Source organism: Amycolatopsis nalaikhensis (genome assembly GCF_030264295.1).
In the GTDB taxonomy this organism is placed as follows: domain Bacteria; phylum Actinomycetota; class Actinomycetes; order Mycobacteriales; family Pseudonocardiaceae; genus Amycolatopsis; species Amycolatopsis nalaikhensis.
The window spans coordinates 858,851-974,193 of the sequence record NZ_CP127173.1 but is presented as its reverse complement, the minus strand read 5'-3'; the positions used below and the strand labels follow the sequence as shown (position 1 = coordinate 974,193).

The following is a 115,343-nucleotide window of genomic DNA, read 5'->3' as shown; positions in this document are numbered from 1 at the left end:
CCGACTGCAAGCCGATGCCGCCGCCAGATCTGATTTGGCGACGCCGACTCCACCGCTTCTAACGTTGCCACTCCGACGACCGCCATGACCGGAGATGCGGCGTAGAGCACCAACCGCGTTCCGGCCGGCGCTTGAAGACGCGTGCGGCGTAGCTCGACAGTCTTCGAACCGTCGAGAATCGCTTCGGCGAACCGAGGGCGCAGGGACAGCACCAGCGGCCGCGCTTCAGGGGCTCCCGAAGCCGTATTCGGAGTCGTCCTGCGTTCGCTCACAGGCGGAGACTATCCGAGTCCACCGACAAAAAGACGTCAACGCCGTCCGTGTTGAACCATGACCCTGTGCTAGGCGAGCGGCCCTGCATCGGATCACTTCTCGTCCTCCAGCCGCTGTCCCGCCGCGTACAGCTCGGCGAACAGCTGATTGGAAATGCGGGTCGGCGACAGCGGCACCTGTGGACCACCGAGAGGCTTCCGCAGCCGGTCGTAGACTTGGCGAGGAACGTCCGAAGCGAACAGCTCGGTGTCGGAAAGGCGTAGGGCTTGAGCGTATCCGTCCGTCGCGGCGGCGCGGATGTCTGAGAGCCGGAAGACGCCGTAGTGGCTGTAGGTCGCGAACAGCGTTTCCGGGCGGCCCTTGTCGATGCCGTCGAGCAGAGATGTGCCGATGAACCGGCCAGGGCCGGTCGTCGTACTTCGGCTCATGTACCAGACCACGCGGCTTGGTTCTCGTAGCGCGCTGCCGCGTCCACTTCGGTAGTAGACCTGCTCGCGACCGAGCGCGATGTCCGCGCGACGCGACAGCAGCAGCTCAGGCCGCCCGAACAACTCGGCACTCCATGTCGGTTTGATCGCCACGGTCACATGCGGCAGCTCACTGTCGGTAAGTTTCGCCGGCCACCACGCTCGCTCGTAGTGTGCCGCTGTAGCAGCATCCGCTTTCGGCATGATCAACGGGGCCGGAGGCAGCCCGACGAGCCCGTAAGCTCGGCTGGCGGCGGCGGAAACCTGCACTCCGGTGCCGAGCACATCGACGACGAAGGAGTACCAGTTCTGGTCGACTCGCTGGTAGGACTCGTACCCGATAATCCGTTCGAACGACATGGACAGGTAGGGGTCTCCGATCCCCACTACCTGCGCCCCGGACGTACGAGCCTGCTTGCGCAGCAGCCACAGCAGCTGGCGGCCAACCGTACCGGCCGTCGCGTGATCTGCCAGGCGAAGCAGCGGAACTCGAAGAACACCACCGTCCAACTCGGTCGCATAGCACGCCACGGGCGTCCCGTCGGGCGCCCGCACGATCAGGTGATGTTTTTTTGTACGCGCGAACTCCCCGAGCCGGTCGCGCAAGTCGGTGCGGCGCTCACCTCGCTCACCGTTGAGAAACGCCATTAGGACCGTTTCCTCGCCTGCACCAGCTCGGCCTGAGCGGAACTCCGTGCCCTCGAGGCTGTCGGGCCGGTAAGCGGCCGCGTGCGCCAACTCGTCCAGCAGGATGTACAGCCGGTTCGGGTCGAGCACGCGCAGCTGCGCAACTTCAGGCACGTCCTCCAGTTGCAGCAGGATCGGTGCGATGACGTTGCGGAGCCTCTCGTCCCAAGTCACGAACACCTGGATATCTGCGGCGGCGGTTTCGGCCAGCTGCCAGAGATCCCCTGCGTCCTGTGGAGTAGCCGGGTATTTCGGCAGGACTTCGGTGATCGCGGCCAGCATGCGGTCATGGAGTTGCTCCGCCTTACCAGGTGGACTGCCTGGCCGGCGATAGTGCTGCTGAGCCTCGCTGAGCAGCCGAGCGCGGTGCTGCTCGGGCTGACGTTCGAGGTCACGTTCCAGCCCGAATGGCACCACAAGCTCTACGCGATCCTGCAAGTCCGGCGCATTGAGAACCAGTGAGCGCTTCGCGCTGCCATGCCCATTGCGGATGCGGAGGTCCATCAAGATGTTGGTATCGATCGCCGCGGTGACGATGGCAGGCTCGACGAGCGGCAGCGTGAACAACTTAGGGTGACCGTGATCGCGCCACCACACGGTCATCGCTGCAGCGTCCTTGCCACGCCCGACTGTCCGCGCCTGTTTCGTGAAACCCAGCGCACGCCAGGTCGCCGCGATGTCGTAGTCGTCGCGGCACTTCGCCCGGAGCCCTTGGCGTTGGTCGTGCCGTCGGCTCACCTCATCGACCATGAGCTTGGCGATGCCAGCCCGACGGAATGCCTCGTCAACGCACACGTGGGTCAACACCACTTCGTCCCGCGGCAACCGGAACAGCACATACCCGACGACGCGGCCGCTGGATCGGTGCCGAGCTGCAAGGAGGCAACCTTTGGCTGCCGCATCCGCGTACACCGCGCGCGGCAACAGCCCCAGGGTGTCACGGGAGAGATCGCCGAGGTCGACCGTCGCTTCGATCGTCTTCGGATCTGCGTGAGGCACCGTCTCGATGGTGATCTCGTCGTCGGTGTTCACGATGCGAGTGTCTCCGACCGCTGAGGCCGTGACCACGACTTTTGTCGATCTCACTCATCTGGACGCGCATATGTGTTCGGCTGCGAACACTGCTGCGACCAGCGGCAGCCCCTCCAGAGACACCCGGCGAACCATTTGGAAGGGAACATGAGACGAAGAGGTGACACGGTCCTCGGCGTCCGTCTCAACCATCCAACCAGACGTCCCGACAGGGCCACACAGTCGTTGCAGAAAAGCAAAACACCAGGTCCGCACAGTAGTCACAACCAAGAAGGTGTGATCATCTACGGACTAATGTCCTCTTTTTGTCACGTGGTTGACCGTTATCGCAACGAAACACTTTTCACTCGTTTAGCGCAGTGTCGGAACCGATGCGAAACGAGGGTAACATCAAGGCAGCTAGCGAGGATATCTTCACATACAGCAGGCCGTGCAGAGCAGCGGACGACGCCACCCAAGGAGGCAGCTTGGACGAGGAACTGGCAGCAGATGGTGCACGCTACTTCGCCGATGCCTGCAGCGCTAGCGGTCACACGCTCAGCCCGCCGAACGGTTCGCCGTGCAGGTGTGAGGTTGTGGCAGCACGATTCGAGGCCGACAGGAAGGCGCGCTTCGAGGCGCAGATTTACGACGTCTCCAAGACGCTACTAAAAGTTGATGGATCCGACACCTTTCCTAGCGCTGAGTGGCCGATGGCCGCATTGATGCGCACGGTTGTCGACGAGATCACCGAGCCACCTTGGACGTTTAAGAGCCCCCCTCGTCGGATGGTGCGCATCACCAAGGCGCTTGCGCACATCGGAGAGCTGGGCCTACCACCCGACGCACTGGTGCGAGTGGGTCTCGCACGCAAACTGCGGCTCATGATCACATCATTCGTGATCGCACACTTTCGCTTCAATGAATCAGCCTTGCCATCGAGCCCAGTCCCCGCGGTTCAAGACTGGCTCGACCTGGCCGTTTCATGCATAGATTCTCCCACGTCAGAGCACATTTCCCCCAACGACGAACTCCTGAGCGTGATCCCATCCCTGTGGCGCGGCCAGTTCTCTGCAAAGATCGACGAATGGCTTCAAACCGCATGCATCCGCGACATTGTCGCTTGGCAACTTCACGCAGACCCTCACGACCCTCTAACCGAGGAAGATCTAAACATTCGCGGCGGGCACGAGGCTATTCTTTGGACCGTAGACAGATTTTCTCAGACTCACTACAGCACATGGCATCGCACTTCGCTTTACTGGGAACTCAGGTTCTCCAGCAATCCCGAAGCCACAGCAGCCGAGGCTGGCCTAACCGCTTCAACTCTATTGCAGCGCCCTTCCCACACCGGCCTAGTCGTTGAAGCGATCGTATCCAGAGCCTCCTTCGCCCTGGATCACGAGACGTCCGTACGTGACATCACACACGACCAGCTCGAGCATCAAGTGATCTTCTTGCTACAGCGTGGATTTGCAGCCGAGGCCGTAGCGACTCTACGGGCAGTCCTTCGACTATACCCGGGACTCAACAATGTCCGCTCCATGCTCGGATTTTGCCTCATTACAACAGACCCTACAGAAGCTTTATCCGTCATCGACCGCGTTCATCCCGAGGAGAATCTGCCAGCAGAGCTAATATTAATAAATAGAATTTCGGCGTTGCTGCGCATCCGCGACTTTGATTCTGCTCGACAACAACTTGAAGGGGCGATCTCTACGTTCACAGATGAAGTTGAATATCTACTCTGGCAGCCGGCTGACCTTGCCGCTAAGTCGACCAACCCGTCGAACCTTGCTGCACTTACCGCCAAATCCTGGGGACTTCAGGCGCGAGCCGTCTTGAATGAGGCTAGGCCGACTTGAGTGGCCCGACAGCTGCGTCACCCTCGTCGTCATCGTCTATATTGTCCTCGTCGTCCTGCGCAGCCTCAGGCGGAGAACCATCCGGCACAACTATGCCAGCTTCATCCAGCGCCGCTTCGATCACATGCATGGAAATCATCAAGTGCAAAGGATCAGTGGGGGACTGCACAAGGTCGGCGTGCTTGAGGTAGAAATCCCTAGCTTGTTCATCTCGCGCATGAATGAGCATTGCGCGCACACCAACAACCCGAGATAACTGAAAAGTTTTCTTCATCGCATCGGCAAAAAGAGCCTGACCGATACCTCTGCCTTGATACTCCCAGTCAACAGCGAGACGCGCCAGCAGAATGCACGAGACGTCTGTCGGAGGGTTTTTCCCGGAAACTTGCCCCGGAACATTCTGCTTACTAACTCCAGCAACGACAATCGCGTAATATCCAACCACACGACCCTTGTTCGTCACCGAGACATAGGTCACTGCATTGTTGGCCTTTTGGTTAGCCCACGCGAACTTCGCCAACCAATCGTCGAGCTCGTCGGCGCCGCTCTGGAAGTTCTGAGCGTTGGCATTATCCCGGCGCTCCAACTTCCGTGGCGGGAGGACGACCTCGACGTGGTCGTCCTCCCCTTCATCACGACTGGCCATCGGAACCCGAGAAGGGAGATGGCTGACGGAACAGCTTGGACAGCTTCGGCGTCTCGTGCACCGGCACATCCAGCAGACGCTCAAACTCTTGCCAGCGCTCGTCGTCCAGAACGAACCAGCGACGATCCGCCAGAACCCGCTCTGCCTGCGTCACGGCGGAGTCGAGAACGAAGTCCGTGACCGAACGGTCGGTCGCTGCGGCAGCCTGACGCAACAGTGTCTCCTGCCGGCTACTGGCACGCAGGTTCAGCCTGCCCTCACGTGGTGCTCGCTGGGCGGATTCCTCGGTTGACATCAAGCCCCTCCCTTCAACACTCGACTGCGGTGTACGTACACGGTACATACATCGGCGGGCGGGCTGCATAGTTACATCACCCGACCGGGCCAACGTGCTCGCGAGTCTGTTTCGTTATAAATAATCACGAAAAGTGATTATTTAGCTACACTTAGTTGTTTTGAGGCTTGCCCCCACACCGTTTGGCACAGTCGACACGTGCCCATCGCTGATCGGCGATCAGCTCGTCTACCTGCGTAAACCGCTGGACGACGCGACGCTGGCCAGAACTTGGCCACTCTCGAACGATTGTACGATTCTTCTAAGCTGCGCGTTCAGCGCCGGACGTGCGTACGGGAAGTTTGTCCAGTTTCTGTCCAGCCTCGTCACGTGGGCTCGACCTGCCTGACCGGCAAGTCATCACCTCGATAGACGCCGGCAGCGTTGCTCGATCCCTTTTTGATCATCTGATCGGCTGAGGTTTGAGCGACACCACTGAACCTCCAGCCAGGGGCAGACGAGGACCGACTCGAACGCCGCTCCGACAGTGCCCCTCCCTACTCTGACCGCGGCCACTGGTCGCCTCGACGGTTGCCGCGCAACCCCATCGGGGTTGGACGCTGGGCCTGTCCAGTCGGTGCTGGGCCTCGTTCTCGTCGGATTCGATCCGTTCATCGCGAGCATTCAGGCTTCTGATCACCGAACGGACCCAGCGAGCGACTCCCTCGACCCCTGCTCACCGCCGCCGCTTATCGGGCCTGGTGACCCGACGAAATCGCCAAGCAGTACAACGGGACCGTGAAAATGGCTCGATATCGTGACAACTCGACAGGCGTCGCACCTCGGGTCAAGGCCGAGTCCGTGTAATCGGCTTCCGCCGTACTCGCCGCCGCGAGTCAATGGTCCGGACAGCACCTCGCCGCGAAACTAAACGGGGCACCCAACTCAGCCTGCGGTTCGAGGAATCGGCTGTGGTCTCTGACCGTGGCAGGCTGGCGCAGGCGGGAATCTCGACGCCCCAGTAGCCCCCCGAACAGATGGTCGTCGCACTTCAGGTGCGAGCACGACCGGACCGCAGGATCGCCTGTGGACTGTTCGCAGCCGCCGCGGTGACCTCCGGGCGTCGGTGCCAAGTATCGCGCTGTAACACAGCCAACCTCATTCGCGATCACATCCCGGCGAGCGAACCGCCGGAGGCTCCATGGGCAAGTCCACTCGAAACCGACGGCTCAGGCAGGCCGCCACGACCAGACAGGGCTCACCTCGGGCCCTCAAGCAAGGAAATCGCGCCGAACATTACGGCCGCTCAGTGGGCGACGAGTTGCCGGACTACGAACAGGCCGCCCGGCGCGGTCGTGACTCGCTCGCCGCCGCCTTGATCTCCCGGCACAACCAGAGGATGGACCGGGTGGGGCTGATCGCCCCGGAAGTCACCGCCCGCTCGAGGATCATCCTCAACCAGCTTTTCGTCCTGGAGTCCGGACTGCGAAGGCTGCGTTCCCGGGACGTCTGGATGGCCCGCGCGGAGGCAGCGCCGTGGCTGGACCATCTGCACTGGGGAATCGACAGCCTGGTCTCCGCCATCAGATTGCTGGCATCGGGCCAGCTGATCGGCGCCGCGCAAATCGCGAGGTCCCAACTCGAGCGCTGGGCACTCAACCTCGCCCACAACTCCGGCGACCGGCGGCGCTCCGGGGAGTCGAACGTCGAGTACTACACCAGACTCTGGTCCGGCCGCACGTTCTTCCACGTGGAGTCCGCCAAGCCCCATGACCTTCGGAGTGCGTCAGCCGCCGGGCGGTCACTTCGTCCCGGTGTGCTCTACGGCGCCGTCTCCGAGTTCCTCCATGGTCGTGGACCGGACGCCAAGGCCGTCCTGTGCGAGTCATGCCTGCTCCTCGATAAGGCGTACCTCGGCAGCATGGTCGAAGCCGCGAGCAAAATACTGGATCTGGTCGACTTGTGCGTCGATCGCCTTCGCGCCTGCGTTGCCACTGCCATGGAAGAGGCGGGCTACCCGGATCGTGCAGTCGAGGACTTCCATCGCGGCTCGTTCATCGCAGACCCAGCCGGAGCGAGCCCGTTCGCCCGTTGGGGACTTTGGCTCTAAAACTGACAGAGGTTGTTGACAGTCTGGGCTCCTGATCAAGGGAGGCCCATGGCTGAGCGAGTATGGAGTGAGAAGGACCTGGTCAGGCGTGCAAACCGGCGCCTGGCCGTCCTTCGTCACGCCGAAGAAGTCAGCGGCAACGTCGCGGCGACCTGCCGCTACTACGGCATCAGCCGGACCGTGTTCTACCGGTGGAAACGCCGCTACGAGGACGAGGGCATCGACGGGCTGAAGGACCGCTCGAGCGCCCCGCTGCACTGCCCGACGATCACTCCTCCCGAGGTGGTCGAGAAGATCATCCACCTGCGCCAGCACTACCACTTCGGCCCGCTGAAGATCGAGATGTACCTGCGCCGCTATCACGACCAGGAGATCGGCCACTCCACGATCTACCGCATCCTCAAACGCCTGGGCATGAGCCGGCTGCCGGCGTCTCAGCGCTACAAACGCCACCAGCAGCGGTGGAAGCGGTATGAGAAGCAGCGCCCCGGCCACCAGTTGCAGATCGACGTCAAGTTCGTCGAACCGATCACCACCGACGCCGGCCGGAAGAAGCGGTACTACCAGTACACCGCCATCGACGACTGCACTCGCCTGCGGATCCTGCGGATCTATCCCCGCTCCGATCAGAAGACCGCGATCCAGTTCTTGGACTACGTGCTGTCCCGGCTGCCGTTCCAGGTCGAGAAGATCCAGACTGACAACGGTGCGGAATTCCAGTCCGCGTTCCACTGGCATCTGCTCGACCAAGGCATCGGGCACGTCTACATCAGGCCCGCCACGCCGCGGCTCAACGGGAAGGTCGAGCGTTCGCACCGCATCGACGCCGAGGAGTTCTATCGGCTGCTCGACGGTGTCGTCCTCGGCGACATCGGCGCCTTCAACGACAAGCTCAAGGAATGGGAGGACTACTACAACTACCACCGCCCGCACGGCGGCCTGGACGGCCAGACCCCGTATGAGAGGCTGCTACAGAAGACCCAACCCCCATCCCAGGGTGTCAACGACCAGAAGCAGCAGCACACCTAGGTCACCGGGGCGCGGGTGACCATATGCTGGGTCAATCCGCTCCCTGGCGTTAACGTCGCGCACGGGGCGAAGCCTCTGCCGGTGACCGATCATCCGTCCACGCACCTCAGCGCGTCAGACCTCGACCACCCGCCGGGAGTCGCCACCGTCGTCCCGCAGAGCGTCACGAACCACCGGGTCCTCCGTGTCGTTGAGATCGCGGATGGCCAATCGCCTTGCCGGTGCATTCTCAGGTCGCACCACCGCCACGAGATTCCTTGACGTCGTCGCCCCGACCCAAAGCTGCTTCCGCAACGTCTCAGCGGAGATGGGACGACGGTGGTGGCGCCAGTGTGCAGCGTCCGCCTGCCGCGCTCGCTCCACGAGCTCCTCGTCGAGCCCATCAGACCTTCGGATCACTGCTCCGGCCTGCCTATCGCTCTGCACGCCTGCCGGGTCGGCTGCGACCTGCTCCGGGCCGCCAACGATCGGGTCCGCGGACAAGAGCCGGGGCGGCTGTCCCGAACCTACCTCGGCACTCGCCACGCTCAGGCCGCGAACGAGGCCCGGGTGAGGTCGACTCGGGGCGCGGTGCTGGCCTCACGGCCAGTCCGTTTCCCCGAGCCGCCTCCCGCACCGGACATGCGCCTCTCAACGCATCCGGCGCTCCACAAACCGCGCGTGACGATGCGATCTCACGCCCCGGCGGGCCACGGCGACGGGATCTTCGTTCCCCGGTATCGGTAACGGGTAGTGCTCACCGACGCTGGGTTGAACAGGATCACGTCGCCGTCTGCGGGCCACCACCGGTCGTTGGACACGGTGCAGTAGCGGCGTCGCAGCTTCTCCCAGTTAATCCGGCGGTGTTTCTTGCGGATCCATCGCATTACCCGGCGCCAAACATAGGAACGCAGGTACTCGAAGGTCACATTGGACACTCCGGGCCGGAAGTAGGCCGTCCAGCCCCGCAGCATCGGATTCAGCCGGTGCAGCAGGTCTGCCAGCGATTCGTTCACGTTCTGCAAGCACGCCACCTTCACCTTCGTCATGATCGCGCGGAGCGCTTTCTTCGACGGATAGGTGTAGACGTAGCGCGCGACTGTCCCCCTCTTGCGGTGACGCCGGATGCGCCATCCGAGGAAGTCCAGCCCCTCGTCGATGTGGGTGATCATCGTCTTCTCGGCCGACAGCCGTAGACCCATCGGCGCGAGCACCTCCGCCACCTCAGGAAGGAGCGCTTCGGCCTGTGCCCGGTTGCCGGACACCATGATCACGAAGTCGTCCGCGTACCGGACAAGCCGGTAATTGGCGAGTCCGTGCCGACGCCGTTTCGCTCGCTCCACGGTGCTGATCGTGTACTGGTCGAAATGCTCGTCCAGCACCGACAGCGCCACATTGGCCAGCAGCGGCGAGAGGATGCCGCCCTGCGGAGTGCCGGTGTCGCCGCTCCAGATCTGGCCATCCTTGCCGAGGATCCCGGCTTTCAGGAACGCCTTGATCAGGGACAGGACGCGTTTGTCCGCGATCCGGTGACGCACCCGGTCCATCAGGGCCGTGTGGTCGATCCGATCGAAACATGCCTCGATGTCACCCTCGACAATCCACTCATACGAGTTGGACGCCAGATGCCACGTCTCGGTCACCGCGTCCTGAGCACGACGATTCGGGCGGAACCCGTAGGAACACGAGCGAAAGTCCGCCTCGAAGATCGGCTCCAGCACCAGCTTCAGGACCGCTTGCACGACCCTGTCCCGCACGGTCGGAATCCCCAGCCGACGAACTTTCCCTTTCGTCTTCGGGATATCCACCGCCCGCACGGGCATCGGACGGAACTCACGCGCCTTCAACTCGGCGCGTACCTGTTCCAGCAGAACGCAATCCTGCTGCCACAATCGCACAGCGTGGGCGGTCATCCCGTCCACACCAGCGGTCCTGGCGCCCTTGTTGCTCCGCACCCGAAACCACGCCACCAGAAGGAACGCGGGATCGGCCACGAGGTTGTACAGATCGTCGAACCGGCGATGAGGATCATCGACCGCCCAACGGTGCAGCTTGGCCTGGATCTCCAGTACCCGGCGTTCCGCGTCGAAGAACGCGGCCTCCAGCGCGTCGGTGTTCACCAACGACCTCCTGGCATTCCAGCATCCGTACTGCTGGCTTGCTGGCCCCCTTCGCCATGCAGACGGCTTTCCCGTCCTCGGACTACTACGGAGCCTCCGCCCCACCACGCGCCTTCGGCGGACGATGCGCCTATCCCGGTCCCGACCTGGCCGGCCGGGTCCGGGAGCGACACGCGGTGGTTCCCACGTTCACTGCCTGACCGATCGACGGAATAGGCACCCAGCTCCTGCCCCTGCGGCATCGCCGCGGGTACGCCGTAGACCTTCCCCGCAGCCTCCCTCCGATCATAGGTAGACCGGGTCGGGAGTTCCCCAGGCAGCACCCGGGGTGCGCACCGCAAGCCAGCCCATATCCGCCAGATTTGAGCTGGTGGGCCGCTTGAGAGGCGTTACTCGCTGGTTCCTGCACGTATACCTTTCCGTCTCGCTCGCCGGACCCGGACCGTCTGGCAGTACCGGCCCGTCCCGGCTTTGTCGGGGCTGCTTGCCGCCCTCACCCGCACCTCCAGGCTCAGACTGCCCCCAGCTTCACGCCACCTGCTACGACAGGCAGCGGATGGAGTCCTTCCACCTCCACTCGGTCAAACAACGCCTCGTGGCGCACCCCCACCTCGGCCCACCCGATCAGCAGGAGTGGGCCGACCGAGTCGAACGCAGCCTTACCCCACTGACCAGCGAATACCGAGTCGGCAACGTTCAACAACAGGGTTACCACGCTCGCCGCTATCAGCAGGCGGCGTGCTGGCCGCAACACGTCGCCGCTTGCTCGGGACAGGCCAGATGCCGCGTACCGACCAGCAGCCCAAGCACAGTCAGGTCAACGGCCGGCGCGACGGGGGCGCCACGAACACCGGTACCTGCAGCTTCAACGCCAGGTTAAACACGTTCCCGAACCCGAACAGGAAGGTGAGCCCGACGACCAGGCCCATCGTGACCGTGACGAACCGAGCAGCCGCCTGCGAGTTGGCGCTCATGATCGGCCTCCACCGAGGTCCGGAAGCTCGAAGCTTGCTTCGACCGCCAACGTGCCGAGGTAAAGCCCCTGGTCAGGCCCGTTCCCATCCTTTGGTTGTCCTACCGAAGGCCCCAACCTGCGCCACCCCTGGGCGCTCGAATCGTGCAAGATCATCGGGGATCACTACCCTGGCGACGGCGCCGAGCGATCCAGACGGTGGTGGAAGCCGCAGCTCAAGAGGGTTGTGGCCTCGTGAGGATGCTGCACATGCCCCCGAAGAGGCTCGAGCCCACACCTTCGCCTTCGCCGGCGCCGAGAGGCCGCGCAGAATCTGAATGCGGGCCGGCAGCCGGACAGTGCAGCCGACGCGCCGTCACCGCGCCGCTGGGGTCAGCGGACGGTGCCGGGGCAAGCAGTGGGCAGCCCGACTTGCCGCCGCGCGCAGCCGAAGCCCGCCATCTGTCGGAGACCGGCTGGCCGGGCAGCGACGCCGCGGCGGGCGGGCATGTTTGGGCGATCGTCAAGATAGACACTAAATCGCCCCTACTCAGGGGTAGCAAAAAGCCCAGGTCGTTGACCTGGGCTTTGCTCCCCCGCTTGGACTCGAACCAAGAACCCTCCGGTTAACGGGCCGGCTTGCGCCCGATGTCTCCGAACTCGGCGTAAGGGAAGAAGAGTTATCGAGGCCGAGTCCACGAGTGAAGCGGCTGTAGAGCCGTTCGGCGACGGCGGATGTTCGCTCGAGCATCTCCTCGGCGCTAGCTTCGATCACGCTGGTGCAGATGGGGCCTGGAACGCGGTGCCGGAGACCCGGAAGTCAGCCTGCATGGCCACGGTCGACGGGCAGCCCTCAAGCCCGGTGACGTGCACGCCTACGTCCCAGGCTCCGACGTAGCCAGCATGGGTTTTCAGCAGTGCCGCTGCCATGCTGACGAGCTGGTTGGCGAGTTCGAGGTGGTAGCGCGGAGAGAAGCACGCCTGCGCGGTCTCCGACGAGTCACGAGTGCCCTGACAACTGGTGACGCGGAGACCACCGTCATCCTCCAGCAGGAGATGCTTGGGCGGAGACCTCGGCGTCTTCGGACCTTTTCGGACATCAAGACGGACGTGACCATGAGCCCGTCGGCATGCGGCACCTGCCGGTCGTGCATCTCCTCCAACGTTCTCGAGTACGCTGCGCGGCCGGGCAGGTGTTCGCGTACCCATTGCGCGAGGTGGGCCGGCGCGAGCACCTCGGTCACACGAGTCACCCAGGGCATCGCCGGCCGGACATGGAAGTAGATGTGACCGAAGCGCCGCTCATCTGCGGGTATCGGGTCGAAGTTCTCGCCCATACACCACCCCGAAGAGCGGTACCGCCTGACCGATCGCCCGGAAGTGTCCTGGCGGTTGACGACGCTGAAGCGTGGGACGCCTTAGTAACAGGCGTGCTGCTGCCACTGGAACCAGGCGCCGTACCGGTACACCTGAGTACCGAAGCAGGTCTGCACGCCCGGGCGGTCGTCAACCATCGGGGACGGCGCCCAGGCACCGGCGCCGGGCCGCGCCGGCTGCGAGGCCTTCCCGGGGTTCCAGATCGTGCTCACGGTGCCGAGGTAGGCGTTGAACGGCACGGCGACCAGCAGCCAGGCAGAACCGCAGGCGTCGGAGTGGTACACCTCGACGTAGGCCGCGACATCGCCGTTCGTGCCCCACGCCCGCCAGGTACCCAGGTACCGAGCGCCCTGGCTGCACCCGGTCGCCGACGCGCTCTGCCCAGCGCACGACGGTCCGTAACAGGATGCCGCCTGGGCAGTCTGCGGGCCGACCACGGACAGCCCGGCGAGCATCAGTGCGCCGATCAGCATCCTCGTGACCAGGAGTTTCGAGCCCTTCATGTGTCCTCCTCCAGCTTGGTGTGCGGTGATCCGGAAGTTCATCTGCTGTGCCGTTGCCGACTCTCGAGCGCACACGCACGGCCCCGCCGGGCCGCGTCGAACGGGTCCGGCGACGTCCCGGCGCCTTGTCCGGGCGCCGTCCGCCACGCACGGACCATCCCGGCAGCCCGGCCCACGACCGGGTCGCGCGGCGGGCTGTCCAGCGCGAAGTGGCTCTCCTTTGGGGTCCGGGGATCGTCGCCGCCCCAGCGGACCGCACCGCCGCACTCGGCGAGGATGTCCCGGATGACCGCGACCTCGGCCGGGAGAAACCCGCCCGAAACTCCCAGCGGGTAGTGCTGAGGGTGCAGCGCTATCGCAGTACCCGACAGGTAGTCCGACTCCAGCGGCGTGACGCCACCCCGATCGGCGCGATAACCGGTGACGTCACCCGGGGTCAGAGGACGGACCTCGTAGTGGAATCGCCGCGCGACGTGGACGAGGAGATCCGTGGCGTCCCCGTCGAGCAGCTCGACGTCGGCCATCGAGCCCTCGATCCGGCGTCGGCGCACCGCACCCGGCGGGACAACCGGCCAGCCGTTGCGGGAAACCGGCGCGTTCCAGCTTCCGGCCTGCGTGGGCTGCGCGGCGGCGAACCCCGCCGGCCGGATGAGGGCGCTGCCGCCGGCGACGGCGAGCCCGGCCAGGAACCGTCTTCTGTTCACGGATCTGTTCATCGTGTTCACCCCGCCAGTCCGCTGATGAGTTTCGCGTAGCCGCTGATGAAGGAGTCCAGGTCGTCGCGGGGAATGTCCGACGGTTGCGGGCAGCTCAACCCGATCAGACCGGCGCGGAAACCGGCGACGACGAGATCGCTGTCGGCCAGCAGTAGCGATCGAGCCGCTGATTCGACGTCGGCGATCCGGCCGTTGTGGCGCCTGCTGAAGAAGCTGCCGAATCTTGTCAGGTGCCCGCCGCCGTAGTGGGCGCGCATGGCCTGGTTGATTGGTGTGCCGCCGCGGACGGCCATGCCAATCAGGTATCCGTCGACGTCATCGATCAAGTCGTCCAAGGCGAACGTCGACGGGACGGTGATCTTTGCGAGCCGGTCCCGGCAGAACGCCTCCCCGGACGAGTAGCGGGGATCGCTGGACTGCCACTCGCGGTAAAACGTGCAGAGGTCGCCGCCCCAGCCGCCGAAGTCCCCTCGCGTCACGGAATCGGCGCCGCCGGCATCCTTGAGGTAGATCGAGTTGGCCGCCGCGCCGAAGTGGTCGACGTCGACCGCGATCCCGTAGAACGGATCTCGGAAGGTCGTCATCCGCTGCGGCCCGTGCTGCTGGGCGTAGTCGATCCACGCGCGGTCAACGTCACCGATCAGCACCTTCCAGCCCTGGTTGTAGGTGTCGACGTACGTCGGGAACCGGAGAAACTCCATGACCCGCAAGCTCGGGTCGCTGCTGCCGTACGCCTGCGCGGTGGCGTACAACTGATCGATGTAGCGCAGGTACCACTCGACAGGGGACATCGCCCCGCCGACGTCGCTCCGGCCGGCGCCGCCGTCGGCGCCGGGGCGCTGCGCGTCGCGGTCCAGGTCGAAGACGTCGCCGCCCGCCGAGAACTGGAACTCCTTGATCTGGGTGAACGACCAGTTCGCCGGCATCGGGAAGCCGAGGTTGCCGGAGAATCCCCACGACATACCCGAAACGAACGAGTATGCGGCGTACGCTTCGTCGGTCACGCGAGAACATACGTTGCGTGATCCGTAGACCCCGGCGATATACCGCTTCCCCTTGCTCGCCAGTCCCGCCTGCACACCGTGAAAGTAGGGCACGATGTTGCTGGTGATCTCCTCGTCCATGGCGTCGTAGTCGACCGCGAAGTAGATGACGACGCCGGGGTTGAACCCATAGCCGGCGGCGCGGTCGTGCGCGCGTTGCGCGTGCTGAAAGCCCTGGCTGTAGGTGAAGTCGCCGAGGTCACGGGCGCCGTATTGCGAGATCGGGACGACGCGCAGACCGCCGTCGAAGATGACGTCGAGCTCGCCCGGCTGGATCTCCTTATCCAGGGTGCTGTCCGGATCTTCGTCGAGGTAGCGGCCGACGGTCGCGTACCCCGCCGCCCGCATGGCCTGTGCCCGGGACGGCGTGATGTGGAAACGGGTGTCGCACGCCGCGACCGGCCGATCGGGGTCGCCGCAGGAGATCAGCAGCTGTGCCCACGTCTGGTAGTCGCCGCGGCCGGTGACGGCCAGCGCGGAGAAGCTCTGGAACGCGCGGACGTAGTCGCCGAGCAGGGTGTCGAACGTGGCCTTGAACGCAGTGCGCACCGGCCCGTCGCCGCTGGGAACCGCCCCGTTGAACACGCAGGCCGCGCTGAAGAGTTGGACGAAAACGCCCGTCGAGCCGGAGGAGAGCTGGTGTGCCCGCAGCCCGTTCTGGGTCGTTGGGCCGAAGTTCCCGGTCGCCTGGTCTTCGGGCACGCCGAACTCGTACTGGAGTGCCCTCATCAGGGCTGTCTGAACGTCGCGGGAGTAGAACCCCTCGCTGGGGATGATGAAAGAGGACGCCTTGGTCCAGTAGCGGCGGTTTAGCCACTGCTGGATGTCCCGGACTTCTTGGCTGCCTCCAGGTAGCAGGACGTAGGCGTCCATCGTTAGGATGGCTTTGAAGACCTTCGGCTGGGTGAAACTGTTGGAGGGATCCAGGCCGGCGTCACCCTTGAGGTCGCTGACTGCATTGAGGGTGCTGCTGTCGTAGACGCCGAGTGTGTCGCCACCCCAGTAGCCTTTGCAGAACAGACCGTGCTGGAGAATCCGGATGATGTTGGAGTTTCCGTAGCCCGGCCGGACGTCGCCACGCTGCTGCAACAACGACAAGGTGGTGGGGCCGAAGTTGGTCGACAACGTGGTTATGCCCAGTTCGTGCTGCAGGGCGTGGGTGAGCGAGAACATCGTCGCCCACCCGGTGACCCCGTTTTCCGTGCACGGCTGGTATCCGGGCACCGCGTGGTAGGTGGCGTTGACCCACTGTTGAGCGTTGAGAACCTTTTGGTCCATGTTTCCCCCTCATGATTCGTGGTGCCGATCCGGCTCAGACGTAGGCTGTTTCCGTCACGCCCCAGGCGCCCCAGATGACCGCTTTGACGCGCAGGACCGGCGAATAGATCATCCGAGACCAGGAGACCGAGCCATTCGAGTCGCCGTACCCGGCGGTATATCCGGTTTCCTGAACGGCTTTGATGTTCCCGGTGGGAAAATTGGCTCGGGCCCAGTTGGTCTTGCATGTGGGCGACCAGCGGATTTCGACGTATTGCTGCCCGTAGGTGCCGTAAACACCGGCGGAGGCGACAGTGTAGGCGTCCGCCGCGCAGTTCATGGCCATCGGGTCCTGGCCGGAACAGTAGTCCCCGTAGCAGCCGACGGACTGCGTCGAAGCGGAAGCCTCGACCGATGGCGCGACGAAAAGAGCCGCACCAGCCAAAGTCGCGAGCACAATGCCGGAAATCTTCGATTTCATGACGTGGGAACCTTTCGACGAAATACGTGGATTCGCGGATCCGACGTGCCGGGAGCGCAGATTCGATATTTCCAGTCGCGGGGTAGCGGCACCAGGGGACATAGGTACCCGGGGCTGGTCAGCCCGCCGGGACGTCGGTGCAGACGGCGGGGTCCGGCGGCAGGTACCTGGTGTCGTCGCAGTCGAGCCTTCGGTAAAGGTCGCCCCGGGTGTCGGATGCGGTGCGCACGGCCCAGTTGTCCGCGGTTCCCCCGCATCCGGCTCTCACCTGGTAGTCACCGCCGAAACCGTGCGAGAACGTGTACCGCGCGGCTTTCGCCGTTCCCTGGACGCCGGCTGAGGCCCAACCGGAACCGCCGGCCGTAGCCTCGATCCAGACCCCGACCACGCTGTTGCCCGATCGACAGGTGATGTCGACTGTGAGCGTCCGGGGGACGGCCCGCGGCAGAGTGAACGCCAACGCCACCCAGGCGACGACCAGAGCCACCAAGAGTCCATAGGAAAGCCAGAAGTCGGCAGGCGCTGGTCTTCGGGGCGAATGGCCGTCCGCGGGGTTCACGGGAACCTTGCCCGCACGGTTTCGTCGAGGAAGAATTCCCAGTTCTGGCTGGCGTACCGGATGAGTTCTGCGCTGGGTGAACCGTCTGCGACGCAGCCGGGGTCGAACTCGAGCAGTACCTTGCGCATCTCGTCCATGCGTTTCTTGATGGTGTTCGGCTGTACGCCGGCCGTCTTCGCGATCATCTTGTGCTGGTGCTGGCCGAGGGCCATCGCCCGCCAGACGAGCAGCCGCGACGACGAGGCGAGAAGCGTTTCGCGCAGGGGTTTTGCGAAACCTGGTGTCAGGTACATCTCCAGCACGGGGTGGATGTAGTCCTGTCCCGAGATCGCCGAGGCGACCGCGTGCGGCAGGTCCGCGATCGCTTCTTTCGAGCACAGCACCCGGCAGCCGAGGACTTCGTGCGCGAAGATCATGTGCAGTCGCCGGTTGGCCTCTCCGCTGCTCCACAGGACCGGTCGGGTTCGGACACCACGCTGGGATACGGCGTCAAGGACGGCCAAGCCACTCAGGTGCAGCCGATCGTCGTCGAGGGTGACCAGGCCACGCCGACGACGCGTTTCGAACTCGTCGGAGTCCGGGCGGAACAGCATGTCGGCGACGACCACGTCGAATCGGCCGGCGGCAAGAATCTCGATCGCCTGGCCCGGGGCGTGTGCGGTTTCGACTGTGTACGGGCCGGCCTGTTTGAGCGTCTGGGCCGCCATGTCAGCCGCGACCCCGAGGTCTTCGACGATCAGGATCCGCACGTCGCTCACCGGTCTCCTCGCAAGGGCAGGGTCAGCTGCACCGTCGTCCCGGCGTCACCGGAGTTCGCGAGAACGAGCGAACCGCCCAGCGGCCGGACCTCGCCGGAGATGCGGTGCATCGTGCTACCCGGCGCGGCGAAGTCGTCCGCCGTCAGACCGGGTCCGGTGTCACTGACCGTCAAAACCATGAGTTCGTCCTTGAGGTCGAAGCCGAGGCGGACTGCGCCACCGCCGTGGTCGACGGCGTTCTTCAACAAGTCGACCAAGCCGCGTTCGAGCACCATCGCCCGGTCGTTCGGCAAGGTGAGACCGCCGAGGCGCGGCGAGCTGAGCAAGGTGAGGCGTTCGCCGAACAGGCGGATTGCGTTTTTGAAGATGTCGACGGCACCGACCTGCGGATCTTCGAGCAGCAGCTGTCGCCTGCGGGTGTAGACGACGTCACGCAGCTTCTGTGCGGCGTCGTCGGCGTTCTCCCCGGCAGCGATGCTGCGAACAGCGATCTCCACGTGCGTGTGCAGGTCACCCAGAGCTGCCTCGTAGCTGTGCACCAGAGCTTCCGACTGAACGGCGACGGCGATGCGGCACAGCTTGGCAAGGCCTTTGCCTACCAGGTACCAGACCACGGCCCAGACCGCGTACTGCCCGACGCTCTTGACCTGGGCTCCAGTCAGCTGCCAGGCGTTCATGATCCCGACGATCAGCAGAGGGTGGATGATGATCGCCGCGATGAGGCCCGCTTCGATCACCCATCGCCGCCGTCGGTTACGGAAGCCTCCCCACGGGTAGAACGCGAGGACAGCTAGCGGGATCAAGGAGAAGTTCCCCACCTGGACGCCATAGCCGTATCCGGCGAAGTCGCCGGGGAGCAGCAGGGTCGCGACGACCAGCTGCATGACAAACATTTCGGCGATCCAAACCCCCGTCCACGCGTGCCCGCGGGTCAGCGGACCTCGGTGGCGGACGACGACCGCGGCCAGGACCAGGTGCCCGGCCGCCAGGGCGAGGAGGATGGGGACGCCGGCAGGACGGTACCGGTCGTTGATAGCCGACGTCGCCAAGTTGGTCGCCTGCAACAGCAGGGCCATCGCTTCGAACGGCCTGATCAACTTGTAAGTGGTCCGCGCGCGCAAGACTGTGTTGTGCCCCGCCTCGGACGATTCCCTCATCAAGCGCCCTCCACGCCGACCGGCCTTGCCCGATCGCAAAGTCTTGTTACTCAAGAGGTATCTCACCGACGCACGACGGGGCTAGGGGACAAAAGTCCAGCTCTGCCGAGTGCATGCTGGACGTCTTCTCCACAAAGTCGAACGCAGCCCCCTCCCGCAGCACGCCCCTACTCGCACGAACAGTCGCCAGCAAACCACGCCGTGTTACGCCCTAGGGCCCTGCGCGTTGACGGCAGTTGCTGGTCGCGCCATTGGCCTGCCGAAGACGCCGCCCTGCTCGGCGATCCACCCCATCTACTCCGCCTAAAAAACTCGCTGGGCCTGCCAAGCGACTGACGCCCCTGCTCATTGCGAGGCTCCGGCTGCGCAGTGCCGCTCGACTTGGTGCGACTCGGCTGGCTTCAGCCCCCCGGGCCGCGTGCAGCCGCACAGCCGTTCGAGACGAATGCGGCCAGTCCTCTCACTAATTTCACTGGGGCACAGCTGGGGCAAAGCCCCGTCCAGAACCGCACTCAACCGCGCTGAAGTCCGTTCAACTGCCCCAGACTGCCCCAGCCGACCTGCGGATTCACCAAAACCGCAGGTCAGAAGGCCTTGCGCATCTGGCAGTGAGGGGGTCAGGGGTTCGAGTCCCCTTAGCTCCACCAAATTAGTCATTGCACGAACTCCTTCCTTGGAGGCCCTGACCTGGGGTTTCGTCCCGGTTGGGGCCTCTGCGGTGTTGAGGGTGGCGTCCTCCGCTCGTGGTTGGGGGATGCGGAAGATCGGGATGATGCGGTCGGCCGCGGTGATCTTGATCTCGGCGATGAGGTTCTCGATGAGGGCCTTCCGCTGCTTGTCGGTGCCGCTGGCGATGATCTCGGCGATGTGGTCGGCGACCTCGGCGAGCGCTTCCTTCGGGAGTGGCTGCGGGACGTCGGTGAGCTGGTCGAAAAGCTCGTCGCGGCGGGTGCGGAGCTGCTTGGTCTTGGTCTTGAGCGTGGCGAGTCGAGTGGCGAGGTCTTCTTCCTCCAGGGTTCCGTTCTCGAAGGCGTTGAGGTAGCGGTCGATGGCTTGGTTGGTCTTGGTGAGTTCGGCTTCGACGGCGGCGAGTTCGGCGCGCTGGTTGTCTTCTCCGGCGAGGTGCTGAGCCTGGGCGCGGATGACCGCGTCGGCGATGAGGCGGTAGTGGTCGCGGTAGAAGCAGCTGAGCGCGTCGAGCACCGCGGGTTCGATGGCGTCAGCGTTGATGCGGGTGGCGTCGCACTTGTCGGTGTCGTAGCGAGACCTGTTGAAGCAGGTGTAGTAGCGGTAGATCTTGGTCTTGCCGTGGGCGCGGGTACCGATCATGGCCTTGTTGCACTTCGGGCAGCGCATCTTGCCGGTGAGTTGGTAGTCGGAGCCGTTGGCGGCGCGGTGGCTGTAGTCGTCACCGCGGGCGGCCAGGATCTGCTGGGCCTTCTCGAAGTCGTCCAGGTCGACGATTGCCTTGTGGCAGTCGGTGGTGACGATGTCGCGGAAGCTCAGTTCGCCGATGTAGACGCGGTTGGCTAGGACGCGCAGTACTTGGTAGGCCGACCATCGGCCGCCGGTGGTGGTGCGGTGTCCACGGTCGTTGAGGACGCGGGCGATGACCTTGCCGCCGAGGCGGTCGTGAATGTAGAGGTCGAAGATCAGCCGGACGATCGCGGACTCTTCCTTGTGCGGGACGAGTTGGTGGGTTTCCTTGTTGACGGTGTAGCCGAAGGGGCGGCGTCCGCCCTTCCACTTGCCCTTGGCGGCCTTGCGCTCCATCCCGGCGATGACCCGGTCGATGATGGTGTCGCGCTCGAACTGGGCGAACATGCCGAGCATCTGCACCAGCATCCGCCCCATCGGGGTGGAGGTGTCGAACGGCTCGGTGGCCGAGCGGAACACGACGCCGGCCTGGTCCAGCTCGTCGAGCAGGGTGACCATGTCGCGCAGGTTGCGGGAGAACCGGTCGACTCGGTAGACGAGCAGAACGTCGATCAGCCCGGCTCGGGCCGCGGCCATCGCCTTGGCCAGGCCGGGCCGCTTGTCGATGCTGGCGCCCGAGGCGTCGTCGGGGAACCGTTTGACCAGGCGCCAGCCGGGTTGGGAGTTGATGTAGGCGGCCAGGCGGGTGTCTTGGGCCTCTATCGAGTAGGGCTGGTGTTCGTCATCGGTTGAGCGACGGACGTAGATGCCGACCCGCACGTCCTCGCCCAGCGTGGTCATCGCGGCTTTCTTGGTGCGCTGCGCGGTTGCGGATCGCGCCATGGCTCAACTCCTTGCAGCATTTCCGTTTCTGACGTTCTGAAGCGGCGCGTAGCGATCGCTCACGCGCCTGGGATGGGTGGGTGCGCTCCCGTCACGCGGGTGCGTTCGCGATGGCCGGAGCCGAGTCGGTCTGAGTGGTGCCGACGGTCGCGGTGTCATCGAGGGGTTCGATCAGGTGCCAGCCCTGCCGGGTCGCGATGAAGGCGCGGATGGTGGCGGCTTGGGCATCGATCGAGTGAGGGTGAGGTTCATCGGTGGCGCACCGGATGTAGGTACAGACGCGGACGGCGCCGCCGGCCGTGCTCATCGCAGCCTTCTTGGTGCGTCGCGTGGTTGCGGATCGCCACATGGTCAGCTCCTTGCGGTATCTCAAGTTCGGGTGGACGGCCGCCGGTTTGGTGAAGGGCTCAGGCCGCCTGGTCGTCGGTCTGATCTCGGGTGTCGCGCAGCCACTGCGTGATCAAGGTGGCGAGCGTCGACACGGCGGTCTCGTATTGCTCGGGCGTCATGGGTGCGGTCTCGATCCGTTCGACCTCCCACCTGTCGTCCGCTGCCCGCCGTCGACGGGCAGCGCTCGACGGCTCGGTGGGTGGCCGAAGTGGGATCGGGTCGTCGGGCTCGCCTGGTTCTGGGGTGTGGTGTGGGTGGCGCATGGCGCACCTCCCGCCCGGCTCCGCGAGGTCCCTGTTCGCCAGGGGACGGTCGCGGGCGTGCTGGTCGGCGACAGGGAAACCGTCGACACAGCGGGCACTTCCCAGCCGTGGACACCTGCGCTCGCCGGTCCGCGCGAAGGTGGGTTTGCGGCGATGCGGGCACGCACCATGACGTGCGTTGAATGAGCTGGGAACGCCGAAGCTGTCACGACCAACGGGCCTCTGCTCCCCGAGTGCACCTGTGCGGGGCCGGCGCTCGTGGCCGTGCTGGACTCTTGCCGTTCGGCAGAACCGTGAGCCCTGCCGAACTCGTGCTGGATCACCTCGTCGACGCGAGTCCAGAAGATCGCTACCGGCGCGGACCGCGAACGGTTTCGCGTCGGCATGGCGTTGAAGGTGATGGGTGCCGAGGCACCTCCTCTCTGTTGAGCCGTACTTAGGTCTGCCATCCAACTAAAGTAACACTTTAGTAGGCCAAGTGTCAGGCAGAAGTATCAAGTGTTGCTTGTCTAGATGGTCGTCTGCTGAACACGCCGGGACATGCGGCGGGCCGCTTCTGCGGCCAGTCGGGGACACTGAGCGTCGGTTGGTGATGGCGCGGAGCGCCTCGGAGCGACGAGTACGGGGATGGCAGCAGGTGCAGATCGAGTGGCGGCTGCGGAAGGTCATGGCCTCCCGCGACGTCTGGGCCGCGACGGAACTGCGCGAGCTCCTCATCCGACGCGCCGGGTTCGAGTTGTCCCTCCAGGCGGTGTCCGACCTGATGAAGAAGCAGCCGGTCCAGGTGAAGGTGGCGACCTTGCAGGCGCTGTGCACGACGCTGCGGTGCACGCCGAACGAACTGTTCGGGATCGACACCCCGCAGGATGTCTCGCTTGCCGACGAGCAGGACGAAGTCGATCCGCCGGGCGATCACTGACGATGCCCGCGATGCTGACGGCTCTCCATGAACGGCGTCGCCAGAATCGGTTTCGGCATACTGCCGGTCGTGAACCGTCAGCCTGCTGAGCCCACACCCACGACGGATCTTGCGGAGACAGCGTGCCCTTGCGGCTGCGGGTTGGTCGTGCCGACCGGCGTCGCGCAGCGAGAACGTGGCGTACGGGCCGACGCCGAGGTAGCAGCCGGCAGCGCGGCCGGGCCACTGAGCGGGCGACTCAACACGATCGTGCTGCTGTCCGGCCCGGTCGGTGCGGGTAAGTCGACGGTGGCGCGGATCGTGGCACGCAGGTTCGCGCGAGGCGTGCACCTGGACATTGATGTGGTTCTGAACCACTTCGTGGTGAGTGGCCTGGATTTGGGTGACCCGAACCAGATCCAGCTTGGTCTGCGCAACGCGGCGGCTCTGGCCGCGAACTTCCACGACAACGACTTCACTGTGATCATGGACGGCGCGGTGCCGGATCGACACAGCATTGACACGCTTCGTGCCAGCCTGGCGCCGCGACCGTTGACACTTGTCGTCTTGGCTCCACCAATCTCGGTCAGCGTCGAGCGCGATCGGACGCGTGGTGGCAAGAGCGTGGCGCATGTGTTCGGCCATCTCGATGCACAGATGCGCACCGAACTCGCCGACGAGGGCGCGTGGCTGAACACCGCCGAGTTGACACCGGCGCAGACCGCTGAGCGCGTTCTGACCCTGCTCCGCCCGGCGTAGCCGGGACATTCGACACGAATCCCGTCCAGCGACACTGGCCTCCCGCCGGAGGTCCTCAACGACGGAGAACTCGACGAACCATGCCCCGGCGGGACAGAGCACGGTCGCGATCGAGACCGCGTGCCAACAGGTGCTGGTGACCTCCGTCGCCGCGGCGATGGAGTGCGCCTGCCAGCGGGCAGTCATGCCGCGCTCGGTGGTGAGTCGTCCAGTTCCGCCGCACCGCGCGGGTCGTCGTGGGCTCTGGGTTGGGCGCGGTAGAAGGTGCGTTCGTCGACTAGCGGTTCGTGCACGTGCGGTGCGGAGGTGACCCACTGCTCGACCGGAACGGGGCGACCGGCAGTGGTGCGAGCCCAGACCTGACGGCCGGTGTACTTGACGTTGGTGACGATGCGCCGAACGGCCTTGGCGGTCCACCGTCCGGCTTGGACCGGCGGCGGGTACTGGCGCAGGTTGCTATTGAGCCGCGACGCGATGGTGGCGAAGCCAAGGCCGTGGTCGACGCGCCAGGCGAAGATCTGCTTGACGACTGCGGCGGTCTGCCAGTCCGGAACCAGAACGGCCCGCAGCTTGCTGTGCCCGGTCGGGTTGGTGACGCGGACGCGCAGGGCTCGATAGCCGTAGGGCGTGGGCCCGATCTGGTAGCCGGCGCGGACGATCTCGACGATCGCCTGGCGGGCCCGGCGGGTGGTCTCGGCGTGGTGCGCGGCGAGCACCGCCCACTGAATGCGGTTGCCGTGGGCGTCGACGAACTCGGTGGCGCTGTCGGTCTCCGGCGCATCGGTCGTGACGTTCTCTTGGGCGGCTGGCGAGACGCCGCACAGGTATGTCCACAGGCGGGACCAGGACCATCGCCGCGGCGTGGTGTGGGCCACCGGTGTGGTGGCGCACTCGTGGCGGGCGGCAGCGCGCAGCGCGGTGCGCTTGCGCCGGAACACGGGGTGCCAGCCGCACTCGCGGCAGTACAGGCGGGTCGTCATGCGGCTCGCCTCCCGTCCGGGTCGTAGGCGATGCCGTTGTTGCTGCGGCGGGTGCGCTGCCGCGGCACGAGGACCGTGTGGCCGGGCCATGCCGTGCCGGCTGCGGCGGAGAGTTCGGCGTCGTGTTCGAGTTGGAAGACGAGCACCTCATGGTGCGCGGTGAGCGCGACCGGAGCGCCCTGTGCGCGAGCGACGGCCCTGCGTTCAGAGAACGACGCGCGGGTGACAAGGCGGCTGCCACGCAGCGCGGCTGTCAGGGCGATGCACCGTTCGACGGGCGCGAGACCGGCGGACGCGGCGGCGGTGATGAGCCGGGTGGGCAGGTCCACCAGCGCGCCGTCCGGGTGGCGCCGGGGCCGGGCGACAACGACGAGATGCCCGCCGGAGCGCAGCAGCGGTTCGCAGTAGGACATCGTCGCGGCGAGGTCCGCGAGCGCCGTGTCGAGTTCGGTGTCCGGGTCGCGGTCCGGACTGCTCGTCGAAGCGTCAGCCGGGGTGCGCAGCGCGGTCAGGACAAGTCCGACCCGGCCGACAAGGCCGGCGGCGCGGATGCCGACAAGCACCTTCGGATGGGCGTCGAGGACCGACCCATCACGCCATGCGCCTGCCGCCTTGGCGGCGGTGACGTTGGCACGAGCGAGCGCCCACCACCGCTGGTGCGGGGTGAGACCGAGAGCGTGCCGGCCCGCGCGGAGCGCCTCGACCAACACGGTGCCGGCCCCGCAGGCGGGGTCCAAGACGAGCTCGCCGGGGTGGGTGTAGGTGACGATCGCGTGGGCGGCGACCGCAGGCGGGATCAGGTGCGGATCGGTCTCGGTGCCGGACACGCAACCGGCCTCGCGCAGTTGCACGGACAGCTCGCGCTGGCCGGTCGGCCAGACCGAGGGCGGCGGCACCGGTGGCTCCTCCCCCGGCGGTAGGGGGAGCGGCCATGGCCCGCTGGGACGGTCAGACATCGGAGCTCTCCTCCCTCTGGGCGGCAGTGGTGGTGGCGGGCCGGCCGGTGAATACGAAGAGGTCGTCGTGCACCTGGGTGTGCCGGACGGCGGTTGCCGCCGGCCCCTGCGGTGGCCGAAACGGGCCGTACGAGGCGGTCGCGCCGAGGGCGAGTTCGCTGTTGCGGATCGGGACGCGCAGCAGCGCGATGCGGTCGTGGTAGCGCAGTCCGGCATGGTGCGCGGCGGTCACCAACGGACCGGCGGGGTCACCGAGCCGACCTCGGGAGCGGTCACTGTGCGTGATGACCGCGAGGGTGCCGGTCGGGGTGAGGAGCGCGGCCCAGGCGGTCGGCTGGAGCCAGTCGAGTGTGCGCGGTTCCGCCGCCGTGAGGACCAAGTCGAAGCGGTCCGGACCCGGCGCGGTCGGCGTGCGGTTCGGGTCGGGACGACTGGCGACAGACGGCCCAGAGTGGTCGTCGGAGTCCGGACCGACCGGGTGCGGTCGCGGTCCGGACTCGGACTCCGACCTCGGGTCGACGGCGGGCCGTTGGGTGCCCCCGTCGATGGTGTCGAGGGGCGGGCCGGCGGTCTGGGTCTGGATGCCGCGGCCGAGTCGGACCACGGTCCAAGCGGCTTCGAGCAGGCCGGCGTACGGGCCGGGCGCCGTCCGATTGTGCACCCCCGTTGACATGCGTGCGGTCGCTGCGGGAGCGAACGGTGCGGGGGCGAGCAGGAGGACGCGGTGGCCGGGCTGGGTGTAGGTGGTGACGATCTTGACGACCGCGGTCAGCAGCCAGCTGGCGATCTGGCCGGTGCCCTCTCGGGGTTCGTCTTGGGCGCACGGCCAGACGGTGCTCGGGCGGCTCGGGCGCGGGTGGCGCAACGCGAGCCGCAGGGTCCGCAGGCGCCCGGTCCGCGGGGTCGGCGGCAGCGGAATAGGGATGGTGGGGTCGGACTGGTTGTGCTCCGGCGGGTGGCCATCAGGCGAGTCGGAGTCGTGCGTCGGGGACATCGTGCGCCTCCTCCAGCGGGTTGGGTGCTGAGCGTTTGACACCCCTGAACTCCGTTTTTCGACCCGCTTTTGGACACGCTCTCGGCAGATTTGTTCACACGTTTCTGATCGGTTACCGAGCACTGCGTTGTGCGCTGCCTCTAATACACTGTCTCGGCCAGTTGTGAAAGCCGGTGTAACGCGGGCGCGCGAGGCTCGACGCGCTGTTCTGGACCACGCATCGGCAAATTTTTCAAGATCTTTTAGGTGAGTCTAAGGTGATCTTGGAGCGGCTCACCGCAGGGGTGGTTACACCGGGGCTCGTGGCTACTACGTCACTACTAGGTCACTACTAGAACCGCAGTTCAGAGGCTACTAGAGGCGATCATCCTCCACGGCTCACCGAGACCCTTTGTCGATCTTGAAGTGGGGTGGTCGACAGGGTGACGTAGTAGTGACGTAGTAGCCCGCTCCGCAATTTTCTAGTAGTGATCTAGTAACGACGTAGTATTTCCGTAGTAGCGCCCGTGGCTTCCTGGCGTCGTTGTTGTTCGCATCGACGCCATGGGAGTCACGTCATGGCCGCACAATCCGTTTTTCGTCCTGCCGGCGACGAGGCTGTTTCGAACTCGTTGGATATCGCGCGGGACGCCTTTACCTGGCTGGTTACCGGGCCGCATCCGGTGTCGCTGAACGGCCGGCTCTTTCCGGGACTGCCGAACCGGTATGTGCCGTTGGATGAGGTTCGGGACCGGCTGCTGGCCCGCCGCTGTCCGCAGGCCACGCGCGACGCGGTGTGGGCGCACCTGGTGCTGCGCTCGCGTACCGAGGGAGCGACGTGGACGGTCGCCGCGGTCGGGGTCGCGCTGCCCGCGTTGACCTCCGTCGCGGCCACGCTGTCGGACCGCTTCGCCGGTGATCCGGCCGACGTCCACGCCGAGGTGTTGCGCGGCTTCCTGGCCGCGTTGTCGACCGTCGACCTGCGCCGGCCGCGCATCATGCTGCGGCTGCGGTGGGCGGCTTACCGGTCCGGTTACGACGCGCTGGCCGAGGCGCTGTCGGGTCCGACTCCGGTCGCGCCGGGCTTCCGCTCCACTCCGCCGCACCCGCCGTGGGGCCATCCGGATCTGGTCCTCGCACGCGCGGTTGCGGACGGAGTCCTGACCCAGACCGAGGCCGAGCTGATCGGGGCGACCCGGTTGGAAGAGGTGCCCGTCGCTGACTGGGCGGCCCAGCACCAGACCGGCGAGTGGGCGGTCTACAAGGCGCGTAAGCGCGCCGAACTACGCCTGGCCGCATACCTGCGTGACGACCTTTGCGACAGCGCATCCGCGGGCGACGGAACCGACCCACTGACCGACCAGGTGGCCACCTCGCTGGCGTTGGCGCGGCCACTCGCCCCAGTCGGCAACACGTCGCGGGAATCACTGTCCGTGTCCACCGCTGTGGTCGATACGGCGCAAAAAGTTCGCGGGTCCGTGTCCAAAACGGACCCGAAATCCGGAGTTCAGGGCTGCGGGGGACACCCGCGTTCCGCCCGATCTCTGGAGGTGCCCCAATGCGCCTGATCGATCGTCTCCCGGCCGCCACGGTGCGGCCTCGATGCACCCGACCCGACAGCTATCCAACGTCCGCGGTCGACGCCGCGACGCCGAACGCCTCGTCGGAATCCACCCACCGTCGGCCGATAACTCATCCGATCACTCGGCCGAACGATCGCGCTCGGATGAGGCGTGCGCGCCGGTCCACGCGCGTGCTGTTGGTCGTCGAGCTCGCCGCGCTGGCGCTCGTGCTGACCGCCTCGTCCGCCCATGCCGACACCGTCGTGCTCGCGCTCGCGGACTCGGTGACCACCGTGCTGAACAACGTCCGCAACTGGATCATGGGGATCCTCGCGGGCCTCGCGACGGTGTTCCTGAGCATCGGTGGCGTCCGCTACGTGATGGGCGGCGGCGACCCCGGCGAGGTCGAGAAAGCCAAGACCGCGTTCAAGTCCGCGGGGTGGGGCTACGGCCTCGCCGCGTTGGCGCCGCTGGTCGTGGAGATCCTCAAAGGGATCGTGGGGGCCTGAGCGATGGCCGCCGCCAGCGCCCCGCCCACGGTGCGTCCGTACCGCCCGTCCGGCGGCCCGGTCGAGACCGCTGCGACCGCGGACCGGGTGATGCTCTCCCCGGTCACCGGCGCCAGCGCCGACCGGGCCGCGCGGCGGCGTCGGCGCGCGGGCTGGATGCTGGCGCTGAGCCTGATCGTGCTCCTGCTCGGTGCGTTCGCGGTCAGCGCCGCCGCGCAACCGACCACACCAAAACCCGACCCATGCGCCGGACCCGAGCCACGTCCGATCCCGTGCGCGCCGGCCCCGAACCCGCCAGCGCCGACGAGCTCGGTCCCCGAGGCGTGCAAGCGCAACCCGCTGCCGTACTGCTTCCCGTCGACGACGCCGGGACAGCCGACGCCGCCGGGGCCGTCGACCGCCACGAGCGCGCCGAGCACGTGCTCGAACATCCCGCCGGGTCAGCCGCGTCCCCCGGACTGCATCCCGCAGCCGACCACGCCCCCGCCCGGCACCGGGCCACAGCGGCCCGGCACCGGTGGCAACAACGGCGACCCGGACTGCGGCATTACCAACATCGGCGGCTGCATCGCCAAGGCCATCAACTCGGTGTTCCGGGATCTGGTCAACGCCGCGCTCTCGCCGATCCTCGACCTGCTCGGCCACACCGCGCTGTCCACGCCCACCATCGATTCCCTGCCGGGGATCGGTGAGTTGTGGAACAACTCCTGGGAGCTCGTGGTCGCCGCCTACGGCCTGTTCGTCCTCATCGGCGGCATCGTGGTGATGAGCCACGAGAGCATCCAGGCCCGGTACTCGATCAAGGAGATCGGACCGCGGATCCCGGTCGCGTTCCTGGCCTCGGCCCTGTCGCTGTTCTTCGCCGACAAGTTCATCCAACTGGCCAACGCACTGACGCTGGGGGTGCTCGGCGGCGGGGTGAACCCGCCCTCGCTGGGCAACACGCTCAAGGACGCCGTGCAGGGCATCCAGTCCGGCGGGCTGTTCATCATCCTGGTCGGCCTCGTGCTCGTCGTGGTCGGTCTGGGCCTGCTGATCGTCTACGTGGTCCGGATCGTCATCACCCTGATCCTGATCATCAGCGGGCCGCTGTTCCTGATGTGCCACGCCTTGCCGCACACCGACCCGCTGGCCCGCTGGTGGTGGAAGGCCATCGCGGCCGTGCTCGCCATCCAGGTCGCGCAGGCGCTGGTGCTGATCACCGCGGTGCGCACCTTCCTGTCGGGTGGCGTGCACCTGTTCGGCTCCACCCTGTCCGCGCTCGGCACGCTCGTCGCGGCGATCGCGCTGTTCTACATCTTGTTCAAGATCCCGTTCTGGCTCTTGGGCTCGATCAAGGTCAGTTCTCGCCGCTCGTTCCTGGGTGGCCTGGCTCGCGCCTACATCGCGGCGAAGACCTTCGGCATGGTCGCCGGCAAGGCCGGCGCGTTCGGTAAGGCCGGCGCAGCGAGTGCGGCCCGCGGCGGCGGGAAGGGCTCTGGTCGCGGCGGCAGTACCGGTGCGGCGGATCCGCCGTGGCCGGCTCAGCCGCGGCTGGCGCCCACGCCGGAGATGGTCAGCAAGCGCCTGAAGCAGGCCCACGACGCCGAGCGCGCCCGCGCGGCCCGCCGCTCCCGCGTGCCATCGCAGGCGCCGCAGTTCTTGCAGCCCACGCCGCAGCAGACCACCCACGACCCCGCCGTCACCCCATTCACTCCTGGACCAACGATGCCCGAATTCAGCTCTGCCCCTAGCCCCACGACCACACCACCGACGTCGTCGCGGGGCGCGTCCGGCCCGGTCGCGGCGCCCCAGTTCCGCGCCCCCGGTGCACCGCGCCGCGGTGCCAGCCAGCAGTCGGCTCGACCGATCCGAGTGGCCTCGGTTCCGCCGCACCTGCAGTTCAAAGCACCGGTCTCAGAACCGGCACACCTGTCCCAACCGGTGAAGCCGTCCGCACCGGTCCCGAGCGCGCCGGTGTTCCGGCAGGCGCATCCCGAACCGCGGCTCGGCGACGCCCGTCCCCGCACGCCGTCGGTCCCGCCGGTCGCCTTCCGCGCGCCCAAGCCCCCGCCTGCCCGAGGAGGTGACAAGTCGTCATGAGCCAGCCAGTCCGGATTCCCGCCGACGTCGACCGCGAGGACCGCGTCATCGGTCCGTTGACCGCGCGGCAACTGCTCATCCTCGGTGTGACCGGGATCGTGCTCTACGGCACCTACACCATCACGCGCGAGCTGGTGCCGCTGGCGGTGTTCCTCATCGTGGCGATCCCGATCGGAGTCACCGCCGCGTTCCTGGCGCTGGGCCAGCGCGACGGGATCACGCTCGATCGGCTGGTGCTCGCGGCGCTGCGGCAGCGAATGAGCCCGCAACACCGGGTGGCCGCGCCGGAAGGCATCCGTCCCGCGCCGGAGTGGCTGACCAACCAGGTCACCCCCGACGGCACCGTCGACAGCACCGGTGCCAAGACGTCCGCGAAGAAGAAAGGGACGGCAGCCGCTGCCTCTGGAGTGTCGCCGGCAGCGCTGCGGCTGCCAGCCGAGGGCGTCACCGACACCGGCGTCATCGACCTCGGCAAGGACGGCGTCGCCGCGGTCGCGGTGTGCTCGACCATCAACTTCGGGCTGCGCACCCCGGCCGAACAAGAAAGCCTCGTGGCGTCGTTCGGACGCTACCTGCATTCGTTGACCGCGCCGGTGCAGGTGCTCGTCCGCGCCGAGCGGCTGGACCTGTCCGGGCAGATCGCCGAGTTGCGCGAGCAGGCCGGCGGGCTGCCGCACCCCGCGCTGGAACAGGCCGCGCGGGAGCACGCGGACTACCTCGACCAGCTCCGCCGCGCCACCGATCTGCTGCGCCGGCAGGTGCTGCTGATCCTGCGCGAACCGCTGCACGCCACCGCACCGACCGACGGGCTCGGCGGCGCGTCGCCCTTGGCCGCGCTCACCGCCCGGCGCAAGGCCGCTAAGCAGGCCGGGGTGGTCGACGAGGCCACCCGACGGGCCGCCGAGGCGCGCCTGGTGCGGCGGCTCGGGGAGGCTGTGGAACTGCTGTCTCCCTCGGGGATCACGGTCACTCCGCTGGACGCCGGGCAGGCCACCGCGGTGCTGGCCGCTGCCTGCAACCCCGACAGCCTGATCCCGCCGTCCGCGGGGTTGGCCGCCTCGGACGAGGTCATCACCACTGCGCCTGACGAGGAGTGGGACACCGGCGCGTTCGGCCGATCCGTCGTCGCTGAGCAGGTTTCGGACGAGGCCGAGGACGCCTGGGACGACCGCCTCGATGACAGGTTCGACGACACCGACGACCCAGACGACTACGACCGCTTCGCCCGCGTCGGAGGGAGGTATCGCCGATGAAGAAGTCCAAGCGCCGCGAACGCAAGGCACCCGCCGCGCCGCCGCCGCTCGGGCGGGCCGGAGCATTCACCCCGGACGCCATCTCGATCCGTCCGCGGGCATTGGAGGTCGGCGGTGAGTGGGTCGCCTCCTTCGCGATTACCGGCTATCCCCGCGAGGTGCACCCCGGCTGGCTGCAGCCGCTGCTGACGTATCCGGGGCGGGTCGACGTGTCGCTGCACATCGAGCCCATCGACCCGGTGACTGCGGCGAACCGGTTGAAGAAGCAGCTGTCGAAGCTGGAGTCCGGGCGGCGGCACACCAGCGAGAAGGGCCGGCTGATCGACCCGCAAGTGGAGGCGGCCACCGAGGACGCCTACGACCTGTCGGCGCGAGTTGCCCGTGGCGAAGGCAAGCTCTACCGGCTCGGGCTGTACCTGACGGTGCACGCCCCGACCGAGGAAGCCCTCACCGACGAGGTGGCCGCCATCCGGTCACTGGCCGCCAGTCTGTTGCTCGACGCCAAGCCCACCACCTACCGCAGCCTGCAGGGCTGGATCACCAGCCTGCCGATGGGCTTGGACCTGGTCGGCATGCGCCGCACCTTCGACACCAGCGCACTGTCCGCGTCCTTCCCATTCACCAGCCCGGACCTACCGCCGCCGGACCCGGCATCGGTCTCCGCACCGCGCGGCGTGCTGTACGGGTTCAACGTCGGCTCCCAAGGGCTGGTGCACCACGACCGGTTCGCGCTGGACAACCACAACTCGGTGATCCTCGGCCGGTCCGGCGCGGGCAAGTCGTACTTGGTCAAGCTGGAGCTGCTGCGCAGCCTGTATCGCGGGATCGAGATCCACGTCATCGACCCCGAGGACGAGTACGCCCGGCTGGCCGCCGCGGTCGGCGGCACCTACGTGCACCTCGGCGCCGAACAGGTCCGCCTCAACCCGATGGACCTGCCCATCCACACCCGTCCGGACGGGCGCCGCACGGCCCCTCGTGACGCGCTGATCCGCCGGTCGCTGTTCCTGCACACGGTGATCTCGGTGCTGTTGGGCAGCGAGCTCGAAGCGACCGAGCGGGCGGCACTGGACCGGGCCATCACCGCGACCTACCAGCGCGTCGGCATTACTTCAGATCCGCGGACCTGGACCCGCCCGGCGCCGCTGCTGGCCGACCTCGCCGAGGTCCTCGGCGAAACCGGTGACCCAGCGGGAGTCGAGCTGGCCGCCCGGTTGCACCCCTACATCCACGGTGCGTTCTCCGGCCCGTTCTCCGGACCAACCTCAACTCGCCCCGAGGGGCACTTGGTCGTGTTCTCGCTGCGCGACCTCGCCGACGAGCTCAAACCGATCGGCACCCTATTGACTCTCGACGCGGTCTGGCGGCAGGTCTCCAACCCCGCCATCCGCAAACCGCGCCTGGTCGTGGTGGACGAAGCCTGGTTGTTGATGAAGGAACCCGCCGGTGCGGAGTTCCTGTTCCGGATGGCCAAGGCGAGCCGGAAGCAGTGGGCGGGCTTGACCGTGGCGACTCAGGACACGGCCGATGTGCTCGGCTCCGATCTGGGGAAGGCCGTGGTCGCGAACGCGGCGACGCAGATTCTGTTGCGGCAAGCCTCGCAGGCGATCGACGAGATCACCCGCACGTTCGATCTGTCGATGGGTGAACGGCAGTTCCTGCTGTCCGCGGATCGGGGCCAGGGATTGCTGTCGACCGGCACCCAGCGGGTGGCTTTCCAGTCCATCGCCTCACCCACCGAGCACTACCTGGTCACCTCAAATCCCGCAGAACTCGCCGAATATTCCGACACCTCGTCGGGAATCGAGACGTCCTTCGTCGAAGCTCGGCGCGGACGACAATTCCGGGATCACAAACGAGTTTGACGATGATGACGCTTCGCATATCGAACTCGACACCGCCGCCTGACGCTATCGCGCTCCGCATTTCGGCGCACTAAATCCGCCATCGCCCGCTCTCAGCCAAGGGGATACTCATGTCTGCAATCCAGCCTGTTTCCGGACCGGTTCGGCGTCCTGCTCGACTGCTGACCCAGAACAGCGAGTTGAAGCAGATCGGTGCCTGGAACTGGTCGCTGCCAGCCTGGGCTGGTCGCCTGCCCGACGGCCGCAGCTACAACACCTGCCCGTCGGCAGGGGTGTGCCGACTGGCGTGCTACGCCCGCCACGGCACCTACACGTGGCCCGTGGTGCGAGCCAAACATCAGGCGAACCTGATGTTCGTTCTCGACGACTTGGCCGGGTGGGAAGCCGCCATGATCGCCGAGTTGCGTGCGGCCAAGTTCCGCGGCGCGTGGATCCGCATCCACGACTCCGGCGACTTCTTTTCCGACGCCTATCTGCAGGCGTGGCTCCGGGTTTGCCGCGCCCGCCCGGACGTCAATTTCTACTGCTACACCAAAGAGGTCGCGCGCTTTCGCGTGTTCGTCGAACCAGATCCACCGCCGAATTTCCTGTGGGTGTACTCCTACGGCGGGACACAGGATGCTGCGCTGAATCCGCACGTGGATCGCGTGGCCGATGTGTTTCCCGACGAAGCCGCGATCTCCGAAGCGGGATGGGCATCGCAGGAAGCCAGCGATCTGCTCGCGGTCCTCGGCCCGCGCCTGGTCGGTGTCCCGGCCAACCGCATTCCCGCCTACCTCAAGCGACTGGCCGGGCGCCGGTTCTCCGAGTGGCAGGCCGAGGTCGACACCGAACGCGCCATCCGCCGGAGCCGCCGGCATCTGCGGCTGGTCGTCGACAACACCCGACCCGCCGGTCCGCAGCCCAGCAACGCCGATGCCGGCCCCGCGCATGGCGACCAGCCGCAGGCGGCCTGATCGCACACCGCCACTGCCCACACACCGTGCCGTCGACCACTCCGTGGGGAGGTCCCCGATGTCCTGGCCGATCACCGCCGTTTCCCTGTCCACCACCACATCCCAGCACGTCGAGCAGGCCGCGGATCTCCTCGCCTCACCGGTCGGCGACTACCTGCGTGACCCGCTCGGCGCGTTCCAGAACGTGCTGGCCCACCTGCGAGATCTCGCGCTGACCTGGGGTCCGACCGCCGGACCGGTGCTCGCGGTTGTCGTCACCGCCGTAGTGGTCGCGCGGCGACAGTGGCGCCGCCGCTACCACAACACGCTGGCCACCGACGCCCGACTGGTCACCGTGCTGGCGCCGCCGACGGTCGACCCCGCCGGAGCGATCACCGTCTGGAGCAACCTCGTCGGCCTGCTACGGCCCGGCTGGCTGCGCCGGTTCGGCGGGCAGCCCCACATCACGTTCGAGTTCGTGTTCACCGACGACGGCGTCCAGATCCGGCTGTGGGTGCCCGGCCCGGTGCCGCCCGGCATGGTCGAGCGCGCGATCGAGGCGGCCTGGCCCGGCGCGCACACCCGCACCACCCCGGCCAAGCCGCCGCTGCCCACCACCGCGCCGGACCGACGGCGGATCGAGGCCGTCGGCGGCGAGCTACGCCTGGCGCGCAGCGAGGCGTTGCCCATCCGCACCGACCATCCGGCCGACCCGATCCGGGCGCTGCTGGGCGCGCCGGTCGGGCTCGGCCCGCACGAACGAGCCTGCGTGCAGGTCCTTGCCCGACCGGTCGCCGGCTACCGGGTCACCAAGGCCCGCCGAGCGGCTCGCCGCGTGCACGCGGGCAGTTCTACTCGTTTCGTCGGTCGACTGCTCGACGCGATCACACCGGGCAAGACGCCGAAGCCGTCCAGTGCGGCGCGGACGCCGGGATCGCTAGACCGGCAGACCAGCCTGGCCTACTCGGCGCAGGACCGCGCGATCGTCGAGAAGCTGCGGGAGAACCAGTTCGAGACCCGCATCCGCTACGTCGTGGCCACCACCGTGCCCGCCGACACGAGCGCCACGGAGGCCAAGGCGGTGCGCGAGGTGCTGCGAGGCCGCGGGCACGCGATCGCCTCCGCGTTCGCGGCCTACTCCGAGCACAACTACTACCGGCGGGTCCGGCTTCGCCGGCCGATCACCGTCCTCGCGGAGCGTCGGCTTGGCAAAGGCGATCTGCTGTCGATTCCCGAGCTGGCCGCGATCGCGCACCTCCCGGTCGACGAGTCCACACCCGGTCTGCAGCGAGCCGGGGCGAGGGCCGTGCCGCCCCCGCCGGGCATCCCGACGGTCGGCGAGCTGATCAAGCCCATCGGCCTGTCCGACTCCGGCCATGCTCGCCCGGTCGGCCTGCACGTCGCCGACGCCCGTCACCACCTGCACATCCTCGGTGCCACCGGCTCCGGCAAGTCCGAGCTGATGGCGCGGATGATCCTCGCTGACGCCGAGGCTGGCCGCGGGGTGGTCGTGGTCGACCCCAAGGGCGATCTCGTGTCGGACATCCTGATGCGCCTACCCGAGGAGCTCGGCGAGAAGGTGGTGCTGTTCGACGCCGACTCACGGGCGCGCCCGCCGGTGCTCAATCCGTTGGAGGGTGCGGACAAGGCCCGCGCGGTCGACAACCTGGTGTCGATCTTTTCCCGGATCTATGCCGCCTCGTGGGGGCCGCGCACCGACGACATCCTGCGCGCTGGTTTGCTGACGCTCACGGCGTTGCCGGGTACGCCGACCTTGGTCGACTTGCCCAAGCTGTTGACCGTGCCGGCGTTCCGGCACCGCGCGTGCGACCAGATCGACGACGACGTGCTGCGCGGGTTCTGGTCCTGGTACGACGACCTGTCCGAAGCGTCCCGCGCGCAAGTGATCGCGCCGCTGATGAACAAGGTTCGTGGGTTCCTGTTGCGGCCGTTCGTTCGTGCCGCCATCGCTGGCGGGCAATCCACAGTGGACATGGATGAGGTGCTCAACACCGGTGGGATCTGCTTGGTGCGGATCGCGCGGGACGCCCTGGGCATGGAAACAGCGCGGCTGGTCGGGTCCATCGTCGTCGCGCGCACCTGGCAAGCCGCCACCCGCCGAGCCCGCATCCCGCAACGCAAACGGCGTGACTGCGGGTTGTACATCGACGAGTGCCACAACTTCCTGAATCTCGCCTACCCGTTGGAAGACATGTTGGCCGAAGCCCGCGGCTACCGCCTGTCGATGACGTTGGCACACCAGTACCTCGGGCAGCTACCCAAGGAGCTCGAAGAAGGCATCAGCACCAACGCCAGGTCGAAGATCTTCTTCAACGCCTCCCCCGAGGACGCCAAACGACTCGCGCGGCACACCCTGCCCCGCCTGAGCGATCACGACCTGTCCAACCTCGGCGTCTACCACGTCGCCGCCCGGCTCGTCCTGGGCGGGGAGGAAGCACCGCCGTTCACCGCGGTCACCGAGAAGCTCCCGCCCGCGATTCCCGGACGCGCCAAAGCAATCCGCAAGGCTGCCAGGATCAACGCCCGTCCACCGGTCGCCGAGGCCGACAGTCCAACCGGCCGCGCCGCACGGCCCACAGTGGACCCAAGGCGCGCGGCCTAGTCCTGTCTCATTCCGTTCTCCCGCAACGCATGCGGGCTCGCTCACACGATTCTCGCGGTGAGCCCGCGTGCGCTCGTCCTCTGGCTTAGCCGAATCCGCACACCCTGGGAGGTGCTCGCCCATGACCATTACCAATCCCACGCCGCAGCGGGCGCTTCGCGGACACATGCCACAGCGCCCGACGCCGCGAGCGGCCACCACCGGTGAGCACCACGCCCAACTCGCCGCTCACCTCACCCAGCGGGATCGGTGGCTGGCCCGAATGCTGCACGAGCACAGGGTCTTCACCACCCAGCAGATCGTCGAGCTCTGCTACCCGACCATGCGAGCGGCCAACCACCGCCTCCTGCAACTGTTCAAATGGCGCGTCGTCGACCGGTTCCAGCCGTTCGTCAGCTCCGGCACCGCGCCGATGCACTACGTGCTCGACATCGCCGGAGCGGTCGCCCTCGCCTACGAGGACGGTCTCGATCCCAAGCAACTCGGCTATCGCCACGAGGACGCGATTGGCATCGCGCACTCGCTGCGCCTGGCCCATACCGTCGGCGTCAACGGGTTCTTCACCACCCTCGTCGCGCTCAGCCGACGCCCCGGAGCTCGCGGTCGGCTGACCGCGTGGTGGTCCGAACTGCGCTGTCGTCGGCTCTTCGGCGACATGGTTCGCCCCGACGCCTATGGCCGCTGGCGCGAGGACGGCCATCAGATCGAGTTCTTCCTCGAATTCGACTTCGGCACCGAGGACTTGGGCAAACTCGCCCGCAAGCTGGCCGACTACGAAAAGCTCGCCACCGCAACGGGTATCACCACCCCCGTACTCGTGTGGCTGCCTACCAACCGCCGCGAAATCACTGCCCGCCGGGCCTTCGCTGACGCACTGTCCCAACTGGACCGTCCAGCGCTGGTTCCGTTGGCAACGAGCGCCGCCGACATGGCCGGAGTGGCCGGCGAGAACAACCCCGCCGTCGCGCGATGGCTTCCGATCGGCGGGCCCTCTCCCCGTCGTCCCGGTCGGCTCCGGCTCGCCGAGCTCGCCCAGCTCTGGCCCCATTTCGACACACCCACCCCGGCGCCCCCGGCCATCGCGGCGGACCAGTCGGGCCCGGCCGAGCTCCTCGCGCCGAACCCGCTCCCACCTAAGCCACACCCGAACCGCTTCCGGAGGTGACCCATGAAGATCGCCACGGCAGCCCTCGCGGCACTCATCGCCGTCCCCATCCTCATCGGCGGTGTCGGACAAGCAATCGTCAAGGCGCTCTTCGGCGGTGGCAATACCCAGCCCACCCAGGAAGCCCTCGCCGACATTCCGCCCGACTACCTTGCCCTCTACCAGGCCGCGGCACCCGTGTGTCCTGGCCTGGACTGGTCCATCCTCGCCGCCATTGGCAAGATCGAAAGCAACCACGGCCGCAGCACATTGGTTGGAGTCGCCGAGGGAACCCAGAACCATGCGGGTGCGCGCGGGCCCATGCAGTTCCTCCAGTCCACATTCGACGGAGTTGTCGCACGGCATCCCATCCCACCGGGCGGTAAGAGCCCACCGTCCCCTGGAACAAGCACGACGCGATCTACGCCGCCGCCTACTACCTGTGCGACAACGGCGCCCGCAACAACCGCGACATCCGCAAGGCGATATGGCACTACAACCACGCCGACTGGTATGTCAACGACGTCCTCGCCCAAGCCGCCAGGTACGGCCAGGCCAGCGTCGGCACCGGAAACTGCACGAACATCCAGGCTCCCAACCCGGCGGCAGCTCTGGCGATCAACTTCGCCTGTGGCCAACTCGGCCTGCCCTACGTCTGGGGCGGCAATGGACCAGCCGGCGGGGACGCCGGATTCGACTGCTCCGGCCTGACCAAGGCAGCCTACGGAGCCGCCGGCATCTCCTTGCCCCGTACCGCGCAGACCCAGTACAACGCCGGACCGCTCGTGCCCGCCGACCAGCCGCTGCTGCCCGGCGACCTAGTGTTCTATGGAACTCCGTCCAACGTCCACCACGTCGGTCTGTACATCGGTGCGGGAAAGATGATCCACGCCCCGACCTTCAACCAGCCCATCAAGATCGCCCCCTACCGCTGGTCGGGAGACGACTACCTGGGAGCCACACGGCCAGTTACGGATTCCCGTGTCTAGCAAGGAGTTCTGGGCCGTTTGACGACGGCGGTGGACCGGCAGAATCCATAATGTACGTCAATGCTGCCGGTCCCACCTCGTCGACATGGGCACCGCACCCGTTTCAGTTCGGCGGCAGGCCCTCCTTCAGGACCCGATGAAACAGCTCGGTGATTCTGCCCGCTTCGGGCTCGGACGGCACGAGCCTGGAGCCATACCAGCAGTAGCCAGGCGGCGGCTCCAGCTTCGCGTCGGAGTGGGCGCTGTCGGGCGAATCAGCCGACAGTTCCGCCCCACCCGTCACGTCCCGGCCAGTCGTCGTGATCCATGGCGTCCTCCGGTGACCGGGACGCTTTTCGGACGCGGTACCGACGTGCCTATGGTGGCTGCGCTCACGAATCGTCGCCGGTGTCCGAGTCGCTGGTGTCCGCGCCCTCCAACAGCTTGTACACGTTGCTGCGTTGCATGCCGACTTCCTTGGAGATCCGCAACCGCGGAACCCCGGCTGCGTCGGCAGCGAGTACCGCTTCGCGCCGCTTCTTCCTGGCTTCGCGTTGCTTCTTCAGAAGGCCGTTGATCTTCTCTTCGAGCTTTGCCTGTTGTTCGCGAGCGTCCTCCAACTGCTTCTTGATCCCTTCGACCTCGGCCCGGCAGGCGCGAAGTTGAAGGACTTCCTCGGGCTCGCTCATGGGGAAGCCTCTCTCGCTCGCCGTCATCGAGCCATGGCCGATGACGCTCCGTTGTCGCGGTATGTCTATCACGCATGTCTATCAGTCCTCTTGCTAGGACAGCCGGTGTGGTGTCTTGTATCCGCATCGTGGGTGACCGCTACGCATTCTTGTAGCGCGATACGGCTGGTCCGTGCGGCTCGAAGTCACCCAGCCAGGCATGGCGCCCGGCCTCGGCGAGCTCGTCCTTCCGTTGCCGCCAGTCCGGCATCCAGAGCGTCATCTGGCGCTGCCAGGCTCGCCCGTGGGGCTGCCCGCTGGGGCGGGTGGCGTGGGCTTGCTCGTGCACGAGGACGTACTCGATCAGCCGCAGCGGTAGCCCGAACACGGCCCAGTGCAGGGCCGTGGTGTGCTTGGGCGGGCCGTGGTAGACGCCCCAGCGGCGCCGGCCTAGGTCCCGCACCTGGTAGCGCAGGCCCTCGATCCGACCCCGTCGTTCGTACTCGCGGCCTTCCCGAACGGCCCAGGCCAGCCCTTCCTGCCGGTAGAGCCCGGTGATCGCGCGCCGGACCCGGTCCGGGCGCTCCCGCCGCGCGTACAGGATGTTGTCCGACGCGAGGACAGGTAGCTGTCGCCCGTTCGTCGTCAGGCCGGCGTCGACGAGTTGGAGCCGGTAGCGCTGGCCGAGCAGGTCGAAGATCTCGCCGTCGACGAACTGCTTGACCGGGTGGTTCGGCGCCAGCCGGACGGCTGTTTCGACCTTCTCGGTGATCCAGCGTCGGTGGCCGCGGACGAACCGGACGACCTGCTCGGGGCCGGCCTGCGGCGGGATCAGGACGGTGACGGTGCCGCCGGGCTGGACCTCGATGCCGAGGGAGCGGCGTCGAGGTCGCAGCGCCACGGTGACCTGCCACTCGGCGGGCAGGCAGAGCGCGGCGATGGCCGCTGTGTAGACGTCGGGGCCGTTCACCGCAATCCCTCCTGGTAGGTGATGTGAGCCGCGGAGCTGATCGCGGTGGCGTCCCCGGTGCGCAGGAGTTCGTTGACGCCGGCCGAGGCGGCGGACGTGATCGGCCCCGGTACGCCGTAGACCCGCCGTCCGAGGTGTCGGGAGGCGCGGGCCGTGGTTAGCGCGGCACTGCGCTGTCCGGCCTCGACGATCACGGTCGCGGCGGCGAGTGCGGCCAGTAGACGACGGCGAGCAATGAATCGTGCCCGCGTCGGAAGTGCGCCGAGGGGGTACTCGCTGACCAGCAGCCCGCCAGTTCGGACGATCTCGGCGAACAGGGGCGTGTGCGCCATCGGGTAGTCCAGGTCGACCCCGCAGGGCAGGACCACGACAGCCGGGCCTTCCGCAGCCAGTGCACCGCGCAGGGCGCTCTCGTCGATGCCGAAGGCACCGCCGCTGACGATGGTCACGCCGGCCTGCGCCAGTTCGTAGGCGAGATCCGCGGCGACAGTGGAGCCGTATCCGGTGGACACGGCCGTGCCGGTCACGGTTACGGCGGTGCGGGTGAGCTCGGCGAGGGATGCCGAGCCACGTGTCCACAGCGCCAGCGGTGCGCCCAGGCCGTGGCTGGCCATGCCGGCGAGCCGGCCGAGCGGCCACGCGTCGTCCTCGGGGGTCACCAGCGTGGCGGTCCCGGCGTCGACCGGGCGGAGGGCGTCGTCCAGTCGCGGATCTGGCCGGGTGATCTCGGCCAGGACCGCGGGCGGGGCAGTTCCGCCGCGGATGCGCTCGACGGCCTCGACGGGCCCGTGAGCGGCGACGAAGTCGTGCACTGCGGGTGCGGGCGGCTCCGCGGCGTACAGCAGGAACAAGCGTGCGTGCTGGGGGTCGGTGAGGGGCATGGTGCAACTCCTTCGGTGTGGGAAGGGATGGCAGCCGAGCCGGTATCGGCGGACGCGGCTGTCAGCGATCGGTGCGGTGGTCGTGCAACGGGATCGGCAGGCTGTGGCCGATCAGCTCGCGCCAGCGCCAGTCGCCGGTGTGGATGAAGGCACCCGACGCGGCGAACCGCATGGGCGGGGCATCGGCCGGGCGGGCCACGTGCCGGCCGTGCTCGAACAGCAGGTACACCCCTGGCGCCTGGTCGGACGGCTCGCGGACCCGCGCGAAGGCGGGCAGCTCCCGGTCTGGGCCGAGGCCGAGGATGGTCACGTGCCGGACATGGGAGGACAGCCCGCCGTTCGGGCAGTGGATCGGTCCGGTCAGGATCTCGGCGGGCAGTCCTTTGCGGACCACGGGGATCTCGATGGTGCTGTCCCCGATGTCGGGGATCTGCTCCAACGCCGTGACGGCCCAGGGAGTGTCGGTGTAGGCGGGCAGGAGCTGGTAGGCAGGGACGGACAGCGACCCGTAGCGCACTCTGGTCTTCGTCTCGGCGGGAAGCCTGCTGAGGACTTCGTCGCGGAGCCTGTTGACCCACGTACACGCGGGCCCGGTGGTCCAGTCAGCTGTCTCGTCCGACTGGTACTCGTAGCTGTCCAGCAGCCTCAGCACCGCGACCGGGTGGAACGCGTGGTGGGCCAGGGTCGCCGTGTAGTCCGGCGGGTCCTCGTGGTCGCGGAGCACGCCGATGCTGCGGTAGTGCTGCTGGAGCAACATCGTGCCGGCCAGTGTGGCGTCGTCGCGTGTTGCGATCATGTCGAACTGGAGGCCGGCGTTGACGAGTCCGTCGATGTGTGCGGTGTGCAATTCGAACGGAGCCATAGCGGTATCCCCTTTCGGAACAGGAAGATTGCGAAACTTCGGCGTGGCGCCGCGCCGGAAGTCGATGTGCAGCAGGCGAAAGGTTGTGGACGAGGCAGGAAGGTGAGCTCGTGCATCGAGCCCAGCGCTGCCGTTAGGACGCGCTGGTGAACCGGGAGCGAGTCAGGGCGTGCCGCACCACGTCAGCCGCGGCCTCGCAACGGCTTTCCAGGCGAGCGAGCAGCTTGTCGGTGTGCGCGGCCCAGGTGTCGTCGAAGCGATCCATGGACTTGTCCAGCGCTTGTGCCGGGGCCACGGTGTAGAACTCCTCCATGGCCGGGTACGCCCCGTCTTGACGTTGGCGCACCCACAGACGTCGGTGGACGTCCCGATCGCCACCGCGTACTGGTGCGCCCGCGATCTGCTCGTGGCGCACCAGAGGCACGCCGACGAGGTCACTCATCTCCTCCAGTGCGGCGTACACCACCAGGTGACCGCCGAGCAGGACGCGATCCACCGAGCGAATCGCGTTGGCAGGCGCGGAGTAGAAGCGACGCACGCGGTAGACCGCCCACGGCATGCGTTTCATCCGCGCGGCGGCCAGTTTGACCGGCTCGGTGACGCGGTCGCGTTGCAGCCGGTTGATCAACGACTTGCCAGGACCGAACAACCCGGATCGGGGGTTCAGTGCGGTGTTATGTGGCGTGTTTAGAAGTGTTCGGCGTTCGCCGCAGGGAACTCTACTTCAATGCTCTTGGATTAGTTGTCATCTGCCCTGGCGACGAGATCCCGCGTATTCACCCAGGTTGTATGACTGGAACACCGCATCGCACGTGGCTGGCGACGAGGGCGAGCCGGACCTGCGGGTGTTGCCGTCCGCTATGTGGCATTGGCAGGGTGGGCTGTTCTCAACCTCTCAGTGAGGCTGCTACAGCCCGGTGATCATGAGGTCGTCGAGGTCGTAGCGGAGGTTGTTGTGCACGGCGATGACGCCGGGCACGCGGCTGGTGATGATTTTGGCGCGCTCGACGGCGCTGTGGAGGGCGAGCGTGCCGTCGAGCGTCACGATGCCGTCGGTGACGCGCACGGTGAGTCGGCGTGTGCGGGTGGCCTTGCCGAGGATCGCACGTTCGATGTCAGCCAGGATGGCGCTGTCACTGCGGAGGAACAGTCTCAGTGCGTCGTGGCGGGTAAGGACGCCGACGAGGTGGCCGGTGTGCTCGACGACATACAGGCGGCGCACGCCGTGGTCGGCCATCGCGTGCACGGCCCGATCGAGCGTGCTGTCGTCGATGACGGTGAGAGCGGGCCGGGTCATCAGATCGGCGGCGGTCAGCCCGTGAGCCTTGTACCACCGGTTGCGGCGGCGAGTGCCGGCGAAGAGGGGTGCCTGGTCGGCGCCGCCGTGGAACTCCAGTTTGGTCAGGGTGTCGGCTTCGGCGACGACGCCGATCGGCCGGCCGGAGTGGTCGATGACCGGAAGAGCGTCGAGGCCGTGCACGATCATCGTGCCGACGAGTTCCCTGAACGTGGTGTCAGGAACGGCGGTGATGACCTGCCGGGTCATCACGTCGGCGACGGTCAGCTCACGCATCTTTCGCCTCCCACCTGGCGCGTGGGTGGCCGTGGCGCAGGCGTCGCGGCACGCCCTTTCGGACTTGCTAAGGTTAGCAACTGTTGAACCGTGCGACCAGGTGTCCTGTCCTCGCTGTGGGGCGCGGACCAGGAAGGATCGGCGGTATGACGACGACCGATGGTCAGGGCGCGGGTGGCGTGTCGCGAGCAGGTAGGGAGGGGTGCTGGTGAGCAGGCCCCTGTATCAGCTCAAGGCGGAGTTCTTCAAGACGTTGGGACATCCGGCGCGGATCCGGGTGCTGGAGTTGCTCAGTCAGCGGGAGCACGCGGTCGCGGAGATGCTGCCGGAGGTCGGGATCGAGCCGGCGAACCTGTCGCAGCAGTTGGCGGTGCTGCGCCGCGCGGGGCTGGTGACCACGCGCAAGGAAGGCTCGAACGTTTATTACTCGCTGACCAGCCCGCATGTGGCCGAGTTGCTGGCGGTTGCGCGATTGATCTTGACGGGGGTGCTGTCCGGGCAGGTGGAACTGCTGGAGGACCTCCGCACTCCGGCCTCCTCGGCGGCGAACCTGGGCGGTGGCCCGCCCGGTTCCGCGTCGCCGAGCGGCTAGAGCAGCGCCTCACCCCGTCGATCCCTGGCTCGTTGCCCGGCGGGGTGAGGCGCGCCTCGTCCTCTTTTCGGAACCGACGTGGGAGCAGATTGTGCTGGGCTTGTTGCGCAAGATCCGCAGGACTGGGCGGGTGGCCGAACCGGCGCCGCCCTCGCCGGTCGTCGACCGGTCGGCGGTCGCGGCCGAGTTGGGCGGTTCGGTGCAGATCCGGCATGTGGACGCGGGCTCGTGCAACGGCTGCGAGGTGGAGATCGGCTCGGCGTTCGGGCCGGTGTACGACGCCGAGCGGTACGGTGCCCGGCTGGTGGCCTCGCCTCGGCACGCGGATGCGCTGGTGGTGACCGGGCCGGTGACGCGCAATATGGCCGAGCCGTTACGGCGGACTTACGAGGCGGTGCCGGGGCCGAAGCTGGTGGTCGCGGTCGGGGACTGTGCGCGGAACTGCGGTGTGTTCGCCGGGGCGTACGGGGTGGCCGGGGCGGTGCGGGACGTCGTGCCGGTGGATGTGGAGATCGCCGGGTGCCCGCCGCGGCCGGAGGCGATCGTCGAGGGGCTGCGGAAGCTGACCGGTCGATGAGTCTCGTAGCAGTGGGCCTCGGCGGTGCGCTCGCCGCAGGGGTGTTGACCGCGCTGGCGGCCGTGGTGGTGCCGCGCCGGGTGCGATCGGCGGTGGCGGGCACGGGCACCGTGGTCACCGGCGGGGCTGGCGTGATGGCCGGTGTCGGGGCGATGACCGGCTCGTCGTTGTCGGTGGCGCTGCCTGGGCTGTTGCCGCTGTCCGGGGTGTCGCTCACGCTGGACGCGCTGGGCGGGTTGTTCGTCGCGGTGACCGGCGGCGTCGCGGTGGCGGCCGGCGTGTACGGCATCTCCTACACCCGCTCGCACGGCTTGGACGCTCGCGGTGTGCAGGTGGTGTTCCCGCTGTTCGTGGTGGCGATGCTGCTGGTGCCCGCGGCGGCGAGCGTGGGCACGTTCCTGGTGTGCTGGGAGCTGATGGCCCTGTTCTCGCTGCTGCTGGTGGTGGCCGAGCACCGGCACCGCCCCGAGGTGGCGCAGGCGGGACGCTGGTACGCGGTGATGACCCACCTCGGGTTCGTGGCTGTGCTGATCGGACTGTTGGTGTTCGTGGCGCACGCGGCCGATGACTCGTTCCCGGCGTTGCGGGAGGCCGGTCGGCACCTGTCGCCGGGGGCGGCCGGCCTGGTGTTCGTGGTGACGTTGGCGGGTTTCGCGTCGAAGGCGGGGATTCTGCCGCTGCACGCGTGGCTGCCGCGGGCGCATCCGGAGGCGCCGAGTCACGTGTCGGCGTTGATGTCGGCGGCCATGGTGAACCTGGGCGTGTATGGGCTGGTGCGGGTCGGGTTCGACCTGCTCGGCGGCGGCACGCTGTGGTGGTGGCTGCTGGTTCTCGCGCTGGGTGCGGTCTCGGCGGTGTACGGGATCCTGCAGGCGGCGATGAGCACCGACCTCAAGCGGCTGCTGGGCCAGTCGACGACGGAGAACATGGGTTTGGTGCTGGTCGGGGTCGGCGCGGCCGGGGTGTTCGCGACGTCCGGTAACCGGGTGCTGGCTGGTGTGGCGCTGGCGGCGGCGCTGCTGCATGTGATCAATCACGCGGCGTTCAAGACGTTGTTGTTCCTGGCGGCCGGGTCGGTGCTGCACGGCACCGGTGCACGGGACCTGGACGCGCTCGGTGGTCTGCGGGCGGGGATGCCGCAGACCACCGCAGCGTTCGGGCTGGGCGCGTTGGCCGCGTCGGCGTTGCCGCCGGGGACGGCGTTCGTGTCCGAGTGGCTGCTGTTGCAGGCGTTGATTCATGGCCTGCCCGCTCCCGGAGCCACGGGCGGGACAGCCGCGGCGATCGCGATGCCGTTGGCCGTCGCGGCGGTGGCGTTGACCGCTGGGTTGGCGGTGGCCACGTTCGTCAAGGCGTTCGGGGTCGGGTTCCTGGCCAAACCTCGCAGCGCCGCCGCCGGGAACGCCCATGAGAGTCCGCCGGCCATGCTCGTCGGCATGGGCCTGGCGGGCGTGGCCTGCGTGGTGCTGGCGTTGCTGCCGACTCTGGTCCTGCCGGCCGTGGGGACCGTCTCCGGCGTCGCGTTGGGAGTTGGGGATCCGGCGGTGTCCGGGGCGGTGACCGTGCGGCTGGCCGGGGTCGCTGGGGCGTTGTCGCCGCTGATGCTCACTCTCGCGTTGCTGGCTGCGGTCGTCCTGGTCGTGGGTGCGGTGCGGGTCGTGGCCGCGCGGCGGGCGCGGCGCGCAGCGCGGTTGTGGGATTGCGGTGGTGGTCCGATGTCCGCGCGGATGGAGTACACCGCGACCTCGTTCGCCGAGCCGCTGCAGCGGGTGTTCGACGATGTCGTGCGACCGGAGCAGGACGTGGACGTAACCCACCACGAGGAGTCGCGCTACCTGGTGCAGGCCGTGGAGTACCGGCGGAAGGTGCCCGATCGGGTCGAACGCCGACTCTACGAGCCGGTCCTGGCGGCTGTGGCGGCGTGGGGCCGGGCTGGGCGGCGGCTGGCCACCGGGAGCGTGCACCGCTACCTCGGTTACGGCTTTTACACCCTGTGCGCGGTGTTGATCCTGGTGGCGGTGACCCGGTGAGCGCGCTCGGGATCGTGGGCGGCGTGGTGCAGCCGGTGCTGATCGTGGCCGGGTCACCGTTGCTGGTGGGGGTGATGCGGCAGGTCCGCGCGAGGCTGGAAGGGCGCGCCGGGCCGGGCGTCGGGCAGCCGTGGCGAGACCTGCGCAAGTTGTTCGGCAAGGAACGCATCAGCCCGCGGGGCACCAGCGAGGTGTTCCGAGTCGCGCCGCTGGTGTTGGTCGCCACCACCCTGGTGGTCGCGGTAGTGACGCCGTTCGTGACCACCGATTCGGCGGTCGATCCGGTCGCGGACCTGTTCGCGGTGGTGGCGCTGCTGGCGTTAGGTGCGGTCACGCTCGCGCTGGCCGGGCTGGACACCGGGACCGCGTTCGGGGGCATGGGCTCCAGCCGGGAGATGACCATCCTCGCGCTGGTGGAGCCGACGCTGCTGGTGTCGATCTTCGCGTTGTCGGTGCGGGTCGGGTCGACCAACCTCGGCGCGATCGTGTCCGCGACCCTGCACGACCCGGCGCGGGTGATCTCCCGAGTCAGCCTGCTGGCCGCGGTCGCGCTCATCATCGTGATCGTCGCCGAGACCGGCAGGCTGCCGGTGGACAACCCGTCGACGCACCTGGAGCTGACCATGGTGCACGAGGCGATGGTGCTGGAGTACGCCGGCCCGGACCTCGCGCTGGTCGAGCTGGCCTCTGCGATGCGGATGTCGGTGTTCCTCGGACTGCTGGCCAACCTGTTCCTGCCCTGGGGCATCGCCAGCACCGCCACCCCCATTGCCCTACTGGTCGGCGTGCTGGCGTTGATCATCAAGGTTGGCCTGCTGGGTGTGCTGTTGGCGGCGGGTGAGGTGTTCCTGGCCAAGCTGCGCCTGTTCCGGGTTCCCGAACTGCTGGCCGGGTCGTTCCTGCTGTCCCTGCTCGCCGTCGCGGCCTCGTTCTTCCTGGCCTGAAAGGGAAAGTGTGGTGAACGAGACCCTCTTCGTGCAGCTGCTCGACCTGGCCTGCGGCGGCCTGCTGCTGACCGCGGTGCTCGTGCTCTGGCGCCGGGAACTCGTGGTGATCATTCACGTGTTCGCGGTGCAAGGCGCCGCGCTCGCCGCGCTCGTCGGGGTGCTGGCCGTGCACGAGGACTCGATCGAACTGGGCGCGGTCGCGGCCGGCGTGCTCGTGCTGCGCGCGGGTGTGCTGCCGTATCTGCTGCGGCGGGCTCTGGCGAGTGCGGGCGAAGCACGGCGGGAGACCCGGCCGTTGGTCAACGTCGCCGCCTCGTTGCTGACGGCCGCAGTGCTGACGCTGCTGGCCTACGCGGTATCCCGGCCGCTGGTGGAACTGGCGCCATCCGGGCTGATGTCACCGGCCACGCAAGCGATCCCGATCGGGCTGACCGTGGTGCTCATCGGGTTCTTCGTGCTGGTCACCCGACGCCGTGCGCTGTCCCAGCTGGTGGGTTTCCTGTTGATGGACAACGGGATCACCGCGGTCGGGTTCCTCACCACCTCCGGGGTCGGGCTGATCGTCGAGCTCGGCGTCTCGCTGGACGTGCTGCTGGCGGTGCTGGTGCTGCAGATCCTCACCGCCCGGATGCGGGAGACGTTCGGCGATACCGACCTGGATGAGCTCCGGGAGTTGCGCGACTGATGATCACCTTGCTGGCTCCCATCATCGTGCCGGTCCTCGGCGCGCTCGGCTACGTCGTGGCCGGCTGGCGGCGGTCGACGGCCTGGGTCAGCGCCGGCAGCGCCGTCCTCGTGCTGGCCACCGCGATCGCTACCGCCCTCGATGTCGCCCGGTCCGGCCCGCGCACCGCGATCGCGGGGTTGCTGCGGGTGGACGCGTTGTCGGCGTTCATGCTCATCGTGATCGGGGCGGTCGCCCTGCTGGCCACGATCGCGACCCCGGCGTTCCTGCGGGCCGAGATCACAGCCGGGCGGGCCACCGCACGGACCGCCACCCGGCACAGCGTGCTCGTCCAACTCTTCCTGGCCGCGATGGCCCTGGCCGTGCTGGCCGCGAACCTCGGCGTGGTGTGGGTGGCGATCGAGGCCACCACCATCGTGACCGCCTTCCTGGTCGGACAGCGCCGCACTCGCGCCGCGGTCGAGGCGGCCTGGAAATACGTGGTGATCTGCTCGGCCGGGATCGCCCTGGCCTTGTTGGGCACCATCGTGCTCAACTACGCCGCCTCCCGCGCCCCCGGCGGCGCAGTCGGCCTGGACCTCGCGGCGCTCGCCGCGAACGCCTCCATGTTGGACTCTGGCGTCACCCGGATCGCGGTCGTGCTGTTGATCCTGGGGTTCGGCACCAAGGCGGGGCTTGCGCCGCTGCACGCGTGGCTGCCGGACGCTCACTCGCAGGCCCCGGCGCCGGTGTCCGCGCTGATGTCCGGGGTGCTGCTGTCGGTCGCGTTCTACGCGATCCTGCGGGTCAAGGTGATTGCCGACGGCGCGCTCGGGACCGGGTTCGCCCGCACCGCCCTGGCCGTGATGGCGATCGCCTCCCTGCTGGTGGCCGCGTCGCTGCTGCTGGCGCAGCGGGACTACAAGCGGATGCTGGCGTATTCCAGCATCGAACATCTCGGCCTGGTCGCCCTCGGTGCCGCGATCGGCGGCCCGCTCGCGCTCGCGGCGGTGTTGCTGCACATCCTCGGGCACGGCCTGGCCAAGGGGGTGCTGTTCCTCGGTGCCGGGCGGATCCTGCAGGTCACCGGCACCAGCCGCATCGGAGATGACCAAGGCGGCGTCCGCGGCTTGGCGGCGCGGCACCCGGTCCTGGCGGGCTGTGTCGGGGTGGGCGTGCTGGCGCTGATCGGACTGCCCCCGTTCAGCCTGTTCGCCAGCGAGCTGGGCATCGCCCGCGCCGGGTTCGCCGCCGGAATGGGCTGGGTGACCGCCGCCGCACTGATCCTGGTGCTGGTGATCGCCGCTGTGCTGGTCGGTCACACCAGCCGCATGCTGCTCGGCACTCCACCCGATGGCCCCGGCGCGGCCACCACGACGCGGCACCTGCCGTGGCCCACCGCAATCGCGTTGGTGGGCGGGCTGCTGGCGTGCGCCACGCTGGGCGTCACCGCCGGGCCGTTGTCCTCCCTGCTGCACCTGGCCGCCGACACCTTGGTGGGGGCACGATGACAACACCACCGACCACGCCGCACACACCCGCGCTCGGCGATCCGGTCGGCGAGCACCGCACCGCGCTGACCGTCGCTTCCGGCGATCTGGTGGAGCACGCTCGTTCCCTGCTGGATCAGGGCTACCGGGTTGCGCTGGTCGCCGGCCACGACGACGGTGACCGGTTGCGTGCGGTGTACCTGTTCACCGCTGCCGACCCGGATCGACGTGTCGAACTCCATGTCCCGCTGGACAAGGCGGCGCCGCGGCTGCCGAGCCTGGCCGCCCTGTCCTTCCCCGCCGGCCGGTTCGAGCGGGAGATGCGCGACCTGTTCGGCATCGTGCCGGTCGATCACCCGCTGCCGAGGCGACTGGTCCGCCACTTCCACTGGCCCCAGGGCTGGTACCCGATGCTGGCCGACGCGGGTGATCCGCCGGAGTTCGGCGACGTCGACGGTCCGTATCCCTTTAGGACAGTGGAAGGTCCTGGAGTGTATGAGATCCCGGTCGGCCCGGTCCATGCCGGCATGATCGGACCCGGTCATTTCCGGTTCTCCGTGGTCGGCGAGACCATCCTCAACCTCAAGGCCCGGCTGTGGTTCGTCCACAGAGGAATCGAGAAGCTGTTTCAGGGCCGCCGTCCTGCCGATGCGGTTGAGTTGGCCGAGCGCGTCAGCGGCGACACCACCGTCGGGCACACGCTCGCGTTGTGTCTGGCGATCGAGGACGCCTGCCGGCACCCGGTGTCCGGGCACACCCAACGGATCCGCACGATTCTGCTGGAGCTGGAACGGCTCTACAACCACATCACCGACATCGGCGCACTGTGCAACGACGTCGGCTACGGCATCCTCAACGCACACGCCCAGCGCGTCAAAGAACAACTGCTGCGCATCAACGACGAGGTCACCGGGCACCGGCTGATGCGCGGCGCCATTCACCCCGGCGGCGTGACCATCGCCGCCCTGCCGGACCTGGGCCGTCTGACCGCGATCGGCGCGGACATCGCCGAGATCGTCGCCCTCGCGCTGGGCAACACCGTGGTCGCCGACCGGTTCACCGGTACCGCGGTGCTCACCCCGACCCAGGCCGCGGACCTGGGCACGCTCGGGTACGTCGCCCGTGCCAGCGGCCTGACCACTGATGCCCGCCACGACCACCCGTTCCTGGCCGAGGACTTCCGCCGCACCGAGCACACCCGCACCGACGGCGACGTGCTGGCCCGGTTCCTGGTCCGCGCCGAGGAGATCACCTACTCGCTCGGACTGATCACCAGCCTCGTCCAGACCGTGAGTGGACAACTGACAACCGCGGCGACGACGCCGACCGAACCCCGTCCCGGCCAGTCGTCCGGGGTGGGCATCGTCGAGGGCTGGCGCGGCACCATCGTGCATCGCGTCGAACTCGCCCCCGACGGCACGCTGACCCGCGTGAAGATCGTCGACCCGAGCTTCTTCAACTGGCCCGCGCTCCCGGTCGCGCTGGCCGACACGATCGTCCCGGACTTCCCGCTGACCAACAAGAGCTTCAACCTCTCCTACGCCGGCAACGACATGTAGCGACACACGGCCGCCACATGTGGCCCTTCTCGCACGATCCAGCAGTTGCGAAGTTCTTTAAGTGCGCAGATGATGTATTCGTCATCGAGTTGGAGTGGTGCCGTGTCGCGCCCGAGGAACGTGAGGACGATGAGCGAGTTCGAAGCGGTGCTGCGCGGCCAGGTCGCGGACGGTCTGAAGACGCTGGACCAGGCTCGGCGAGCCGGCCACGACTACGAGGTCCATCTGCACGGTGCGTGGATCCGGGACCTGCTCGACATGGCCGCCCGGCACGGCATCGACACCGGCGAGTGGGTGGATCCGGCCGTGCTGGAATCCGCGACCCTCGGGGACTGACCATGGGCGTGCCGCTGGAGCAGGCGAAGTCCGAACTGTTTCGCGCGCTGGGGCACCCGGTGCGCATCCGGGTGCTCGAACTGCTCGACGACGGCCCCAAGACGGTGCGGCAGTTGCTGGATGTGATCGCGATCGAGGCATCCCGGCTGTCCCAGCAGTTGGCGATCCTGCGCCGCACCGGACTGGTCGTCGCGCAACGCGACGGCAACACCGTGGCGTACTCGCTGAGTACCGCCGAGGTGACCGATCTGTTGCGGACAGCACGGCAGGTCTTGGCCCATCGGACGCTCGGGCAGGGTCGGCTGCTGGCGGAACTGCGCCTGGAGCATGCCTCGTGACCGCTCACGCACGATCGGATCGCATGGTGGCGGTGGTGAGCGATGGCGGCGCCGTTGCCGACGGCGCCGCGGCGCAGTCGATCGTGCGCCGGTACGCGACGCTGATCGACCACCTCGCCGGATTGCCGGTCCGCGTGCTGAGCCCGGATGCCGGTGGCGCGCAGCACGTCGAGGCCGAACTGCGTGACCTTCCGCCCGACGTCGGTGCGATCTTCCTGCCGCACGCGCGGCCCGAGTTCGCGTGTCAGGTGCGGGCGCTGACGGGTGGGCGGCCCGTCCTGACCGATCAGGACACCACCGCGATCGCCCTCACGGCGGCGCTGCTGACCACTCTGAGCCGCGCCAGCCGCGTGCCCCGGGCCAGCAAGGTCGTGATCGCCGGTGCGGACACCCTGCCGATCCTGGGCCCGCTGTTGATGGTCTGCGGGGTCGGCGACATCACCACCTGGAACCCTGCCGACGCGCTCGCCTTCCCGTTGCGGCGCGTCGCCGCGGGAGCGCATGTCGTCGTCGACCTCCTCGACGGTACGGCCGACCTGGAGTCGCTCGCCGCGCATGCCACACCGACGGTGCTCGCACCGGAGAGCGGACGCGATCCGCTCCTCGCGCTGCCTGGCTTGCTCCGCGCACTCACCCACATCCCTGGCGCGCGCCTGGACGTCGAGGTCCACCACGCCTGTGCGCTCGCGCTGGTGATGGCCACCCCACCCGACGAGCGCTTACCGGCTGGACCGGACCCGGCTCTCGCCGACCAAGTCGCCGACGCCGCGACTCGGGCACTCCGCCAGCCCACTCACCGCCCTTTCGACACCAGTTTCGGCTGACCGGCCCACCAGCGCCGGAGCATCCGCAGGGAGACGACCATGACCGCAGCCACCATTCCCGGCCTGGACCAGGCACCCACCACCCACCAGCGCCTGCTGACCTGGGTCCGCCAGGTCGCCGAGCTGACTACCCCGGAGAAGGTGGTGTGGTGTGACGGCTCGGCCGAGGAGTGGCGGACGTTGACCGACAAGCTGGTCGATGCCGGGACCTTCGTGCGGCTGGAGAAGAAGTTCAACTCGTTCTGGTGCGCTTCGGACCCCAACGACGTCGCCCGCGTCGAGGAGCGCACGTTCATATGCTCGCGCGATGAGGCCGACGCGGGGCCGACCAACAACTGGATGGACCCGGTCGACATGAAGGTCGTCATGACCGAGCACTACAGGGGCAGCATGGCCGGCCGCACCATGTACGTGATCCCGTTCTGCATGGGACCACTCACCGCCGAGAAACCCATGCTCGGGGTGGAGATCACCGACTCCGAGTACGTCGTGGTGTCCATGCACATCATGACCCGCATGGGCACCAAGGCCCTGGCGCTGTTCGGTGAGGACGCGGAGTTCGTGCGCTGCCTGCACTCGGTCGGCGCCCCGCTCAAGCCGGGCCAGAAAGACGTGCCGTGGCCGTGCGACACGACGAAGTACATCACCCAGTTCCCCGAGGAACGGATGATCTGGAGCTACGGCTCCGGCTACGGCGGCAACGCCCTGCTCGGCAAGAAGTGCTACTCACTGCGCATCGCTTCGGTCATCGCCCGCCAGGAAGGCTGGCTGGCCGAGCACATGCTGATCCTCAAACTCACCTCGCCCGAGCAGAGGGTGCACTACATCGCCGCCGCGTTCCCCAGTTCGTGCGGCAAGACCAACCTGGCCATGCTGGAGCCCAGCATCCCCGGCTGGAAGGTCGAGACCCTGGGCGACGACATCGCCTGGATGCGCTTCGGCGAGGACGGACGGCTCTACGCGGTCAACCCAGAGAACGGGTTCTTCGGTGTCGCTCCCGGCACCGGGTGGAAGACCAACCCCAACGCGATGCGCACCCTGTACCAAGGCAACTCGATCTTCACCAATGTGGCGCTCACCGACGACGGCGACGTCTGGTGGGAGGGCTACTCCGAGGCACCGCCCGACCACCTCACCACGTGGAAACGTGAACACTGGACGCTGGCCAGCGACGAGTTCACCTCCCACCCCAACTCCCGCTACTGCACCCCGATCGCGCAATGCCCCATCACGGCGCCCGAATGGGACGACCCGAACGGTGTACCGATCTCCGCGATCTTCTTCGGCGGCCGGCGGGCCACCACTATCCCGCTCGTGGTCGAGTCCCGAGACTGGCAACACGGCGTGTTCCTGGGCGCCACCCTCTCGTCGGAGACCACGGCCGCGGCGACCGGTCAGGTCGGTGTCGTACGGCGGGATCCAATGGCGATGCTGCCGTTCATCGGCTACCACGCCGGGGATTACTTCCAGCACTGGATCGACACCGGCAAACACGCCGACACCGCGAAGCTGCCGAAGATCTTCTACGTCAACTGGTTCCGCCGCGGCGAGGACGGCCGCTTCCTTTGGCCGGGGTTCAGCGAGAACGCCCGCGTGCTCAAGTGGGCCATCGAACGCATCGAAGGCCACGGCACCGCGTTCCACACTGCGATCGGGTACGTGCCTGGAGCGAGCGCCCTTGATCTGGACGGACTGGACACGCCGATCGAGGACATCCAGGCCGCCCTCAAGGTCGACCACGACGAGTGGCAGGCCGAGATCCCGCTGATCGAACAGTGGTTCGCCACGATCGGTGACAAGCTGCCCAGTTCGCTGCATGACGAACTCGAAGCGCTCAAACACCGTCTCGCCTGAACCGCACGCCGGTGGCGGGCCGCGACATAGGCCCCACCACCGGCAACGCGAGCACCATGGGAGTCAGCACGTCGGGATCGGCACGGGCGGCGGAGGTGAGGCACATGACGCTTCCGGTGATCTGCCTGCGGATCGTGGTCCTGCATACCGAGGCCGACGTCTGGTGTGAGGTTTGCGACGCGGCCTGCGCAGCCATCGTCACCTACGTGGTCGAGGAAGCCGACTCCCCGCCCAGCGCCATGCACCGGCTCACCTGGTGCGAGACCTGCGAGCGCCACCAGCTCCGCTGACCCGGCTCGGCGACTCCGCCGCGCCGTCCACCAGCTCGTACCCGGTTACCAGCTCGGGGTGGATGCGGATGACCTGGTCCATCTCGCCGCTCACCCACGGACGCAGCAGCCGCTCGTAGCGCGCCACGTCGCCCGCGTCCCTGATGAGTCGGGCGTAGCCGGTCACGATCACGCTCCACCCCAGATGCTCCCGCTCGTCGATCGCGTCGGCCTGGTAGGCCACAACCTGCCCGACCACCGACAGCACCGCCGCGCCCAGGTGCGTCCGGATGATGACCGCGCCGTTGTCGACGAGATGGTTCACCGGCCTCGCGGCCGGCAGCGCGTTCTGTGAGAACACCACCCTGCCGAAGGACACGCTGCCCAGCAGCCGAAGCGACTCCTCCTTCGTCAGCTCCTTCAGCTGACGCGGCTCATTACCCACCGTCCCGCTCCGGGGCGATCAAGCCGTAGTGGCCGTCGTAACGCCGATACAGCACAGCGCCCCGGCCGGTGGCGGTGTCACGGAAGAACCGGAATGGCAACTCCGTGGCATCCAGTCGCTGCACCGCCTGTTCCGGCGTCAACTCCGGCACCGGATGCACATTGATCGTCAGCGGCACCGACGTCGGCGCCGACGGCGGCGCCACCCTCGACACGCGAGCAAGCCGGTAGCCGGTCGGGCCGACCCGGTAGATCACGCTGTCCTGCCCGGTCTCGGCATCGACGAACAGGTGGAAGTCGTAGTCCATCACGTCCATCACCAGTGCCGCACGATCCGGCGTGCACTCCTCCAGCGGATGACACTTGCACCGCGCGATCTCGCGCTGCCCGACCGGGCGCGGCACCGGGACGATGCGCGACCCGCCCTCCGCAGGCCACGCCCTCGGCACATTTGGGCTGGCCAACCGTGCCACCTGCGCACCCAACCGCGCCCGCAGATACCGGCTCGCTTCCTGGACAAACCTTGCCGCCACCTGGGCCCGGATTGGTTGCCCATCCAGCACCAGGTTGGCCTGCACGAGCGCCGGCCACGGCACGCTCGGACGGGTCAACACCGTGAGCTTGAGCCTGGCGGACGTCAACGGCTCTCGCAGGCGCCGGGCAAAGGCCGCGATCTGCCTGCGCGCGTACTCACGCGCACCATCCAGCACCTCACCCACGGTCTGCACCACGATGGCATCGCGCGCTATCCCCTGGCCCAACCCAGACCTCCCGCTGTCCTGACAGCCACGCCACAAGCGGCCCATCACTTGCATGCCTTGCTAGTTGCGAAATTCTGCAATCGCGACAATTTTCGGCTGTGCTGCTCCGATCGGCTAGGGCACAAAGTCCCTTGTGATCAGGCCAGCAGCCCGTCGGACTCTGACGATGCCCACGTCCGAGCCGCCGCTCGATGTAGCTGGAGCCGGTCGCAACGATCCTGCTCTGCGCAGGGCGTCGGCATCCGTGCATATTTGCACGGTCATGAACAGACAACGGCCGCGCTAGGTGTTTCCACCTCTGGTAGTTGGCGGCCGTCGGCCAGCGAGGTCGGTCACCCCGGCTTGGCGCTGGAGTTGGTCCCGCAGGCGGGCGTTCTCGGTGGTGAGCATCCGCAGGTGCTCTTCGTAGATTTCCACGTGCTTGCGCAGGTTGTCGTTCTCGTTCCGCAGGCGCCGCAGTGCACGGTCTCGGTCGTCGTCGGATCGGACCGGCCGGCGTCGTTTCCGCTCGTCGGTGTGCTGTTGCTGGGCGGCGTCCAGCATGGCTTCCGCGGCTGCGGCGAAGTGCCGGTAGAAGGTGGTGCGGTTGAGGTCGAACCGTTTGGCCAGGGCGGTGACCGTCGGGTAGGCCCCGCCCTCGCGCTGGGCGGCGAGCAGTTCCTCGGCCGCTGCGCGGACCTGGTCTTCGCTGGGCAGTGACCTGGTGCTCACCGAACCTCCTCGGAGCCGCTGACGGCGTCGACAGCCTTGTGCTGCCCCGGAATGCACCGCTGATCGGGGTGCTGCTGGGGATCGTGGCCGGCGGCGGCCAGCAGCGCGGCCAGGTCGCAACGCTGCTGTTCGAGCCGGTGCGCGACGTAGGGCGCCAGAACCTCAGATGACTCCAGGATGGTGTCCAGAGTGGACAACTGGGTGGCGAGGGCGGCCAGGTTGTCTGGCGTCAACGCGACGTTGCGGCACCGCAACGGCTGACAATCACCGAGGTCCGGCAGCGCGGTTCTTCCGTCCAGGGCGAGCTTGCGTCGGCACAGCGCCTTGGCGGGGTTGTGCACGCACGTGACGAACTCTCCGAAATAGATCTTCGGGTCGTCCCGTTTCATGATCTTGGCGAGGCGTTTCGGGTCGGTGACCACGGAGCCGGCGTAGGCGACCTTGCGGCCGAACTCGGCCAGCCGGGCCTGCGCTTCTCCGGCGGCGGGGCCGCGCAGGTCGTGGTGTTCGTGGCCGTCGATCATGGCCAGCAGGCGCTCGCCGCGTTCGAGGGTCTGCTCGGCCTCGACCTCGGCGCGGAACCCGGAGTCGGAGGTTCCGGCGTAGCCCTCGAACATCTGGATGCTGTGGTGTCGGTACTGGATCGCCCCGGCGATGGACCCACCGGGACGGCGGGCGATGAACCACGCCAGGGTGCGGCGGAACTGGCTGGTGGACAGCATCCACCGTTGCTTGCGCACCAACGGGATAATGTCGGGCAGGTCGTGGGCGCCGCAGTAGGTGTTGATCCAGTCGACGAACGCGTTGAGCACCCGGTTGGTCGCGGTCGTGGTCTGCGGATCGCCGGCGTCGCCGTAGCGGTACCCGGCGGAGCCGGGCAGCGGCGCGAACAGAAAGTCCACCTCGGGTGGCTGGAGCTGTTCGAGCACGGCGACAGCGTGCTCGACCGTCTCGGAGACCACCCAGGTCGCCCGGACCCCGGTCGGCGTGCCCTCGCCCTTGAACGCCTGGCTGGTGACCACGCGGCGCACGACAGCGCCGTCGCGGTCGCGTTTGCGGGTCAGGCAGCCGCGGCGCATGTGCTTGACCTCGCTGTCCCGCATCCCGGACAGGTAGGCGATCACCACGTAGCAGGCGGCGGCCAGCATCCGGGTCAGCGTCGGGACGTCGGCGAACCGGATACGGGCCAGCCACGGCCGACCGTGCACCTGGGCGCGGACCGGGGTGATGAGGTAGGTGTCGTCGGCGATCCCGAGTTCGGCCACTGCCTCGCTGATCATCGCGCTGGTGGTGGGATAGCGAAACGCGGACCGGTACCGGCCGATCTGGCGGGCCAGGTGGTGCTCGTTGACCTGCCCGTCGGCGTTACCGGGCAACGGCCGACCGGCGGCGCGGTAGTCGGCCAGCAGCGTGCGCAGCCGTTCCCGAGTCTCGGCCCGCTTGGCCCGGTCGATGATCGGTGGCTGTCCGCGGCGTCCCAGTGCGCTGCGCCGCCGCCCCTCAATGTACAGCGGCCACCATTCGGCACGGGCGGCCACCACGTCCGGGGCGAAGTCGCTGACCCACCGCAGCGCCCACACCAGCAGCGGGCTGATCACCTGTTCGGGGATACGGTCGGTGCGGTTCTCGCTGCGACGGGCCGGTTTGGAGTTGTCGCTGGTCCACTCCTCGATCCGCGATGGATCCAGCGGCAGAGCGTCACTGTGCAGGACATGACGGTAGAGCCAGAACGCCCGCACCGCGCCTCGGTGCGCGCCGCGCTGGCTGGGACCGAGGTCTTGAGACTGGAGCCAGTGGTGGAAGGCGAGCAGGTCGTCGGCCGTGACGTCGGCTAAGGCCCGAATGCCGCGCCGGTCGGCCCACCAGAGGAACTTCTTCACCTGGGTGAACCGTCCGCGGATCGAGCCCAGCGAGCTGCGGGTCTCCCCCGGTGGGGGTTCGCCGGCCAGCAGGGCGTAGAACAGTTCCTTGGCGACCGGGCGGAACGCCGCCGGCAGAGTGGGGAAGTTCAGGATCCACCGTCGGGTGTGGACCTGATGGTTGGCCGCGTCGAGGTCCCACACGTCGTCAGCGAACCGGGACGTGCCATCCAGGTCGGTGCCGGGGCGCAGGGGGCGGGTGGCCAGGACCGGGGCGTCCGGGGGCACCGGCCCGCCGCGACGGGGCGCGGCTGCGGCGCTGGTCACGTGTTCTCCTTCGGTCCGTCGATGACGTCCAGCAGGGCGGCCAGGCCCACGGTGGGTGGGGCCTGGTCCCATTCGGCGGGGCTGAACTTGGGGCGGATGTGCTGGGTGATGGCCAGCCAGGTCAGGCCGTGCCGCTGCCACCAGGTCGCCAACTCCATCGCCTCGCGCCGCGTCAGCAGCCAGTCCAGCAGTGCCTTCAGCCGGGGGATGTGCGCGTGAGTGACCAGCGCGTTCTCACAGGCCAGGCAGGTCAAAAACGACACCGAGCACCGCTTGCCGCCGTCGAACGGGCCGTGCTCGATGTCCGCGCAGGCCGCGACCACGGTGTCCAGCCGCCCCGCCAGCAGGTGTTCGGCGGTCTCCTGCGAGACCCCCAATCGGTGGGCGGCCTCGGCCGGTTCGGGCAACTGGCCCTGCGCGGTGGCCAGCACACGGGCGTGCGCGGCCCTGGCGTCCCGCTCGGCGTCGGCCAGCGCCGCGGTGACCACCTCGCCGGCCCACTCCCGCACCGAGGCGTCACCCCGCAGGTAGTTGGAGAACAGCACCGGGAAGGTGTTGCTGCGTGTCGAGGAGGGCAGGTGGCCGCCGGCGGCGCGGGTGTTGCGCACGTCCACCGTCTTCTTCAGCAGCGGCAGGTTGATCCGCAAGCGGTCGCCGTTGTCGTCGATGAGGTTGTGCTGGTGCCGGGCCTGCCATTTCTTGAACGAGTTGCCGCGGTGCAGCCGCCGGTCGTACGCGCCGATGTGGCCGTTGCGCCACACCCAGATCGACCACAACGAGTCGGTGCCGGAAAACGACCGGCCCAGCCGGGTCATCTCCTCGATCAACAGATAGAGCCCGCCGGAGGTCTGCAACCGCGCGCTGGGCTTGCCGATCTCCCAGTGCCCGGTGTCGAACATGCGGCTGGGCCCGCGGCGCCGCTTGACCAGCCCGACCCGCACCGCCTTGCCCTCCAGGACCTCGTGGTCGGCCGACAGGTCCTTGATGGTCTCGGCGTTGCGACCCGACAACCCGACCGCCAGCGTCAGCAACGGCGGGATGTCGCGGTCGAGCAGGAACAGGTACCCGGCCAGCTCCAGCATCGCCGCACGGTCCCGCAACCCGGAATTCGGGTGCGGCATCCGGATGATCGGCACCTCGCCCGTAACCCTGATCTGCGCCAGGGTGGCGGCCAGCTTCTGTTGCTCGACGTCCAGCGAGTCCGGATCGTGCTCGTAGTCGGTGAGCAGCCGCCGACCGGTGGCCAGGCGCTCGCGGATGGCCGCGACGTCCGACCGGGCCGTTGCCATGATCAGGTCGAACTCGCGGTCGGAATACCCGCTGGGCGGTGGCGGTTTCGGGGTCGTCAAGGGCCGACGCCGGTTCAACCAGGCGTGGACCTCCTCGCTGATCAGCTCTGGCGGGCGCACCTCGCGCAGCACCTTGCGGATCTGCCAGATCTCCAAGGTCAGCGTCCGCTCGTTGACCGAACCGAGCCGGTCCATCCGGTAGCGGTCCAGGTGCCGCGCGGTCAGCTCGGCCAGGGCCGCGGGCGGCTGGGCCATGCGCTTCAGCGACCGCAGAAACTGCTTGAGCGCGCTCCACGCTCCCTCCGCGGTGGACCGCGTGCGACAGCTTCCCTGCGGGCCACAGACCACGGCGAACGCCTCCGCCAGCGGCGGATGCAGGTGTGGCATTGGCCAGTCGGCGAACCGGAACACGTCGTTGCGGCCGTCCTCGCCCTCGAACAGCACCTCCAGCCCCGAGCCGGGTGCGCTGCGCACCAACGGCTCCGGCTCGTAGGCGCCTTCCGGACGCGCGGCAAACCGGCTCCGGCCCGTGGTCGGTCGCCGGCGGCTCGTGCTCACCGGACCACCAGCCCGGCCTGGGCGTATGCCTCGTCAGCGGCCTCACGTTCCAGTTCGCCGGAATCCAGTCCGGCCGGCTCCCACTCGTCGGGCACCAGCGCCAGCCGTGTCTCCATCTCCAACTCCTGCAACGTGTGCAGGTAGGTGAAGGTGGACTCCAACGACCGGTGCCCGAGCCGGCGTCGTACCCAGTCCTGCGGGTCACCGAAGACCTGCTCGTAGGACGTTCGCTGGGCGGGACTCATCCTGGCCAACTCACGGATGTGCTCTCGCTGCAACTGCTCCAGCGTGACCACCGCGAACGAATGCCGCAGCAGGTGCGGATGACACCGCAGTGCCACCCCGTGCCGCACGCACCGGTCGTTGGCGTCCTGGAACATCGACTTCCACGTGCCCGGCATGACCGGCAGGCCGTCCTCGGTCAGCCACAACGCCGCCGGTTCCAGCAGCCCGTCCTCACCTCGGATGAACAACCGGCGCCGCTCGCGGTGTCCCAGCGACTCCACCGCGACCCGGCGGCCACCGGACCGGCGCGGCGGCAGCGACGCCCGCTGCGGGTCCTCGACGACCAGCGGATCGGCCACCCGGTCGTAGATCCCGCGTTCCCGCGCCCGCTCCACCACCTCAGCCCGGTCGAACCGAATGTAGTCCCACACATCCCGCAGCACCGAAGCCGCGATGTAGATCCGGCGGCCCGACCCGCCCTTGGCGATCGCCACCGGCAACCGGGTCGGCACGTACGCCCGCCCCAGATCCACCTCCGGCACCTCGAACAGCGACAGGCTCGACTGTTCCGACAACCGCAGCCCGGTGCGCACCATCAGGTCGCAGAACGTCGCATTACGGGAGGCAAGCCGACCCTTGAACGACCCGTCCCGCACTCCTGTCGGCAGATAGCCGCGCACCCCCACATCCCGCCAGCGTCGATACGACGCTGGCGGCAACCAGCCCGCCTCCGCCTTGCGGCCATCGCGCGGTGCCTCCGCTGGCGTCTCCTGCCCAGACCGTGCTCGGCCCGGCCGCGACCGCGCCGGACGCTGCACGACGGGGTTCTGCTCGACCAGCCCCCGGCGCACCGCCCACTTGTAGAACTGGTTCACCGTGGCCACGCACCGCCCCCACGTCGACCCCGCCACTCGTGGCCCGTTCGGATCGGTCCGGCGCCACCGCTTGTACGCCGCCCGATCCTCCGGCGTGGCATCCGTCCACGTCCGACTGCCGACAGGTTTCCGGTGGCACCACAGGAAAGTCAGAAAATCCGCCAGGTCGTAGGCGATCGCCGCCAAGGTGTGCTCCGAGGCGTCCACCATATCCGCCTGCAGGAAGTACCGGTTCAACGCGAGGTCGTAGCGACCGTCCGGCGCGATCAGGCACGGCACCCGGTCCGGAATGTCCTCATCATCCAGCCACCGGTCCAGCACCTCCACCGGCGGCAACCCCCGAAGCACCTCCCGCGGCTCCTGCGGCACGGGCAAGTTCCGACGCGTGAAGTGCACTCTCCAGCCCAAGATCGGCATCGACCCACCCTACTCTGAACAGTGTTCGGCCCTACATAAGCCAGCCACACGTACTCGTCGATGATGTGCTGGGCGGCCTCGGTCGGTAGTGTGGCGAACCGGGCGCGTTGCTCGGGCCACCCCGCTTGGCAGCCAGCGTACGGACAGATTCTGGCCGCAGTCGCCGTGTCTACATTGGTTCGTGTCCTGGTCCAGCGGCGCGGCAGCGGATGGTGCCGGATCCTTGCTGGGCCGTCATGTGTCTCGTTTTCGTGCGATTCTCATGACGAAGATCACGAGATGATCTTACGTCGTAGGAGGGCCTCGATACTCCGCGTCGCTGGAGCCCCTGCTCCTGCAGATTGACCGTCCGCCAGAGGGCAAGCGCAGGCGGCGCTCTGCCGTCGCCTGAACGGTCCCTGGTGGCGGATGCGCTCCTGGTGGACGTGGCGGTCCCGGTGTGGGTGCTGATCGGGCTGGTGGCGGTGCTCGCTGCCCGTGCGGCCAGGAGGCGGCAGGTGGTGAGGGCACAGGTAGCCGGAAATTCCGTTGCCCTGTCCGGATCGTCCGGTATCGGATAGGACCTGACTGCACCTGATGACGAGGAGATGCCCGTGGCAGTGCCGTTCCCAGTCGTCGACCGACCCGACGCCCCTACCGTTCTGGTCGCTTCCCTTGACGTGACCGACGAGCGGGTGCAACGCACGGTCGCCGAGCAACTGTGCATCGACTGGCAACGCGAGCCCTGGCCTGCGGACGTGGTGTCGCTGAACTGCTTTCTGAGTACCGACGGCGCGAACGTGCTGGCATATATCCAGTGCACGTCCGAGCGCCCCTCTGCCGACCTGCCCGGCTTGCGGACCCTGGGCGCGGAGCCGATCGCCTACCGGGTGTATCGCAGCCTGACTACGCCGGAGGAGACCCGCGTGCCGGGTTGCCTTGTGACCGCGTTGTTCACAGTGGACGGTCCGGAGCGGCAGCGCCGGTTCGTCGACTCGCTGATCGCCGCGCTGCCCGAGGACGATGGCCATCCGGGGGCGATCTCCGCGCACTTCCATCTCAGCCTCGACGGCGGCTGGATGCTCAACTACACCGAGTGGACTTCCCAGGAGGCGCACGGTGAAGCTGCGGCGAGTGGCGCGCACGACGACCTGCACGACCTTTTCGCCAACACTCCTGGAGTACAGCCGCTCGGCGGCAAGCGCTACCACCTCCACCGCAGCCTCACCGCACCTGTGGGTTAGCCGATCCCATGGTCTTCAGCGCGTCGGCTCGGGTGATCGGCGTTCGTCGCGCTGGGACGGCAGGATGCACGCCAGCGAGGCGACGACCACCATCAGTGCCGCGATCACCACGAACGCGCGGCTGTAGGCGGTGGCAAGCGCCTCTGGGGTGGCGGTGTGGCTGCTGGTGACGGTGACCAGGATGGCCAGGCCGAGCGCGCCGCCGACCTGCTTGGTGGTGTTCATCAGACCGGACGCGGCACCGGCGTCCGAGGTGTGGACACCGGAGGTGACGGTGGTGGTGATCGGTGTGTTGAGCAGACCGCCGCCGATGGAGAACACGATTGCCGGCCCCAGGATCCCGGACAGGTACCCGCTGTCCGGCGTCAGCTGGCTCTGCCAGACGAACCCGGCGGCGGTGAGCAGGGCGCCGATCGCGATCAGGGTCCGGCTGTCGACGCGCCGCATCAGCCATGGGGTGACGCGAGCGGCGATCACGATGGTGACCACGGTGTGCGGGAGGAACCCGAGACCGGTCTGCAGTGGGCTGTAGTGCAGGACGTTCTGCATGGACAGGGTTAGAAAGAACCACATCGGGTTGAGACAGGCCCCGGCCAGCAGCATCACCACGTTGCCAAGGCTGATCGCCCGCGCCCGGAACAGGCGCAGCGGAATGACCGGGACCGGGGCGAAGCGCGCCTCGACCACGACGAACCCCGTCAGGGCCACGACCCCGGCCAGCATGCTCACGACCGTCACCGGGGCGCCCCAACCCTCGGCGTGGGACTGTGCGATGCCGTAGGTCAGCGCGGTCAGGCCCAGCGTGGCCAGGATCGCACCGGCCACGTCGAGCCGTGGTCGCGCCGTCGGACGGTCGTGCCCGGTGATGTAACGCAGCGCCAGCACGATGGCTACCGCACCGATCGGGACGTTGATCAGCAGGATCGACCGCCAGGACAGGTACTCGGTGAGCACGCCACCGAGGAGGTTGCCTGCCGTGCCGCCCGCGACCCCTACCGCGGTCCACATCGCCAGCGCGCGGGTGCGCCGGGTGCCTTCGGGAAAGGTGCTGGTGAGGACGGTCAGCGTGGCCGGGGCGAGGATGGCCGCGCCCAGACCCTGGACCGCGCGGGCGGCAATGAGTAACCCGGCCGTGTCGGCCAGGCCACCTGCCAGGCTCGCGCCGGAGAACAGCGCGAGCCCAGTGAGGAAGACCCGTCGGCGGCCGTAGAGATCGGCCAGGCGCCCACCGAGCAGGAGCAGCCCGGCGAACGTCAGCGCGTAGGCGTTGACCACCCATTGCTGACTCGTCTCGTCGAAACCGAGCGACCGCTGGATGGACGGCAGGGCGACGTTCACCACGGAGATGTCGAGCACGACCATGAACTGCGCCACGCAGGCCAGCGCCAGAACCACCTGCGGCCCGTGCCGTCCGGCCGTCCGTAACGTCGGATCGACGGCTTGGGCGTCGCGATACCCCACAGCACCTCCAGACTCGATGTGTCTGCACCTGCGCTTAATGATACCGTTGTATCATATACGCTTGTATCACGATAGCGGCGAACGAGAGGGAGGGCGCCTGGTGCCGAGGACTGTCGATCACGCGGAACGTCGCGCCCACATCGCCGAGGCTCTGGTTCGGGTCGCCGCCCGGGAGGGGTTGCACGCGGTCACGATGCGCGCGGTGGCCGCCGAATCGGGGGTGTCGCTGCGGCTGGTCCAGTACTACTTCGAAACCAAGGAACAGCTGCTGCTGGGCGCGCTGCGACACCTGGAGCAGCAGAGTCGTCAGCGGTGGGCAGCGCGCTTGGCTGAGCTACCGAGCCCGGTGCCGCCGCGGGCCTTCGTCGAGGCATTCCTGGCCGAAGCACTGCCCACCGACGAGCAGAGCCGGACCTTCCATCTGGTCGGCACCTCGTACGCAGTACTGGCGATGACTGACCCCAGTCTGATGGCGGAGCCCTTTATCGCCAACGTGGATGATCTTCAACAGCAACTCGCCGACGCACTGCGGCAAGCGCAGGCCGACGGGCAGGTGGCCGCAGGCGTGGACGTCTCGGTGGAGGCGGCACGTCTGGTGACACTCAGCCATGGCCTGGGCAACAGTGTCCTTATAGGACAATATGATGTGGACGGTGCGATGACAGTGCTCCGCTACCACCTGGACACCCTGTTCCGGCGCTGAAGCGCTGACAGCGACGACGACAGTGCGGTCGTTCCGCCACGGAACACGCGTGAGCGGCGGCCCGTGACGGCCGCCGCTCACGCGAGGTGCATGTTGTCAGTGGTTGGCGGCGAGCTCGCCGGTGAGCCTGCCGTGCATGGTGGCGCTGTGTTCGTTGAGGCCGACGATCTCGACACTCTTGCCGCGTGCCTCGTACTTGGTGGTGATCGCATCGAGTGCGGCGACGGTGGAGGCGTCCCAGATGTGGGCGTCGGTCAGGTCGATGACGACCTTGTCCGGATCGCCGGTGTAGTTGAACTGGTAGACCAGATCATTGCTGGAAGCGAAGAACAGCTCGCCGGTGACGGCGTAGACGACCTGGGTTCCGTCAGGGTCGACCGCGGCGGTGACGTTGACCAGATGCGCGACCCGGCGGGCGAAGATGATCAGGCCGGTGATCGTGCCGACGATCACGCCGATGGCCAGGTTGTCGCTGGCCACCACGACGGCCACGGTGATGACCATGACGGTGATCTCGCCGGTCGGCATCCGCTTGAGCGTGGCGGGCGCGATGCTGTGCCAGTCGAAGGTGCCGAACGCGACCAGCACCATGACCGCCACCAGCGCGGCCATCGGGATGTCGGAGACCAGCGGCCCGAAGGCGATGCACAGCACCATCAGGAACACCCCGGCCAGGAACGTCGACAGTCGTGTCCGGGCGCCGGCGGTCTTGACGTTGATCATGGTCTGGCCGATCATCGCGCAGCCGCCCATGCCGCCGAATAAGCCGGTGACGATGTTGGCGATGCCCTGGCCGATGGACTCGCGGGTCTTGTTGGAGTGGGTGTCGGTGATGTCGTCGACCAGCTTCGCGGTCATCAGCGACTCCATCAACCCGACCAGGGCGAACGCGAGCGCGTAGGGCGCGAGCAGGGTGAGGGTGTCGAGGGTGAACGGCACCTGCGGCAGGCCGGGCACCGGCAATGAGGTGGGCAGGGCGCCCTTGTCGCCGACGGTGGGCACGGCGATCCCGGCGGCGATGGTCAGTGCGGTGAGCGCCACGATCGACACCAACGGCGCCGGGATCGCCTTGGTCAGCCGGGGGAACACCAGCATGAGCACCAGGCCGCCGGCGAACAGCGGGTAGACCGGCCACGGCACGTCGATCAGTTCGGGGACCTGCGCCATGAAGATCAGGATGGCCAGTGCGTTGACGAACCCGACCATCACGCTGCGTGGCACGAACCGCATCAGCCGGGCGATCCCGAGCGCGCCGAGCACGATCTGGAACAGCCCGCCCAGGATCACCGCCGCGATCAGGTAGCTCAGCCCGTGCTCCCGGGCCAGCGGGGCGACCACGAGCGCGATCGCGCCGGTGGCCGCCGAGATCATCGCTGGCCGGCCTCCGACGATCGAGATCACCACGGCCATGGTGAACGAGGCGAACAGCCCGATGCTGGGGTCCACCCCGGCGATGATCGAGAACGAGATCGCCTCTGGGATCAGCGCCAGTGCGACCACCAGGCCGGCCAGGATCTCCGTGCGGGCCACCTTCGGTGACAGCCACGACGGCCTGGTCCACCGCGCACGGGGCAACGACAACGACGAGGATGAGGGCACGCGACAACCTGACGTGTTCGGCGCCGAGCTGTTCCCGGCGCAGGGCGGGCCACGGCACGCCGACAAGCAAACAGCCTGCTGCCTGTCGATGCCGTGACGAGGACTGAGGGGTACCAGGAGCGGCACTGCCCCTGGGTGGCGGCGTATTCGAGTGCCGCCTCGAACGGCGCTCGCTACTTGGCCTGGGCGGGCCGCGAGCTACCGCAACTCGACTCTTACGTTAGGGCAGAGTTGTTCGGCGTGTGTCACCGCTACCGTGAAGTGAGGTCGAGATCACGATCATGGACCGGTCGCGGGTGCGGCCGAGCGGTTTAGGGAGACTGCGGCAGGGCCGAGCCGGTCTGCCGTCGATGGGTGATGAGCTGGGTGTGCAGTAGCGCGGCGAACTCCTCGGCGACCCGCAGCTTGGCCCGCAGTTCCTCGCATGCTTGTTCGGCCGTGGCGCTGTACTGCTTCAGCCGTGCGGCCGGGTCGTCCAGCGGTGCGTCGTCCGGCAGCGGGTCGAGGATGGCCAGCAGTTCACGCATCTCGTCCAATTGGAACCCGAGCGGTTTCATGCGCTTGATCAGCAGCAGCCGCTCAACATCGGGTTCGATGTAGAGGCGGAACCCGCCTTGGCTGCGTGCGCTGGGCACGACTAGGCCGACTTCTTCGTAGTAGCGGATGGTGCGCAGCGACAGCCCGGTGCGCTCGGCCACCTCACCGATCTGCATCTGCTCGCCCACGCCGCGCCCCTTTCGTCGATGACACCCCACCGTACTGATGCGGTCCGCTGGTCCAGGTGTCGAGGCCTGTGGCTAGGTGGTGTCCCGAGACACTCCCACCTCGGCGTCCTGCTGAGCTTCGCCGCGGTGGCCTGCGTCGTCCTCGGTGTCCGCGCCGATCCGCCGGGCGAGTACGACTGCCAGCAGGATCGCCGATACCGCGCCGGCCACCAGGAAGCCGGTGGTGGTCGAGGTCGCCTCGATCAGGGGGCCGAACAGCAGCGGTGAAAGGAATTGGCCGGCGAAGATCGCGGTGCCCGACAGCGAGGCGGCGCGGCTGCGGTAGTCGGCGCCGGCCGCCTGGTCGACCAAGACGGTCGCTACCGGGAACAGGATCCCGTTGCCGATGCCGAACAGTGCGGGCGCCAGCAGCAGGACGACCGGCTGGGTGACGGTGGCGTAGATCAGGAACCCGGCCAGCGCGGTGGTCAGGGCGGTACGCAGCAGCGCCGCGTAGCTCAGCCGCGCCCGCAGCCGGCCGTAGACCAGGCCGACCAGGCTGGTGGTGATCGCCGCGCCCACCACCGCGTAGAGCGACACCAGCACCGGCGCCCGGATCCCGATCTGCGCCAGCCGCTGCGGCAAGAAGATGGCCAGCACGTACATCTGCACCGCGATCACGATCCACAAGCCGTACCAGCCCAGCAGCGCCGGCCGTCGGCGCAACATCCCGATCATCCCGGCCGCCTGGGCATCCCGTGGCCGCTCGGTCGTGTCCGGCAGCGACCACACCGCCAGCAGCGCGAGCGGAAGGCCGATCAGGTAGACCGCGAATGTGGCGTGCCAGGTCAGCCCGCCGAGCACTCCGCCCAGCAAGGGCCAGACCAGGCCGCCCACGCTGGTCGCCGTCGAGCGCCAGCCCATCACCCGGTCGCGCTCCGCTCCACGGTAGAAGGCGAGCATGGCGACGGTGGTGCCCGTGAACACCGCCGCCGCACCGACCCCGAACACCAGCCGGCTGACAATCAGCGTCGGGTAGGAAGTGACAACTAATACTGCAACGACACTTCGTGATGGCCGCGTCGTCGGTAGTGGCTGGCACGCGCCCGGGCTTGGCTGGCTCGTCGCCATCGTGACCAGTGCATCGCATGCTGGCTTGTGCGGCGGATCGGTGCGGTGACGCGGTTGAGCAGTCTGCGAATTTCGTTGGAGGTGAGCGGTATCAGGCCGGGTGTGGATCCCCTTTTTTCGCGGCGTCTCGAGTGAGGACGAGAAACGCCGCTGCCGCCATGGAGAGAGTGATATGCCGATACCATGCTTCGTATCGGCGGACCTGGTAGTGGTCGAGTCCTGTTTCGTTTTTCGCGGTTTGGAAACTTTCTTCGATTGCCCAGCGGCTTCCGGCGACGCGCACCAGTTCGCGGATGTCGGTGCCGGCGGGGCCGAAGCAAATGTAATAGGCGATATCGGTGGGATCGCTGACAGAGCGGCGGGCCAGCAGCCAGTGGCCGACTTCTTGTCGGCGTAGAGGCCGGATGTCGACCACCGCCCAATCGTAGATCCGTTGCCCGTGCGCTCCATCGCCGCAGGACAGACGTTGCCAGGCGGCCGGTTCGACCTCCGCGATGACGGCGCGGGCGCGTCGTTGCCGCAGATCCATGGAAATCACCATTTGGGACTTGGGTACGGCGAGTACATGTGCGATATCGTGTTCTTCCAGCCAGAGCCGCAGCCGCCCGACCTGCCCGTAGGCTTCATCAGCGGTGAACCACGCAAACGGGATTCTCGCGGCGAGCGCGCGTTCCACCATCAGTTGTGCCAACTCGGGCTTGGTCGCGAATCCGACGTCGTCGGGAATGCCGGCCGCAGCGCACCGGCCCCGATCCGCGATCCACTCTTTCGGCAGGTACAACTCGCGATCGATCAAAGCTCGTCCCCGATCCGAGGCGTACGCCAAGAACACGCCGATCTGCGAATTCTCGACTCGCCCGGCCGTGCCCGAATACTGGCGCGCCACGCCGGCGGATTTCGTGCCCTTCTTCACGAATCCGGTCTCATCGGCGATCAACACGCCGCGTTCGGCGTCCCCGAGCACGTCGACCACCGCATCACGCACGTCATCACGCATGCCCTCGGCGTCCCAGGCGTAGAAGTTCAGCAGCCGCTGCATGCCCTGCGGACCCGCCTCGCCCGCCATCTCGGCCAGGGTCCAGCCGTTCTTGCGCTCGGCTTCCGCCAGCAGGCCCCGCAGGTAGGACACCATTTGCCGCCGGGGCTCCACCCGGGAAAACCGCGTCGCGAACCGCCCCGCGAACGCAGCGAAACGCGCCGACCAGTCCGTCACCATCTCCAGCACACAAGATCAACTACACGACCAACGAACCAGAGCCTAACCGACACGCGGATCAATCCATCACGAAGTGTCGTTGCAGTACTAACCCGGCACCACCGCCGAGCGCGTAGACGACTAACCCACCGATCATCGGGCGCCGGATACCCCACCGGTCGATGGCCCGTCCGAACACCGGGCTCGACACAGCGATGGCCAACCCGTGCGCGGTCAGGATGAACCCGGCCAGGGTGCCGCTTACCCCTAAATCTCCGCGGATGAGTTCGAGCACCGGCACGATCACTGCGCCACCCATCACCCCCAGCGTCGACGCGGCCAACAGGACCAGCAGCACGGCCCGGCTGCCCGTGTGCCCCCGCGCGTTCAACTGCATCTCCACCCCCATCTACGAAGTGCCACTCAGTGGCAGAGTAGTTCCAGTGGCACTAGCTGTCGAGGGGCAATGGCTGCGCAGGGGCGCTAGACTGGATGGATGACGACGTCGACGCCGGCCGAGCGCACCCTGCCGCTGCGGGAGCGCAAGAAGCTGCGCACACGCAGGGCATTGGCCGACACCGCCCTGCGACTGTTCCTCGAACGAGGCTTTCAGGAGACGACCCTCGACCAGCTGGTCGACGCCGTGGAGGTCTCCAAGCGCACCTTCTTCCGCATGTACGAGTCCAAAGAGGATGTCGCCATGGCCGCCGAGCTGGAGCTGTGGGACGCCTACGTCGCCGAGGTCGCAGGCCGCGAACTCCACGGCCCGGTACTCGACTTCCTGCGCGAAACCCTTGTAGCGGCGATCAGAGGCCTCGGCGACGACTGGGACCGGCGATTCCTCGCGACCCGCGGTCTCATAGCCCGCACCCCGGCGTTGTGGGACCGCAGCCTGCTGCGATCGATCACCGTCCAGACCAGGCTGGTCAACGAGCTGGAAACCAAACTCGGGCTCGACAGCCGTGACGACGTGCGACTGCGTCTGCTGGGCGAGCTGTCCCTGGCCGCCTGGCGCTGCGCCGCCAAGAACTGGGTCTCCGGCCGCGGCTACGACGGACCACAAGGCCCTCGCGAGAAGCTCGGACACTGGAAAGGCCCTGGCGGAAGCACTGAGCTGATCCGCCGTGTCGAAGACGCCTTCCACGCCATCCCCGACAGTCTCACCCTCACCGCACCCTGAACGCTCAGCCTGTACGCGGTGATCAACCGCGCGACGCTCGACCGGTCTGGTTGCGTTCAGTCGCTCGGCGTGACTGCCCTTGCGCCTGCGCCTTGCGTGCTGTCTGGTGGGCGGTGAGTCCGCTCAGGGAAGGGGTTCGGGTACGGACGGTCAGGCGGCATCGCGGTTCACGAGTCGTCCGGCGCCGGAGCCCAGACTCTGTGACCACGGGCGGCCGACAGGTCGCGGATGTTGCTCGCGTCGGCCACTGCGTTACGAAGCCGGGTGATCTCCTCATGCTGAGCGGCTAGCCGCGAGAGGGCTTGAGTGCGCAACGCCGTGAGGTCGGCGTTGTCCTGTTCCTTGGTCGCCAATCGTTCCTTGAGCTGGCGGACTTGTTCCTTCAACCGGTCGATCTGGGCGTCTCGCGGATCGGTGATGACACCGGCGTCGCGGAGTTGGGCGCGGCGGCGCTCGAACTCCTCTTTCAGGTGGAGATAGGTGGTGTAGAGCGCGGCGCGGGTGACTCCGCTGGTGTTCGCGAGGGTTTTGACGTCGCATTTGCCGCCGGGTGGGATCTCTCCGCGTAGCAGCCGGTCGATCGCGGCGCGGATCGTCGCTTCTTTCTGCGCGCGGGTGTGGTCGTTGAGTCGCCCCAAGGTCAGTTCGCCTCCTCGTCGGCGTCCGCCGGAGTGCTCGCGGCGTCGATGTCCGCGAGGACTTTCTGCGCGCGGTCTCGTTGCGCTTCCAGCCGAGCGCGCTCGGTCTTCTGGGAGCGACCGAGGTTGCCGAGGAATACCGTTGAGCTCTGGACTGCCTGTTCCCACACGGGCCGGTGGCAGGGGTGGTGCGTGGCTTGCGGGCATCGGGCCGAGTCACACATGCCGATCAGCGGCCGGTCCGCGGTCGGGGTGCCGGCCAGCCGCAGGCACAGCGCTTTGCCGGGGTCGGTGAACCAGCAGTAGTTCGCCACGCCTAGGTGCAGGGTCTTGGCGCGCTTGGCCAGCATTCGGCGGAGTTCCTGGTCGTTGAGGATGATCTTCGGTGCCGCGCGTTGCTCGTCGGTGAGTTTGCCGTCGACGGCGTCGAAGAACTCGATCAGATCATCGGCGTGCGGTCCCGAGGGCCGGACACCACGCTGGTAGTTGTCGATCTCGTCGAGAATCAGCCCGAGGTTGCGTTTCTGTTCCTCGGCACCAACCTCGGCGAGGAACTTTGCCTGGGCACCGCCGGGCCGCCCGGCGTAGCCCTCAGTGGTGACCACACTGATGTGCTTCAACGCCACCTTCGCCGCCAGCAGCCCACCCGGCCGATACGCGAGCTCGATCGCGAGGGTGCGGCGCAGCATCCGCAACTCCACCGGCGCCTCGGGGATCGGGGCGAGCCCGAGGCGCTGCCCCGACGGGCCGTTCACCCATTTCCGGAACGTCCCGTAGGTGTTCTTGAACACCGTCCGGCCGAACAGCAACGTGCCAGGCTCGGCGTCGGCGCCCAGCAGCTGCTCGGCAAGCGCGACAGCACGATGAACCTCCCCGACGACCACCCACTCGTCGGCCTCGCCGCCGTGACCACGGTGCTTGATCACCTTCCCGGCCAGCCGGTAGCGGACCCGGCCAGGAGCCTTGCGCTCGGGCGGGAGCCGGCATCCCAATGCGAGCTCGAACAGTTCGCTGGAACGCATGCCCGTCGCGGCGGCGACCACCAGCAGGCAGGCCGTGCGCACGACGTCGGGCAGGACGCGGGCGTGGCGCTCGGACAACGGCAGCGTCCAGGGCACCTCAGCTTCGCCGTCGGCTCTCGCGACGAGCGCGGCGTTCCGGCCGATAGGTTCGTCGATCCCCACCTGGGCCACGGCCCGCTCCAGCGCGGGCCGCAGGACCGCCAGCCACTCGCTGCGGAAGGTGCTGAACCCGGCCTCGGCCGCGACATCGCGCAACGAGATGCTCCACAGCGGGTCGGACTCGTCGACGGCGTACCTCGTGATCGGCTCGATGCGCGACGGAACACGGTTGAACGGCCTGCCCTCGGCCACACGCCGGTTGATGGCGTGCAGCAGCACGCCCCATCCCGGACTGCGTGGCTCGGGCAGTCGGTTGACCCGTTCGCGCTCCGCCTTGACGCGGCGCGTCAGCGACACCACGTGTAAGCCGAGCGTGTCGACGACGTAGAGCGCCGCGGCCAGAATCGGTTGGAGAACCTCGGTCGGCACCGGGGGCGTGCTGTTCTCGGTCGGTGTCTTCAGGCCAGCGACGGCAACAGCCGCCCGGCCACCGAACGGCCGGAAACCGGCTGCGTAGCGGTCGGTGGTGAACAGGTCGCGATACTGGGCGAGACCGGCCACGACCTGGGCCGCGCCGTTGACCGCTCCGCGTTTCTCAATGATCGCGCCGTCCTTGTCATGGCCAGTGCGGCGGTAGGCGATGTAGGAGTCGCAGAGGTGATCGTCGACCCGCGCGAGCTCCGTGACGCCGTCGTCGGTGAGCCAGTTCAGCCACCGGATCAGCTCGTAGTGCTTGTTCACGCAGGCCGCGACCGTGCGGGCGACACGGAAAGCGCTCGGCAGGTTCCGCACCACCTCGTGAGTGGGAACCATCAGCGCGACCAGGTACTCCTTGGCGACGACCCTCCACAGCGGATTGCGGATCGCGGCGAGGTTCCAGCGCTTGTGCGAGCGTGCCATGTAGGCGGCCAGGTCGGTGACCGGGTTGAAGTCCCAGACATCCTGGTCGAAGTTCGGTCCTGCCGCGCCGGGGGCGACGGTGATGCCGATCTCGCGACACAGATCCATGCCCGCGAACGGGGACCTGCTGATGATCTGGTTGGCGGCGGTGACGGGTGAGGTCATGATGTGGTGCGTTCCTCCGGGAGCAGGGGTAGTTCAGCGTCGATGTCCGCGACGTCGCGGGCCGCCCGGACAAGCAACGCCGGGTCACGGTCGCGGAAGGCGGCGAGGATGGCGTCGATGCGCTGGGCGTAGGGGCCGAAGAGCACCATGAACTGCGCGGAGGGCAGTTGCTGCCACTGGCGGGCGAAGAACGCCTGCATGCGCAACAGGTTCACCGCATGCCGGGGCGTGAAGATCGCCAGCGGGCAGAGCAGACATACCCACGGCCGGGCCGGGCACGGTTTGCCAACCGGACCGTGCAGGCCGGACAACTGGTCGGCGCACGCCGCGACAAACACGTCCCGGTTCGCGGTGTTGACCAGCTCGGTGACCGTCGTGTCGTGCAGCCCCATCGCACGGATCGTGTCCGGGAACCGCTCGACGAGTTCCACGGTGGACTCGGTGCTCAGCACGATCGGCGGCTGAGCCTTGCGCAGCAGGTCCGCCTGGCTGTTCTCGATGATCGTCTCGACCGCGTCGCGCTGCGCCGGGGTGGTCGCGGTGAGGTAGTTGTCGCCCTCGACCGCCGGCGTGTGGTTGGGGTCCACGGTGGAACGGGTGCTGCCGAACCAGGACTTGCGGTCCCGCAGCGAGGTGAAGGTCGCGCGGATACGGCGCCGGTCGATCCGCAGCGGGCTGCCGTCGTCCGCAGCCAGCGCGAGACCGGCCTCGGTCACCGCCGGATGGCCGCGTTCCGCCCACTCCGTGACCTGCCCGGACGTGAATGGCACGGTGGCGACGTCGTCGTAGCGGCCCGGAACGTATCGGGTCCACAGCTTCGCCCGTGTCTCCGGCGGGGCCAGGTTCCGGGTGGGCGCCGAGTGCTCCAGCCACTGCTCCACCAGCCGCACGGACCGACGGTTGAGGGTCACGCTCTCGGTGGTGGTGCGGCCCTTGAGGTAGCCCAGCAGGATCGTGGCATCACCGGCCCAGTCCAGGTCCTCGACGCCGAGAGCTTCGATGCCGTCCGGGACGACCCCGATGTAGGTGCCCAGCAGCAGCCGATACGCCAACGCGACGTTGGTGTCGACGAACAACGCTGTGCACGCCCTGGGCAGCAACTCGATACACGCCTTGCCCGCCGCGGAGCCGTGTTCCCGGTCGAACGCGGTCCACGTCACCGGTCCGTGCTGGCCGAGCAGCCAGCACAGGTTGTCGAACGACCAGCCGTGCTCACGCGGATCACGGCCACGCTCGGCCGCCGCCAGTGCCGCGTGGTGCTCGGCGAACGTGGCGCGGATGATCGCGCGGCACACCTGCTGCAACCGCTGCCACTCGCCTTCGGTGTAGGGCACCGAAGGGCGCTTGTCCCGACGGCGCTGCGGGTTGAAGTGGCGCCCGCCGACCAGGGCACGCACGTCCGGCCTCAGCACGAACGTTTCTCGGTCCAGCGCAGCCACCATGCGACGGGTCTTGTACTCGCGGGCGTTGCCGGCGCTCATCCAGTACTCGGCCAGCCTCGCCCGAGACAGGTCGGCCGCCCCGCCGGTGTGGCCGCGTTCGGCCAACTCGGCCACGAACCGGCGGATCGCGGTGACGTACTGCTGGAAGGTCTTCAGCTCGTCGATCGGTCCGTGAGGATGGACCAGGTTGCACAGACCGATCAGCATCTCGCGGGCTAGCTGCGGATTGCAGGTCTTCCCGATGTACACCGTCGCGGTGGTGCGCCGTGCGGTGGACACGAACTCGATGCCCAAGGGCTCGTCGATCAGTTCTGCGGGCATCAGATGGCTTCCTCGAACTCATCGGAGAACTCGTCGTCGGCCTCGCGTTCGGCTGCGGCGATGTCCGCGAGCCCGTGCGTCTGGCCGGCTCGCTCGTAGGCGTTGCGGTAGATCCGGGTCATGTCGAGTCGACGCAGATACGCTTCCGTGGTCAGCACCGAGGAGTGACCGAGCAAGTCCCGCAACACCATCAACGGGTCCGCTTTGGACAGATACAACGCCAGCGCGGCGTCGGCGTCGGTGTCCTTGACCAGCTTGGCGGCCTGGGCGTAGTAGCCCTCGACCAGCATCTCCAGCGTCCGGATCGCGAACGTGTGACGCAGCCGGTGCGGGTTGACGTTGGGAAACCGGGGGTCGAACCGGTCCCGGATGCGGTCGGAGGCCCGCTCGAACACTGTCGCCCACGCGGTGAACGGGCCACCGTCGCCGCGCACCGCGACCAGCATCGATCCGCCGTTCGGCGCGACCAGGCGCAGGCGTTCGGTTGGGCGCAGCGCCACCCACCGCACCCGCTTGCCGTTCACCCGGCCGCCGGTCGGGTCGACCTCGGTGACCAGCAACGGCTCACCGGCCTTCGCCGGTGGCCGCCACGGCGAACCCTCGACCGCGAGCGGGCGAGTCAGGTCGAGATAGTGGTGCACCTCGACCAGCGCCTGGTAGGTGATCCAGGTCGTGCGGTACTTGCGGCCCTTGGTCACCCCGGCCGGTACCCGGAACGGGATCGGCAAGGCTGACGGTTTCGGTGGCAGCGCGGGGATCTCTGGCACCAGCAGGTAGGTGAACTCCTGGCGGCGCAACCCCGTCGCCAGGCCCAGGCGGCCGATCGCCGCGTTACGTGCGAGCTCCCGGCCGCGATAGCCGGTGTCCTCCGCACCGTCTGGCGTCAACCCCGCTAGTGCCTTGAGGAACAGCGCCTCGAAGTCCCGCTCCAGGTACTTGATCGTCACGTGTGCTTTGGGGCGGCGACGGACCGCCAGGTTGATCTGGCGGTCCCGGACCTGATCGCCGTAGAGGGTCCTGGCCTGCGCGTAGGTGAACGGCTCAGCCTGGGCGTGCCCTTGGGCGACCGCCCACCGGTAGAACGAGGACAGGACACTGACGTGCCGATCCCAGGTCGTCACCTCGAACCGGGCCTCAATCGGGCCGCACGCCCGGTGCACCGCGTAGGCGCTCAACGCGTCCTTGAGCGGGCGCCGCTCGTCGAACAGAGTCACGCCGAAGTCGACGATGAACTCCATCCACGACCGCAGGACCCGCGCGTACGACTCCCACGAGGACGGCGCCGAGCAACCGCTCGACGGCAACTCACGCAGCCACCGGTTCACCACCGTCGCCGGCCGCAGGCCGGACACATCCTCAAACGCCAGATCATCGTCGACGAGGACCGGCATGCCGTCCGGGATGAACGGACGCCGCTGGACATCCCACGACTCCCACCCACCGGACGAGAAAAAGATCAACTCCACGGCTCGTACATACATTCGAGACAGGCGGGAGTGCAACACAGTTGTAGCTGGTCACCGTCGGCGCGACGTCCTATCGAGACACGACTTCAAAGCGGAGAGAAGACAGTGGCGGCAGCAACTTTTTGGCCACACCACGCCGAGTTCGCGGTACAGGTAGTCGATGCAGTCCTGCCTGCTCCATCCCCACTCGTGGATCGGGTAGGTGGGAATGCGTTGGCCGCCCATGGAGTACGCCGAGTCGCGTGTGATTCTGGTGTACTCGTTGACGTTGAACCCGATCGCGTGGATGTACTGTTGGTCGCCGAATTCCTTGGCACGCCAGGCATCCTGGGGCCAGCCCTTGGCTTTTTGGCTGCATTTCCGGACGCCACCGAGCTGGGGCATCGTTCCGGTTGCCCGGTTTTCGTGGGAGAGCTTGTAGGCGCCCTCCAGGTGCAGCCGGTACGGTTGGCGCGTGTCCTGCAGGACCGCGACACCGTCCTTTTTGGTCGGTCCCTTGCGGGCTACCTCGACCAGGCGCACGTTGTGCTTGCGGAGCAACGGGAGGATGTGCCGCTCGACGAGCTTGCCTGTGGTGCTCCATTCGTCTCCGGTCTGTGCGATGACGACGACCAGGTTGGAGTAGTCGGGTGCGATTGTGTCGGGCCGGGCGTTGGGGTCGGTGAGCATCCGGTAGATCCCGGCGACCGTTATGTAAACAGTCAAGCTGTCGCAGAAGGAACGGTGTCGCAGGGCGGCGGCGCCTCGGTGGAACCTACCTCGGGATTCTCCAAGGGCGGGCCTGGTGTGAATGGCGATTTTCCAGCCGGCCCCTGGTGATCGCTGCGGAGTCGGGAGCTCTGTTCGTCGGACTGATGCCAGTGGCCGAGCGTCGTCGCCGGCGCCGAAGTCCTCGCGTCAGCGCCTCTTCTCTTGGTGGTGGCGATGGTCGGTCAGACCGGCTCGGCCGATCAGAGCGGCAGCGACGAGCAGTGCAGCCCCTGCGGCGTAGACGGCGGTGATCCCTGCCGCATCAGCCAGCCACCCACCCAGCCCGAGGGAGGCCAGGCGGCCGAGTTGCCAGATCAGATCGAAGGCGGCGAAGACCCGGCCGCGTGCGGCGGGTGGGGTTTCGGCCTGCAGCAGCGAGTTGAAGGTGACTGCGCCGGCAGAGGTGCCCCCGCCGTAGCCGGCCAGGCTGCCCAACGCCACCACCGGGACGCGGACACTCGCAAGGACGGCATCTACGGCGGCGCGCAACAGATAGGGTCCGAAAATGAACGCGGGTTTGCGAGGATCGGTGATCAGCCGGGTCAGCAGTAACGGGCCTGCTGCGGCGCCCACGCCGATGCAGGCCAGCGCGATTCCGTATCCGGCGGGGCCCCTGCCCAGGCGCTCGCGGATCAACACAACCAGCAGGGCACTGGTCGCTCCGGCCGACAACGCCGCCAGGGCCTGACCAGCGGCCAAGGCTCGCAGCACCCGGTGCCCGGCCAGCACCCTGATGCCGTCTCGGGCCTGATGCCACCAGGCGGCACGGGCCGCATCGGCTGCCGGGCGCAGCAGGTGCAGGCGGGACAGCAGCAGCGCCGAGACGGCGAAGCTCGCTGCGTTCACCCAGAACGCCAGGCCATAGCCGACGGTCGCGACCACGGCACCCGCAGCCGGGGCGAGCACGATCTGGGAGAGCACCGCGGCGGTCCAGATCCCCGAGTTCCCGGCGATCAACTCCTCCTCGTTCACCAGCGCGGGCAGCGCGGCACTGGCGGCCGGATTGAACAACGCCGACGCTGCGGACATGGCGAACGCCACCGCGTAGATGCCCGGCACCGAGCCGGCGACCAGCGGTAGCCCCGCAGCCACCAGCACGCGCGCCAAGTCGGCAACCACCATGACCCGCACCGGCGAGAACCAGTCGACTGCCACCCCAGCGAACGGTGCCAGCAGCAGCACCGGGACGATCTCCGCGACGATCACCCCGGCCACACCGAGCCCGGAGCCGGTGCGGTCCCACACCAGCAGGCCCAACGCCACGGTGGCGAACGCGTCACCCCAGGCAGAAGCGGTGCGCGCCGCCCACAACCGGCGGTAACCAGGATGGGAGAACACCTGGCGCAGCCCGGTGCCCGCACGTCCTGGCTGGCCGCGGCTCAGCGGACTTTCTCCATGGTGTGCCCGCAGCAACAGGTGGGGTTGCGGTCGCGACCGTGGCCTGGGACGGCGCCCTTGGTGACGGTCATCTCACATCCGCGCTCCGGGTCCGGGCGCCGGTACACCTCGCACTCGACTATTGCCATGACCTGCGCCTCCCTTCGGTTTCCGGTCCTACACTGGAGACGCTAAAACCTTCACCCCAGGTGAAGGTCAAGGCGAGCGGCCGGGACGCGAAGGAGGCAGACGATGGCCCAGGCGATGACCGTCGGGCGGGCCGCCCAGGCGGCCGGGCTCACCCGTAAGGCCGTGCGCTTGTATGAGGAGCGCGGCCTGCTGCCGCCCGCCCAGCGCACTGCGGCCGGGTACCGCCTTTACAACCAGGACGACGTCGACACCCTCACCTTCATCCGCCGCGCCCGCGCCCTGGACCTCCCCCTGGACGACATCGGCACCATCCTCACCCTCCGCCGCGCCGGTCCCACCCCGTGCGGAGCCGTACGGGATCTACTCGACGCCCGGATCGCGGAGATCGACAACACCATTACCGAATTGCTGGCGCTGCGTGCGAGCCTCACCGCCAGTCGGGACACCGCCGTGGCAGCCGATACCGAGTCGGAACCGAACAGATCGATCTGCCCGATCATCGAACGGTGAAGTAGCCGCTCAAGGACCCTCATGTCTCACTGAACTCTTGATGGCCGCGTTGCGAACTGGCGGTAGCCGAGCCTTTGCGGAATGGCCACTCGTTGCGGCAAATGTCCAGTCAGACTGGGCCGACCGATCATCGGACGGCTGAGCGGCGTTCGATAAAAGACTGTGTTGTGCCAGACGCCGCCCCGCTGGGCGATGCGTTCGCGGATGCCGACGGTTCAGCAACCGGCGGCGTGGTGCGGGGCGATGCTTGCGCGATTCTCCGTGAAGATGGAGGCATGCAGAGTCCGCAGCCCTGCGTCGTCGACTGTGGTGGTTTGCTTCTACAGCAAGGCTTTGCCGCCTGCCGGACTCCCATGGGGACAATCCGGCCGCCTCGGGCTCGCATCGTAGAGGCCCGCGTGCCAGTTGGATCCCGGCAGGCAGGTCACCTGCTGCCGGGTCCTCCTACCTGGTCCGCATTTTCTTCGGGCTGTGGCCTGGGTGCGCAGCAGTCGTCGGCGGTGTCGGTGGTGGTGTGGCGGCGTTCGCGGCGGGTGAGGGTGGCGATCGCGGTGACGAGGATGAGGCCGAGTGCGGTGATGGCGATCGCAAGTTGGTGTCCGGTGATCCAGGCTGACACGGTGCCGACGACGCCGGTGAGTGCGCCGATGCCGGGGTGCCCGCCGAGTAGTTGTGGCAGCCAGTAAAGGAGTAGGTAGCCGCCGGAAAGGGCAAGCACGGCGCCGGTGATGCGGTTCATGTGGGGCAGCAGCCGTCGGAGGAACCGGTTGATCAGGCCGCTGGCGAATGCGGCGAATAGCGCGAGGGACAGCAGCAGGGTGGCGGAGCCGGCGGCGTAGGCGGCGAATACGACCAGGACGCCGGAGATGTTGGTGCTGGCCAGGGCTTGGGTGACGACCGCGAGCAGCACCGCGAGCGTGCAGGAGGCGGAGGCCAGTGCGTACCCGGCGCCGAAGGCCACCATGCCTCTGGGCCCCTGCCGCGGGGTGCCGGAACGGCGGGTGGGTAGCCGCAGCGGCAGGTGTCCGCCGGCGACCATGGCCAGGCCGCCCACGGCCAGGATCGCGCCGAGCGCGGCGGCCAGCCACGGGATGACACCGGTCAGGGAACGCAAGCCGAGGGCGAGTAGTAGTCCGATGGCGGTGAAGGTGCCGGCGAACCCGGCGGTCAGCGCGAGCCCGGCGCGCAGGCCACCGGCCAGCCGGGACAAAGCGCCGGGCCGCGCGTCCGCCTGGCCGTCGCCGGTGTCGACGGCGTAGGCGAGGAAGGCGGGCAGTACGGCGAAGCCGCAGGGGTTGACCGGGGCGAGCATCCCGGCGCCGAAGGCGAGCGCCAACAGCGGGCCGATCACGCGCTCACCTTGGCCAGTTCGGCACGGATCTGATCGGCGGTGGGCTCGACAGCGCGGAACACCGGTTTGCCGGAGGCGTCCAGCACGACGGCGGTGGACAGCTGAGTGACCTGGTAGGCGCTGATCAGGGTGGCGTTGCTGTCGCTGGCGTAGGCAAGGCTGGTGGCCTGGTTGGCGGTGAGGAAGTCTGTGATGTCCTGCTCGGTTTCGCCGGGGCCGATGTCGACGGCGACGAAGTTCGCCTTCGTGCCGACCGCCTGCTGGACCTGGGCGAGGGTGTGGGTGGCCGGACCGCAACCGCCGCACCCGACGGAGAAGAAGAACAGCACGCTGGGCCGCGAGCCGGGCACCGCGACCTGCACGCCCTGCAGGGTTCGGGCGGTGAACGCTCCCGCAGCGGCAGTGGTCCCGGCCTTTGCGCTGCCGTCGGCAGCGGGTGGGGACGCGGTCTGCTTGCTCGACGGGGAAAACGCCGAATACAGCACGACGGAGATCCCGACGACGGCGATAACGGTCAGCGCGATCGTGACGAGTCGTCGACGAGAGCGCGGCGCGGCAGGTCCGGTCGGGGCGGGTGCGTCAGGCATGGGTCAGGACTCCTGGTTGGGGTGGGAGGACTCGTGTGGCCGATCGGGCTGGTCGCGGGCGGGTGGCACGGGCGGGCAGCACGAGTTGTCTCGGGTGGCGCCGTGTCGGGTGACGCGCCGGCGCGCGAACCGCGTCACCGCGGCGAGGACCACCACGACGGCGGTGCCGATGACCCAGGGGTTGCCCAGTACCGAGCCCACCGCGCCAAGGGCTCCGGCGGCGATCAGCACCGGCAGGCCGCAACACACGATGGGGACCAGGAGGAAACCGGCGGCGGCGAGCGCGGTGCGCTTGCTCTCGGAGCCGGGGTTGGTCGACATGGAGGCGGTCTCCTCGGCTGGTCAGGCGTTCGGGGCGGTGATGCGCATGCACGCGGCGAGGGCGGCGGCGTTGTCCGCGGCCAGCGAGCGCGCCAGCAGCACCAGTTCCGCGACGCGGGGGTCGGTGACCCGGTAGTAGGCGAAGCGGCCTTGGCGGCGCAGCTGCACGTAGCCGCAGTCGGACAGGCAGGCCAAGTGACTGGACACCCGGCCCTGGGACAGGCCGATGTGCGTGACGCATTCGCCCACGGCGTGTTCCTCGTGCAGCAGGAACTCCAGCAGCCGCAGCCGGGCGGGGTCGCCGAGGGCGCGGAAGAATTTCGCCATCATCTCCACCCCGTTCGGCTCGGTGGGCAGCAGCGTGCTGCTGCGTTCGGAAGCGTCGGCCACGGTCGCCGTCCTCACATCGAGTGTCTGTCGTATCCGGATGTACGAATCTTAGGTTAGCATCTATGCATCCGGGAAGACGAATATGTCAGTGGGAGGAGATCGCTGGTGCGGTACGACTTGGCGGTGATCGGTTCGGGTGGGGGTGCGTTCGCGGCGGCGATCGCGGCCCGCGGCAAGGGCAAGAGCGTGGTGATGATCGAGCGCGGCACCGTTGGCGGGACGTGCGTCAACGTCGGCTGTGTGCCGTCGAAGGCACTGCTGGCCGCGGCCGAGGCCCGCCATGTGGCGCTGGACCAGCACTTTCCGGGGATTTCCACCAGCGCGGGCCCGGTGGACGCCGCCGCGCTGATCGGTGGCAAGGACACGCTGGTGGCAGGGTTGCGGGCGGAGAAGTACGTCGACCTGGCCGCCGAGTACGGGTGGGAGATCCTGCCCGGCGAGGCCCGGTTCATCGAGGGACCGGCGCTGGAGGTGAACCTGCATGACGGCGGCCACGTCCGGGTCGAGGCCGAGCACTACCTGATCGCCACCGGCTCCACCCCGCGTACCGACGGCCTCGACGGAGCCGACCGGGTGGACTACCTGACCTCGACCACCGCGATGGAGCAGACCGAACTGCCCGAGTCGTTGGTCGTCGTCGGCGGCGGCTACGTCGGGCTGGAGCAGGCGCAACTGTTCGCCCACCTCGGCGTCCGAGTGAGCATCGTGGGCCGATTCGCCCCGCACACCGAACCGGAACTCGCCGGCCTGCTGGCCGGGGTGTTCGCTGACGACGGCATCGCCGTGATCGCCGAGCGCGCCACTGAGGTTGAGGCCGATGGTTCGGGCGTCGTCGTCACCGCCGGTGGGCAGCGGGTGACTGGGCAGCGGCTGCTGCTCGCGACTGGGCGGAACCCGGTCACCGCCGGGCTCAATCTCGACGCGGTGGGCGTGAAGACCGGGCATCGCGGGGAGGTGGTCGTCGACGAGTATCTGCGCACCGACAACCCGCGCGTCTGGGCGGCCGGGGACGTCACCGGGCACCCGCAGTACGTCTACGTCGCCGGGGCCCATGGCAGCGTCGTGGTCGACAACGCCTTCGGCGACGCCGGGCGCACCCTGGACTACCATCACCTGCCCGCGGTCACCTTCACCACGCCCAGTCTCGCCTCCGCCGGGCTGACCGACGTCCAAGCGGTGGAGCAGGGCTACGCCTGTAAGTGCCGGGTGCTGCCGCTGGAGTACGTGCCGCGGGCGCTGGTCAACCGCGACACCCGCGGCGCGATCAAGCTCGTCGCCGAACAAGGCTCCGGGCGGCTGCTCGGCGCGCACGTGCTCGCCGCGGGCGCCGGGGACGTCATCGCCACCGCTGTCTATGCGCTGGCAAACCAGATGACGGTGCACGAGATGGCCGACCTGTGGTGCCCCTATCTGACGATGGCGGAGGGCATCAAACTCGCCGCCCAAACCTTCACCCGCGACGTGTCCAAACTCTCCTGCTGCGCCTCCTGAAACCCTGCTCTCGGAAGGACAATCCCGATGACGAATGACCTGGACACCGTGGTGTCCACTATGGATAGTGTCTTCTCCCGCCAGGACAGCCCGGCCGGATGGCTATGGCAGCCGCTGTTGCGGCAACTGGCCCGCGGCGAACCCCTCACGATTGCCGACCTCGCGGCCGCCACCGGCCGCGCCGGTGACGAGGTTGCGCAGGCGGTGGGCCGACTGCGCGACACCGAATACGACGACGCCGGACGGATCGTCGGCTACGGCATCACGCTGCGCCCGACCCCGCACCGTTTCACCGTCGACGGCCACCAGCTCTACACCTGGTGTGCCCTGGACACCCTCATCTTCCCCGCCACCCTCGGCCAATCCGCCCAGGTTGAATCCCCCTGCCACAGCACCGGTGCCCCGATACGGCTCACCGTCGAGCCCGACCGAGTCAGGGATGTCGAGCCCCAGACCGCGATGGTCTCCATCGTCACGCCTGACGACTTGGTCTCCGTACGGGCTTCCTTCTGCAACCACGTGCACTTCTTCGCCGACGCCGACGCCGCGGCGCCCTGGCTCGCTGAGCACCCCGGCGGATCGGTCCTCCCAGTCGCCGACGCTTATCAACTCGGCCGGCAGCTGGACGCCGCTCAATCCGAGGAGCCCGAGCCCGGCGGGTGCTGCTGACGCCCACCTGCGCCGCCCGAACCGCCATCACCGAGAAGGGACAGCCACTGTGAGTACGGACTTCGATGTAATCGTGATCGGCGCCGGACCGGGCGGCGAGACCGCCGCCTCGCGCCTGCACGCGGGCGGACGGCGGGTCGCGTTGATCGAGCAGGAACTGATCGGCGGGGAGTGCGCCTACTGGGCGTGTATCCCGTCCAAAACCTTGCTGCGCCCACCCGAGGCCCGCGCCGAAGCCGCCCACGCGGCCGGCCTGTCCACTCCGGCGCAGAACTGGGCGGCACTGCGAGACTACCGCGACTACATGATCCGCCACCTCGACGACACAGAGCAGGTCACCGGATACGAGAAGCAGGGCGTCACGGTTATCAAGGCCACCGCAGCCCTGGTGGGCCGGGACCCGTGGCGGGTACGGGCCGGTGGCCGGGAACTCACCGCCGAGCACGTGGTGATCGCCACCGGCTCCGACGCGATCCACCCACCCATCGAGGGCCTGGACGAGGTCAGCGTATGGACCAACCGGGAAGCTACCACCCTGCGCGAGATCCCCGAGCGGATCGTGATGATCGGCGGCAGCGCCGTCGGGATCGAACTCGGCCAATTCCTCGCTCGCATGGGCGCTCGGGTCACCCTGATCCAGCGCGGCGACCGGCTGCTGGACCGGGAAGACCCCCGTGTCGGGGACATCGTCGCCACCCACCTGCGCGCCGACGGCATCGACGTCCGTCTCGGCCGGCAGGCCACCGCCGCGCGCCGCGACGGCGCCGATACGGTGATCGACCTCGACGACGGCACCACCGTGCGCACCGACGTCGTCGTGCTCGGCACCGGACGCCGCCCCCGCACCCACGGGCTCGGCCTGGAGACTGTCGGGGTCACACCGGACCCGCGCGGCGCGCTGGAGGTCGACGAGCACTGCCGCGTCACCGCCGGCCTCTGGGCGCTCGGCGACGTCACCGGGGTCGCGCTGTTCACCCACGTCGCCATGTACCAAGGACGGGTCGTGGCCGACAACATCCTCGGCACACCCCGCCAAACCACCTACAGCGGCATCCCCCGCGTCGTGTTCGCCCAACCCGAGATCGCCGCTGTCGGCCTGACCACCGACCAAGCCCGCCAGCGTGGCCTCGACATCGCCACCACCGAACTCGACCTCGCCGACTCGATCGCGCGACCCTGGACTTACGAAACCGACCCCGACGGCACCCTCGGTCTCATCGCCGACCGCACCCAGCGGACGCTCATCGGGGCCTGGGCCATCGCACCCCAAGCCGGGGAATGGATCCACACCGCCGCCCTCGCCATCCGCGCCCAGATCTCCATCGACACCCTGCTCGACGGCGTCGCCCAATTCCCGACCTACACCGAGGCGTACCTCGCCGCCCTCGAACAGCTCGCCATCTAGAAACCGCCCGGCCGCTCTCGGTGTCACAGCGTCGGTGGACGGGGGTCACCTCCGGGTGTGAAGCGAGATCACGTCGGGATCGTGGTGCGCCAGATGTCGGATCTGGTCCTCCAACTCCGAGTTGCGCAGGGCGAGGACCTGGATCTGGTTGGCGTAGACCCTGATCGTCTCCTCCAGTTCCCGCACGGTGGCGGCGTGGTCGCTGGCGGTCTGTTTGCGTTCCCGCTTGAGGGCGGTGATCTCCTCGCGCAGCGCGACGAGTTCAGGTTGCTGGGCTTCTCGATTCGCTTGTGCCGCAACAACGGCGTCCTTGAACTCCGGAGGCGAGCGGTAGAACGAGTCGCGGCCCACACCGGCTTCCCGGCACAGGTTGGAGACCGTCAGCTCGCCGTCGGTCACAGTCGGCTGACCGGCGAGCAGCCGGGTCAGCGCCTGCTCCAGGCGGACTTGGGTAGCGACGCGGGTCACGCCTGCGCCTCCTCGCTGTCGAGATCACCGATGAGCTGGTCGAGCTCGGTGATGTAGCCGGTGAGCGCGACCTGCTGGAGTTTCGGGACCGGACCGGCTTTCTCGCAGGACGCCTGGAGATCCAGGGCCTGATTGCGGGCGGCGGCCAGCCGGGGCCGGTGCACTGTGGACCGTCGGGCGTTCGGACAGCGCAGGCACATGTTGTGCTGCGGAACGGGCTGCCCGACGACCTTGGCTCGCTTGACACAGACCGCGGTCGCCGCGTTGAAGAAGCAGTCGTTGAGCACGCCGGGATGCAGCGTCTTGGTGAGATGCCGAAGCATCGTCCGCAGCCGCAGCTCGTCGGACACGACGCCGGGGAGATCACCCAGCTCGCGCCGAATGCGCTGGAACTCGGCGTTGATCCGCTCGGCCGCCCCACCGCCGGACTGGGCGCCGGTGTTCCAATCCCGGTAAAGATCCTCCACGTAGTCGAGCATGGCGACCGCCTCCTCGGCGGCGACCTCGGCGGCGAACCCAGAGGCTGAGGTCCCGGCATAGCCCTCGAACATGGTCACCTTGGCGTGGTGGTACTGCCGGGCACCGGCGACCACACCGAAGGGCTGGTGTGCGATATGCCAGGCCAGACTCCGCCGGAACTGCCGGGTGGTGAACACCCACTGCTGTTCCCCGTCGGCGGGGACGAACGGTTCGGCCACCCCGTCGGACGATTGGGTACCGAACAGCTCGTTGACGTGGTCCCGGAAACCACCGAGGCGCTCGGTGAGCTTGTTCGCCAGCCGTGGCTTGCTGGCGGGCCAGAGCCGGTAACCGAACAGATGCGTGGGGTCGTCGTTGATCTGCAGCAGGACGTCGATCGCCTCGTGAACGGCGTCGAGCACGACCCACTCGGCCTCGTCACCGGTGAGCTTGCGGCCCTTGAAGACCCGGCCGCGCAGCTTGTAGCGGGTCCGGCCGTCAACGGCGGTGGTGGTGACAGCGCAGTCCCGCGCCAGCTCCAGGACTTCCATGTCCCGAAGTCCTGACAAGTAAGCCACCAGCACCCAGCAGGCGGTGCGCAGGTGGTGCAGTTCGTCATGCAGGCTGCGGTGATTCAGCCGCCCTCGCCAGGGTCGCCCGGTGTCCGGCCACGTCGAGATCGGCGTGTCCAGACCACCCTCTTCGTAGCCGATCTCGGCGCCGATCTGCTCCATCAGCCGTGTCGGATGCCCCTGGAAGCTGTTGGTTCCGCTCATCAGGGCGACGAGAGCGGCGTTCGGGGCTTGCACGACGCCGTCGACAACCGGCGCGGTCGGGCGCTGGGCCAGGCAGTACAGCGGCAGTGCGGGAACACCTCGCCCCTCCTGACGGCGGCGGTCCAGGAACGCCTCGATCTTGGTGACAGCCTCGCCATGCCGGCACCGGCCGCCTGCTCGGGCCTGCTCCAGGTCGGCGATTTCCCGCTGGGCGGCCAGGAGGTCCCGGCTGGCGGTCTGGACGTAGAACAGGGCGGCGCGCAGCAGTGGAGCCATGATCGGCTCGGGGATGCGCGGGGTGCTGTTCTCCTCGTCCGGTCGCCGCCCGGCGACCTGGGTGGCCGGGCGGCCCTTCCAGGGCACGACGGTGAGGCGGTCCGCGGTCAGGTACGGGCTGTGCGCCTCCAGGTGCTGGATGACGCCGATCCGGACAGCCAGCGTGTTTGGCACACAGGTCTCACGCCAGACGCGTGCGGTCGCGTCCAGGTGGGATTGGCGGGCCTGCGCCAAGCGCGTCACGCCCTGCTTGCCGAGCTCGGTAAACAGTTGACGCACGATGATGAAGTCCTTGTAGGTGTTGGTGATTTTCATCGGTCGGGCGGTCCGCGATCCGTAGGACAGCGGGACCACGCGGTGGATGCGGGAGTAGATGAACTCCTTGGCCGTGAGCATCGCGATCTCGTCGGGCAGCTCGGTGAAGTCCAGCCGGAGGTAGCCGTTGCTGCGGGGCGCGAACGGTCGGAAATCCCAGATGTCGTCGCTGAACCGGGGGCCGCGGCCAGTTGTCTCGGTGGTCAAGGACTCGGGCAGCACCCAGGGATCGGCCGATGGCTCCGGCGCGGCGGACGGGCGCGGTGCGGGGGCGCGGGTCACGCGACGGCCTCCCAGAACTCGGGCGGCAGCAGCAACCGTGCCCCACCGCTTTCGGCGATCGTCTGGGCGGTGGTGATCTGCTCGTCTCGGAACTTGGCCCGGATGCCGCGCACGATCCGGTCCCACGCCAGGCCGTAGCGCACGTTCCACTCGCTGACGGGGTACTCCTCCCGCTGGCGCTCGATGAAGTCCAGGAAGGTCAGAACCTGCGGCAGGTGCCGGGTGGTGAACACCGCGTTCGGGCACTCCAGGCAGCCCCACAACGACACCGGGCACGGCTTGCCCTTCGCCCCGAAAGGCGAGTCGTAGAAGTCGCGGCAGGAGGCCAGGAACACGTCGCTCTCGCGCGACAGCAGCGCCTGCACCTGCTCGGGTGGCAGGTCCCCTTCTCCGGCATCGAGGCGGGTGCCGTCCTCGTCGAGTACCACCGGCGGCGGCAGCGCGACGTCCAGCGCTTCGCGCAGGCCGTTCTCCACGGCTTGGTCGTGCAGCTCGTCGTGGGCGGGGATGTTTGCGTAGTGGTTTGCGGCGACGTCGGCGGTGTGGCCCTGGGTGAAGTCGGCGAGCACGCCGGTGGCTTTGAGGTATTGCTGGGACTTGTAGGTCTTGCGCAGCCGCCGCAGATCCAGCCGCACCGGCGTTCCGTCAGCGTCGGTCATCTGGTCGATGCCGTGTCGTTTCTGCCAGTTGTCCACGTGACCCCAAGGACCCTGCCCGCCGAGCGGGAAGGAGTCCCGCAGGCCCTTGTCTCCGTAGTCGACCCACAAATCGGTGCTGCCACTAAACTCGCGGGCTCGCGCGGTGAGCCGCAGCGCCAGTCGGATCAGACCGCCGGGATGGTGCAGGGCACCGCCATCGCTGACCCGCATGGACTTAGAGATCCGGCGACCGTGCGCGCGCCGCTTGACATAGTTGACACTCACGAACCCGCGGGCCGGGTTGGTCAAGCAGTCGGCCTGCAACCGCTTGGCGCACTCCGGCTCAAGCCCGGTCATGCAGATCAGCAGGATCAGGAACACGACGTTGTCCTCCCGAGTGAGGATGAGCGCCGCGTTGAGCGGGCGCCCGTTGCCCAGCCTCTTGCCGACCAGGGGCCGCAGGAACTGCATCGTGACAGGCCCGTGACGGGCGATGTGCCACAGCACGTTCTCGATCACATCCCAACCGCCGACGTTCGGGTCCTGGCCCGTCGCGGCTCGGGCTTCGCCATCCTGTATTCGGCGCGCGATCGCGCGGACATCCGCCAGCGCGGCGTTCCTGATCGCCTCGAACACGTTCTGCGGGTAGGCATCCAAGGGTCTCGTCTGACGGGCACGGGTTTCCCGTCCGAGGAACCTCAGCCGGATAGCCAGGTCGGGATCGAACGTCGTGGGGCTGGCGTCGAACGCCACGCGGAGCAGCCGGACCACCACACCGATGCTGATGCGCGGCTGGTCACTGTCCGGTCCGTACTCGGCGATCAGCGCCTGCTCGAACGCGTCGATGTGCTCGGCCTCCAGGTCACTGAACTCGACCTCGGTGGCGTTCTGCGGTTCGGCTCCAGTGATGAACCGCACGAACTTCCGCACCGAGAACAGGTTCACCTTGAACGCCTGGTAACTCGATTCGGGTCCGTCGGCGGCCACCGTGCGCAGCGTCGCGGCAAGCTGGCGGGTCAACCGCGGGCATGGCCACGCGGACATGTCGAACGTGCGGTCGGCGCCATCCAGGTGCAGCCGGAGCACCAGCGGACCGATGTCCGGGACAGGAGCGGGTTGCGCGGGCATCTGCTCCTCGGTCGGGAAAGCCGCCCAGCGGCCACGGCGACCGGAGCCGGCACCCTCGGTGCGGTTCACGCGGCAGCACCATCCTCAAGCCGGACCCTGCTCAGCGCTTCGGCTTGTTCATCCCATTCGCGCAGCGCGGACAGCACGATCTCCTGCGCCTCGTCCAGGACGTCGAGGTAGACGAAGACCGTCTCGCGCTGGCGATGGCCGAGCAGTAGCTGCAACTTGCGCAGCGGGTCGCCGACCAGCAGCCGTTTCACCTGCTGGCTCATCAGGGTCTCGCCGGGCTCCATGCGCAACGCGCGGACGGTCTGGCGCAGCAGCAGCCCGAGCATGTGCACGGCGAATGTGTGACGCAGGGCGTGCGGATGGACCACCAGGTCCAGGCCGAACCGGGCGCACCGTTCGTTGGCTCGCCGAAACACCGCCTGCCACGTCGACCGCGACAGCGGCAAGCCGTCCTCACCGAGCCACAGCCACAACGGACCACCCGGACCGTCGTCGCCGACCCGGCACAGTCGCTGCCGTTCCTCGATCGTCACCCGCGAGTACGGCCGCGAGCGGCCATCCTCGACGAGCGTCAGCGCAGTCTTGCCGGCGGAGCGAACTCCCATCCAGGCGTCCGTACACCCGTAAGCCCCGGCCGCCCGGCGGCGCTCGACCAGTTCGTCGCGTTCGATGTCGACGTAGTGGTGCAGGTCGCGCAGCACGCGGCGCGACACGAAAACCGTCCTCGGCCGGCTGCGCTTGGTGATCGTCGCGGGCAGGTTCAGGTCTCCGGTCAGCCGCCGCTGCGCCAGCGGCGGTACCTCGGTGACCAGGAGGCTCGACGCCTCTCTCAGCCGCATCCCGGTGCAGACCAACAGGTCGGCGAACACCGCGTTGCGCTCGCCGTGCCGACCGCGCCAACTCGGGTCCGGCGAGCCGTCGGGTAGTTGGCCACGCAACCCGACGTCCCGCCACACCAGGTAGTCCTCGTAGGCCAGGAACCGCACCGGCCCGGCGCTGTCCTCGACCTCGCGCTCGGCATTGAACAGCACCCGTACCAGCCCGCGGGGCGTCAACACCGTCTTCTCCACCATGCGGAACGGCTGGGCCTCGATCAGCTCCTCGTGTATCGCCCACTTGACCCACTTGTCTAGCGCCGCGATGAACCTGTTCCAGGTCGACGCGGACACCGTGAAGCCCTTGGTCCGCCGCCGCGCCCGCTTGTAGGCGCGCAGATCGTCCTGGCCGGCGTCCCAGATGGACCGTCCACCACGGTGCTCGTGGAGGAAGCGGCCGAACAACATCAGATCACGCGCGTACGCCTCTCTCGTGTGTTCCGAGCGCACACCCCACCCGTCCAACTCGCGCACGAACCGGTTCAACTCCAGGTCGTACGAGCCGTCGGGGCCGAGTAGGAACGGCAGCCCGTCGCCTACACCGGCACGACGCAGCACCTGGGCTTCGTCACCGCCGAGCCCAGGTGCGCCGAGCGCTCTCACCGGTGACGTCTTGTACATGAGCAAGGTTGAGATCCTCCGGGATCTGAACACGCCAAACACAGCGAAGCTGGCGTTGGCTAGGGACCTCTGCGACAGCAGTGAAGTGTCACCATAACCGTTGACTCTGCTCCCATGCCGTACGACCACGCGTACGGCATCAGCTCGGTGTGGTGGATTGGGTTGGTGTCGACGTGAGTGGAGGCGTCGGGTGCTCTCCTTTCCATGTCATCCTCCGTGCGTTGTTGTTCTGCGGACGGGTATTCGTGTGGCGGAGGGGCGGCAGCACTAAGCCGGCGGCCGGACCCCGTTTGGTCATCAGCGGGGTCCGGCTACTCGTGGCATGGTTTGGCTGGCGCGCTCGGGGCTGGCTGCTTTCATGCTCCGGCGTACTTGCACTGGACGATGTCGCCGTCGTGGCGACCGTCGCAGGTGATCTCGCCGAGCTTGCGGTTCTTGACGGCCAGCTTGCGTCGTGCGATCGCTTCGAGGTCGTCGATGGTCGACCCTTCCAATGCTTCGTGGTGCTGGCGGCTGTCGTCGTCGAGTGGTTTGCCGGGGAACGCGGTGGCCCACATGCGGAAGTACAGGCCCGCGGCGTGTGACCGCAGCGGGGCACGCAGACTGATGTCGTGGCAAAGGCAGCACACCTCGGCGGCGGTGCCCGGCCGCGTGTCCGCGTCGTTGACCAGGCGCTCCAGGAGTTCGCGGCAGTGCGACCGGTAGACGAACTCGGTAGCCATGAGTTTGTGCGTGGCTACGAGAAGGGGAAAGCTGTGGTAGAGGAGGTCGCGTTCGGACGGATGCCGCCTCATGGCCCGGCGAATCTCGTCTTCTGCCCAGTCGAGTTGCTGAAAGACTCCTTTCAGCAAGCTGGTCACCTCACGCAGAATGTCCACTGGAGAGTAGTTCTCGGCTGTTTTGGGCATGGCTGAGCCCCTTTCTTGTTGTGGTGAATTGCGGTGGTGTTTCGGGTGGCGTGGCGCGTCAGCGGAGCTGTCTGGTGGTCGAACTCGGTTACGCGGCGGCGAGGCGTGGCTTCGGGTACGGGCCGGTGGCCATGCCGATGGTGGTGCGGGTGCGTTCGCCGCGGGTGCGGCCGAGGCGGATCGCGTACCGGTGGTTGCCGGGGTGGCGTTGGCGGCGTGCTCCGATTGCGCGCAAGGCGGTGGCGAGCCACTGCGTGAGATCCTCGTCGGGGTGAGGTGGTGCGGCGCCGAGCGTGACGAGGCGGGCCACGACGCCGTTGCGTCCGCGTTCGCCGCCGGTGACTTTCGCTTGTGCGCGGGCGGTCAGCACCGTCGCATCGGGTAGTAAGGTGAGGGTGCGGCGGGTGGACCGGCCGAGGTAGTCGAAGTTCAGCGCCTGGTACACGATGCCGATGTGCCCAGGCTTGATCATCTCGGTCCGCCCTTCGATGATGCGCCAGCGTGGAACGGGGTCGGCAAAGCTCACCAGCCCTCGCACGCCGTGTTCGGCGGCACGGGCGAAAACCCTTGCACAGAACCACGATTCGCCGTTCATGGCGACGCTGTCCAGCAAGACCAATCGGGACAGTTCTAGCGATTCCTCGTTGGGCACCAGGGTGGGGAACGGGTTGGTGAGGACCTGGTTGCTCATCGGGATGCCCAGGGCGACAACGCCCACCAATTGCGGTTCGTACGCGTGCAAGTCGAACAGCCCGAAGCGGTACTTGGTGGCTGGCCAGGCGGCCGAGTAGTGATGACGAACGCAGAACTCTTCGGCCAAGATGCTGTCCAGTGCGGACACGCTGTAACGATCGGGGTTGAACGTGGGGCCGGCTGTTGTGCGCCAGCGGTGGGTGCCGTTGCGCCACCGCTGGGTGAAGCCAGGGGTGGACATGGTTGGTCGTCCCTCCCTTCGAGGGGTGGCAAGGGTTGCGATATCGCCCCCTTTTGCTGGTGTCTGGTGGTTGCTGGGCGAGTTGCTGTCACGTCGCGGCTTGCGGTCCCGCGGACTGGTCCTGGACCCACGGACCGAGCACTGCGGTCGGTGTCTTCGCGCGACGGCGGCGTTCGCGGCGCGCGGCCTGGAGGAGGTCGAGCACGCGCTGGCCCTTGACCTCGGCCTGCTCCCGCAGTGCCGCAGGGCACTGGTCGGGGATCGTGACGAGCTCGGCCCGGAGGTCGACCTCGATGGTGATGCGGCGGACCATGGCGCCCAGGCCCTGCTTGCGGACGAACAGCCGCGTGCGGGCCTGTACGCGGTGGTCGATCGGTGCCAGCAGGACGTACTCGTTGCGCCACGAGTACTCCGCGACGTTCGGCGAGAGCCGGACGCCCGTGGGCTTGGTCGTGCCGACCGGCACGGCGCGGTTCAGGAGCGGGGCGGACGGGTTCTGTTCGGATCGGGTTAGCGCGCGGTGGAACGGGTACCAGCCGGGTCCGTAGACGATGCCGAAGTCATCGAGTATGTAGGACCAGGTGCCCAGTTCCAGTTCGAGGCCGTACATGTCGAACTCGTCGTCCGGTGCGACGGTGGGTGGGCTGTAGTGGCGCATGCGTGCCTCCTTCAGTTCGGTGTGATGGCAAGGGGTGTGAGCGCGGGTCGATCACGCGCCCGTGGCAGCGAACGGCGCTGGTGGACGTGTTCGCGGGGTCGTCAGAGGATGGCGGGCAGCCGCCAGGTGATGGGCCGGATCCGCAGGGGGCGCCTGTCGGCGTAGGACGCGGCGAGGTTGCCGTGGTCGGTGACGACCTGGTAGCCGTCCAGCCACACGGCGAACCACGGCTCGGCGGGCGAGCCTTGGCGGGCCGCTGAGTCCGGTGCCGGCGCCATCGTGGCGTCCAGCCGCCGCGGGGTAGAGCGGTAGTGGTCGAGGCGCCCGGCGACCATCGGGCAGGCCGTGATGGTGTAGGCGGCGCACTGGGGATGCAGCGGGGGTTCGCTGGTGCACCGGCGCGATAGGTCGGACAGCCGCATCAGCAACACCAGCCGGTCGGCATGGGGCCGGCCGCACACGCCGCACCATCGGCGCAGCAACACGTGCTCCATCCGATCGCGGTCGACCGAGCCGAACAGATACCGGCCGTCGGCGGTCCGAGGGGTGATCCACGGGACCACGAGACCGCCGACCGTGGGCAGATGGGCCAGCCAGGCGGGAATCGGGGGGACGGATGTGTCGGTCATGACGTAGCTCCTGTTCGCTGGGGGTTTGCGTTGAGGCGCACGGGAATGGCCGAGTCCCGCAGATCCATGGGCTTGATCAGCGGGACCACCCACGTGCCTGCGCCGAGCAGCGGTCAGGCAGCGCGGAGTTCGAGCCGGACGGTCTGGTTGTGGCAGCGGTAGAGGGCGCGCGGGTCCAACCAGTCCTCGTCCCGGCCGTCGTCCGGGACGAGGCCGACGGCGGTGGGTAGACCGGTGTCCGGGTCGGGCTCGGTGAACACGGTTCCCGACCCGAGCGTGATCTGCTCCCCGACCGCCGGGGTCGTCGGCGCTAGGCCGCGGGTGAGGTCACCACAGTGGACGGACGGCCGGGTTTCCAGCACGACGGCGACGAGTCGGCCGCGGGAACCGACGGGAGCGGACTCGAAGGTGACGTAGTCCTGGCCGTCCGGCCCGGTGCACAGGAAGATGGTTCCGTAGCGGTCGGTTTGCCGTTCGAACCGCGGCCACCAGAGCTGGCCCTGGCCGAGCTTCGACCACGGCGGCGTGCTCGGCGCCTTCCAGGCTGACCGCGCTGCTGGCCGCTGCCGCGGTGATGATGTCCGACATGGACATGTCGTTGCGGAAACGGTGGCCGATCTCGGCTTCCACCGCGGCGTATTCGGCGGCCAGATCCGGGCGAAGCTGCGCGGCACGAATCAGATCGGCGCGGCTGGCGAGCACGCACAGCGAGCACGACAGTCGGGTCATGCCCTGGTCGTACGCCGGGTGGTATGGAACACCCGACTGGCGAATGCGTTGCCACACCTGGTCTTCCGTCCAGTCGTGAATCGGCAGCCAGGTGTCTACGGTGCGGCGTCCGCTGCTGGCGGCCTCGTCGCGGCTCAGCGGCGATTGCTGGCAACGAGCAATGCTCGTTTGCGGCGAATGTTCGTCTCCGAGTTGATACTGTGAGTGACAGTCCGGCTGGCGGCGTAGTGGCCGCATCGTGTGCGGCAAAGAGTCTTGGGTAGGCCAAGCGACAATGAGGTGTGACCTGAACGGCGACGTGTTGCTGGTTGTGATCCGGCGCTACAGGTTCATGATGGTGATTGTTCAGCGATGCTGACTTCGGTGACCGGCATGCCGACGGGATGTCTGACGCTGTGGTCGCCCGGTTCGCGGTAGACGGCACATGGCGGGTCCCAGACCTGCTGGTCTGCGGAAGCACCTGGCGACGGTTCAACGGCGAGATCGGCGCGATGAACGCCTCTGGCGGAGAACCTTGTTGAGCTACGCGCCCTGTTGTTTCAGCCGTTTTCTGCCTGGCCCGAGGGTGCCTGGGATCCGTGGCTGGTGAGGAAGTCGTCGACGAGTTGTGTGCAGAACTGTTGGTCGTTGGGGGTGCCGGTGACGAGGCGGTTGAAGATGAGGGGGCCGATGAGTTGGGCGAGGGCGGTGGTGGTGTCGGTGCCGGGGTGGAGTGTGTTGTGGGCGGTGTCGCTGGTGAGGACGGCGTCGAAGGGTTGGCGGTATTGCTCGATGATGCGGCGGCGCAGGGTGTGCAGGCGTGGCCGGTCGGTTTGGGTGGAGGGTGGGGGTGTTGGTGCGATGCTCATGCCGAGCCAGGACAGCACGGTCAGCTGCAGGGGGGCGTGGTCGATGAGGTGGGCTTGGTTGGTCAGCAGTGTGAGTAGCTGTTGTCGTAGGGGGCCGTGGGCGGGTGCGGGGGCGACGGGGGGCAGCAGGCGTTCGAAGGCGGCGGCGAGCAGTTCGGTGCCGGTGCCGAAGTGGCGGTAGAGGGTGGCGCGGGCGATGCCTGCGGTGCGGGTGACCGCGTCGATGGTGACCGCGTCGATGCCGCCTTCGGCCAGTAGGTGGGTGGCGGCGTCGAGCAGTCGTGCGCGGGAGCGTGCCAGCCGCGGGTCTTCGTCCGGGGTGCTGGGTGTGGGGGCGGCGGCGGTGGACATCGATCTCCTGCGTATCCGGAGGGCGGCGCGGGCTTGAGCAAGCCTATCGACAGCCAGACTTGTGAAACCGTCAGTCTAGGTCCGATACTGTCGGTTCACAAATGTCTGAGGCTTGCGGGTGATGCGTGTGGCGGAGCCGACCGGGGGATCCGGCGGGGCGCGCGGTGGCTGGACGCTGACGGTGTCGTGTCTGGCCGTGGCGTTGGTGATGGCCGGGGTGGCGTCGCTGACCACGGCGTTGCCGGACTTGGCGGCGGATATCGGGGCGAGTCAGACGCAGGCGACGTGGATTGTGGATGCCTACACCTTGGTGTTGGCGGGCGTTCTGTTGCCGGCTGGCGCGGTGGGAGATCGTCTCGGGCGGCGCGGTGTGCTGCTGGCTGGGCTGGTCGTGTTCGCGGTGGGTTCGGCGCTGCCGGTGGTGGTGGATACGCCGACAGGGGTGATTGTGTGCCGGGCGGTCGCGGGGTTGGGAGCGGCGCTGGTGATGCCGGCGACGTTGTCCCTTCTGACCGCGGAGTTCCCTGCCCGGCAAGCTGCGCGTGCGGTGGGGGTGTGGGCGGGTTTTGCCGGGGTGGGTGCGGTGCTGGGCATTCTCGGTGCCGGCGCGTTGTTGGCGGTCTGGTCGTGGCAGGCGGTGTTCGTGGCCACCGCGGTGTTGGCGCTGCTGCTGGTGGTGGGTGGCTGGTTCGTGCCGTCGTCGCGTGAGCCCGCGGCGCCCAGGCTGGATGTGCCGGGCGCCGTGCTGTCGGCGGCGGCGGTGGGGTTGGTGGTGTTCGGCGTGATCGAGGCTCCCGATCACGGCTGGGACAGTGCGCTGGTGGTCGCTTCGCTCGGTGGCGGGGTGCTGGCGGGGGCCGGGTTCGTGCTGGTCGAACGACGACGGGCGGCACCGTTGCTGCAGGTCGGGTTGTTCGGCGAGCGCGGGTTCGGTGCTGGCGCGGTGTCGCTGGTGGTGCAGTTCCTGGCCGCGTTCGGGGTGTTCTTCCTGCTGATGCAGCATCTACAGCTGGTGTGGGGCTACTCGCCGCTGCGGGCGGGGCTGGCGTTGGCGCCGGTGGCCGTTCCGCTGGTCGTGGCCGCGGTGCTCGCGCCCTGGGTGAGCGAGCGGGTGGGGCTGCGGGTGATGACCGGCGCCGGCCTGGCGCTGGTGGCTGGCGCGCTGGTCGGGATCGGCGGGCTGGGGGTGGACGAGGACTATCCGCGACTGGTGGTGTTCCTCGGCGTGTTCGGGCTCGGTCTGGGCATCTGCGCGGCACCGGCCACCGCCGCCATCGTGAGCGGGGTTCCCCGCGCCAAACAGGGCGTGGCCTCCGCGGTCAACGATGTCACCCGGGAACTCGGCGCCGCGGTGGGGATCGCGCTGGCCGGCAGCCTGCTCGCTGGCAGCTACCGCACCCATCTCGCCCCAGCGATCACCCACCTGCCCGTCGCAACTCGCGCGAACGTCAGTGATTCGCTGGCCGCTGCGCTGCGACTGGCCGGCGACACGCCCGCCGGGCCTGATCTTGCCGCTGCGGCGCGGCGCGCCTTCGTCGACGGGTTCCACGACACCCTCAGCGCCCTCGCCGTGATCACCGCGATCACGGCCGTCGCCCTCACGGTGTGGGCACCCGGACGCCACCGCGGGCACCGACCGTCGCACCCAGCGGAAACCCACGGACGCGCTACCGACCCTGGATTTGTCGCCGAACAGAACAGGAGTACCACGTGACCGGACGACGCGTCATCAGCGACTACCCGCACCAGCTGGCCGGGCACTGCGGGTCAGGAGCGCTGCGCGACCTGATGCAGTGGGCCCGGCTGTCCTACGACGACACACCACTGGAGGAAGGCACCGTGTTCGGGCTCGGCGGCGAACTCGGATTCACCTACCTGCGCCACCCCGCCATGAGCCCGCCGATCTACCTCGTGGGCCGCGGCCCCGACCTCACCGGCGCGTTCACCCGCCGTCTCGGGATCACCGCCACCCAGCACACCACCGACGACCCCGACGAAGGCTGGGCCTGGGTCCGCGACGAACTCGACCACGGGTATCCGGTGCTGTGCTGGGCCGACATCGCCCATCTCCCGTACCTGCGGGTGCGGCTGAGCATGAGCCGCCACGACATCGTGATCACCGGCTACGACGACCACACCCGCACCGCCACCGTCGTCGACAACGACCGCGCCGACCCCCAACCCGTCCCCTACAAGGCGCTCGCCCGCGCCCGCAACTCCACCGGATTCCCCGCACCCACCTGGCACACCACCTACCGCCTGCGCTACCCCACCCACCTTCCACCCCTGGCCGACACCGCCGCCGACGCCTGCCACGCCGCCGCCCGAGCTTCTGCGCCACCCCCAGCCACTGCTGCCTGCCGGTCAACTCGACGGGGTGACCGACCTCGTGCACGGCGCCGGCCTGGACGGCCTCAGCGTCTTCGTCGACGACCTGCGGCGCTGGCACGACGTGTTCACCCCCACACAACTGGACACCGTGCTCACCGCGCTGGCCGCGTTCATCGACAAGGCCGGCACCGGCGGCAGCCTGTTCCGCCGACTGCAAGCCGACTACCTGCACTACCTCAACCAGCGCACCGGCCTGCCCATCGCAGGACAAGCCGCCGACCTCTACGCCCAGCTCACCCAGCACTGGCACGACCTCGCCCGCATCGCCACCACCGACACCTGCACTACCACCCGCGTCACCGCGCTCGCCGACACCGCGGAACATCTCCCCGAACTCGAACAGCAAGGCGCCGATCTACTCGACCTCCTCGCCCGCGAACTCAACTCTTGACGACCCGGAGACGCCGTGACCACCCCCACACCCCTCACCTACCGCCGCGCGGGACTCACCCTGGCCGGTGACCACTGGACCGCACCACCAGCCACCCCACCGCGCGGCACCACCGTCCTGCTCCACGGCGTCGGGCAAACCCGCCACTCCTGGCACCACACCGCCGCCCGGCTCGCCGAGCACGGCTGGACCGCACTCACCCTCGACGCCCGCGGACACGGTGACAGCGACTGGGCACACCCCCACGACTACACCGTCGATCACCTCGTGGACGACCTCGTCCACATCACCGGCACCCTCGACGACCCCCCTGTGCTCATCGGCGCCTCCATGGGCGGTATCACCGCACTGCTCGCGCACGCCGACCACACCATCGCCCGCGCCCTCGTACTCGTCGACATCGCGCCCCAGATCAATCCCGCAGGCGCCGCACGCATCCTCGATTTCATGACCCGCCACCGCGACGGCTTCGCCACCCTGGACGAGGCAGCCGCCGCGATCGCCGCCTACAACCCCCACCGAAACCGCCCCGCCACCCCCCACGGACTCCGCAAGAACCTCCGCCAACACCGTGACGGCCGCTGGCGCTGGCACTGGGACCCGCAACTGCTCCAGTTCATCAGCGACACCGCTGGCCTCACCGACCTCACCACCCGCATGGACACCGCCGCCCAACAGATCACCATCCCCACCCTGCTCATACGCGGCGAACTATCCGACATCGTCAACCACGACTCCGTCGACCACCTTCTCCACCACATCCCCACCGCCCACACCGCCACCGTCACCAACACCGCACACATGGTCGCCGGCGACGACAACGACATCTTCACCAACCACCTGATCGACTTCCTCAACCACCTCCTGCCTCTTCCACGTGCCGAGTTGAGAAAGCGGAGCGGGCCAGGGACGTGACGCCGAGACAGCGCCCGGCACCGTTCCTGCGGCCTTGATCCCCTGGCCTTCCGCCGCTACCGGAGGGGACTGAGCCTGTCCGCGGGCTCGGGAGTGTCCAGCGCGACAGACCCGCGGCCCCGTGAGGGAATGCAGGCCGGTCCGACAGGGGCTTGTTCGGGCGGGTGCGGTTCACTGTCGTTACGGACGGTTGTCGCCGGGTGCGGTGATCACCGTGGCTGCCGCCGGCCGGTCACGACTCTGGGTGCGGAGCGCCTCGTACAGGCGGTCGCCTTCGATGTCGAGGTTGGGCAGGGCGCGGGCGAGCCACCGCGGAAGCCACCAGGCGCGATCGCCGAAGAGGGCCATGATGGCGGGGACGAGCGTCATCCGGACGACGAACGCGTCGACCAGAATACCGACGGTGAGGGCGAAACCGATCTGGGCGATCATCGGTTCAGGGCTGAACACGAACCCCGCGAACACGGCGGACATGATCACCGCAGCAGCCACGACCACACGGCTGGCCTGCTCGAAACCGTGCACGACCGCGTCGCGGCCATGGTCGTTGTGGAGGGTGGCCTCGCGGATGGAGGAGACGAGGAACATCTCGTAGTCCATGGCTAGCCCGTACAGCACGCCCGCGACGATGATCGGCAGCATGCTCAGCACGGGAGAGGTCGCGTCCATCCCCAGGGCTTGCTGGACCCAGCCCCACTGGAACACCGCGGTCGTGGCACCGAGCGCGGCGCCGATGCTGAGCAGGAAACCGAGGGTGGCCTTGACCGGCACGAGGATCGAGCGGAACACCAGCAGCAGCACGATCAGTGAGAGCGCGAGCACGACCGCCACGTACGTGGGCAGAACGTCGGCGAGCCGGTCGGAGACGTCGATGCCCAGCGCGGAGAACCCGGTAACCCCGACGGTGAGGCCGTCGGCGGCGGCCAGTCGCGGGGCCTGCTCCCGCAGCGTCCGGACGAGGGTGGCGGTGGCCTCGTCGGTTGGGCCGGTGGCGGGGACGACGGACAGGAGCGCGGTCGTGCCGGTGTCGTTGAGCGCGCCGAGGTTCACCGCGGCCACTCCGGGCGTCGCCGATAGGTCCCGGTAGAGGCCAGCGAGCCGTTCGGGTGGGAGGGCGGTTCGGTCGGTGCTGGTGGCCGCCAGGATCAGCGGACCGTTGTAGCCGTCGCCGAACGCGTGGGCCACGGTGTCGTAGCTGTCGCGTTGCGGCGTGCCGGTGTCGTAGCTGGAACCCGCGGGCAGGCCGAGGTTCATGGCCAGGGCCGGCACGGCCAGCACGGTGGCGACCGCGATGGCCGCGACAGCACCCACGAGCGGCCTGCGGGTCAGGGCGGTGGCCCAGGCGTGGGCCACCGGGTGACGACGGGCACGCCGCCCGGCGGTGCGCCGGGCAGCCGGCGAGCAGATCCGCTCCCCGACAAGACCGATCAGCGCGGGCAGGGCGGTCAGCGAGGCAAGCACGGCGATCGCGACGGTGGCCGCCGCGACCAGCGCCATCGTGGTGAGAATCTGGATGTTCACCACGAGCAGACCCACCAGTGCGATGATGACCGTGCTACCGGCGAAGAACACCGCGTTGCCCGCGGTGCCCAGGGCCCGCCCAGCCGCTTCGTGCGCGGTCAGGCCCTGGTCCAGGATCAGCCGCCGCTGCCGGTTGACGATGAACAACGCGTAGTCGATCCCGACTGCGAGACCGAGCATCAGCGCCAGCACCACCGTCACCGAGTGCATCGAGAACACCGCGGACAGGGCGAACGCGCCACCGACGCCGACCCCCACCCCCAGCAACGCGGTCGCCAGCGGAAGCCCGGCTGCGACCACGGAGCCTAGGGTCAGCAGCAACACCACGGCCGCGACCACCACGCCCACGATCTCACCGACCCCCAGTACGTCCGGCACCTGCAGCATGACCGACGAGGGCAACACGTCGATGCGCGCACCGTCGACCGCGTCCTCGGCGACGCCCACGACCCGGTCGACGGTACCCGCCGGCAGTTCGAACGTCTGCCGGTCGAACTGGAACTGGAACAGCGCCACGGTGCGGTCGGCCGACACGACCACCCCGGGAACGGGCCGACCGTCCATCACCAGCGGTACCGGCGCGCCCGGCGGCGGCGCAGTCGCGGACCGCACCCGTTCAATCGCGCCGGCGGCGCGCATCAGGGGGCTGTCCACACCTTTCGCGACCTCCTCGGCCAGCATCCGCCTGGTGTCCACGACATGATCGGCGCCATAGATCCCGTCGACCGCGGCCAGCACCGCCGCCCGGTTGGCCCCCTCGTCGACGTGCTGGCCGTCCTCGGCGGCGAACGCGATCATGCCCTGCCCGCCCGAGGCCGCCGGCAGCGACCTCGCCAGTTGGTCGATGGTCTCCTGAGCCGGGGTCCCGTCGATCCGGATCTCGTTGGTCAGCCGTACGGGCTGCACCATCAGCGCGACCGCGATTACCGCCAGCAGTAGCAACCACGCGCCCAGCACCCGCCAGGGCCTGGCGTAGGCGAACCGTCCCACCCGATACAGCAGCGTCGACACTTACACTCCCTTGCGACAAGTGATAGCAAGCTCTCGAACCGAGAGTAAACTATCACCCACAAGGGTGCCGTGGTGCGCTCGGGAACCGAGAGGACGGTACGGGCGATGGCTTCACAGCCGATGTCGTCACGCGCGGACGCGCTGTCCAACATCGCACGAATCCTGGACGCCGCGCGCCGGGCGTTCGCCACCGGCGACGGCACAAGACCCCTCGCCCACATCGCACGCGAGGCCGGTGTGGGCATCGCGACCCTGTACCGGCACTTCCCCAACCGCGAATCCCTCGCCTGCGCCGTCTACGACCAGATCTTCGCCACCGAGATCGAACCCGCACTCGCCACATTCGCCGACACCGGAGTATCCCGGCCCGCCCTGCTCGACGTCGCCGAACGAATCAGCGACGTCATCCTGCGAGAACCTGGCCTGGTCGCGTCAATCGGACAGCTCACCGAGGTCACCGGTGAACTGCTCCGCCGCAGCATGGAGACCCTCACCCCCATCCTGCGGGCCGCCCAACAAGCAGGCAACATCCGCCCCGACATCACCCCCGAAGACATCCCCGTGCTGCTCGCCCTCGCCACCACCGCCTTCGCCACCACCAACCTCGACCGCCGAACCCGCCGCCGCTACCTGAGCCTGCTCCTCGACGCGCTCAACCCCACCCGATCCACCCCGATGCCCCCACGCTGAACGTCTCGATCGACGGTAAAGGAGTCGCGCCGTGCCCAATCCGCAGGTCAGTCTCGCGCTCGCCGGTGGCGCAGCCCTCGGGCGCGGTTACTCGGGCCCGGTGGTGCGTTGTCCTTGGCGGAGGCGGCTGGCGACGTAGCTGGCGCGGTCGCCGCCGTTCTCCCGGTGCCAGGTGCTGGCGGTGGTGTCGGCGACGCCGAGCAGGTCGGCGAGCATCTTCCAGTGGACTGAGCCAACCAGTGACAGCCAGGCGCCGTTGCGGGCGGTGCGGGCGCTGGGGACGCCCACCTTGCGCAGCCGGGTCTGCAGGGTGGCCGAGACCATCGGCTGGTCGGGGCGCAGCCCTGGGAACAGGTAGGGAGTCGGGTGGTGCCGCAGCGCGCCCGCGAGTGGGCGACGGTTGGTGACGAGCTGCTGCAGGAGCGCGGACAGCCGGGGTCGCAGCCACAAGGGGTCGCGGCCCAGTTGCAGGCCGAGGACGCCGGGTTCGTCGGGGTGGGCGAGGACATCGTCGGCGGTGAGGTTGACCAGGCGCCAGCAGCTTTGCCCATATTGCAGAACCAGGCAGCCGGCGACCCGATCGGCCAGCGGCAGCGTGTCGTCGGTCTCCAGCTTGACCGCGAGCAGGACCCGGTCGGTGTCGCTCATGATCTCCCGGTTGCCGGTGTGGGCCGAGGTGCCGATCGCGACGTGGGCTGGGGCCAAGCCGCTGGTTGCGGCCCACAGCAGGAACGGGCGCGCGTAACGCTGGCGGGGCTGGTTGCGGATCAGCCACCGGTCCACCACGGGTTGGGTGAGGGCGGCCAGGCTGATGCCGCGGGGGCGGAGGTCGCTCAGCAGCAGGCGGGCGGCATCCAGCTTCCGCCGGAGGTGTTCGCGCTGGTAGCGCGTGAAGCCCGAATCCTGTGCGACGCGCTGGTGAGCGAGGGGCATCAGGTGCCACCGGACGTAGCGAGCCAGGATGGTCTTGTCCTGCTGGACGGTTACTCGGGCCAGCAGGGTCTGGACGTCGCGGGTGAGCTGGGCGAGTTCTTCCTCGCGGGGTTCGAGGATCTCGGCGAGCACCAACAGCCCGCGCAGGTGCTGGACCGCGGTGGTCTGCCGGAGTTCGTCGAGTGCCTCGTGCGAGCAGGCCAGTTCACCGGTGACCATCCGGCGGATGAGTTGGCCACCGGGCCGACGCAGATACAGGCACAGCGAGTACGGGTTGTCGTAGTTCTCCAGCAGGTCGGCCAGCGGCGCCAACCAGGCGGCTGGTTGCCCATCGGGTTGGGTGAACAGCTCGACCAGGTCCCGGCGCGCGGTGCAGGACGGACAGTGGCCGCGCAGCAGACGGCCCATTGCCCCACAGGTCGGGCAGCGGTAGGAGAAGGTGACGCCTGCGCAGTCGGGACACAACGGTCCGGCGGGCTCGCGGCGGAACACTCCGGCCAGCTGACCGCAGCGGTGGCAGTGCTCGTGCGTGTGCCGTACCGCGTCCACACAGGACAGGCAGACCGGGCCTTCCGGCCAATGCCGTTCGGCGCGGGCGATGGTTCCGCACCGAGCGCACGGCACCTGGGCGGCCAGGTAACACGACACGCACCTGGCCACACCGTCCACACTGGGCGCAGGCATCGACGGTCGTTGCCCGCAGTCGGTGCACGGCGGGCCGGGTCGCACCGTCTCCCAGCACGCTTTGCACCATGGTCCGTTGTGGTCACGCGCGCAGACCACCTTGTGGGCGCCGCAGCCGGAGCACGGTTCGGCCCGCGTCTGGCGGCGGCAGCCGTCGCACCACGGATGGCTGTCGGCGTCGCGGTAGGCCACCAACCGGGTCCGGCTACAGTTGCGGCACGGCTGATGCGGAATGGCTCGCTGGGCGCAGGCGCGGCAGACTCCGGTGCTTACGATCCCGACCTTGCGGGTCTTCCCGCAGCGCGGGCACAGCACTTCCGGCGCACGCCGGTTGTCGCACTTCTCGCACAGCGAGCCCTCGTCGGTGAGCCGAGCCGATGGCTTGTCCTCACCGCAGTCGATGCACCGGCGCAGGGGCCGTTGATGCTCTCGCTGCCAGCACCGCCGACACACCGGCCGTTCCTCGTCGTCGCGGACGGTGACCGGTGCCGTCTGGCCGCACCGCGAGCACGGTTCAGCCAGATGCGTCCGGCGGCACCGCTCGCACCACGCTCCCTGGTCGGTGTGGGCGGCGGCCAGGACGACCTTGCCGCACATCCAGCACGGCTCGCGAGGAAGGGTCTTGCGGTGACAGGTGTAGCAGACCCGGCCCTGCGGGCTGTTCTTCGTGGCCTTCATCGTCCGCCCGCACACCGAGCAGGGCAGCGGGACGCGCCGCTCACGCTGCCAGCACCGCGAACACACCGGCTGCCCGTCGCGCCGCGCGGCCACCCGCCCCGACCGGCCGCACAGCGAACACGGTTCGGCGCGGCGCTTTCCGTTGCAGTTCTGGCACCACACCCCCTCAGCTGTGCGTCCAATCGGAACTGTCAGGCGACCACACCCGACACAGGTCTCTTTGCCCCGGCGGGCGCGGTAGCAGGTATGGCACAGCCCGCTGGTGACCAGAGACCGGTCACGTCCACAGCCGGCGCAGACACCTCTCCCTTTCCCCACGTGCGTGACCCGGTGTCCGGTCAGCTCTCGGCGTCGAAGAAGTCCGCGGACAACAACGGCATGTCCGGCACGGCCGGCCGCGGACCGCTGCGCCGCGGCTCCTCGGCGGCCGGCTCCGGTTCAAGCTTCACCGCCAGGTCCTCGAAGCGGCAGTCGAGGATCCTGCACAACGCCAGGATCAACTCGATCGGCATCTTCGGCGGACGTTCGGTGCTGACGAGGCGATAGATCGAACTGCGGTCGAACTCGAAGCCGTACCTGCGCAACTCCGGGATCAACTTCGTGGTGGTGTACCAGTTCTTGCGGACCGCCATCAGCTCACGCAGTCGCCACTCGTAGCGCGGCTGCCGGGCCCGCACGTCGTCGTTCTGCTCGTCCGGCCCTGGCCGGGACACCGCGTTCATCACACCCTCCTCCGGCGGCCAGCAGGCTCGCCTGACGCGTGATCGCTGAAGTCGTCGTCCATCTCCGCCTCCGCCTCGGCCATCGCGAAGGCGCGCTGCAGCGCGGCCTCCTCGGCCGCGTCCAGGTGCTCACGGACCTTCAGGTTCTTGAACTCGCTGCTGACCGCCGTGTAGATCGCCGTCGTCGCCGCGTGGGAATGACCGACCTGGTCAGTGACGAACTGCCCGTCATAGCCGGACTCGACCAGCCTGGTCAGTGACGAACTGCCCGTCATAGCCGGACTCGACCAGCCTGGTCACGTACGTGTGGCGCAGGCAGTGCGGGCCCAGATGATCCGGCAGCCCCGCCAGTTCACGCCAATGCTGGAAGCGCTGGTTGACCGCCCGCTCGGAGATCATCTCATCGCGCTCGGTCGGGAACATCACGCCGTCGTCCTCGCGGTCGACATAGAACAGCGGCCGGACGTTGTCCAGATAGACCTGCACGGTCTGCACCGCCCACGGCCACACCGAGATCACCATCCGCCGCCGAGGAGGCTGCCCAGCGCTGGGCTTGCCCCACCGCACCGCCAACGCCGCCAGGTCGCCGAATTCGGGCAGCTTCGCCTGCCGCCGCCAATCGTGCGTCTCCAGCCGCGCCGCCTCCCGACGCCGCAAACCCCAGCCGTACAGCGTGGTCAACAGCGCCAGGTCACGAGCCGCGGTCAACGCGCCCTTGTGCCCCTCCGTTCGCAGCCGCCGGATCTCCGGTTCCATACCGCCGAACAGCCGCCGGATCTCCTCGCGGGTCAGCGGCCGGTTCCCGCTCGGCTTGCCGATGTACTCCTGCGCATGGCGGACCGCGTTCAGGTCCCGCAGCGCGAACGTGGCTAACGTGCCGAACAGCTCCTGACAGACCTGCGGCCACTCGTAGGCGGGATCACTCAGATACGCCAGATACTGCGCGAGATCGTTCTGGTACTTGCGCATCGTGGAGGTGGCCACGCTGTCGGCCAGCATCGCCGACCACCGATCGAACAGGGCCCGGTTCCACACCGGCTCCCACGGGTAGCCGTCCGCCACCGCCTGCACCTGCCGGGCGATCCGCAACCGCTGCCGCACAGTGCCCTTCACCAACCGCCGAGCCCGCTGATGATCGGCAAACCCCTGCAAGGTCTTCTCGAACACCGCCTCCGCCGGGCGCAGCATCGACACACCCGGCACCACATGCAACGTCGCAACCCCAGGCACAACAGACGACGCGCCAGAACGGCGGACGTCCGCCGTCCATCCCCCATCGACCAATCGTCACCCTCCGCAACCAGAGCCGTTGCAGACTACCTCAAGATGATGCACCTATTGCACCAATAGCGCTCACACTACACCAGCTTGGCTGTGTTCGCAGACCACGCATTGATCAACACGGGCACACGTGATAGAACTCGGTCGCCACCCGCACCGGTCAGGCGGCAGCTCTTCAGGCAATCCCCGTCGCCCGGTGATGCAGCCAGCGCAACATTGCTCGGACTTCCGTAGCCTGGCGCGTGATTCCTCCGCGCGAAGGCCCATGCAGTTCAACACGTGGGCCGGACGGTCCAGATCGCCGAGCTCGGCGACCAGTTGCGTGATGATCTTCCTTGCTGGGCCTCGCTTCTGGTCCGAGGTGCAGTAGCGCGCCGAGGCCGACGGCCACTTACCTCGGCGGCGAACCTGGTCGAGCAGTAGGCCCTGCTCACGGTGGCGCTCTTCGTAGCGCACCCCGTAGTGCTCGGCCTGCGTGCGCGCCAGCTCGCTGGTTCCTGGCCATTCGACGTGCCCGAGCGCGCAGTGCAGGACGGTCACGCGGTCGAGTACGCCTGCGCGTTGCGCGAGCGTGCAGACCACATCCAGCATGGCTTGCGAGTCCTTGCCACCGCTTGAATTGACGAGGATGACGTCATAGGCGGCGAGGTCCGGCGTGTCGGCGGTCAACGTGTGCATGAGTCACCCCTTCATCGACGAGAGGCAGAGATGCGGATGTCCAGAGCGGACAGTTGCGGTGATCTGATTACGGCATCCATGGACGGGAGCGGTGTTGTCCTTGGCATTGCGGACAAGCCAGGGCTCGGTGTCGTCGAGGTCGATCGGGACACGGATCTGGCGGCCCGTCCGATCGGTAGAGGACGACGTGGATGCCTACGACGGTGTTCGTTACTGGAGCGAGTTTCGGCTCTGGCGTGAGCCGTGATCGAACTCGTCCAGAAGCGTGGCCAGTTCGTCAGCGTCGGCTTGGTCCAGCCAGGAATCGGCGTTGCCGGGCCACCATTCGTCTCCGAACTTGGCCTGGCCGTACTGGTTGAGGAGCTCGATGACGCGCTCGGCCGATGTCCTGGGAGTGCTTGTGCTGCAGTCACGCGCAATCGCGGCGGTGATGTCTCGGTGATCCGTGCTGCGGTAGCTGGTGTCGCGGTCGGTTTTGGGTGTCCAGCCCAGTGCGGCGAGCAGTGGTCGGATGCCGGGCCACCAGCCGCCGGGGAACTTGCGGTAGACCCATTCCTCGGCGGTGTACCGGTCTTCGTCGTTGGTCGGTCGCGGGACCACGATCGAGATCGGGCGATCGGTGTACAGGTCGATGGTGATCACGAGGGCACGGAACGTTCCGATCGGCGCCGTGCCGAGCATCGCGTCGCTGGGCGCGGCGTTGAGCAGGGTGACGTGGTATCGGGTGGCGTCTCCGGGCGCCCACCACGCCCAGCGCGGGCGTTCGGTGGGGTGGTTTATCTCGGCGATGAGTTGTCGCGCGTCGCGAATGTCGTTGGTAGTCATGAGGGTTCGTGTCCTTCGAAAACGGTTGAGAGCAAGAACCGGCGCGATGCCCTCGCTGTGGGGAGGCATCGCGCCGGTCTTGTGTCTGGGTGAGGTGGGTGGTGTGTCAGGCGTGGCCGTGTCGGCGGAGGGCGTGCTGGACGGCGTTCGTGATCGAGTCACCGTTGGCCTGCGCCGGTGCGTTCTTGTAGAGCGGCCAGGACCACACGCAGTCGCGGCTGTCGCAGTAGATGCGAACGTGGCCGTCGTCGTTTTCCTGGAGTACCAGGGGAAGGCGGTGTCGCCGGGGTTCCGGCGGCGGGAGTGTCGTGCCCGCCAGGGTGAGCCGGGAGCCGTCGGCAAAGCCGACGTCGACGCCGAACTCGGTGAGGTGCTGTGCAACGTGGCCGACGAGGTCTTGCGCGTTGACCTTGCCGACCGTTGAGCCGGGACGGGTGGGATCTTCGAGGTAGTTGTGGACCAGATCTTCCAGCGTCTCAACCAGAATCATCGGTAGTGCCTTTCGTAAGAGAGCGGGATTCCGTAGAACTGCGGAGGATGCGTGCGCTGGACAGGCCAAGGGGGAACGGGCGTTGGTGCGGCTACTTGTATTCGCGCTTCCACCGGGATTCGACCTTGGGCGCCAGTTCGGTGCGTAGGTCGTCCTCGGTCCGCCCGTGCTTCGCGGCCAGGGCGGCCAGAATGAGCTGGGCGTCCTCGCGGTAGTCGGCGATGGTGTCCCGGTGCCGAGCGATGTCGGCCCTGGACAGGTGCCGGGCGTAGGCCAGCGCGTCCGCGTAGGAGCGGCGAGCCGTGAACTCGGTCTCGATCTGGCCGTATCCCCTGGTGCGCAACGGGGTTCCGTCCGGTGCGGTGATCGCTTTCGCGGCCTTGGCCTTCGCGCGTTCGGCCTTCTCCGCTTCCCGCGCGAGCTGCTCCGGTGTCTTGATCCGGCTGGGCCGCTTGCGGACGTCGACCGGCGCGCTGGGGTAGCACTCGGTGCACGCGGCCTCGCCGGCCTGCTCGACGATCTCCGCCTCGTCGTGCCCGGAGAGCTGGGTGAGCCAGGCGAACCGGGTGGACGGGAAACAGGTGCGGCAGGCGGTAGTGCGGTGCACGTGGCCACCGGTGTTGAGGACCAGCCAGGCGCGGGTCCAGCCGCCCCGGCGTTCGAACTCCGCATCGAGGGGGCGCGCGGCGGCCTCGCACTCGGCGATGGTCTGGCGGGCCTGCTCGATCCGGGGCCGCAACTCGGTCGCGTACTCGGCCATGCCGTCGTTCACCAGGCGCTGGACGCGGGCCGTGAGCGCGGTGAGGGTGTCGTTGGCCTTGGCGTGCTCGATGTCGAGCCGGGCGAGCTCTTCGTCGATCTCGGAGGGGGTTGCGGTTGTGGGGTCGTCGATAGGCATGGGCGTTCACCTCGGATCAGGTACGGGTTCGGGCCAGGTGGCGCGGTTCACGCGGTGACGGGCGCGAGCGCGCGGGGTGGCAGGGCGGTTGTGGTCCAGCCGTAGAGGTCGAAGACCTGGCGGGCGTGGGTGCGGCAGTAGAGGTCGAAGGCTCCGCCGCGGCCGGCGTGGGTGGCGCGGCGGTGGCAGTAGCGCGAGCTGCGGCCGTTGCCGACCTCGGTTTGCCAGGTGCACACGCGCAGCCGGCGCATGCGGATGACCAGGCCGGGCCCGCCGTTGACGCCGCCCCAGCGGCCTCCGTCGACGTCGGTGGCGTGCCAGACGTAGCGGGTCCACCGTCCGCCGGACGGGGTGTAGATGCGCTGGCCGTGCTGGTGGGCGTCGGCGGGGTCGATCGTGGCCAGGTGCCCACCGGGCCAGGTGGTCAGCGTCCGGCCGTCGGTGGACACGTAGGCGACGAACGTGTTCGCGCGGGTCATGGCCTCGCGTTCGCGTTCGTCCGAGCACGGGTAGCACCTCGTGGCGTCGGTGGCGGGGTCGATGGCGTAGCCGGTCGCTCCGGTGCCGCTGGTGTCCGGGGTGGCGGGGTGGCCGCAGTCCAGAACGTCCGCCATGGCGGCGGCTGTGCGGGTGGTGGTCATGGCGGTATCGGTCCTCTCAGGCCGGGTGGTTGAACGGATGCGCGCACGAGCGCCCGCCGGGGCCGGCGGACGGGAATGGGGAGGTGAGCGAAGGCCGGTGGTCACCTGTGTCCAGGGCTTGGCGCGGCCACGCGGTTGGTGGGCGGCCGAGCCAGGGGTCGATCAGTGCTGGCGCCCGAAGGTGGTGAGCAGCCGGGCGAACTCGGCCACGCGGTCGTGCGGGACGTGGACGGTGAACACGGAGTCGGAGGTGCCGGGCCGCACGGACACGCGTCCGTGGACGCCTGCGTCGACCGTGCCGAAGTGGAAATCGGTGTCCGGCTCGTCGCGCTGCACGCCCAGGCTCGCGGCCACGGTCGCGGCGAGCTGTTCGCGGGCGGCGGCGGTGGCGTCGCTGGCGTGCTTGGCGTCCCAGGCGGCGGACAGGGCGGCCTGGTAGTTCGGCAGCAGGCGGCGCTGGATCTCGCGGGCGATCCTGTCCGGTGGCTTGGCCTCGTCGACGGTGATCGTGTGGTCGCGCTGCATGCCGGTCGGGACGTGGTTGCGCAGGAAGCCGAGGTAGCCGGTGATGATCAGGCGGCCCTGGTCGGCCTTGCGGCCGGTGCTGGTGCCGTCGAACAGGTCGAGGACCTGATCGTTCGGGCCGGCCAGATGCGCCTCCGAGCCGTCGGCGGCCTTGCCGGTGTAGGCGTGCCAGCCCTGCCCGAGGTGGCCGGCGATCGTGTGGGCGAGCGTGAGCGTGGTCATGGCGTGCTCCAGTGCTGTGTGGACGGTCGCGGTGAATCGAGCGCCGGGGTGGCTCAGCCGGCGTGAGCGGGTTGCTTGGCGTACTGCTGTTCCTGTTCGCGGACCCAGTGCTGAACGCTGGTCGCGTCGACCTGGGAAAACATCTGGCCGGTGATCTCGCGGCGACGGTCGGAGTTGCGCAGGTAGAAGGAGCGGATGCGCAGGATCTTGGCCACCCGGAACAGGTAGTCGGCGAAGTCGGTCACGTGCCCCTGCTCGGTGGTGGCCTTGTCCAGGCCCTTGGCGATCTTGCGCAGGGTGCGGACGATCGTTTCCGCGCGGTCGAGGTCCACCAGGTAGGGCTGGTAGCCGTGGGAGAAGCCCCAGGCGTGTTCCTCCGAGGAGTCGAGAAAGGCGGTAATACGGAAGTCGGCCAGCGCTGCCTCCTCCGGCGAGCAGTACTCGCTGGCTGAGTACAGGTGGCCTTGTTCGTCGACGGAGACCACCGTGGCGACCAGGTGACGCGTGCGGTCGCTGTGGTTGTCGTCGAGGGTCAGCAGCAGGCTGTACGTGCGATCGGTCGGCATGGCCGGTGTCCTTTCCTGATGTCGTGGCCAGGCAGAGAAAGAGGGGTGGTGACAGGGCCGGCCGACCGTCCACAGGGAACGGTCGGCCGGCGGGGAGCGCGTCCGAATCGGCCGCTTCGGACGCGCCGGATGGTGATCCACTGGTGTCGGCTCAGCGGGATTCGGTGATCCGCGACAGGGTGGCCAGATCGACGACCGGGCCTCCCCAGTACCGGACCTGCGCGGGTTCGCCCTGGCGTCCCCAGACGGAGAGCTGGGCGGCGGAATTGCTCGGCCGGCGCCACACCGCACAGGTCCGGCTGCCGTTCGCCCGGCGCTTCCCGCGTGCGTCGCAGCGGTAGACCTCGGCCGGGGAACCCCAGCCGGCCGCGCGCATGTGCTCGGCCACCTGCTCGAACGTGGCATCGAACGGGATCGCGGACGTCGCCGGTCGCGTAGTGACCGGCTCATCCTGGTCTGCGGCACCGTGTGGCGGGGAGGTGATCACAGCGCGGACCTCGCGCGCCTCGAACAGCCGGCCGTACCGGCTCGAATCGGCGTAAGC

General features: G+C 68.2%; 106 protein-coding genes and 3 pseudogenes (2 of these 109 running past the window's edge). 39 read left to right on the top strand and 70 right to left on the bottom strand.

Annotated features, from left to right (window positions below; genetic code table 11):
• Both QP939_RS04750 and QP939_RS04745 read right to left on the bottom strand, forming a co-directional pair.
• Positions 1 to 272, bottom strand: the 5' portion of a protein-coding gene (locus QP939_RS04750) for an ASCH domain-containing protein (protein WP_285455308.1). The gene continues 199 nt to the left of window position 1, outside the view; only the first 272 of its 471 coding nucleotides appear in the window; its start codon is at positions 270 to 272; its stop codon lies off the left edge, out of view.
• Positions 273 to 365: 93 nt separating this feature from the next.
• Positions 366 to 2,459 (bottom strand): GNAT family N-acetyltransferase, encoded by a 2,094-nt coding sequence (locus QP939_RS04745; protein WP_285455307.1) that lies wholly within the window; start codon positions 2,457 to 2,459, stop codon positions 366 to 368.
• A gap of 467 nt (positions 2,460 to 2,926) precedes the next feature.
• Here QP939_RS04745 and QP939_RS04740 point away from each other — a divergent pair, with 467 nt between their 5' ends.
• Complete coding sequence (locus QP939_RS04740; protein ID WP_285455306.1) at positions 2,927 to 4,303, top strand: tetratricopeptide repeat protein; 1,377 nt, start codon at positions 2,927 to 2,929, stop codon at positions 4,301 to 4,303.
• Here the strand turns inward: QP939_RS04740 and QP939_RS04735 are convergent.
• Together QP939_RS04735 and QP939_RS04730 are read right to left on the bottom strand one after the other, a co-directional pair.
• A complete protein-coding gene (locus tag QP939_RS04735) occupies positions 4,290 to 4,949 on the bottom strand; it encodes a GNAT family N-acetyltransferase (RefSeq protein WP_285455305.1) in 660 nt (219 codons plus the stop codon). The genes QP939_RS04740 and QP939_RS04735 overlap by 14 nt on opposite strands.
• Positions 4,936 to 5,244, bottom strand: a complete 309-nt coding sequence (locus QP939_RS04730; RefSeq protein WP_285455304.1) for a type II toxin-antitoxin system TacA family antitoxin — start codon at positions 5,242 to 5,244, stop codon at positions 4,936 to 4,938. Before QP939_RS04730 ends, QP939_RS04735 begins: the two co-directional genes overlap by 14 nt.
• 1,288 nt (positions 5,245 to 6,532) lie before the next feature.
• On the opposite strand from QP939_RS04730, the gene QP939_RS04725 reads away from it, so the two are divergent.
• Positions 6,533 to 7,333: a hypothetical protein gene (locus tag QP939_RS04725; RefSeq protein WP_285455303.1), complete on the top strand. Its 801-nt coding sequence runs from the start codon at positions 6,533 to 6,535 to the stop codon at positions 7,331 to 7,333.
• Between the two features lie 48 nt (positions 7,334 to 7,381).
• A complete protein-coding gene (locus tag QP939_RS04720) occupies positions 7,382 to 8,362 on the top strand; it encodes an IS481 family transposase (RefSeq protein ID WP_285452190.1) in 981 nt (326 codons plus the stop codon).
• Between the two features lie 674 nt (positions 8,363 to 9,036).
• On the opposite strand, the gene ltrA is transcribed toward QP939_RS04720, so the two are convergent.
• The 11 genes and pseudogenes from ltrA to QP939_RS04665 form a co-directional block, all read right to left on the bottom strand.
• Entirely contained in the window at positions 9,037 to 10,461 is a 1,425-nt protein-coding gene (gene ltrA, locus QP939_RS04715; protein WP_285455302.1) for a group II intron reverse transcriptase/maturase, read from the bottom strand.
• Between the two features lie 604 nt (positions 10,462 to 11,065).
• Positions 11,066 to 11,435: pseudogene (locus tag QP939_RS04710) on the bottom strand (hypothetical protein); the annotation flags it as partial.
• A 1,396-nt stretch (positions 11,436 to 12,831) separates the two neighbouring features.
• Positions 12,832 to 13,293 (bottom strand): hypothetical protein, encoded by a 462-nt coding sequence (locus tag QP939_RS04705; protein ID WP_285455301.1) that lies wholly within the window; start codon positions 13,291 to 13,293, stop codon positions 12,832 to 12,834.
• A 38-nt stretch (positions 13,294 to 13,331) separates the two neighbouring features.
• Positions 13,332 to 14,009 (bottom strand): twin-arginine translocation signal domain-containing protein, encoded by a 678-nt coding sequence (locus tag QP939_RS04700; RefSeq protein ID WP_285455300.1) that lies wholly within the window; start codon positions 14,007 to 14,009, stop codon positions 13,332 to 13,334.
• Positions 14,010 to 14,014: 5 nt separating this feature from the next.
• Complete coding sequence (locus tag QP939_RS04695; RefSeq protein ID WP_285455299.1) at positions 14,015 to 16,330, bottom strand: glycoside hydrolase domain-containing protein; 2,316 nt, start codon at positions 16,328 to 16,330, stop codon at positions 14,015 to 14,017.
• A gap of 34 nt (positions 16,331 to 16,364) precedes the next feature.
• Positions 16,365 to 16,790 (bottom strand): DUF2690 domain-containing protein, encoded by a 426-nt coding sequence (locus QP939_RS04690; protein WP_285455298.1) that lies wholly within the window; start codon positions 16,788 to 16,790, stop codon positions 16,365 to 16,367.
• Positions 16,791 to 16,908: 118 nt separating this feature from the next.
• Positions 16,909 to 17,277, bottom strand: coding sequence for a hypothetical protein (locus tag QP939_RS04685; protein ID WP_285455297.1), 369 nt, complete (start codon positions 17,275 to 17,277; stop codon positions 16,909 to 16,911).
• 68 nt (positions 17,278 to 17,345) lie between these two features.
• A complete protein-coding gene (locus QP939_RS04680) occupies positions 17,346 to 18,107 on the bottom strand; it encodes a response regulator (protein ID WP_285455296.1) in 762 nt (253 codons plus the stop codon).
• Complete coding sequence (locus QP939_RS04675) at positions 18,104 to 19,264, bottom strand: ATP-binding protein (protein WP_285455295.1); 1,161 nt, start codon at positions 19,262 to 19,264, stop codon at positions 18,104 to 18,106. Before QP939_RS04675 ends, QP939_RS04680 begins: the two co-directional genes overlap by 4 nt.
• A 345-nt stretch (positions 19,265 to 19,609) precedes the next feature.
• Positions 19,610 to 21,523: a recombinase family protein gene (locus QP939_RS04670; RefSeq protein WP_285455294.1), complete on the bottom strand. Its 1,914-nt coding sequence runs from the start codon at positions 21,521 to 21,523 to the stop codon at positions 19,610 to 19,612.
• A gap of 91 nt (positions 21,524 to 21,614) precedes the next feature.
• On the bottom strand, positions 21,615 to 21,830 hold the full coding sequence (locus tag QP939_RS04665; RefSeq protein WP_285455293.1) for a recombinase family protein: 216 nt from the start codon (positions 21,828 to 21,830) through the stop codon (positions 21,615 to 21,617).
• A gap of 983 nt (positions 21,831 to 22,813) precedes the next feature.
• Here QP939_RS04665 and QP939_RS04660 point away from each other — a divergent pair.
• Together QP939_RS04660 and QP939_RS04655 are read left to right on the top strand one after the other, a co-directional pair.
• Positions 22,814 to 23,095, top strand: coding sequence for a helix-turn-helix domain-containing protein (locus QP939_RS04660; RefSeq protein ID WP_285455292.1), 282 nt, complete (start codon positions 22,814 to 22,816; stop codon positions 23,093 to 23,095).
• A gap of 27 nt (positions 23,096 to 23,122) precedes the next feature.
• The gene (locus QP939_RS04655) at positions 23,123 to 23,833 is read left to right on the top strand and encodes an adenylyl-sulfate kinase (RefSeq protein ID WP_285455291.1); all 711 of its coding nucleotides are present in this window, start codon (positions 23,123 to 23,125) and stop codon (positions 23,831 to 23,833) included.
• Positions 23,834 to 24,015: 182 nt separating this feature from the next.
• Here QP939_RS04655 and QP939_RS04650 read toward each other — a convergent pair whose 3' ends face one another.
• From QP939_RS04650 to QP939_RS04640, 3 genes are read right to left on the bottom strand one after another with little or no spacing between them, the layout of a single operon-like run.
• On the bottom strand, positions 24,016 to 24,813 hold the full coding sequence (locus tag QP939_RS04650) for a recombinase family protein (RefSeq protein WP_285455290.1): 798 nt from the start codon (positions 24,811 to 24,813) through the stop codon (positions 24,016 to 24,018).
• A complete protein-coding gene (locus tag QP939_RS04645; RefSeq protein WP_285455289.1) occupies positions 24,810 to 25,709 on the bottom strand; it encodes a DNA methyltransferase in 900 nt (299 codons plus the stop codon). The genes QP939_RS04650 and QP939_RS04645 overlap by 4 nt, the downstream gene beginning before the upstream one ends.
• Positions 25,710 to 25,761: 52 nt before the next feature.
• Positions 25,762 to 26,763 (bottom strand): hypothetical protein, encoded by a 1,002-nt coding sequence (locus QP939_RS04640; protein WP_285455288.1) that lies wholly within the window; start codon positions 26,761 to 26,763, stop codon positions 25,762 to 25,764.
• Positions 26,764 to 27,320: 557 nt separating this feature from the next.
• Between QP939_RS04640 and QP939_RS04635 the strand changes: the two genes are divergently transcribed.
• The 9 genes and pseudogenes from QP939_RS04635 to QP939_RS04595 all read left to right on the top strand — a co-directional run bounded on the left by QP939_RS04635 (position 27,321) and on the right by QP939_RS04595 (position 39,704).
• Positions 27,321 to 28,310 (top strand): serine/threonine-protein kinase, encoded by a 990-nt coding sequence (locus tag QP939_RS04635; protein ID WP_285455287.1) that lies wholly within the window; start codon positions 27,321 to 27,323, stop codon positions 28,308 to 28,310.
• Between the two features lie 158 nt (positions 28,311 to 28,468).
• On the top strand, positions 28,469 to 28,813 hold the full coding sequence (locus tag QP939_RS04630; protein ID WP_285455286.1) for a pilin: 345 nt from the start codon (positions 28,469 to 28,471) through the stop codon (positions 28,811 to 28,813).
• A 3-nt stretch (positions 28,814 to 28,816) separates the two neighbouring features.
• Positions 28,817 to 30,895: a TrbL/VirB6 family protein gene (locus tag QP939_RS04625; RefSeq protein WP_285455285.1), complete on the top strand. Its 2,079-nt coding sequence runs from the start codon at positions 28,817 to 28,819 to the stop codon at positions 30,893 to 30,895.
• Complete coding sequence (locus tag QP939_RS04620) at positions 30,892 to 32,148, top strand: PrgI family protein (RefSeq protein WP_285455284.1); 1,257 nt, start codon at positions 30,892 to 30,894, stop codon at positions 32,146 to 32,148. Before QP939_RS04625 ends, QP939_RS04620 begins: the two co-directional genes overlap by 4 nt.
• Positions 32,145 to 34,013, top strand: coding sequence for a VirB4 family type IV secretion system protein (locus QP939_RS04615; protein WP_434219631.1), 1,869 nt, complete (start codon positions 32,145 to 32,147; stop codon positions 34,011 to 34,013). The genes QP939_RS04620 and QP939_RS04615 overlap by 4 nt, the downstream gene beginning before the upstream one ends.
• A gap of 110 nt (positions 34,014 to 34,123) precedes the next feature.
• Entirely contained in the window at positions 34,124 to 34,969 is an 846-nt protein-coding gene (locus tag QP939_RS04610) for a GP88 family protein (protein WP_285455283.1), read from the top strand.
• 58 nt (positions 34,970 to 35,027) lie between these two features.
• Entirely contained in the window at positions 35,028 to 37,571 is a 2,544-nt protein-coding gene (locus QP939_RS04605; RefSeq protein ID WP_285455282.1) for a helicase HerA domain-containing protein, read from the top strand.
• Positions 37,572 to 37,692: 121 nt separating this feature from the next.
• Positions 37,693 to 38,736, top strand: coding sequence for a replication-relaxation family protein (locus QP939_RS04600; protein ID WP_285455281.1), 1,044 nt, complete (start codon positions 37,693 to 37,695; stop codon positions 38,734 to 38,736).
• Between the two features lie 3 nt (positions 38,737 to 38,739).
• A pseudogene (locus QP939_RS04595) lies at positions 38,740 to 39,704 on the top strand (C40 family peptidase).
• A gap of 371 nt (positions 39,705 to 40,075) precedes the next feature.
• Here the strand turns inward: QP939_RS04595 and QP939_RS04590 are convergent.
• The 6 genes from QP939_RS04590 to QP939_RS04565 form a co-directional block, all read right to left on the bottom strand.
• The gene (locus tag QP939_RS04590; RefSeq protein WP_137096870.1) at positions 40,076 to 40,372 is read right to left on the bottom strand and encodes a hypothetical protein; all 297 of its coding nucleotides are present in this window, start codon (positions 40,370 to 40,372) and stop codon (positions 40,076 to 40,078) included.
• Between the two features lie 139 nt (positions 40,373 to 40,511).
• Positions 40,512 to 41,321 carry a M48 family metallopeptidase gene (locus QP939_RS04585; protein ID WP_285455280.1) on the bottom strand — a complete coding sequence of 270 codons (810 nt, stop codon included), beginning with the start codon at positions 41,319 to 41,321 and terminating at the stop codon, positions 40,512 to 40,514.
• The gene (locus tag QP939_RS04580; protein WP_285455279.1) at positions 41,318 to 42,202 is read right to left on the bottom strand and encodes a DNA-processing protein DprA; all 885 of its coding nucleotides are present in this window, start codon (positions 42,200 to 42,202) and stop codon (positions 41,318 to 41,320) included. The genes QP939_RS04585 and QP939_RS04580 overlap by 4 nt, the downstream gene beginning before the upstream one ends.
• Positions 42,203 to 42,263: 61 nt before the next feature.
• On the bottom strand, positions 42,264 to 43,064 hold the full coding sequence (locus QP939_RS04575) for a hypothetical protein (RefSeq protein ID WP_285455278.1): 801 nt from the start codon (positions 43,062 to 43,064) through the stop codon (positions 42,264 to 42,266).
• Between the two features lie 133 nt (positions 43,065 to 43,197).
• The gene (locus tag QP939_RS04570; RefSeq protein ID WP_285455276.1) at positions 43,198 to 43,692 is read right to left on the bottom strand and encodes a hypothetical protein; all 495 of its coding nucleotides are present in this window, start codon (positions 43,690 to 43,692) and stop codon (positions 43,198 to 43,200) included.
• 279 nt (positions 43,693 to 43,971) lie between these two features.
• On the bottom strand, positions 43,972 to 44,637 hold the full coding sequence (locus QP939_RS04565; RefSeq protein WP_112285764.1) for a CBS domain-containing protein: 666 nt from the start codon (positions 44,635 to 44,637) through the stop codon (positions 43,972 to 43,974).
• 208 nt (positions 44,638 to 44,845) lie between these two features.
• Here QP939_RS04565 and QP939_RS04560 point away from each other — a divergent pair, with 208 nt between their 5' ends.
• From QP939_RS04560 to QP939_RS04505, 12 genes are all read left to right on the top strand, one after another.
• Complete coding sequence (locus QP939_RS04560) at positions 44,846 to 45,229, top strand: ArsR/SmtB family transcription factor (RefSeq protein ID WP_112285786.1); 384 nt, start codon at positions 44,846 to 44,848, stop codon at positions 45,227 to 45,229.
• A gap of 91 nt (positions 45,230 to 45,320) precedes the next feature.
• Positions 45,321 to 45,806: an NADH-quinone oxidoreductase subunit B family protein gene (locus QP939_RS04555; RefSeq protein ID WP_211330586.1), complete on the top strand. Its 486-nt coding sequence runs from the start codon at positions 45,321 to 45,323 to the stop codon at positions 45,804 to 45,806.
• Complete coding sequence (locus QP939_RS04550; protein ID WP_285455275.1) at positions 45,803 to 47,836, top strand: proton-conducting transporter transmembrane domain-containing protein; 2,034 nt, start codon at positions 45,803 to 45,805, stop codon at positions 47,834 to 47,836. The genes QP939_RS04555 and QP939_RS04550 overlap by 4 nt, the downstream gene beginning before the upstream one ends.
• Positions 47,833 to 48,780, top strand: a complete 948-nt coding sequence (locus QP939_RS04545; protein WP_285455274.1) for a respiratory chain complex I subunit 1 family protein — start codon at positions 47,833 to 47,835, stop codon at positions 48,778 to 48,780. The genes QP939_RS04550 and QP939_RS04545 overlap by 4 nt, the downstream gene beginning before the upstream one ends.
• 13 nt (positions 48,781 to 48,793) lie before the next feature.
• Entirely contained in the window at positions 48,794 to 49,468 is a 675-nt protein-coding gene (locus QP939_RS04540) for a hypothetical protein (protein ID WP_112285761.1), read from the top strand.
• Positions 49,468 to 50,958, top strand: coding sequence for a proton-conducting transporter transmembrane domain-containing protein (locus QP939_RS04535; RefSeq protein WP_112285760.1), 1,491 nt, complete (start codon positions 49,468 to 49,470; stop codon positions 50,956 to 50,958). Before QP939_RS04540 ends, QP939_RS04535 begins: the two co-directional genes overlap by 1 nt.
• Positions 50,955 to 52,496 carry a hydrogenase large subunit gene (locus QP939_RS04530; RefSeq protein ID WP_285455272.1) on the top strand — a complete coding sequence of 514 codons (1,542 nt, stop codon included), beginning with the start codon at positions 50,955 to 50,957 and terminating at the stop codon, positions 52,494 to 52,496. Before QP939_RS04535 ends, QP939_RS04530 begins: the two co-directional genes overlap by 4 nt.
• 129 nt (positions 52,497 to 52,625) lie before the next feature.
• On the top strand, positions 52,626 to 52,832 hold the full coding sequence (locus tag QP939_RS04525) for a hypothetical protein (RefSeq protein WP_285455270.1): 207 nt from the start codon (positions 52,626 to 52,628) through the stop codon (positions 52,830 to 52,832).
• A 2-nt stretch (positions 52,833 to 52,834) separates the two neighbouring features.
• Positions 52,835 to 53,170, top strand: coding sequence for an ArsR/SmtB family transcription factor (locus tag QP939_RS04520; protein WP_112285757.1), 336 nt, complete (start codon positions 52,835 to 52,837; stop codon positions 53,168 to 53,170).
• 23 nt (positions 53,171 to 53,193) lie between these two features.
• A complete protein-coding gene (locus QP939_RS04515) occupies positions 53,194 to 53,994 on the top strand; it encodes a hypothetical protein (protein WP_112285756.1) in 801 nt (266 codons plus the stop codon).
• A 39-nt stretch (positions 53,995 to 54,033) separates the two neighbouring features.
• Positions 54,034 to 55,848: a phosphoenolpyruvate carboxykinase (GTP) gene (locus QP939_RS04510; protein WP_112285755.1), complete on the top strand. Its 1,815-nt coding sequence runs from the start codon at positions 54,034 to 54,036 to the stop codon at positions 55,846 to 55,848.
• A gap of 104 nt (positions 55,849 to 55,952) precedes the next feature.
• A complete protein-coding gene (locus QP939_RS04505; RefSeq protein WP_112285754.1) occupies positions 55,953 to 56,138 on the top strand; it encodes a hypothetical protein in 186 nt (61 codons plus the stop codon).
• Here the strand turns inward: QP939_RS04505 and QP939_RS04500 are convergent.
• The 6 genes from QP939_RS04500 to QP939_RS04475 all read right to left on the bottom strand — a co-directional run bounded on the left by QP939_RS04500 (position 56,098) and on the right by QP939_RS04475 (position 63,493).
• On the bottom strand, positions 56,098 to 56,562 hold the full coding sequence (locus QP939_RS04500) for a pyridoxamine 5'-phosphate oxidase family protein (RefSeq protein ID WP_112285753.1): 465 nt from the start codon (positions 56,560 to 56,562) through the stop codon (positions 56,098 to 56,100). The two genes, QP939_RS04505 and QP939_RS04500, sit on opposite strands and share 41 nt — an antisense overlap.
• Entirely contained in the window at positions 56,555 to 57,292 is a 738-nt protein-coding gene (locus QP939_RS04495; protein WP_285455269.1) for a sigma 54 modulation/S30EA ribosomal C-terminal domain-containing protein, read from the bottom strand. Before QP939_RS04495 ends, QP939_RS04500 begins: the two co-directional genes overlap by 8 nt.
• Before the next feature lie 312 nt (positions 57,293 to 57,604).
• Positions 57,605 to 58,033, bottom strand: a complete 429-nt coding sequence (locus QP939_RS04490) for a hypothetical protein (RefSeq protein WP_285455268.1) — start codon at positions 58,031 to 58,033, stop codon at positions 57,605 to 57,607.
• On the bottom strand, positions 58,030 to 60,219 hold the full coding sequence (locus QP939_RS04485; RefSeq protein ID WP_285455267.1) for a site-specific integrase: 2,190 nt from the start codon (positions 60,217 to 60,219) through the stop codon (positions 58,030 to 58,032). The genes QP939_RS04490 and QP939_RS04485 overlap by 4 nt, the downstream gene beginning before the upstream one ends.
• Positions 60,216 to 61,982 carry a hypothetical protein gene (locus QP939_RS04480; protein WP_285455265.1) on the bottom strand — a complete coding sequence of 589 codons (1,767 nt, stop codon included), beginning with the start codon at positions 61,980 to 61,982 and terminating at the stop codon, positions 60,216 to 60,218. Before QP939_RS04480 ends, QP939_RS04485 begins: the two co-directional genes overlap by 4 nt.
• An 80-nt stretch (positions 61,983 to 62,062) precedes the next feature.
• Positions 62,063 to 63,493 carry a tyrosine-type recombinase/integrase gene (locus QP939_RS04475; RefSeq protein WP_211787778.1) on the bottom strand — a complete coding sequence of 477 codons (1,431 nt, stop codon included), beginning with the start codon at positions 63,491 to 63,493 and terminating at the stop codon, positions 62,063 to 62,065.
• 683 nt (positions 63,494 to 64,176) lie between these two features.
• Here QP939_RS04475 and QP939_RS04470 point away from each other — a divergent pair.
• Entirely contained in the window at positions 64,177 to 64,806 is a 630-nt protein-coding gene (locus QP939_RS04470) for an antibiotic biosynthesis monooxygenase family protein (protein WP_285455261.1), read from the top strand.
• 15 nt (positions 64,807 to 64,821) lie between these two features.
• Here QP939_RS04470 and QP939_RS04465 read toward each other — a convergent pair whose 3' ends face one another.
• Positions 64,822 to 66,267: an MFS transporter gene (locus QP939_RS04465; protein ID WP_352250333.1), complete on the bottom strand. Its 1,446-nt coding sequence runs from the start codon at positions 66,265 to 66,267 to the stop codon at positions 64,822 to 64,824.
• A 100-nt stretch (positions 66,268 to 66,367) separates the two neighbouring features.
• Here QP939_RS04465 and QP939_RS04460 point away from each other — a divergent pair, with 100 nt between their 5' ends.
• A complete protein-coding gene (locus tag QP939_RS04460) occupies positions 66,368 to 66,970 on the top strand; it encodes a TetR/AcrR family transcriptional regulator (RefSeq protein WP_285455259.1) in 603 nt (200 codons plus the stop codon).
• A gap of 96 nt (positions 66,971 to 67,066) precedes the next feature.
• Here the strand turns inward: QP939_RS04460 and QP939_RS04455 are convergent, their stop codons facing one another.
• On the bottom strand, positions 67,067 to 68,500 hold the full coding sequence (locus QP939_RS04455; RefSeq protein WP_352250330.1) for a SulP family inorganic anion transporter: 1,434 nt from the start codon (positions 68,498 to 68,500) through the stop codon (positions 67,067 to 67,069).
• On the opposite strand from QP939_RS04455, the gene QP939_RS04450 reads away from it, so the two are divergent.
• Complete coding sequence (locus QP939_RS04450; RefSeq protein ID WP_173138999.1) at positions 68,490 to 68,666, top strand: hypothetical protein; 177 nt, start codon at positions 68,490 to 68,492, stop codon at positions 68,664 to 68,666. The genes QP939_RS04455 and QP939_RS04450 overlap by 11 nt on opposite strands.
• 214 nt (positions 68,667 to 68,880) lie before the next feature.
• Here QP939_RS04450 and QP939_RS04445 read toward each other — a convergent pair whose 3' ends face one another.
• From QP939_RS04445 to QP939_RS04430, 4 genes are all read right to left on the bottom strand, one after another.
• On the bottom strand, positions 68,881 to 69,294 hold the full coding sequence (locus tag QP939_RS04445) for a MerR family transcriptional regulator (RefSeq protein ID WP_434219630.1): 414 nt from the start codon (positions 69,292 to 69,294) through the stop codon (positions 68,881 to 68,883).
• 72 nt (positions 69,295 to 69,366) lie between these two features.
• Positions 69,367 to 70,284 carry an MFS transporter gene (locus QP939_RS04440; RefSeq protein ID WP_285455257.1) on the bottom strand — a complete coding sequence of 306 codons (918 nt, stop codon included), beginning with the start codon at positions 70,282 to 70,284 and terminating at the stop codon, positions 69,367 to 69,369.
• Positions 70,285 to 70,495: 211 nt separating this feature from the next.
• Positions 70,496 to 71,620 (bottom strand): IS701 family transposase, encoded by a 1,125-nt coding sequence (locus QP939_RS04435; RefSeq protein WP_434219669.1) that lies wholly within the window; start codon positions 71,618 to 71,620, stop codon positions 70,496 to 70,498.
• A gap of 58 nt (positions 71,621 to 71,678) precedes the next feature.
• On the bottom strand, positions 71,679 to 71,957 hold the full coding sequence (locus tag QP939_RS04430) for an MFS transporter (protein ID WP_285455255.1): 279 nt from the start codon (positions 71,955 to 71,957) through the stop codon (positions 71,679 to 71,681).
• 138 nt (positions 71,958 to 72,095) lie between these two features.
• Between QP939_RS04430 and QP939_RS04425 the strand changes: the two genes are divergently transcribed.
• The gene (locus QP939_RS04425) at positions 72,096 to 72,779 is read left to right on the top strand and encodes a TetR family transcriptional regulator (RefSeq protein ID WP_285455253.1); all 684 of its coding nucleotides are present in this window, start codon (positions 72,096 to 72,098) and stop codon (positions 72,777 to 72,779) included.
• A gap of 167 nt (positions 72,780 to 72,946) precedes the next feature.
• Here QP939_RS04425 and QP939_RS04420 read toward each other — a convergent pair whose 3' ends face one another.
• The 6 genes from QP939_RS04420 to QP939_RS04395 form a co-directional block, all read right to left on the bottom strand.
• Positions 72,947 to 73,417: a hypothetical protein gene (locus QP939_RS04420; protein ID WP_285455251.1), complete on the bottom strand. Its 471-nt coding sequence runs from the start codon at positions 73,415 to 73,417 to the stop codon at positions 72,947 to 72,949.
• Positions 73,418 to 73,419: 2 nt separating this feature from the next.
• Entirely contained in the window at positions 73,420 to 75,603 is a 2,184-nt protein-coding gene (locus tag QP939_RS04415) for a site-specific integrase (protein ID WP_285455249.1), read from the bottom strand.
• The gene (locus tag QP939_RS04410) at positions 75,600 to 77,366 is read right to left on the bottom strand and encodes a hypothetical protein (protein ID WP_285455247.1); all 1,767 of its coding nucleotides are present in this window, start codon (positions 77,364 to 77,366) and stop codon (positions 75,600 to 75,602) included. Before QP939_RS04410 ends, QP939_RS04415 begins: the two co-directional genes overlap by 4 nt.
• A complete protein-coding gene (locus QP939_RS04405) occupies positions 77,366 to 78,871 on the bottom strand; it encodes a tyrosine-type recombinase/integrase (protein ID WP_285455245.1) in 1,506 nt (501 codons plus the stop codon). Before QP939_RS04405 ends, QP939_RS04410 begins: the two co-directional genes overlap by 1 nt.
• Before the next feature lie 12 nt (positions 78,872 to 78,883).
• Positions 78,884 to 79,501, bottom strand: coding sequence for a hypothetical protein (locus tag QP939_RS04400; RefSeq protein ID WP_285455243.1), 618 nt, complete (start codon positions 79,499 to 79,501; stop codon positions 78,884 to 78,886).
• Between the two features lie 228 nt (positions 79,502 to 79,729).
• Entirely contained in the window at positions 79,730 to 80,920 is a 1,191-nt protein-coding gene (locus tag QP939_RS04395) for an MFS transporter (protein WP_014805440.1), read from the bottom strand.
• Between the two features lie 291 nt (positions 80,921 to 81,211).
• On the opposite strand from QP939_RS04395, the gene QP939_RS04390 reads away from it, so the two are divergent.
• Positions 81,212 to 81,619 carry a heavy metal-responsive transcriptional regulator gene (locus QP939_RS04390; protein ID WP_014805442.1) on the top strand — a complete coding sequence of 136 codons (408 nt, stop codon included), beginning with the start codon at positions 81,212 to 81,214 and terminating at the stop codon, positions 81,617 to 81,619.
• 424 nt (positions 81,620 to 82,043) lie between these two features.
• Here QP939_RS04390 and QP939_RS04380 read toward each other — a convergent pair whose 3' ends face one another.
• The 4 genes from QP939_RS04380 to QP939_RS04365 are packed head-to-tail and all read right to left on the bottom strand — an operon-like array spanning position 82,044 to position 84,268.
• Positions 82,044 to 82,970, bottom strand: a complete 927-nt coding sequence (locus QP939_RS04380; RefSeq protein ID WP_014805443.1) for a cytochrome c biogenesis CcdA family protein — start codon at positions 82,968 to 82,970, stop codon at positions 82,044 to 82,046.
• On the bottom strand, positions 82,967 to 83,557 hold the full coding sequence (locus tag QP939_RS04375; protein ID WP_014805444.1) for a TlpA family protein disulfide reductase: 591 nt from the start codon (positions 83,555 to 83,557) through the stop codon (positions 82,967 to 82,969). Before QP939_RS04375 ends, QP939_RS04380 begins: the two co-directional genes overlap by 4 nt.
• Positions 83,558 to 83,560: 3 nt before the next feature.
• Complete coding sequence (gene merT, locus QP939_RS04370) at positions 83,561 to 83,878, bottom strand: mercuric ion transporter MerT (protein ID WP_014805445.1); 318 nt, start codon at positions 83,876 to 83,878, stop codon at positions 83,561 to 83,563.
• A gap of 21 nt (positions 83,879 to 83,899) precedes the next feature.
• On the bottom strand, positions 83,900 to 84,268 hold the full coding sequence (locus QP939_RS04365; protein WP_014805446.1) for an ArsR/SmtB family transcription factor: 369 nt from the start codon (positions 84,266 to 84,268) through the stop codon (positions 83,900 to 83,902).
• A gap of 105 nt (positions 84,269 to 84,373) precedes the next feature.
• Here QP939_RS04365 and merA point away from each other — a divergent pair, with 105 nt between their 5' ends.
• The 3 genes from merA to QP939_RS04350 are packed head-to-tail and all read left to right on the top strand — an operon-like array spanning position 84,374 to position 87,833.
• Positions 84,374 to 85,759: a mercury(II) reductase gene (gene merA, locus QP939_RS04360; protein WP_014805447.1), complete on the top strand. Its 1,386-nt coding sequence runs from the start codon at positions 84,374 to 84,376 to the stop codon at positions 85,757 to 85,759.
• Between the two features lie 27 nt (positions 85,760 to 85,786).
• Positions 85,787 to 86,428: an organomercurial lyase MerB gene (gene merB / locus QP939_RS04355; RefSeq protein ID WP_014805448.1), complete on the top strand. Its 642-nt coding sequence runs from the start codon at positions 85,787 to 85,789 to the stop codon at positions 86,426 to 86,428.
• Positions 86,429 to 86,477: 49 nt separating this feature from the next.
• On the top strand, positions 86,478 to 87,833 hold the full coding sequence (locus tag QP939_RS04350) for a dihydrolipoyl dehydrogenase family protein (RefSeq protein WP_014805449.1): 1,356 nt from the start codon (positions 86,478 to 86,480) through the stop codon (positions 87,831 to 87,833).
• 45 nt (positions 87,834 to 87,878) lie between these two features.
• Here QP939_RS04350 and QP939_RS04345 read toward each other — a convergent pair whose 3' ends face one another.
• The 11 genes from QP939_RS04345 to QP939_RS04295 all read right to left on the bottom strand — a co-directional run bounded on the left by QP939_RS04345 (position 87,879) and on the right by QP939_RS04295 (position 98,737).
• A complete protein-coding gene (locus QP939_RS04345; protein ID WP_014805450.1) occupies positions 87,879 to 88,301 on the bottom strand; it encodes a hypothetical protein in 423 nt (140 codons plus the stop codon).
• The gene (locus QP939_RS04340) at positions 88,298 to 90,409 is read right to left on the bottom strand and encodes a hypothetical protein (protein ID WP_183127415.1); all 2,112 of its coding nucleotides are present in this window, start codon (positions 90,407 to 90,409) and stop codon (positions 88,298 to 88,300) included. Before QP939_RS04340 ends, QP939_RS04345 begins: the two co-directional genes overlap by 4 nt.
• Positions 90,406 to 92,244: a hypothetical protein gene (locus QP939_RS04335; protein ID WP_041783812.1), complete on the bottom strand. Its 1,839-nt coding sequence runs from the start codon at positions 92,242 to 92,244 to the stop codon at positions 90,406 to 90,408. Before QP939_RS04335 ends, QP939_RS04340 begins: the two co-directional genes overlap by 4 nt.
• Positions 92,241 to 93,680, bottom strand: a complete 1,440-nt coding sequence (locus QP939_RS04330; RefSeq protein ID WP_014805453.1) for a tyrosine-type recombinase/integrase — start codon at positions 93,678 to 93,680, stop codon at positions 92,241 to 92,243. Before QP939_RS04330 ends, QP939_RS04335 begins: the two co-directional genes overlap by 4 nt.
• Before the next feature lie 356 nt (positions 93,681 to 94,036).
• The gene (locus QP939_RS04325) at positions 94,037 to 94,540 is read right to left on the bottom strand and encodes a hypothetical protein (RefSeq protein WP_285455236.1); all 504 of its coding nucleotides are present in this window, start codon (positions 94,538 to 94,540) and stop codon (positions 94,037 to 94,039) included.
• Positions 94,541 to 94,676: 136 nt separating this feature from the next.
• Positions 94,677 to 95,522 (bottom strand): Mom family adenine methylcarbamoylation protein, encoded by an 846-nt coding sequence (locus tag QP939_RS04320; RefSeq protein ID WP_285455235.1) that lies wholly within the window; start codon positions 95,520 to 95,522, stop codon positions 94,677 to 94,679.
• Positions 95,523 to 95,610: 88 nt separating this feature from the next.
• On the bottom strand, positions 95,611 to 96,180 hold the full coding sequence (locus QP939_RS04315) for a hypothetical protein (protein ID WP_137096865.1): 570 nt from the start codon (positions 96,178 to 96,180) through the stop codon (positions 95,611 to 95,613).
• Between the two features lie 101 nt (positions 96,181 to 96,281).
• Positions 96,282 to 96,809, bottom strand: coding sequence for a hypothetical protein (locus QP939_RS04310; RefSeq protein ID WP_285455234.1), 528 nt, complete (start codon positions 96,807 to 96,809; stop codon positions 96,282 to 96,284).
• Positions 96,810 to 96,922: 113 nt separating this feature from the next.
• Positions 96,923 to 97,171, bottom strand: a complete 249-nt coding sequence (locus QP939_RS04305) for a hypothetical protein (protein WP_285455233.1) — start codon at positions 97,169 to 97,171, stop codon at positions 96,923 to 96,925.
• The gene (locus QP939_RS04300) at positions 97,137 to 97,775 is read right to left on the bottom strand and encodes a phosphoadenosine phosphosulfate reductase domain-containing protein (protein WP_285459641.1); all 639 of its coding nucleotides are present in this window, start codon (positions 97,773 to 97,775) and stop codon (positions 97,137 to 97,139) included. The genes QP939_RS04305 and QP939_RS04300 overlap by 35 nt, the downstream gene beginning before the upstream one ends.
• A 302-nt stretch (positions 97,776 to 98,077) precedes the next feature.
• Positions 98,078 to 98,737, bottom strand: a complete 660-nt coding sequence (locus QP939_RS04295; protein ID WP_285455232.1) for a TetR/AcrR family transcriptional regulator — start codon at positions 98,735 to 98,737, stop codon at positions 98,078 to 98,080.
• 121 nt (positions 98,738 to 98,858) lie between these two features.
• Between QP939_RS04295 and QP939_RS04290 the strand changes: the two genes are divergently transcribed.
• The 4 genes and pseudogenes from QP939_RS04290 (at position 98,859) to QP939_RS04280 (ending at position 102,434) form a co-directional block, all read left to right on the top strand.
• Positions 98,859 to 100,451: an MFS transporter gene (locus QP939_RS04290; protein ID WP_285455231.1), complete on the top strand. Its 1,593-nt coding sequence runs from the start codon at positions 98,859 to 98,861 to the stop codon at positions 100,449 to 100,451.
• Positions 100,343 to 101,074, top strand: a pseudogene (locus tag QP939_RS51770) (BtrH N-terminal domain-containing protein); the annotation flags it as partial. The gene QP939_RS04290 and the pseudogene QP939_RS51770, both read left to right, overlap by 109 nt.
• Before the next feature lie 40 nt (positions 101,075 to 101,114).
• Positions 101,115 to 101,519, top strand: coding sequence for a DUF4872 domain-containing protein (locus QP939_RS04285; RefSeq protein ID WP_285455230.1), 405 nt, complete (start codon positions 101,115 to 101,117; stop codon positions 101,517 to 101,519).
• Positions 101,520 to 101,534: 15 nt separating this feature from the next.
• Entirely contained in the window at positions 101,535 to 102,434 is a 900-nt protein-coding gene (locus tag QP939_RS04280; RefSeq protein WP_285455229.1) for an alpha/beta fold hydrolase, read from the top strand.
• 180 nt (positions 102,435 to 102,614) lie between these two features.
• On the opposite strand, the gene QP939_RS04275 is transcribed toward QP939_RS04280, so the two are convergent.
• Positions 102,615 to 104,966, bottom strand: a complete 2,352-nt coding sequence (locus tag QP939_RS04275; protein WP_285455228.1) for an MMPL family transporter — start codon at positions 104,964 to 104,966, stop codon at positions 102,615 to 102,617.
• 105 nt (positions 104,967 to 105,071) lie between these two features.
• Here QP939_RS04275 and QP939_RS04270 point away from each other — a divergent pair, with 105 nt between their 5' ends.
• Positions 105,072 to 105,656, top strand: coding sequence for a TetR/AcrR family transcriptional regulator (locus QP939_RS04270; RefSeq protein WP_285455227.1), 585 nt, complete (start codon positions 105,072 to 105,074; stop codon positions 105,654 to 105,656).
• A gap of 87 nt (positions 105,657 to 105,743) precedes the next feature.
• Here QP939_RS04270 and QP939_RS04265 read toward each other — a convergent pair whose 3' ends face one another.
• The 12 genes from QP939_RS04265 to QP939_RS04210 all read right to left on the bottom strand — a co-directional run.
• Positions 105,744 to 107,138, bottom strand: a complete 1,395-nt coding sequence (locus QP939_RS04265; RefSeq protein WP_285455226.1) for a hypothetical protein — start codon at positions 107,136 to 107,138, stop codon at positions 105,744 to 105,746.
• A 1,151-nt stretch (positions 107,139 to 108,289) separates the two neighbouring features.
• Positions 108,290 to 108,673 carry a helix-turn-helix domain-containing protein gene (locus QP939_RS04260; RefSeq protein ID WP_285455225.1) on the bottom strand — a complete coding sequence of 128 codons (384 nt, stop codon included), beginning with the start codon at positions 108,671 to 108,673 and terminating at the stop codon, positions 108,290 to 108,292.
• A complete protein-coding gene (locus tag QP939_RS04255) occupies positions 108,673 to 108,948 on the bottom strand; it encodes a hypothetical protein (RefSeq protein WP_285455224.1) in 276 nt (91 codons plus the stop codon). Before QP939_RS04255 ends, QP939_RS04260 begins: the two co-directional genes overlap by 1 nt.
• Positions 108,902 to 109,861: a tyrosine-type recombinase/integrase gene (locus tag QP939_RS04250; RefSeq protein WP_285459639.1), complete on the bottom strand. Its 960-nt coding sequence runs from the start codon at positions 109,859 to 109,861 to the stop codon at positions 108,902 to 108,904. Before QP939_RS04250 ends, QP939_RS04255 begins: the two co-directional genes overlap by 47 nt.
• A gap of 165 nt (positions 109,862 to 110,026) precedes the next feature.
• Positions 110,027 to 110,632, bottom strand: a complete 606-nt coding sequence (locus QP939_RS04245) for an adenine nucleotide alpha hydrolase family protein (RefSeq protein ID WP_285455223.1) — start codon at positions 110,630 to 110,632, stop codon at positions 110,027 to 110,029.
• Between the two features lie 210 nt (positions 110,633 to 110,842).
• Positions 110,843 to 111,457 (bottom strand): hypothetical protein, encoded by a 615-nt coding sequence (locus QP939_RS04240; protein ID WP_137096863.1) that lies wholly within the window; start codon positions 111,455 to 111,457, stop codon positions 110,843 to 110,845.
• Between the two features lie 106 nt (positions 111,458 to 111,563).
• Positions 111,564 to 111,947, bottom strand: a complete 384-nt coding sequence (locus QP939_RS04235; protein WP_137096862.1) for a hypothetical protein — start codon at positions 111,945 to 111,947, stop codon at positions 111,564 to 111,566.
• 91 nt (positions 111,948 to 112,038) lie between these two features.
• Positions 112,039 to 112,845, bottom strand: a complete 807-nt coding sequence (locus QP939_RS04230) for a hypothetical protein (RefSeq protein WP_285455219.1) — start codon at positions 112,843 to 112,845, stop codon at positions 112,039 to 112,041.
• A gap of 47 nt (positions 112,846 to 112,892) precedes the next feature.
• Positions 112,893 to 113,486: a hypothetical protein gene (locus QP939_RS04225; RefSeq protein WP_285455218.1), complete on the bottom strand. Its 594-nt coding sequence runs from the start codon at positions 113,484 to 113,486 to the stop codon at positions 112,893 to 112,895.
• 162 nt (positions 113,487 to 113,648) lie between these two features.
• Entirely contained in the window at positions 113,649 to 114,233 is a 585-nt protein-coding gene (locus tag QP939_RS04220; protein ID WP_285455216.1) for a hypothetical protein, read from the bottom strand.
• Positions 114,234 to 114,286: 53 nt separating this feature from the next.
• Complete coding sequence (locus QP939_RS04215) at positions 114,287 to 114,799, bottom strand: hypothetical protein (protein WP_285455215.1); 513 nt, start codon at positions 114,797 to 114,799, stop codon at positions 114,287 to 114,289.
• Between the two features lie 151 nt (positions 114,800 to 114,950).
• Positions 114,951 to 115,343, bottom strand: partial view of a hypothetical protein gene (locus tag QP939_RS04210; RefSeq protein WP_285455214.1) — the end only. It continues 486 nt past the right edge of the window; 393 of the gene's 879 nt are visible here — the last part of the coding sequence; the start codon falls outside the window, past its right edge; its stop codon occupies positions 114,951 to 114,953.

Excerpts from the sequence above, each read along its gene's own strand:
- merT (WP_014805445.1), bottom strand. The coding sequence starts at position 83,878 with ATGTCGACCAACCCCGGCTCCGAGAGCAAGCGCACCGCGCTCGCCGCC.
- QP939_RS04655 (WP_285455291.1), top strand. The coding sequence starts at position 23,123 with ATGAACGGCGTCGCCAGAATCGGTTTCGGCATACTGCCGGTCGTGAAC.
- QP939_RS04240 (WP_137096863.1), bottom strand. The coding sequence starts at position 111,457 with ATGACTACCAACGACATTCGCGACGCGCGACAACTCATCGCCGAGATA.
- QP939_RS04505 (WP_112285754.1), top strand. The coding sequence starts at position 55,953 with ATGACGCTTCCGGTGATCTGCCTGCGGATCGTGGTCCTGCATACCGAG.
- QP939_RS04320 (WP_285455235.1), bottom strand. The coding sequence starts at position 95,522 with ATGTCCACCCCTGGCTTCACCCAGCGGTGGCGCAACGGCACCCACCGC.
- QP939_RS04605 (WP_285455282.1), top strand. The coding sequence starts at position 35,028 with ATGTCCTGGCCGATCACCGCCGTTTCCCTGTCCACCACCACATCCCAG.
- QP939_RS04580 (WP_285455279.1), bottom strand. The coding sequence starts at position 42,202 with ATGCCCCTCACCGACCCCCAGCACGCACGCTTGTTCCTGCTGTACGCC.
- QP939_RS04650 (WP_285455290.1), bottom strand. The coding sequence starts at position 24,813 with ATGACGACCCGCCTGTACTGCCGCGAGTGCGGCTGGCACCCCGTGTTC.
- QP939_RS04600 (WP_285455281.1), top strand. The coding sequence starts at position 37,693 with ATGACCATTACCAATCCCACGCCGCAGCGGGCGCTTCGCGGACACATG.
- QP939_RS04510 (WP_112285755.1), top strand. The coding sequence starts at position 54,034 with ATGACCGCAGCCACCATTCCCGGCCTGGACCAGGCACCCACCACCCAC.
- QP939_RS04245 (WP_285455223.1), bottom strand. The coding sequence starts at position 110,632 with ATGCACACGTTGACCGCCGACACGCCGGACCTCGCCGCCTATGACGTC.
- QP939_RS04550 (WP_285455275.1), top strand. The coding sequence starts at position 45,803 with ATGAGTCTCGTAGCAGTGGGCCTCGGCGGTGCGCTCGCCGCAGGGGTG.
- QP939_RS04705 (WP_285455301.1), bottom strand. The coding sequence starts at position 13,293 with ATGAAGGGCTCGAAACTCCTGGTCACGAGGATGCTGATCGGCGCACTG.
- QP939_RS04260 (WP_285455225.1), bottom strand. The coding sequence starts at position 108,673 with ATGAACGCGGTGTCCCGGCCAGGGCCGGACGAGCAGAACGACGACGTG.
- QP939_RS04215 (WP_285455215.1), bottom strand. The coding sequence starts at position 114,799 with ATGCCGACCGATCGCACGTACAGCCTGCTGCTGACCCTCGACGACAAC.
- QP939_RS04515 (WP_112285756.1), top strand. The coding sequence starts at position 53,194 with ATGGTGGCGGTGGTGAGCGATGGCGGCGCCGTTGCCGACGGCGCCGCG.
- QP939_RS04390 (WP_014805442.1), top strand. The coding sequence starts at position 81,212 with ATGGCCCAGGCGATGACCGTCGGGCGGGCCGCCCAGGCGGCCGGGCTC.
- QP939_RS04640 (WP_285455288.1), bottom strand. The coding sequence starts at position 26,763 with ATGTCCCCGACGCACGACTCCGACTCGCCTGATGGCCACCCGCCGGAG.
- QP939_RS04700 (WP_285455300.1), bottom strand. The coding sequence starts at position 14,009 with ATGAACAGATCCGTGAACAGAAGACGGTTCCTGGCCGGGCTCGCCGTC.
- QP939_RS04535 (WP_112285760.1), top strand. The coding sequence starts at position 49,468 with ATGATCACCTTGCTGGCTCCCATCATCGTGCCGGTCCTCGGCGCGCTC.
- QP939_RS04410 (WP_285455247.1), bottom strand. The coding sequence starts at position 77,366 with ATGCCCGCAGAACTGATCGACGAGCCCTTGGGCATCGAGTTCGTGTCC.
- QP939_RS04575 (WP_285455278.1), bottom strand. The coding sequence starts at position 43,064 with ATGGCTCCGTTCGAATTGCACACCGCACACATCGACGGACTCGTCAAC.
- QP939_RS04230 (WP_285455219.1), bottom strand. The coding sequence starts at position 112,845 with ATGCCTATCGACGACCCCACAACCGCAACCCCCTCCGAGATCGACGAA.
- QP939_RS04730 (WP_285455304.1), bottom strand. The coding sequence starts at position 5,244 with ATGTCAACCGAGGAATCCGCCCAGCGAGCACCACGTGAGGGCAGGCTG.
- QP939_RS04625 (WP_285455285.1), top strand. The coding sequence starts at position 28,817 with ATGGCCGCCGCCAGCGCCCCGCCCACGGTGCGTCCGTACCGCCCGTCC.
- QP939_RS04665 (WP_285455293.1), bottom strand. The coding sequence starts at position 21,830 with ATGAGCACGGCCGGCGGCGCCGTCCGCGTCTGTACCTACATCCGGTGC.
- QP939_RS04690 (WP_285455298.1), bottom strand. The coding sequence starts at position 16,790 with ATGAAATCGAAGATTTCCGGCATTGTGCTCGCGACTTTGGCTGGTGCG.
- QP939_RS04610 (WP_285455283.1), top strand. The coding sequence starts at position 34,124 with ATGTCTGCAATCCAGCCTGTTTCCGGACCGGTTCGGCGTCCTGCTCGA.
- QP939_RS04310 (WP_285455234.1), bottom strand. The coding sequence starts at position 96,809 with ATGACCGACACATCCGTCCCCCCGATTCCCGCCTGGCTGGCCCATCTG.
- QP939_RS04250 (WP_285459639.1), bottom strand. The coding sequence starts at position 109,861 with ATGCTGCGCCCGGCGGAGGCGGTGTTCGAGAAGACCTTGCAGGGGTTT.
- QP939_RS04435 (WP_434219669.1), bottom strand. The coding sequence starts at position 71,620 with ATGGTGACGGACTGGTCGGCGCGTTTCGCTGCGTTCGCGGGGCGGTTC.
- QP939_RS04220 (WP_285455216.1), bottom strand. The coding sequence starts at position 114,233 with ATGACCACGCTCACGCTCGCCCACACGATCGCCGGCCACCTCGGGCAG.
- QP939_RS04295 (WP_285455232.1), bottom strand. The coding sequence starts at position 98,737 with ATGTCCACCGCCGCCGCCCCCACACCCAGCACCCCGGACGAAGACCCG.
- QP939_RS04520 (WP_112285757.1), top strand. The coding sequence starts at position 52,835 with ATGGGCGTGCCGCTGGAGCAGGCGAAGTCCGAACTGTTTCGCGCGCTG.
- QP939_RS04630 (WP_285455286.1), top strand. The coding sequence starts at position 28,469 with ATGAGGCGTGCGCGCCGGTCCACGCGCGTGCTGTTGGTCGTCGAGCTC.
- QP939_RS04300 (WP_285459641.1), bottom strand. The coding sequence starts at position 97,775 with ATGCGGCCACTACGCCGCCAGCCGGACTGTCACTCACAGTATCAACTC.
- QP939_RS04720 (WP_285452190.1), top strand. The coding sequence starts at position 7,382 with ATGGCTGAGCGAGTATGGAGTGAGAAGGACCTGGTCAGGCGTGCAAAC.
- QP939_RS04400 (WP_285455243.1), bottom strand. The coding sequence starts at position 79,501 with ATGCTCACCGACCCCAACGCCCGGCCCGACACAATCGCACCCGACTAC.
- QP939_RS04270 (WP_285455227.1), top strand. The coding sequence starts at position 105,072 with ATGGCTTCACAGCCGATGTCGTCACGCGCGGACGCGCTGTCCAACATC.
- QP939_RS04315 (WP_137096865.1), bottom strand. The coding sequence starts at position 96,180 with ATGCGCCACTACAGCCCACCCACCGTCGCACCGGACGACGAGTTCGAC.
- QP939_RS04590 (WP_137096870.1), bottom strand. The coding sequence starts at position 40,372 with ATGAGCGAGCCCGAGGAAGTCCTTCAACTTCGCGCCTGCCGGGCCGAG.
- QP939_RS04290 (WP_285455231.1), top strand. The coding sequence starts at position 98,859 with ATGCGTGTGGCGGAGCCGACCGGGGGATCCGGCGGGGCGCGCGGTGGC.
- QP939_RS04695 (WP_285455299.1), bottom strand. The coding sequence starts at position 16,330 with ATGGACCAAAAGGTTCTCAACGCTCAACAGTGGGTCAACGCCACCTAC.
- QP939_RS04620 (WP_285455284.1), top strand. The coding sequence starts at position 30,892 with ATGAGCCAGCCAGTCCGGATTCCCGCCGACGTCGACCGCGAGGACCGC.
- QP939_RS04530 (WP_285455272.1), top strand. The coding sequence starts at position 50,955 with ATGACAACACCACCGACCACGCCGCACACACCCGCGCTCGGCGATCCG.
- QP939_RS04235 (WP_137096862.1), bottom strand. The coding sequence starts at position 111,947 with ATGATTCTGGTTGAGACGCTGGAAGATCTGGTCCACAACTACCTCGAA.
- QP939_RS04375 (WP_014805444.1), bottom strand. The coding sequence starts at position 83,557 with ATGCCTGACGCACCCGCCCCGACCGGACCTGCCGCGCCGCGCTCTCGT.
- QP939_RS04415 (WP_285455249.1), bottom strand. The coding sequence starts at position 75,603 with ATGACCTCACCCGTCACCGCCGCCAACCAGATCATCAGCAGGTCCCCG.
- QP939_RS04425 (WP_285455253.1), top strand. The coding sequence starts at position 72,096 with ATGACGACGTCGACGCCGGCCGAGCGCACCCTGCCGCTGCGGGAGCGC.
- QP939_RS04675 (WP_285455295.1), bottom strand. The coding sequence starts at position 19,264 with ATGAGGGAATCGTCCGAGGCGGGGCACAACACAGTCTTGCGCGCGCGG.
- QP939_RS04670 (WP_285455294.1), bottom strand. The coding sequence starts at position 21,523 with ATGGCGCGATCCGCAACCGCGCAGCGCACCAAGAAAGCCGCGATGACC.
- merB (WP_014805448.1), top strand. The coding sequence starts at position 85,787 with ATGACGAATGACCTGGACACCGTGGTGTCCACTATGGATAGTGTCTTC.
- QP939_RS04525 (WP_285455270.1), top strand. The coding sequence starts at position 52,626 with ATGAGCGAGTTCGAAGCGGTGCTGCGCGGCCAGGTCGCGGACGGTCTG.
- QP939_RS04330 (WP_014805453.1), bottom strand. The coding sequence starts at position 93,680 with ATGTACAAGACGTCACCGGTGAGAGCGCTCGGCGCACCTGGGCTCGGC.
- QP939_RS04255 (WP_285455224.1), bottom strand. The coding sequence starts at position 108,948 with ATGACGGGCAGTTCGTCACTGACCAGGCTGGTCGAGTCCGGCTATGAC.
- QP939_RS04565 (WP_112285764.1), bottom strand. The coding sequence starts at position 44,637 with ATGCGTGAGCTGACCGTCGCCGACGTGATGACCCGGCAGGTCATCACC.
- QP939_RS04225 (WP_285455218.1), bottom strand. The coding sequence starts at position 113,486 with ATGACCACCACCCGCACAGCCGCCGCCATGGCGGACGTTCTGGACTGC.
- QP939_RS04735 (WP_285455305.1), bottom strand. The coding sequence starts at position 4,949 with ATGGCCAGTCGTGATGAAGGGGAGGACGACCACGTCGAGGTCGTCCTC.
- QP939_RS04615 (WP_434219631.1), top strand. The coding sequence starts at position 32,145 with ATGAAGAAGTCCAAGCGCCGCGAACGCAAGGCACCCGCCGCGCCGCCG.
- QP939_RS04635 (WP_285455287.1), top strand. The coding sequence starts at position 27,321 with ATGGCCGCACAATCCGTTTTTCGTCCTGCCGGCGACGAGGCTGTTTCG.